Origin of the sequence: Pseudomonas sp. CIP-10, from assembly GCF_020911845.1 — a bacterium.
Taxonomy (GTDB): Bacteria; Pseudomonadota; Gammaproteobacteria; order Pseudomonadales; family Pseudomonadaceae; genus Aquipseudomonas; species Aquipseudomonas alloputida.
Genome location: NZ_CP087160.1, coordinates 5,160,001 through 5,275,343 on the forward strand (window position 1 = coordinate 5,160,001; position 115,343 = coordinate 5,275,343).

At 60.8% G+C, this 115,343-nt stretch carries 95 protein-coding genes, 2 tRNA genes and 1 other RNA gene (1 of these 98 running past the window's edge); 37 read left to right on the forward strand and 61 right to left on the reverse strand.

Annotated elements, in window-relative coordinates; genetic code table 11:
• Positions 1 to 138: 138 nt before the first annotated feature.
• The 9 genes from msrQ to mrcB all read right to left on the reverse strand — a co-directional run bounded on the left by msrQ (position 139) and on the right by mrcB (position 10,013).
• Positions 139 to 750, reverse strand: coding sequence for a protein-methionine-sulfoxide reductase heme-binding subunit MsrQ (msrQ, locus tag LMH93_RS23305; protein ID WP_230064643.1), 612 nt, complete (start codon positions 748 to 750; stop codon positions 139 to 141).
• Positions 750 to 1,763 (reverse strand): protein-methionine-sulfoxide reductase catalytic subunit MsrP, encoded by a 1,014-nt coding sequence (gene msrP, locus LMH93_RS23310; RefSeq protein WP_003250049.1) that lies wholly within the window; start codon positions 1,761 to 1,763, stop codon positions 750 to 752. Before msrP ends, msrQ begins: the two co-directional genes overlap by 1 nt.
• Before the next feature lie 79 nt (positions 1,764 to 1,842).
• Complete coding sequence (gene pssA, locus LMH93_RS23315) at positions 1,843 to 2,694, reverse strand: CDP-diacylglycerol--serine O-phosphatidyltransferase (protein ID WP_003250045.1); 852 nt, start codon at positions 2,692 to 2,694, stop codon at positions 1,843 to 1,845.
• A 150-nt stretch (positions 2,695 to 2,844) separates the two neighbouring features.
• Positions 2,845 to 3,861, reverse strand: a complete 1,017-nt coding sequence (gene ilvC / locus LMH93_RS23320) for a ketol-acid reductoisomerase (RefSeq protein WP_003250043.1) — start codon at positions 3,859 to 3,861, stop codon at positions 2,845 to 2,847.
• Between the two features lie 56 nt (positions 3,862 to 3,917).
• Positions 3,918 to 4,409, reverse strand: coding sequence for an acetolactate synthase small subunit (ilvN, locus tag LMH93_RS23325; protein ID WP_003250040.1), 492 nt, complete (start codon positions 4,407 to 4,409; stop codon positions 3,918 to 3,920).
• Position 4,410: 1 nt separating this feature from the next.
• Positions 4,411 to 6,135 carry an acetolactate synthase 3 large subunit gene (locus LMH93_RS23330; RefSeq protein WP_003250036.1) on the reverse strand — a complete coding sequence of 575 codons (1,725 nt, stop codon included), beginning with the start codon at positions 6,133 to 6,135 and terminating at the stop codon, positions 4,411 to 4,413.
• A 408-nt stretch (positions 6,136 to 6,543) separates the two neighbouring features.
• Positions 6,544 to 6,876, reverse strand: coding sequence for a YqcC family protein (locus tag LMH93_RS23335; RefSeq protein ID WP_003250034.1), 333 nt, complete (start codon positions 6,874 to 6,876; stop codon positions 6,544 to 6,546).
• Positions 6,876 to 7,676, reverse strand: a complete 801-nt coding sequence (locus LMH93_RS23340; RefSeq protein WP_060545840.1) for a tetratricopeptide repeat protein — start codon at positions 7,674 to 7,676, stop codon at positions 6,876 to 6,878. Before LMH93_RS23340 ends, LMH93_RS23335 begins: the two co-directional genes overlap by 1 nt.
• A 15-nt stretch (positions 7,677 to 7,691) precedes the next feature.
• Positions 7,692 to 10,013 (reverse strand): penicillin-binding protein 1B, encoded by a 2,322-nt coding sequence (gene mrcB, locus LMH93_RS23345; protein WP_003250030.1) that lies wholly within the window; start codon positions 10,011 to 10,013, stop codon positions 7,692 to 7,694.
• A 115-nt stretch (positions 10,014 to 10,128) separates the two neighbouring features.
• On the opposite strand from mrcB, the gene LMH93_RS23350 reads away from it, so the two are divergent.
• Together LMH93_RS23350 and LMH93_RS23355 are read left to right on the forward strand one after the other, a co-directional pair.
• Positions 10,129 to 11,691, forward strand: coding sequence for a bifunctional aminoglycoside phosphotransferase/ATP-binding protein (locus LMH93_RS23350; protein WP_060537776.1), 1,563 nt, complete (start codon positions 10,129 to 10,131; stop codon positions 11,689 to 11,691).
• 157 nt (positions 11,692 to 11,848) lie between these two features.
• Entirely contained in the window at positions 11,849 to 12,127 is a 279-nt protein-coding gene (locus LMH93_RS23355) for a TfoX/Sxy family protein (RefSeq protein ID WP_003250025.1), read from the forward strand.
• A 181-nt stretch (positions 12,128 to 12,308) separates the two neighbouring features.
• Here LMH93_RS23355 and LMH93_RS23360 read toward each other — a convergent pair whose 3' ends face one another.
• From LMH93_RS23360 to LMH93_RS23375, 4 genes are all read right to left on the reverse strand, one after another.
• A complete protein-coding gene (locus LMH93_RS23360) occupies positions 12,309 to 13,193 on the reverse strand; it encodes a ChaN family lipoprotein (RefSeq protein ID WP_060537778.1) in 885 nt (294 codons plus the stop codon).
• A 104-nt stretch (positions 13,194 to 13,297) separates the two neighbouring features.
• Complete coding sequence (locus LMH93_RS23365) at positions 13,298 to 14,065, reverse strand: heme ABC transporter ATP-binding protein (protein WP_003250021.1); 768 nt, start codon at positions 14,063 to 14,065, stop codon at positions 13,298 to 13,300.
• Positions 14,065 to 15,048: a FecCD family ABC transporter permease gene (locus LMH93_RS23370; RefSeq protein ID WP_230065381.1), complete on the reverse strand. Its 984-nt coding sequence runs from the start codon at positions 15,046 to 15,048 to the stop codon at positions 14,065 to 14,067. Before LMH93_RS23370 ends, LMH93_RS23365 begins: the two co-directional genes overlap by 1 nt.
• A gap of 50 nt (positions 15,049 to 15,098) precedes the next feature.
• Positions 15,099 to 15,983 carry a heme/hemin ABC transporter substrate-binding protein gene (locus LMH93_RS23375; RefSeq protein WP_060537782.1) on the reverse strand — a complete coding sequence of 295 codons (885 nt, stop codon included), beginning with the start codon at positions 15,981 to 15,983 and terminating at the stop codon, positions 15,099 to 15,101.
• A 148-nt stretch (positions 15,984 to 16,131) separates the two neighbouring features.
• Here LMH93_RS23375 and LMH93_RS23380 point away from each other — a divergent pair, with 148 nt between their 5' ends.
• On the forward strand, positions 16,132 to 16,476 hold the full coding sequence (locus tag LMH93_RS23380) for a Rieske (2Fe-2S) protein (RefSeq protein ID WP_017147960.1): 345 nt from the start codon (positions 16,132 to 16,134) through the stop codon (positions 16,474 to 16,476).
• On the opposite strand, the gene sfsA is transcribed toward LMH93_RS23380, so the two are convergent.
• Both sfsA and LMH93_RS23390 read right to left on the reverse strand, forming a co-directional pair.
• On the reverse strand, positions 16,439 to 17,152 hold the full coding sequence (gene sfsA / locus LMH93_RS23385) for a DNA/RNA nuclease SfsA (RefSeq protein ID WP_185279973.1): 714 nt from the start codon (positions 17,150 to 17,152) through the stop codon (positions 16,439 to 16,441). The genes LMH93_RS23380 and sfsA overlap by 38 nt on opposite strands.
• Entirely contained in the window at positions 17,152 to 18,324 is a 1,173-nt protein-coding gene (locus LMH93_RS23390; protein ID WP_047603402.1) for a pyridoxal phosphate-dependent aminotransferase, read from the reverse strand. The genes sfsA and LMH93_RS23390 overlap by 1 nt, the downstream gene beginning before the upstream one ends.
• Before the next feature lie 210 nt (positions 18,325 to 18,534).
• Between LMH93_RS23390 and dksA the strand changes: the two genes are divergently transcribed.
• The 13 genes from dksA (at position 18,535) to LMH93_RS23455 (ending at position 37,422) form a co-directional block, all read left to right on the forward strand.
• Positions 18,535 to 18,981 (forward strand): RNA polymerase-binding protein DksA, encoded by a 447-nt coding sequence (gene dksA, locus LMH93_RS23395; RefSeq protein WP_003250009.1) that lies wholly within the window; start codon positions 18,535 to 18,537, stop codon positions 18,979 to 18,981.
• Positions 18,982 to 19,044: 63 nt separating this feature from the next.
• The gene (gluQRS, locus tag LMH93_RS23400; protein ID WP_003250007.1) at positions 19,045 to 19,932 is read left to right on the forward strand and encodes a tRNA glutamyl-Q(34) synthetase GluQRS; all 888 of its coding nucleotides are present in this window, start codon (positions 19,045 to 19,047) and stop codon (positions 19,930 to 19,932) included.
• Positions 19,933 to 20,175: 243 nt separating this feature from the next.
• Positions 20,176 to 20,352 carry a hypothetical protein gene (locus LMH93_RS23405; RefSeq protein WP_003250005.1) on the forward strand — a complete coding sequence of 59 codons (177 nt, stop codon included), beginning with the start codon at positions 20,176 to 20,178 and terminating at the stop codon, positions 20,350 to 20,352.
• The gene (locus LMH93_RS23410) at positions 20,336 to 23,311 is read left to right on the forward strand and encodes a sensor histidine kinase (RefSeq protein ID WP_012053738.1); all 2,976 of its coding nucleotides are present in this window, start codon (positions 20,336 to 20,338) and stop codon (positions 23,309 to 23,311) included. The genes LMH93_RS23405 and LMH93_RS23410 overlap by 17 nt, the downstream gene beginning before the upstream one ends.
• 4 nt (positions 23,312 to 23,315) lie before the next feature.
• Positions 23,316 to 24,758 carry a sigma-54-dependent transcriptional regulator gene (locus LMH93_RS23415; RefSeq protein WP_185279972.1) on the forward strand — a complete coding sequence of 481 codons (1,443 nt, stop codon included), beginning with the start codon at positions 23,316 to 23,318 and terminating at the stop codon, positions 24,756 to 24,758.
• Positions 24,759 to 25,726: 968 nt separating this feature from the next.
• A complete protein-coding gene (locus tag LMH93_RS23420; protein WP_230064644.1) occupies positions 25,727 to 27,109 on the forward strand; it encodes a polynucleotide adenylyltransferase PcnB in 1,383 nt (460 codons plus the stop codon).
• Positions 27,106 to 27,585, forward strand: coding sequence for a 2-amino-4-hydroxy-6-hydroxymethyldihydropteridine diphosphokinase (folK, locus tag LMH93_RS23425; protein WP_010955348.1), 480 nt, complete (start codon positions 27,106 to 27,108; stop codon positions 27,583 to 27,585). The genes LMH93_RS23420 and folK overlap by 4 nt, the downstream gene beginning before the upstream one ends.
• Before the next feature lie 262 nt (positions 27,586 to 27,847).
• Positions 27,848 to 28,648 carry a 3-methyl-2-oxobutanoate hydroxymethyltransferase gene (gene panB / locus LMH93_RS23430; protein WP_003249992.1) on the forward strand — a complete coding sequence of 267 codons (801 nt, stop codon included), beginning with the start codon at positions 27,848 to 27,850 and terminating at the stop codon, positions 28,646 to 28,648.
• Complete coding sequence (gene panC / locus LMH93_RS23435; RefSeq protein ID WP_003249990.1) at positions 28,645 to 29,508, forward strand: pantoate--beta-alanine ligase; 864 nt, start codon at positions 28,645 to 28,647, stop codon at positions 29,506 to 29,508. The genes panB and panC overlap by 4 nt, the downstream gene beginning before the upstream one ends.
• Positions 29,509 to 29,716: 208 nt before the next feature.
• The gene (gene pgi / locus LMH93_RS23440; protein ID WP_003249988.1) at positions 29,717 to 31,381 is read left to right on the forward strand and encodes a glucose-6-phosphate isomerase; all 1,665 of its coding nucleotides are present in this window, start codon (positions 29,717 to 29,719) and stop codon (positions 31,379 to 31,381) included.
• A 180-nt stretch (positions 31,382 to 31,561) separates the two neighbouring features.
• Positions 31,562 to 33,496: an acetate--CoA ligase gene (gene acs / locus LMH93_RS23445; protein ID WP_230064646.1), complete on the forward strand. Its 1,935-nt coding sequence runs from the start codon at positions 31,562 to 31,564 to the stop codon at positions 33,494 to 33,496.
• A gap of 41 nt (positions 33,497 to 33,537) precedes the next feature.
• On the forward strand, positions 33,538 to 34,407 hold the full coding sequence (locus LMH93_RS23450) for an oxygenase MpaB family protein (RefSeq protein WP_230064648.1): 870 nt from the start codon (positions 33,538 to 33,540) through the stop codon (positions 34,405 to 34,407).
• Between the two features lie 78 nt (positions 34,408 to 34,485).
• On the forward strand, positions 34,486 to 37,422 hold the full coding sequence (locus tag LMH93_RS23455; protein ID WP_102886074.1) for a DUF748 domain-containing protein: 2,937 nt from the start codon (positions 34,486 to 34,488) through the stop codon (positions 37,420 to 37,422).
• A gap of 102 nt (positions 37,423 to 37,524) precedes the next feature.
• Here LMH93_RS23455 and LMH93_RS23460 read toward each other — a convergent pair whose 3' ends face one another.
• The gene (locus tag LMH93_RS23460; RefSeq protein ID WP_003249980.1) at positions 37,525 to 37,938 is read right to left on the reverse strand and encodes a VOC family protein; all 414 of its coding nucleotides are present in this window, start codon (positions 37,936 to 37,938) and stop codon (positions 37,525 to 37,527) included.
• 60 nt (positions 37,939 to 37,998) lie between these two features.
• On the opposite strand from LMH93_RS23460, the gene LMH93_RS23465 reads away from it, so the two are divergent.
• A complete protein-coding gene (locus LMH93_RS23465; protein WP_230064651.1) occupies positions 37,999 to 38,301 on the forward strand; it encodes a putative quinol monooxygenase in 303 nt (100 codons plus the stop codon).
• Between the two features lie 76 nt (positions 38,302 to 38,377).
• Here LMH93_RS23465 and LMH93_RS23470 read toward each other — a convergent pair whose 3' ends face one another.
• The 17 genes from LMH93_RS23470 to rlmE form a co-directional block, all read right to left on the reverse strand.
• Positions 38,378 to 38,728 (reverse strand): BON domain-containing protein, encoded by a 351-nt coding sequence (locus LMH93_RS23470; protein WP_003249976.1) that lies wholly within the window; start codon positions 38,726 to 38,728, stop codon positions 38,378 to 38,380.
• Positions 38,729 to 39,047: 319 nt separating this feature from the next.
• Positions 39,048 to 40,466: an IS1182 family transposase gene (locus LMH93_RS23475; protein ID WP_181726247.1), complete on the reverse strand. Its 1,419-nt coding sequence runs from the start codon at positions 40,464 to 40,466 to the stop codon at positions 39,048 to 39,050.
• A 113-nt stretch (positions 40,467 to 40,579) separates the two neighbouring features.
• Entirely contained in the window at positions 40,580 to 42,685 is a 2,106-nt protein-coding gene (pnp, locus tag LMH93_RS23480; protein ID WP_014859357.1) for a polyribonucleotide nucleotidyltransferase, read from the reverse strand.
• A 250-nt stretch (positions 42,686 to 42,935) separates the two neighbouring features.
• Positions 42,936 to 43,205 carry a 30S ribosomal protein S15 gene (gene rpsO / locus LMH93_RS23485; protein WP_003249971.1) on the reverse strand — a complete coding sequence of 90 codons (270 nt, stop codon included), beginning with the start codon at positions 43,203 to 43,205 and terminating at the stop codon, positions 42,936 to 42,938.
• 147 nt (positions 43,206 to 43,352) lie between these two features.
• Positions 43,353 to 44,270, reverse strand: a complete 918-nt coding sequence (gene truB / locus LMH93_RS23490; RefSeq protein ID WP_230064652.1) for a tRNA pseudouridine(55) synthase TruB — start codon at positions 44,268 to 44,270, stop codon at positions 43,353 to 43,355.
• A gap of 3 nt (positions 44,271 to 44,273) precedes the next feature.
• Positions 44,274 to 44,672 carry a 30S ribosome-binding factor RbfA gene (gene rbfA / locus LMH93_RS23495; RefSeq protein ID WP_003249967.1) on the reverse strand — a complete coding sequence of 133 codons (399 nt, stop codon included), beginning with the start codon at positions 44,670 to 44,672 and terminating at the stop codon, positions 44,274 to 44,276.
• A gap of 116 nt (positions 44,673 to 44,788) precedes the next feature.
• Positions 44,789 to 47,329, reverse strand: a complete 2,541-nt coding sequence (gene infB / locus LMH93_RS23500; RefSeq protein WP_004575779.1) for a translation initiation factor IF-2 — start codon at positions 47,327 to 47,329, stop codon at positions 44,789 to 44,791.
• 27 nt (positions 47,330 to 47,356) lie between these two features.
• The gene (nusA, locus tag LMH93_RS23505) at positions 47,357 to 48,838 is read right to left on the reverse strand and encodes a transcription termination factor NusA (RefSeq protein WP_003249963.1); all 1,482 of its coding nucleotides are present in this window, start codon (positions 48,836 to 48,838) and stop codon (positions 47,357 to 47,359) included.
• Between the two features lie 59 nt (positions 48,839 to 48,897).
• A complete protein-coding gene (gene rimP, locus LMH93_RS23510; protein WP_003249960.1) occupies positions 48,898 to 49,356 on the reverse strand; it encodes a ribosome maturation factor RimP in 459 nt (152 codons plus the stop codon).
• 129 nt (positions 49,357 to 49,485) lie between these two features.
• Positions 49,486 to 49,562 (reverse strand) — tRNA-Met (locus LMH93_RS23515).
• Positions 49,563 to 49,662: 100 nt separating this feature from the next.
• Positions 49,663 to 49,748: transfer RNA gene (locus LMH93_RS23520), tRNA-Leu, on the reverse strand.
• A gap of 21 nt (positions 49,749 to 49,769) precedes the next feature.
• On the reverse strand, positions 49,770 to 50,168 hold the full coding sequence (gene secG, locus LMH93_RS23525) for a preprotein translocase subunit SecG (RefSeq protein ID WP_003249958.1): 399 nt from the start codon (positions 50,166 to 50,168) through the stop codon (positions 49,770 to 49,772).
• A 4-nt stretch (positions 50,169 to 50,172) separates the two neighbouring features.
• The gene (tpiA, locus tag LMH93_RS23530) at positions 50,173 to 50,928 is read right to left on the reverse strand and encodes a triose-phosphate isomerase (protein WP_003249956.1); all 756 of its coding nucleotides are present in this window, start codon (positions 50,926 to 50,928) and stop codon (positions 50,173 to 50,175) included.
• A 65-nt stretch (positions 50,929 to 50,993) separates the two neighbouring features.
• Positions 50,994 to 52,334, reverse strand: coding sequence for a phosphoglucosamine mutase (gene glmM, locus LMH93_RS23535; protein ID WP_003249955.1), 1,341 nt, complete (start codon positions 52,332 to 52,334; stop codon positions 50,994 to 50,996).
• A gap of 16 nt (positions 52,335 to 52,350) precedes the next feature.
• Entirely contained in the window at positions 52,351 to 53,202 is an 852-nt protein-coding gene (folP, locus tag LMH93_RS23540) for a dihydropteroate synthase (protein WP_003249952.1), read from the reverse strand.
• A gap of 8 nt (positions 53,203 to 53,210) precedes the next feature.
• Positions 53,211 to 55,115: an ATP-dependent zinc metalloprotease FtsH gene (ftsH, locus tag LMH93_RS23545; protein ID WP_003249950.1), complete on the reverse strand. Its 1,905-nt coding sequence runs from the start codon at positions 55,113 to 55,115 to the stop codon at positions 53,211 to 53,213.
• A gap of 206 nt (positions 55,116 to 55,321) precedes the next feature.
• Entirely contained in the window at positions 55,322 to 55,945 is a 624-nt protein-coding gene (gene rlmE, locus LMH93_RS23550; protein ID WP_003249947.1) for a 23S rRNA (uridine(2552)-2'-O)-methyltransferase RlmE, read from the reverse strand.
• Positions 55,946 to 56,047: 102 nt separating this feature from the next.
• Between rlmE and yhbY the strand changes: the two genes are divergently transcribed.
• Positions 56,048 to 56,356: a ribosome assembly RNA-binding protein YhbY gene (gene yhbY / locus LMH93_RS23555; protein ID WP_003249945.1), complete on the forward strand. Its 309-nt coding sequence runs from the start codon at positions 56,048 to 56,050 to the stop codon at positions 56,354 to 56,356.
• A 12-nt stretch (positions 56,357 to 56,368) separates the two neighbouring features.
• Here yhbY and LMH93_RS23560 read toward each other — a convergent pair whose 3' ends face one another.
• From LMH93_RS23560 to grpE, 8 genes are all read right to left on the reverse strand, one after another.
• The gene (locus LMH93_RS23560; RefSeq protein WP_012053750.1) at positions 56,369 to 56,818 is read right to left on the reverse strand and encodes a hypothetical protein; all 450 of its coding nucleotides are present in this window, start codon (positions 56,816 to 56,818) and stop codon (positions 56,369 to 56,371) included.
• Positions 56,796 to 57,272: a transcription elongation factor GreA gene (gene greA, locus LMH93_RS23565; protein WP_024717413.1), complete on the reverse strand. Its 477-nt coding sequence runs from the start codon at positions 57,270 to 57,272 to the stop codon at positions 56,796 to 56,798. The genes LMH93_RS23560 and greA overlap by 23 nt, the downstream gene beginning before the upstream one ends.
• A gap of 2 nt (positions 57,273 to 57,274) precedes the next feature.
• On the reverse strand, positions 57,275 to 60,496 hold the full coding sequence (gene carB / locus LMH93_RS23570) for a carbamoyl-phosphate synthase large subunit (protein WP_003249937.1): 3,222 nt from the start codon (positions 60,494 to 60,496) through the stop codon (positions 57,275 to 57,277).
• A 105-nt stretch (positions 60,497 to 60,601) separates the two neighbouring features.
• Positions 60,602 to 61,738, reverse strand: coding sequence for a glutamine-hydrolyzing carbamoyl-phosphate synthase small subunit (gene carA / locus LMH93_RS23575; protein WP_003249935.1), 1,137 nt, complete (start codon positions 61,736 to 61,738; stop codon positions 60,602 to 60,604).
• Positions 61,739 to 62,004: 266 nt separating this feature from the next.
• Positions 62,005 to 62,808 (reverse strand): 4-hydroxy-tetrahydrodipicolinate reductase, encoded by an 804-nt coding sequence (gene dapB, locus LMH93_RS23580; RefSeq protein ID WP_012053753.1) that lies wholly within the window; start codon positions 62,806 to 62,808, stop codon positions 62,005 to 62,007.
• Between the two features lie 13 nt (positions 62,809 to 62,821).
• Positions 62,822 to 63,946, reverse strand: coding sequence for a molecular chaperone DnaJ (gene dnaJ, locus LMH93_RS23585; protein ID WP_003249931.1), 1,125 nt, complete (start codon positions 63,944 to 63,946; stop codon positions 62,822 to 62,824).
• A 197-nt stretch (positions 63,947 to 64,143) separates the two neighbouring features.
• On the reverse strand, positions 64,144 to 66,069 hold the full coding sequence (dnaK, locus tag LMH93_RS23590; RefSeq protein ID WP_003249929.1) for a molecular chaperone DnaK: 1,926 nt from the start codon (positions 66,067 to 66,069) through the stop codon (positions 64,144 to 64,146).
• A gap of 101 nt (positions 66,070 to 66,170) precedes the next feature.
• The gene (gene grpE / locus LMH93_RS23595; protein ID WP_003249927.1) at positions 66,171 to 66,728 is read right to left on the reverse strand and encodes a nucleotide exchange factor GrpE; all 558 of its coding nucleotides are present in this window, start codon (positions 66,726 to 66,728) and stop codon (positions 66,171 to 66,173) included.
• A 192-nt stretch (positions 66,729 to 66,920) separates the two neighbouring features.
• Here grpE and recN point away from each other — a divergent pair, with 192 nt between their 5' ends.
• Positions 66,921 to 68,594, forward strand: a complete 1,674-nt coding sequence (gene recN / locus LMH93_RS23600) for a DNA repair protein RecN (RefSeq protein ID WP_230064653.1) — start codon at positions 66,921 to 66,923, stop codon at positions 68,592 to 68,594.
• Between the two features lie 179 nt (positions 68,595 to 68,773).
• Here the strand turns inward: recN and LMH93_RS23605 are convergent, their stop codons facing one another.
• Both LMH93_RS23605 and fur read right to left on the reverse strand, forming a co-directional pair.
• Complete coding sequence (locus tag LMH93_RS23605) at positions 68,774 to 69,724, reverse strand: IS110 family transposase (protein ID WP_004577666.1); 951 nt, start codon at positions 69,722 to 69,724, stop codon at positions 68,774 to 68,776.
• A 452-nt stretch (positions 69,725 to 70,176) separates the two neighbouring features.
• The gene (gene fur, locus LMH93_RS23610; RefSeq protein WP_003249922.1) at positions 70,177 to 70,581 is read right to left on the reverse strand and encodes a ferric iron uptake transcriptional regulator; all 405 of its coding nucleotides are present in this window, start codon (positions 70,579 to 70,581) and stop codon (positions 70,177 to 70,179) included.
• Between the two features lie 97 nt (positions 70,582 to 70,678).
• Here fur and LMH93_RS23615 point away from each other — a divergent pair, with 97 nt between their 5' ends.
• Positions 70,679 to 71,215, forward strand: coding sequence for an outer membrane protein assembly factor BamE (locus LMH93_RS23615; RefSeq protein ID WP_003249918.1), 537 nt, complete (start codon positions 70,679 to 70,681; stop codon positions 71,213 to 71,215).
• 63 nt (positions 71,216 to 71,278) lie between these two features.
• On the opposite strand, the gene LMH93_RS23620 is transcribed toward LMH93_RS23615, so the two are convergent.
• Complete coding sequence (locus LMH93_RS23620) at positions 71,279 to 71,713, reverse strand: type II toxin-antitoxin system RatA family toxin (protein ID WP_003249916.1); 435 nt, start codon at positions 71,711 to 71,713, stop codon at positions 71,279 to 71,281.
• Positions 71,714 to 71,876: 163 nt separating this feature from the next.
• Here LMH93_RS23620 and smpB point away from each other — a divergent pair, with 163 nt between their 5' ends.
• Positions 71,877 to 72,359, forward strand: coding sequence for an SsrA-binding protein SmpB (smpB, locus tag LMH93_RS23625; RefSeq protein ID WP_003249914.1), 483 nt, complete (start codon positions 71,877 to 71,879; stop codon positions 72,357 to 72,359).
• A gap of 162 nt (positions 72,360 to 72,521) precedes the next feature.
• On the opposite strand, the gene LMH93_RS23630 is transcribed toward smpB, so the two are convergent.
• The gene (locus LMH93_RS23630; RefSeq protein ID WP_230064654.1) at positions 72,522 to 73,289 is read right to left on the reverse strand and encodes an FCD domain-containing protein; all 768 of its coding nucleotides are present in this window, start codon (positions 73,287 to 73,289) and stop codon (positions 72,522 to 72,524) included.
• Between the two features lie 256 nt (positions 73,290 to 73,545).
• Here LMH93_RS23630 and LMH93_RS23635 point away from each other — a divergent pair, with 256 nt between their 5' ends.
• From LMH93_RS23635 to LMH93_RS23695, 13 genes are all read left to right on the forward strand, one after another.
• Entirely contained in the window at positions 73,546 to 75,216 is a 1,671-nt protein-coding gene (locus tag LMH93_RS23635; protein WP_003249910.1) for a lactate permease LctP family transporter, read from the forward strand.
• 62 nt (positions 75,217 to 75,278) lie between these two features.
• Positions 75,279 to 76,424 (forward strand): FMN-dependent L-lactate dehydrogenase LldD, encoded by a 1,146-nt coding sequence (gene lldD / locus LMH93_RS23640; RefSeq protein ID WP_014754483.1) that lies wholly within the window; start codon positions 75,279 to 75,281, stop codon positions 76,422 to 76,424.
• Positions 76,425 to 76,499: 75 nt separating this feature from the next.
• A complete protein-coding gene (locus tag LMH93_RS23645) occupies positions 76,500 to 79,310 on the forward strand; it encodes an FAD-binding and (Fe-S)-binding domain-containing protein (protein WP_230064655.1) in 2,811 nt (936 codons plus the stop codon).
• Between the two features lie 628 nt (positions 79,311 to 79,938).
• On the forward strand, positions 79,939 to 80,229 hold the full coding sequence (locus LMH93_RS23650) for a hypothetical protein (protein ID WP_004576166.1): 291 nt from the start codon (positions 79,939 to 79,941) through the stop codon (positions 80,227 to 80,229).
• A gap of 99 nt (positions 80,230 to 80,328) precedes the next feature.
• Positions 80,329 to 80,720: a transfer-messenger RNA gene (gene ssrA, locus LMH93_RS23655) on the forward strand.
• A gap of 187 nt (positions 80,721 to 80,907) precedes the next feature.
• The gene (locus LMH93_RS23660; RefSeq protein ID WP_230064659.1) at positions 80,908 to 82,164 is read left to right on the forward strand and encodes an integrase domain-containing protein; all 1,257 of its coding nucleotides are present in this window, start codon (positions 80,908 to 80,910) and stop codon (positions 82,162 to 82,164) included.
• 991 nt (positions 82,165 to 83,155) lie between these two features.
• Positions 83,156 to 84,559, forward strand: a complete 1,404-nt coding sequence (locus LMH93_RS23665; RefSeq protein WP_230064661.1) for a YfjI family protein — start codon at positions 83,156 to 83,158, stop codon at positions 84,557 to 84,559.
• Positions 84,543 to 84,911 (forward strand): hypothetical protein, encoded by a 369-nt coding sequence (locus LMH93_RS23670; RefSeq protein ID WP_230064663.1) that lies wholly within the window; start codon positions 84,543 to 84,545, stop codon positions 84,909 to 84,911. The genes LMH93_RS23665 and LMH93_RS23670 overlap by 17 nt, the downstream gene beginning before the upstream one ends.
• Positions 84,889 to 85,869, forward strand: coding sequence for an integrase domain-containing protein (locus LMH93_RS23675; protein ID WP_230064664.1), 981 nt, complete (start codon positions 84,889 to 84,891; stop codon positions 85,867 to 85,869). Before LMH93_RS23670 ends, LMH93_RS23675 begins: the two co-directional genes overlap by 23 nt.
• Positions 85,866 to 86,153: a hypothetical protein gene (locus tag LMH93_RS23680; protein ID WP_230064665.1), complete on the forward strand. Its 288-nt coding sequence runs from the start codon at positions 85,866 to 85,868 to the stop codon at positions 86,151 to 86,153. Before LMH93_RS23675 ends, LMH93_RS23680 begins: the two co-directional genes overlap by 4 nt.
• Before the next feature lie 254 nt (positions 86,154 to 86,407).
• Complete coding sequence (locus LMH93_RS23685) at positions 86,408 to 87,892, forward strand: type I restriction-modification system subunit M (RefSeq protein WP_230064667.1); 1,485 nt, start codon at positions 86,408 to 86,410, stop codon at positions 87,890 to 87,892.
• Positions 87,889 to 89,049 (forward strand): restriction endonuclease subunit S, encoded by a 1,161-nt coding sequence (locus LMH93_RS23690; protein WP_230064669.1) that lies wholly within the window; start codon positions 87,889 to 87,891, stop codon positions 89,047 to 89,049. The genes LMH93_RS23685 and LMH93_RS23690 overlap by 4 nt, the downstream gene beginning before the upstream one ends.
• Before the next feature lie 3 nt (positions 89,050 to 89,052).
• Complete coding sequence (locus tag LMH93_RS23695; RefSeq protein ID WP_230064670.1) at positions 89,053 to 92,532, forward strand: DEAD/DEAH box helicase family protein; 3,480 nt, start codon at positions 89,053 to 89,055, stop codon at positions 92,530 to 92,532.
• Positions 92,533 to 92,855: 323 nt separating this feature from the next.
• Here LMH93_RS23695 and LMH93_RS23700 read toward each other — a convergent pair whose 3' ends face one another.
• The 7 genes from LMH93_RS23700 to LMH93_RS23730 form a co-directional block, all read right to left on the reverse strand.
• Positions 92,856 to 93,863, reverse strand: coding sequence for an Ldh family oxidoreductase (locus LMH93_RS23700; RefSeq protein WP_230065382.1), 1,008 nt, complete (start codon positions 93,861 to 93,863; stop codon positions 92,856 to 92,858).
• A 152-nt stretch (positions 93,864 to 94,015) separates the two neighbouring features.
• Positions 94,016 to 94,849 carry a substrate-binding periplasmic protein gene (locus LMH93_RS23705; RefSeq protein ID WP_230064671.1) on the reverse strand — a complete coding sequence of 278 codons (834 nt, stop codon included), beginning with the start codon at positions 94,847 to 94,849 and terminating at the stop codon, positions 94,016 to 94,018.
• 57 nt (positions 94,850 to 94,906) lie between these two features.
• The gene (locus LMH93_RS23710; protein WP_004576157.1) at positions 94,907 to 95,566 is read right to left on the reverse strand and encodes an amino acid ABC transporter permease; all 660 of its coding nucleotides are present in this window, start codon (positions 95,564 to 95,566) and stop codon (positions 94,907 to 94,909) included.
• Positions 95,563 to 96,204 carry an amino acid ABC transporter permease gene (locus tag LMH93_RS23715; RefSeq protein WP_047603381.1) on the reverse strand — a complete coding sequence of 214 codons (642 nt, stop codon included), beginning with the start codon at positions 96,202 to 96,204 and terminating at the stop codon, positions 95,563 to 95,565. Before LMH93_RS23715 ends, LMH93_RS23710 begins: the two co-directional genes overlap by 4 nt.
• A complete protein-coding gene (locus LMH93_RS23720; RefSeq protein WP_004576155.1) occupies positions 96,204 to 97,013 on the reverse strand; it encodes an amino acid ABC transporter ATP-binding protein in 810 nt (269 codons plus the stop codon). Before LMH93_RS23720 ends, LMH93_RS23715 begins: the two co-directional genes overlap by 1 nt.
• A gap of 13 nt (positions 97,014 to 97,026) precedes the next feature.
• A complete protein-coding gene (locus LMH93_RS23725; protein ID WP_230064672.1) occupies positions 97,027 to 98,334 on the reverse strand; it encodes a M24 family metallopeptidase in 1,308 nt (435 codons plus the stop codon).
• Positions 98,335 to 98,435: 101 nt separating this feature from the next.
• Positions 98,436 to 100,472 (reverse strand): NADH:flavin oxidoreductase, encoded by a 2,037-nt coding sequence (locus LMH93_RS23730; RefSeq protein ID WP_180689214.1) that lies wholly within the window; start codon positions 100,470 to 100,472, stop codon positions 98,436 to 98,438.
• Between the two features lie 123 nt (positions 100,473 to 100,595).
• Between LMH93_RS23730 and LMH93_RS23735 the strand changes: the two genes are divergently transcribed.
• Positions 100,596 to 101,243: a TetR/AcrR family transcriptional regulator gene (locus tag LMH93_RS23735; RefSeq protein WP_004576152.1), complete on the forward strand. Its 648-nt coding sequence runs from the start codon at positions 100,596 to 100,598 to the stop codon at positions 101,241 to 101,243.
• Positions 101,244 to 101,371: 128 nt separating this feature from the next.
• Here LMH93_RS23735 and LMH93_RS23740 read toward each other — a convergent pair whose 3' ends face one another.
• The 3 genes from LMH93_RS23740 to LMH93_RS23750 all read right to left on the reverse strand — a co-directional run bounded on the left by LMH93_RS23740 (position 101,372) and on the right by LMH93_RS23750 (position 106,120).
• Positions 101,372 to 103,765, reverse strand: coding sequence for a TonB-dependent siderophore receptor (locus LMH93_RS23740; RefSeq protein WP_230064673.1), 2,394 nt, complete (start codon positions 103,763 to 103,765; stop codon positions 101,372 to 101,374).
• A 138-nt stretch (positions 103,766 to 103,903) separates the two neighbouring features.
• On the reverse strand, positions 103,904 to 104,389 hold the full coding sequence (locus LMH93_RS23745) for a hypothetical protein (RefSeq protein ID WP_230064674.1): 486 nt from the start codon (positions 104,387 to 104,389) through the stop codon (positions 103,904 to 103,906).
• A 189-nt stretch (positions 104,390 to 104,578) separates the two neighbouring features.
• Complete coding sequence (locus LMH93_RS23750; protein ID WP_230064675.1) at positions 104,579 to 106,120, reverse strand: MFS transporter; 1,542 nt, start codon at positions 106,118 to 106,120, stop codon at positions 104,579 to 104,581.
• A 239-nt stretch (positions 106,121 to 106,359) separates the two neighbouring features.
• On the opposite strand from LMH93_RS23750, the gene LMH93_RS23755 reads away from it, so the two are divergent.
• Entirely contained in the window at positions 106,360 to 107,229 is an 870-nt protein-coding gene (locus tag LMH93_RS23755) for a LysR family transcriptional regulator (protein WP_104962597.1), read from the forward strand.
• 198 nt (positions 107,230 to 107,427) lie between these two features.
• Here the strand turns inward: LMH93_RS23755 and LMH93_RS23760 are convergent, their stop codons facing one another.
• The 3 genes from LMH93_RS23760 to LMH93_RS23770 all read right to left on the reverse strand — a co-directional run bounded on the left by LMH93_RS23760 (position 107,428) and on the right by LMH93_RS23770 (position 112,099).
• Entirely contained in the window at positions 107,428 to 108,819 is a 1,392-nt protein-coding gene (locus LMH93_RS23760) for an amino acid permease (protein ID WP_003249863.1), read from the reverse strand.
• A 561-nt stretch (positions 108,820 to 109,380) separates the two neighbouring features.
• A complete protein-coding gene (gene gudD, locus LMH93_RS23765) occupies positions 109,381 to 110,727 on the reverse strand; it encodes a glucarate dehydratase (protein WP_060537887.1) in 1,347 nt (448 codons plus the stop codon).
• Positions 110,728 to 110,746: 19 nt separating this feature from the next.
• On the reverse strand, positions 110,747 to 112,099 hold the full coding sequence (locus LMH93_RS23770) for an MFS transporter (protein ID WP_230064676.1): 1,353 nt from the start codon (positions 112,097 to 112,099) through the stop codon (positions 110,747 to 110,749).
• A gap of 259 nt (positions 112,100 to 112,358) precedes the next feature.
• Between LMH93_RS23770 and LMH93_RS23775 the strand changes: the two genes are divergently transcribed.
• Complete coding sequence (locus tag LMH93_RS23775; RefSeq protein WP_003249857.1) at positions 112,359 to 113,060, forward strand: FadR/GntR family transcriptional regulator; 702 nt, start codon at positions 112,359 to 112,361, stop codon at positions 113,058 to 113,060.
• An 88-nt stretch (positions 113,061 to 113,148) separates the two neighbouring features.
• Here the strand turns inward: LMH93_RS23775 and LMH93_RS23780 are convergent, their stop codons facing one another.
• From LMH93_RS23780 to tesB, 3 genes are all read right to left on the reverse strand, one after another.
• Positions 113,149 to 114,159 carry a zinc-dependent alcohol dehydrogenase family protein gene (locus LMH93_RS23780; protein WP_108192134.1) on the reverse strand — a complete coding sequence of 337 codons (1,011 nt, stop codon included), beginning with the start codon at positions 114,157 to 114,159 and terminating at the stop codon, positions 113,149 to 113,151.
• A 164-nt stretch (positions 114,160 to 114,323) separates the two neighbouring features.
• A complete protein-coding gene (locus tag LMH93_RS23785; RefSeq protein ID WP_060537889.1) occupies positions 114,324 to 114,914 on the reverse strand; it encodes an HAD family hydrolase in 591 nt (196 codons plus the stop codon).
• Positions 114,911 to 115,343 carry the 3' portion of an acyl-CoA thioesterase II gene (gene tesB / locus LMH93_RS23790; RefSeq protein WP_014859384.1) on the reverse strand. 437 nt of this gene lie beyond the right edge of the window, so 433 of the gene's 870 nt are visible here — the last part of the coding sequence; its start codon lies beyond the right edge, outside the window; it ends in the stop codon at positions 114,911 to 114,913. The genes LMH93_RS23785 and tesB overlap by 4 nt, the downstream gene beginning before the upstream one ends.

Genomic DNA, 115,343 nt, shown 5'->3' on the forward strand with positions numbered 1-115,343 from the left:
CCCGATCTCATAGGCGCTGAATGTCTCAAGCCGGACGCGCGCGGCGCTCGATCTCGCTGGCGCCAGAGAAACAAAGGCGGGCACCCTCCCACAGCCATTGCTAGCTCAAGACAGGCCCTTGGCAGCCCCATCCCTCTCTCAAACCGCCCTACCCTGCTTCCTGACAACCCTGGGAAGCGCCCGCGCAACAGCAGGTATCCGAAAGACCATCAACACAGCCCCAATAAACGCATAGATCGCCCATTCCCGAAGGTCGGAACGCACGATCCACAGGAAATGCAGCAAGCCCAACCCAAGCACCGCGTACACCAACCTGTGCAGCTTCTTCCACCGCGCCCCCAGCCGCCGTTGGCTGTACCGGTTCGAGGTGACCGCCAGCGCCAGCAACCCCAAGAACCCCAGCGCCCCCACAATAATGTAGGGGCGCTTGCGCAACTCCACCGCCAACTGCCCCCAATCCAACCCTAGAATGAAAAACAGGTAGGCCAGAATATGCAGCACTATATAGGCGAACACCCATAACCCCAGCTGCCGGCGAACCACGATCCAGCCAGACCAGCCCGTCAGCTTCTGCAGTGGCGTCATGCTCAAGGTCACCAACAGGAAGGTAAGCGCCCCAAGCCCAAGGCGATCCATCATGATCTTCCCGGGATCAGGCCCCAGCAGGTTCATCGCCGCTTCATATAGCCACCACACCGGGAACAGGCAGCCTACTACAAAGATGGCCAAGCGAAACCAGGGGTAACGCATCAGTAGTTCTTCCGCAGATCGAGCCCGGTATACAGCGACGCCACTTCATCAGCATAGCCATTGAACATCTGCGTCTCCCGCACATTGGGGCTGAACAACCCGCTGGGCAAGCGACGTTCGCGCGCCTGGCTCCAGCGCGGGTGGTCGACTGTCGGGTTCACATTGGCGTAGAAACCATATTCATCCGGCGCCAGCCCTTCCCAGGTAGTGCCGGGCTGCTCCGCTACCAGGCTGATGCGCACAATCGACTTGATGCTCTTGAAGCCATACTTCCAAGGCACCACCAAACGCAACGGCGCACCGTTCTGGTTGGGCAGTTCCCGCCCGTACATACCCACTGCGAGAATTGCCAGCGGGTGCATCGCCTCATCCAGGCGCAACCCTTCTCTATAAGGCCAGTCGATCAAGGCGAAGCCAGAACGCTGCCCCGGCATATGCTGCGGATCCTTCAGCGTTTCGAAACGCACATAACGCGCACTGGAAGTCGGCTCGACCTGCTTGAGCACCTGAGCCAAAGGGAACCCCAGCCACGGAATGACCATCGACCACGCCTCTACGCAGCGCAGCCGATAGATCCGCTCCTCAAGCTGATAGGGTTTGACGAAGTCCTCCAGTGCATAGCGTCCGGGCTTGCCAACCTCACCATCCACCACAATGGACCACGGTTCGGTCTTCAGGCTGTCGCCATTGGCCGCCGGGTCGCCCTTGTCGGGCCCGAACTCGTAGAAGTTGTTGTAGTGAGTGGCGTCCTTGAACGGCGTAATCGCCTCGTCCTTCACCGTCACCGCTTGCCAGCGCGTGGCCGCGAGCTTGTCAGTGAACCAGGCCGGCGCGGCCCCAGCCTGCACATCGGCATAACGCGACATTTGCGCCGCGCCCACCCCGCCCGGCAATGCGCCTAGCGCCAAGCCAGCCAATGAGCCACCCAGCAGGGTACGACGGGAAAGGTAAATGCCTTCGGGGGTGATCTCCGACGCCTTGCACTCGGAAGACCTGGGAAGCTTTATAAGCATGAACGGCTCCATAGCACTGAGTAACGGATGTACCAGTAAGACTATGGAGCCGTGAGGTTATTCCAGCGTTAAGTGATTTTCACGCTTTGCGACGGCGAGCCTTCAGCAGGAACTGGATCGGCCCCGATGCTGCATAGGCAAGGAAGATCAACAGCAGGATACGCGGCGGGTCGCTGAACACGACGGCAAACACCAGCACCACCGCCAGGATCGCCACGAACGGGACACGCCCCTTGAGGTCCAGCTCCTTGAAACTGTTGTACTTGATGTTGCTGACCATCAGCATGCCAGCAGCAGCCACCAGCAGCGCGACCAGGAACGACAGCTTGGAGCCCTGGATGCCGTAGTCGCTGAACGCCCATACGGTGCCCGCCACCACACCTGCGGCAGCCGGGCTGGCCAGGCCGATGAAGTAGCGCTTGTCGGCGGTACCGACCTGGGTATTGAAGCGCGCCAGGCGCAACGCGGCGCCGGCCACATAGATGAAAGCAACCATCCAGCCGACCTTGCCCATGTCACCCAGCGCCCAGCCGAAGGCCAGCAAAGCCGGGGCCACGCCGAAGGCGACCATATCCGACAGCGAGTCATACTCGGCACCGAAGGCACTCTGGGTATTGGTCATGCGCGCAACGCGGCCGTCCAGGCCGTCGAGCACCATGGCCACGAAGATGGCGATAGCGGCAAAAGCGAAGTACTTGCTCGCCTCGCGCGGGTCGCCGGCACTCAGGGCGCTCTGTGCGCTCATCGAGCTGATGATGGAATAGAAACCGGCAAACAGGTTGGCGGTGGTAAACAGGTTGGGCAGCAGGTAGATGCCGCGGTGGCGCACCTTGCGGCCTTCGGCGTCATGCCCTTCTTCAACGTGCTCATCGACAGGTAGCAGGCTTTCGGCGTCGGAGGGCTTGTTCGGCTCTTCGGGACGTTCGCTCATGGAGGGTACCTTGCAACAGGATGGAAAATGTTCGACACGGGCCCGCGAAACAGGTTCTGACAGCGAGCCACTGGTCTGCTTTATACCAGAAGCTGGATGCCAGAACGAAAAAACGCGGCCGAAGCCGCGTTTTTCATCTTTCGATAAGACTTAGTTCTTGGTCTTGTCGACGATTTTGTTAGCCGAGATCCACGGCATCATCGAGCGCAGCTGCTCGCCGATGATTTCGATGCCGTGAGCGGCGTTGTTGCGGCGCTTGGCGGTCATCGATGGGTAGTTGGTAGCACCTTCGGAGATGAACATCTTCGCGTACTCGCCGTCCTGGATGCGCTTCAGGGCATTGCGCATGGCCTTGCGGGATTCTTCGTTGATGACTTCCGGGCCAGTGACGTACTCACCGTATTCGGCGTTGTTGGAGATCGAGTAGTTCATGTTGGCGATGCCGCCTTCGTACATGAGGTCTACGATCAGTTTCAGCTCGTGCAGGCACTCGAAGTAGGCCATTTCCGGCGCGTAGCCAGCTTCGACCAGGGTTTCGAAACCGGCTTTGACCAGCTCGACGGTACCGCCACACAGAACAGCCTGCTCACCGAACAGGTCGGTTTCGGTTTCGTCCTTGAAGGTAGTTTCGATGATACCGGTACGGCCACCACCCACGCCCGAAGCGTAGGACAGTGCGACGTTCTTGGCGTTGCCGGAAGCGTCCTGGTAGATAGCGATCAGGTCAGGGATGCCGCCGCCTTTGACGAACTCGGAGCGAACGGTGTGGCCCGGGGCTTTCGGCGCGATCATGATCACGTCGAGGTCGGCACGCGGAACAACCTGGTTGTAGTGGATCGAGAAACCGTGAGAGAAGGCCAGGGTAGCGCCCTTCTTGATGTTCGGCTCGATTTCGTTCTTGTACAGAGCGCCCTGGAACTCGTCCGGGGTCAGGATCATGACCAGGTCAGCCGCAGCGACAGCGGTAGCAACATCGGCAACTTTCAGGCCGTGGGCTTCAGCCTTGGCAACGGTAGCCGAACCTTTACGCAGACCGACGGTAACGTCTACACCGGAGTCTTTCAGGTTGCACGCCTGAGCGTGGCCCTGGGAGCCGTAACCGATGATGGCGACTTTCTTACCCTGGATGATGGAAAGGTCGCAGTCTTTATCGTAGAAAACTTTCATGAAAATACCCCTGGTTATATCTCGGCCCCTGCGGAGCCATCGCTAATTTTTTGGATTTAGATGCTGAGCACTTTGTCGCCACGGGCAATGCCGGTAACGCCGCTGCGCACGGTTTCCAGAATCGATGCAGTGCCGATCGCCTGGATGAAGCTGTCCAGTTTGTCGCTGGTACCGCTCAGCTGCACGGTGTACACGCTGGCGGTCACGTCGACGATCTGGCCACGGAAGATATCCGTGGTGCGCTTGATCTCGGCACGCTGGGCACCGGTGGCCTTGACCTTGACCAGCATCAGTTCACGCTCGATGTGAGCGCTTTCCGACAGGTCGACAAGCTTGACCACTTCGACCAGCTTGTTCAGGTTCTTGGTGATCTGTTCGATCACTTCGTCATGGCCAACGGTGGTCAGCGTCAGACGCGACAGGGTCGGGTCTTCGGTTGGCGCTACAGTCAGGCTTTCAATGTTGTAGTTGCGCTGGGAGAACAGGCCGACCACGCGGGACAACGCACCTGGTTCGTTTTCCAGCAGCAGGGAAATGATGTGCCGCATATCAGGTACGCTCCGTCTTGCTCAGCCACATGTCACGCATCGAGCCATCCTTGATCTGCATCGGATAGACGTGCTCACTGCGGTCAACCGCGATGTCGATGAACACCAGACGGTCCTTCATCGCAAACGCTTCTTCCAGCTTCGGCTTGAGGTCCTTCAGGCTGGTGATGCGGATACCCACATGGCCATAGGCCTCGGCCAGCTTGATGAAGTCAGGCAGCGACTCGACGTACGAGTGCGAGTGACGACCGTTGTAGGCCATGTCCTGCCACTGGCGAACCATGCCCAACACACCGTTGTTCAGGTTGACGATCTTCACCGGCAGGCCGTATTGCATGCAGGTGGACAGCTCCTGGATGTTCATCTGGATGCTGCCTTCGCCGGTCACACAGGCCACGTCCTGATCCGGGAAGTTGAGCTTGACGCCCATCGCCGCCGGGAAGCCGAAGCCCATGGTGCCCAGGCCACCGGAGTTGATCCAGCGGTTTGGCTTGTTGAAGCGGTAGTACTGCGCGGCAAACATCTGATGCTGGCCCACGTCGGAAGTGACGAAGGCATCGCCATTGGTCACTTCACACAGTGTCTCGATGACTTTTTGCGGTTTGATGACGTTGCCATCGCCCTTGTCGTAAGGGAACAACTCGCCATTGCCACGCCATTCGTCAATCTGCTTCCACCAGGCATCCAGCGAAGCCTTGTCAGGCTGCTCGCCGATTTCCTTGAGGATGCCGAGCATTTCGCTGAGCACGCTGTCGACCGGGCCGACGATTGGCACGTCGGCCTTGATCATCTTCGAGATCGACGCCGGGTCGATGTCGATGTGGATGATCTTGGCGTTAGGGCAGAACTTGGCCGGACCGTTTACAACGCGGTCGTCGAAACGCGCACCGACGGCAAAGATGACGTCGGCATTGTGCATGGCCATGTTGGCGGTGTAGCTGCCATGCATGCCAAGCATGCCGAGGAACTGGCGGTCGGTACCCGGGAAGCCGCCCAACCCCATCAGGGTATTGGTGACCGGCAGGTTCAGCGACTTGGCGATTTCAGTCAGGGCTTCGGAGCCACCGCCAAGGATCACACCGCCACCGGAGTAGACGACCGGGCGCTTGGCCGCCAGAAGCATCTCGGCAGCCTTGCGGATCTGGCCGGAGTGACCACGGACCGCCGGGCTGTAGGAGCGCAGCTTGACCTTTTTCGGGTAGACGTATTCGAACTTCTCAGCCGGGTTGGTCATATCTTTTGGAATGTCGACCACGACTGGACCTGGACGACCGGATTGCGCCAGGTAGAAAGCTTTTTTCAGAACTTCAGGGATCTCGGTCGGATTCTTGATCATGAAGCTGTGCTTCACGATCGGCCGCGAGATACCGATCATGTCAGTTTCCTGGAAGGCATCGGTGCCCACCATGGTGCTAGGCACCTGGCCGGACAGAATGACCATCGGAATCGAGTCCATGTAGGCGGTGGCAATACCGGTAATGGCATTGGTTGCGCCAGGACCGGAGGTTACCAGCACCACACCGGCCTTGCCGGTGGCGCGAGCGTAACCGTCCGCCATATGGGTGGCCGCCTGCTCGTGACGAACCAGGATGTGTTCCACTTCCGGTTCTTTGAACAGTGCGTCGTAAACATGCAGGAGAGCACCACCAGGGTACCCGTAGATGTGCTTAACGCCTTCGTCACGCAAAAAGCGGACGACCATCTCAGCGCCAGATAAAAGCTCCACGTTGTTCACCTCTAAAACGCCAGAATACCGCCCTCACTGGACGGGTCTTAATAGGTTTACTGCCAAGCAGAGCATGAGCGAACGTCAGCACTGACTGAGCAAGTATTGGGAAATCCCCAGAGTGTTGCGGGGGTTTCCCACCCAGCGCGAGGTAACGCGTTGCGGGGTGTAACAGGTCGGCGCGGGTGTGCACCTCATGATCTGCTTAGCGGGTCTGCTTCTGGCAGTCCCTCTACAGCGGAAGTTGGATTCTTGTGATTCGGCGCCAACAAGTCAAGAAAAATTATTGCCAATTTTTCCTCAAGATGAATTCCTGCCACCACTAAAAATCGCTTCAGCAGCAGAATTAAGAAGATTTCCAAAAAAAAGGGCCACAATCTGCGGCCCTTGACGGAAAAACTGAAGAAATCAGGCGGAAGGAGCGATCAATTGATCAAAAGCTGCCAACAGGCGGCGTAGCTCACGACTTTGCTCCGGCCGGTCGGTAAACACCGTTTCGGCCATGACAAGGATGCTCGATGCATTGGGCAGCGGGTGGCCCAGCTCGATGATGATCTTCATGCGTGGCAGGAAGATCCATTGCAGCCACTGCTCAAAACTGAGGGTATCCACGGCGAACGGCACCGTACTGGCCAGTGCCTCGTCGCTTGGCGGCTCGTCATCCCACCAGCCTTGCACCTGCAGCTCGCGCTCGATCAAGAGCAGGTGGTCGGCAATATCCAGCACGCGTTGCTCGATCATCACGAATTGACCCGCGCCTTTTGCCGGGCCAGCGCAGCGCCGGCGCTGTCACCCTGCTTTTCACGGGCCTGGGCGATCGTGTTCCAAAGCTCTGCCTGCAGGCTTGGGCGACCGTTGGCGTAGGTCAGGGCGCGGCGCGCCAACTGCTCGGCCTGCGCCGCATCACCTTGCGAGAGGCGCACCTGGGCCAGGCGATACAGCACCTGCGGCTCACGCGGAGCAATGCGCTGGGCACGCTCCAGGCTAGAGGCGGCACCGTTGAAGTCGCCACTGCCCTGCTGCGTCTTCGCAGTGGTCAGCAGTGCCAGCACAGGACCGTCCAGCTGCTCGTCGGCCGACAGGCCACCGGCGGCGGCGCTGCGCGGAATACCGGTTGGCGCACTGGCGCTTTGCGGGTTGCTGTTCATCGCAGCGATGTCGAAGGGTTCATCGGCAATCGGGTTGGGATTGGTGGTCATCGGCGCCGAACTGACAGGCCCTGCACTGATCGGCCCCGGGGTGATCGGCGAGGTACTGATCGGCGCAGCGCCATTGCCCGCCGGGAATGTCTGGATGCCCGATGCGCCTGCGCCCTGCGGGATCATCACGGTGACACCGGAATCCTCCGGCAGCGTCTGCGCCTGGGCGGTGCCGGTGTTATAGCCACCCGCCGAGCGGTTGGCCGTCACGCGTTCGCTGTTGGACACGCGGGTGCTCGAGTCGACCACCGGAATATTGCCACGCGGGACGCTGGAGCACCCCTGGAGCACAGCCAACGCCGTCACGGCAGGAAACAGCCACTTGTTCACGTCACACCTCATCAATGCAGCCTGTGCTTAATTCATCCAGCCCTTGACCCAGTCCATTACCGATTCGACTGGGTCCTGCTCGCCGCCACAGGTTGCGCCGGCCGGCGGCTCACTCCCGCGAATATACGGCATCTGCACCGCTCCCGGACAGCTGGCATCAGACCCGTGGCCTGTGTAAGGGTCGATCCAGGCCTGCACCACGTTATCCGGTTGCGGCATATCCAGCGGCAGCGGGTCGGCTTTCTTCATGAAGCTGGTCCACACCTGCAAGGCGCCGGTGGCGCCGGTAAACGGTGTCTTGCCGTTATCGTCACGGCCCATCCACACCACGGCCAGCAGATCCTGACTGAAGCCGGAGAACCAGCTGTCACGCGAGTCGTTACTGGTACCGGTCTTGCCCGCCAGAGTCAGCGAGCGTGGCAAGGTGTTGTACACCGAACGCCCTGTACCTTCGCGCATTACACGCTGCATGGCGTTCTGCACCAGGTAAATGGCACCCGGGTCGAAGGTTTGCTGGATCTGGAACGGGTAGCGCTTGAGCGGCTCGCCCTCGGCGGTGAGCACGCTGCGGATACCGCGCATCGGCGTGTTGAAGCCGCCGTTGGCGATGGTCTGGTACATGGTTGCGACCTGCATCGGCGACATGCCACCCGCCCCCAGCAACATGGCCGGAAACGCTGGCCAGTCGACATTCACGCCCAAACGACCAATGGTCTTGATCACGTTCGGCACACCCACTTCCAGGCCGAGCTTGGCGGTCGACAGGTTGTAAGAGTTGGCCAGCCCCTGGTACAGGTAGATAGTGCCATGCGGGCGGCGGTCATAGTTTTGCGGGCGCCAGACCTGGCCGTCAGCCCCTTTGACCGAAAATGGCTCGTCCTGCACCCAACTGGTCAGGGTGTACTTGCTCGGCTGCTCCAGCGCAGTCAGGTATACCGACGGTTTGACCAGGGAGCCGATCGGCCGTACGGCATCGATGGCCCGGTTGAAGCCGGCAAAACCTGCCTGGCGGCTACCGATCAGCGCCTGTACTTCACCGGTTTCAGGGTTGGTCACGACCATTGCCGCCTCGACATCGTCTGCCCCCTTGCGGCCCGCCAGGCGCTTGAAGGTCTCGCTCATCGAGGTTTCAGCCTTCATCTGCAGGATAGGGTCGAAGCTGGTAAAGATGCGCAGGCCTTCTTCGGTCAAGTCTTCGTCGCGGTAGTCCTGGCGCAACTGTCGCTTGACCAGGTCGAGGAAGGCAGGGAACGAGCTGTCGGCCAGGCTGCCACGCTTGGTCACGCCCAGCGGCATTTTCTTCGCCGCATCGACTTCTGCCTGGCTGGCCACGCCCTGCTCGGCCACCAGGTCGAGCACCAGGTTGCGGCGAGCCAGGGCACGCTCGGGGTGACGCCGTGGGTTGTAGTAGGACGGGCCTTTGACCATGCCCACCAGCAGGGCGATCTGATGCAGTTTCAGCTCAGACAGCGGCTGGCTGAAGAAGAACTGGCTCGCCAGACCAAAGCCGTGTACCGCGCGTTGACCGTCCTGGCCGACGAACACCTCGTTGAGGTAAGCCTCAAGGATTTCGCGCTTGTCGTAGTGCAGTTCGAGCAGGACCGCCATCATCGCCTCGGTCAGCTTGCGGCTGAGGCTGCGCTCGCTGCTGAGGTAGAAGTTCTTCACCAACTGCTGGGTCAGGGTACTGCCACCCTGGCGCATCGAGCCGGACGACGTGTTGACCCACATGGCCCGGGCGATGGACTTTGGCGACACGCCGTAGTGGCTGTAAAACTCGCGGTCTTCCGTGGCCACCAAGGTTTCGAGCAGATATTTGGGTACCTGATCAATCTTGATCAGGATGCGGTCTTCGAGATTTTTCGGGTAGATGCCGCCGATCATCAGCGGCTCCAGCCGCACCACGTCAAGCGCCTTGCCGTTGGCACCGGAAAGGCCTGCAACGTAATCGCCAGAGAAGCGTACACGGACGAACTGCGCCGGCTCCATGCCCTCGTAGAACTGGAAGCCACGGGTATTGAGGTCGACGGTATTGCCGCTGACGGACGCAGCGCCCGGGCCGTTGGCCGCGCTTTCGCGACGGTAGCCGAGCGCATCGAGCTCGGTGAGGAAGTCGTTCTTGCTCAACTTCTGGCCGGTGAACAGCTCCAGCGGTCGGGCATACACTTTGGCCGGAATGGTCCAGCGCTTGCCGGAGAACTTTTCCTGGACGACGGCATCGAGGTAAACCGCGAAGCCGGCGACGATCACCAGGCCAACCAGGCTGAGCTTCAAAGCCCAGCCCAGCCAGGCGCGGGAGCGGCCGGTCGGGCGTTTCTGAGGGGTGCGGGGATTTCGGGTTCGGGTCATGGCGGCGGATTATACGCACTTTATAAAGGCTGGGCAGACGGCCCGGCGGTAGGCAGGGACGGCACCATTGACCATAATGGCGCATTCGAATTCCCTTGCCCCGGAAGGATTTGCCGTGAGCCAAGCTCTTATTACTGCGTTGCAGAACCCTGCCCTGTACCCTCACCCCGTGGAGGGGTTTCAGCTCATCGAGACGCATATCTCCTGGGTCCTGCTCACTGGCGAATACGCCTACAAGATCAAGAAACCGATGAATTTCGGCTTCCTGGACTTCACCGGACTGGACCAGCGCCAGCATTTCTGTAACGAAGAATTGCGCCTGAACCAACGCCTGACCGAAGGCCTGTACCTGGAAGTGTTGCCCATCACCGGTAGCGTCGACGCACCGCAGATCGGTGGCGAAGGCGTAGCCATCGAGTACGCGCTGAAAATGCGCCAGTTCCCCCAGGGGCAGATGCTCAACACCCTGCAGGCCAATGGCGAACTGAACGCCACGCACATCGACCAGATGGCCCGGCAGATTGCCGATTTTCACCTTCAGGCTCCGCGTGTGCCGATGGAGCACCCGCTGGGCACGCCAGACAGCGTGATGGCCCCGGTGGAGCAGAACTTCGAGCAGATTCGCCCATTCCTCAGCGACAAAGCCGATCTGCAGCAACTTGACGCCCTGCAGGCCTGGGCCCGCAGCAGCTTCGAGCGCCTGCAAGGGCTGCTGGAAAAGCGCAAGGCCAATGGCTTCATCCGTGAGTGCCACGGTGACATTCACCTGGGCAACGCCACCTTGATCGATGGCAAGGTGGTGATCTTCGATTGCATCGAATTCAACGAGCCTTTCCGACTGACCGACGTCTACGCCGACACCGCCTTCCTGGCCATGGACCTGGAAGACCGCGGCCTGAAATGCCTGGCCCGGCGCTTCATCAGCCAGTACCTGGAACTGACGGGGGATTACGAAGGCCTGGAACTGCTCAACTTCTACAAAGCCTACCGTGCGCTGGTGCGGGCCAAGGTCGCACTGTTCAGCATGCCGGCCGACGCCGATGGCGTGCAACGTGCCACCACCCTGCGCACCTACCGCAACTACGCCAACCTGGCCGAAAGTTACAGCGCCATCCCGTCGCGCCTGCTGGCCATCACCCATGGTGTTTCGGCGGTGGGCAAAAGTCACGTGGCCATGCGCCTGGTCGAGGCCTTGGGTGCAGTGCGCGTGCGTTCGGACGTAGAGCGCAAGCGCCTGTTCGGCGAACAACAGCAGGCCGACGCCGGCCAACTGAGCACAGGCATCTATGACCAGGACGCCAGCGCTGCGACCTATCTGCGCCTGCACGAGATAGCTGCGACCGTGCTGCGCGCCGGCTTCCCGGTGGTGCTGGACGCCACCTACCTCAAGCGTGAGCAGCGTCAGGCTGCGGCAGACGTTGCCAGCCAGACCGGCGTGCCGTTCCTCATCCTCGACTGCCACGCGCCAGAGGCGGTCATCGCCAGTTGGCTGGAGCAGCGCCAGGCTGAAAACAGCGACCCCTCGGATGCCACGCTGGAGGTGATCAAGGCCCAGCAGGCCAGCCGTGAGGCGCTGGATGCGCAGGAGCTGGTGCACAGCACCCGCGTCGATACCCAGGCTGCCGGCAGCATGGATCAAGTGATCGAGCAGATTCGCCAGCGGTTGCCTGGCCTGTAAGTTCGTCATCTTCCTGTGCCTGCCCGCGAAGGGGCAGGCACAGGCCGCTCATCACCCGATGGCAAAAAGCCGCATATTTCCCAACGCCCGCTACACTCCTCTCAGACCTGCTCGCGATTTATCCCCCATTCCCGTTCAGCCATCGCAAGGAGGCTCGATGAACGATGAATTGCAGCATCTGAAGAACCTTGGCAAGACGTCTGCGCAGTGGCTGCATGCAGCCGGCATCCACAGTGCATCGGATTTGCGCCGCCTGGGCGCGGTGGGTGCGTACCAGGCCGTGAAGACACGAGGGTTCCGTGCATCGAAGGTGCTGTTGTATGCCATTGAAGGCGCCCTGCTGGACATGCACTGGAACGATTTGCCGCTCGAACGCAAGGAAGCACTCAACCAACAATTGGACGCGAAAAACCCTGCGCAAAAAAAACCAAAATAATCGGGGTAAAGGGATTGACGGCTAAATGAGAATTGTTATGATTATCACAACTGGTCGCGAGACTGGTTGGATAAGCTAAGAGCCCCTGGTTCGGACTCTCAGATTATCTCCTCATCAGGCTAATCACGGTTATTGACCCGGCAATTTGCCGGGTCTTTTTTTTGCCTGTGCTTTTTCAGGATCAACGCCGCAGCTGCGCACAATAATCCTGCTCCGGCATCGCCGCCGTGTACCACACATAATCAGCCTCGCCAGGCTCGACTCGCTCGCCCACCTCAGCCAGCAGCAAAACCTTGCTCTCCCCCGACGCCCCCAGGTCAGCCAGATGCAAGGGTATGCCCAGGTCCTTGCGCACATGGTAAGCCCCGGCAAACAGCAGCGCCGGCTGCGGTGCCGCCTGCAAGCGCTCGGCCATGCGCCGGTCGCGCTGCTGCTGAACGGCCAGCATCGCCGGTAACTGGTTTTCCGGCAGCATCCCGCAATGCCCGGCGCGCACCTGTTCCAGCAAGGCAGCCTTTACCGCGGGTGCATTGGACTTTTCGCCCTGTACCGGCGCCGGCTGTCGATAGGCCTGACGCATCTCGTCGGGCGAAAGGTTGGCGGCCAGCAACGTCACCCGATGCTGCAAGGCTTCGGTGACAATCGGCCCGTACAACTGCCAATCCCAGCCCTCCTGCCAGGCCAGTGCCTTGGGCAAGTCTTCCGGCAAAGGCTGCCCCACCAGCTTGTCCACCCGCGATTGCTGGCTGGGCTGCAGCATCTCCAGCAACAGGCTGCCCTGAGTGCGCTGGCCTTGAAGAGCGCGCAGCAGCCACAGTTGCAGCGCGTGATGGTCAGGGTTGTCATGCTTCTCGCCGACAAGCACTCGGGGCGCATCAGCCAGGCGCTGCACCAGCGTTTCAGGACTTATGACCTGCTCATTGGACAGGTCGACAATCTTTCCCAGCTCGGCGTGCGTGCGACCTTCACTGCTCTGCCAGGCGGGCAACGGCGGCAGGCTGGCCTGACAGCCGCCTATCGCCAGTACCAGGCACAGCGAGAAACCGGACAGCATCGGGTGTCGCATCGGCAGTTACTCCATGTCATCCACACTTTAAATGGCCTGCACCGGGGCCGGGCCGGTCGCAAGACAAGGCCACTTTCACAAAGGCCATGCACGCGTTGAGAACATCAACGGGTGATGATCAGCGGGTGCCCGCGCTCGGGGTGCGCCTGCACCAACACGTCAATACCGTACACCGCCTTCAGTGCCGCTGGGGTCAGTGCCTCTTCGGGCGTGGCAAACGCGTGGCAGCGCCCCTGTTCCAGCAACAGGATACGGTCACAGTAACGTGCTGCCAGGTTCAGGTCATGCAGGATCACCAACACTGCAGCACCGCAGTCGGCGAAGCGGCGTACGGCTTCCAAGGTGGTGTGCTGATGCAGCGGGTCGAGCATCGAGGTCGGTTCGTCGAGCAACAACGTGCTGCCCTCCTCCCCCGGCCATAGTTGCGCCAGCACGCGGGCCAGGTGTACCCGTTGCCGCTCGCCACCGGAAAGCGCCAGGTAGCTGCGCTCTACCAGGTGCCAGGCATCTGCCGCCCGCAACGCCGCTTCGACGATTTCCGCATCGCGCCGCTGACCGGTGCCATGAGGCATGCGCCCCATGCCTACCACTTCCTCCACCCGAAACGAGAAACCCAGGCTGGACACCTGCGGCAACACTGCCAGGCGCCTTGCCCGTTCCTGTCCGGCCCAATCGGCCAGCGGGCGGCCCTGCAGCGTTACCCGCCCGCGGTCGGGCGCCAGTTCACCGCACAGCACACTCAGGAGGCTGCTCTTGCCGGCACCGTTGGGACCGAGCACACCCACGACCTGCCCCGGAGGCAACTGCAGGTGAATGTCGTGCAGCACCTCATTGCTGCCCCTGCGCAGGTACAGGCCCTCTACATGCAACATCAGCCGCGCCCTCGCATCAGCAGGAACAGGAAGAACGGCGCACCAATGAAGGCCGTGACGATACCAATCGGCAGCTCGGCAGGCGCCAGCAGCAGCCGCGCCGCCAGGTCGGCGAACAACATCAGTACACCGCCGGCCAGCAGCGAGGCAGGCAGCACCACACGGTGATCAGGCCCGGCCAGCAGACGTACCAGGTGCGGCACTACCAGACCGATGAAGCCGATCAACCCGGCTGCCGCCACTGCCGCCCCCACGCCCAGCGCCGTGCAGAACACCAGCTCACGCTTGAGCCGCTCCACGTCAACGCCCAGGTGACGGGCCTCCGACTCACCCAGCAACAGGGCATTCAGCGCCTTGGCCCGGCGCGGCAGCCACACCGCTACCCCTGTCACCACCAGCAACAATGGCCACAGCCGCTCATAGCTGGCGCCATTGAGGCTGCCAAGGTTCCAGAACGTCAGCGTGCGCAAGGTGGCGTCATCGGCCAGGTAAGAGAACAGCCCCACGGCCGCGCCCCCCAGCGCGGTCATGGCCACGCCAGCCAATAGCATCGTGGCGACGTTGGTCTGGCCATCGCGGCGCCCCAGGCGGTAGACCAGCGCAGTTACCCCAAGCCCGCCAACAAACGCGCAGAACGACAGCAGATAAGGCGCGAAAGCATCCGGCATGCCGCCAAACCAGGCGCCGCCAACAATGGCAACCGCTGCCCCCATCGCGGCGCCGGCGGCAACCCCTACCAGCCCGGGGTCGGCCAGCGGGTTGCGGAACAGCCCCTGCATGGCCACCCCGGACAGCGCCAGCACCGCGCCCACCGCCAACCCCAACAGGGTGCGCGGCAGGCGGATCTGACCAAGGATCATCTCGGCCTGCTGCAGGCCATCTTCGGAAACGGGCAGCCCCAAAAGGCGCAGGCCAGCGCGCAGCGTATCGAACATTGGCAGGCTGACTGGCCCCAGCGCCAGTGACAGCCAGATCGCGAACAGGCACAGCAGGCTCAGGCCAATGAACAACGTACGTGGCGAGACCCGCTGTTTCATTGCGCGAAGCTGGCCTGAGCAGCCGGGTAGAAGGTGGCTGCCAGCGACTGCAAGGTCGCCGGTAGCCGAGGCCCGAGCCCGCCGACCAGCAGCGTCGGGTCCAAGGAGACCAGGCGTTTCTCACGCACGGCCCGCGAGGCAGCCAGCGCGGGGTTTTCTTTCAACAGCGCCTGCAAGGCCTGTTCATCGGCCAGCGCCCGGTCGGAAAACACGATCACATCCGGGTCAAGCGCCGCCAACGCTTCGTTGGAGAAGTTCTTGTAGCCTGGGTGCGCGGCCAGGTTACGCCCACCCGCCTGGCCCAACAGCCAGTCACCGGCAGTGCCTTGCCCGGCGATCAGCGGCTTGGCCCCGGCATGGCCGACCAGCAGCAACACCCCAGGAGCCTGCTGCCCGGCCTGGGCCAGCTTGACGTTGGCCTGCAACGCATCGAGCCGCTGGCGGTAGTCCGCAGCAAGCGCGGACGCTTGCTGCTCTGCACCGAGCAACTGCCCCAGGTGCCTGAGGTTTTCATCCACTGCCGGCAGCTCGGCCTTGCTGGAGAACAACTCGACCCGCACGCCGGCCTTGCGGATTTGCGCCAGTACCGGTGGCGGCCCCATTTCCTCGGTGCCCACCAGCACATCCGGGCGCAGGCTGAGGATGCCTTCGGCCGACAGTTGCCGCTGATAACCCACACTGGGCAAGGCTTTCAACGAGGCCGGGTGCTGACTGGTAGTGTCCACACCGACCAGGCGCGCTTCACCTCCCAATGCGGTTATCCACTCGCTCAAGGCGCCACCCGCGCTGACCCAGCGTTGCGGCAGCTCGGCTGCCAAGGCTTGGGTAGAGAGCACAAGGCTTGCACACAGAGCGAGAAAAGCAGCTGGACGGCGCATCATCGGGTTCCTTCTGAAGGCGGGCTACACGCCTTGTGGCGAGCGGCGGAACTGCGCACCATAGGCAGCCGGGCGCAGCGAATGCGATCAATTTGATAATTATTCGCATTGGAGCGTCAAGCCATCACGTGTTTCACGGGTCATCCTTGCCATGCACTTCCTTTGTACATCCCTCGGCCTGGCCGAGGGCCAAAGCCGCGCCTTCAGCGTAGACGGCCTCGAACTGTTCGGCGTGCGTCGCCAAGGCCAGGTGTACCTGTACCGCAACCGCTGCCCGCACCGGGACATCCCGCTGAACTGGGCAGAGGACGCGTTTCTGGATGACAGCGCCAGCCTCATCCACTGCGCCCATCACGGTGCCCTGTTCCTGATAGAAAGCGGCGAATGCGTGGCAGGCCCCTGTGAGGGTGAGCAGCTGCAGCCCCTGGGCTGCCACGAAGATAGCCAGGGCATCTGGTTCAAGGGGTCAGCAGCACCGGCAAGCGACGATCGATGACGATACCCTCGGCGTCCAGCCGAGTGCCATAGGCCAGCACCTCCACCCCGTCCGCTACGGCACTACGCAGCGCCTGGGCGTAAGCCGTATCAATTTCTTCAGCCGGGCGCACAGCGTCGATACCGGTCAGGTTCACGCAATACAGCTGCACGGCCCGCACGCCCTGCCGGGCCAGCTTTGCCAGCTCGCGCAGGTGTTTCGCACCGCGTTGAGTCACCGCATCAGGGAAGGCCGCAACTGCAGTGTCGGGGTAGCCCAGCGTCACACTCTTGACCTCGACATAGGCCGGGGCACCCTCGAATTCCAGGCGAAAGTCGATACGGCTGCCTTCTTCGCCATAGGCCACTTCGCGCTTGAGTGCAGTGAAACCGGCCAGTTCAGTGATTGTGCCGGCGCGCAGGGCCTCTTCGACTAACGCATTGGCCCGCCCGGTATTCACGCAGGCCAACCGCCCCTGGGGGGTTTCGCTGATTTCCCAGGTCCCTGGCAGCTTGCGCTTGGGGTCGTTGGAGCGGCTGAACCACACCTGCCCACCTTCACGCATGCAGTTGAGCATGGAGCCGGTATTTGGGCAGTGGATAGTCATTTGCTCGCCGCTGGCCAGTTCGATATCGGCCAGAAAGCGCTTGTAGCGACGCAACAGGCGGCCCTGCTCGAGTGAAGGAGAGAAACGCATCAGCCTTGCCAGCTCTGCAGGCCACGGGCAATACGCTGCACCGCTTCTTCCAGGCGCGGCAGGCTCTGGGTGTAAGCGAAGCGCACATGGTGCCCGGCCAGGTGGCGACCGAAGTCCAGGCCCGGCGTGAACGCCACGTGCTGGGTTTCCAGGAAGTGTCGGCAGAATGCGAACGCATCCCCGCCGAAAGCACTGATATCGGCATACAGGTAGAACGCGCCTTGCGGCTCGACGGCAATGCGGAAGCCCAGTTCACGCAGGGCGGGCAGCAGGTAGTCGCGACGGCGGGCGAATTCGGCGCGGCGCTCTTCGAAAATGGCCAGCGCCTCGGGCTGGAAGCAGGCCAGCGCGGCATGCTGGGCCATGCTCGGCGCACTGATGTACAGGTTCTGCGCCAGTTTCTCCAGGTCGGCGACCGCACCGGGCGGGGCCACCAACCAGCCAAGGCGCCAACCGGTCATGCCGAAATACTTGGAAAAACTATTCAGGACGAATGCCGAGTCGTCGACTTCCAGCACGCTCGGCGCGTCCATGCCATAGGTGAGGCCGTGGTAGATCTCGTCCACGACCAGATGGCCATGCCGCTCATGGGTGGATTTGGCCAGGCAGGCCAACGCATCGCGCCCCAGCACGGTACCGGTCGGGTTGGCCGGCGAAGCGACCAGGGCACCGACGGTGTCCTTGTCCCAGTAGCGCTCAACCAGGTCGGCAGTCAGCTGATAGTTCACATCCGGGCCCACCGGTACCAATTGGGCCCCGCCCTCGACCAGGCGCAGGAAGTGGCGATTGCACGGGTAACCCGGATCGGCCAGCAGCCAGTGCTTGCCCGGGTCCACCAGCAGGCTGCTGGCCAGCAGCAGCGCGCCGGAGCCACCTGGGGTAATAAGGATGCGTTCCGGGTCGATGTTCAGGCCATAGCGCTGCCCATAAAAGCCGGCAATTGCCTCACGCAGTGCCGGCAGACCGCGTGCAGCGGTGTAGCGCGTGTGCCCGGCGGCCAGCGCGGCCTGGCCGGCCGCAACGATGGGTGCGGCCGTGGTGAAATCCGGTTCGCCGATTTCCAGGTGGATCACGTCGTGACCGGCCGCCTGCAGCTCGTTGGCCCGGGCCAGCAGCGCCATGACGTGGAAAGGTTCGATGGCGCGGCTGCGCGCACTGTAGGGTTGGGCCATGACCTTCTCTCAATTGGGTCTAAACTGGAGATTCTACCTCTGCACACCACCGAACGTACCGCTCAGGCCGGTGTCAATTAGCAGGATCGGGCGGGGTAGCGCACCCCCGATCTATCTGGTAAGTTCGGCGGCTCGCAGTCGCAGGGCCGGCGGTCGCCGGAGATGGAGCATCCTGCGCATTGGATCAGATGAGTGAGAGGCGGTCTATTCATGTCCACCCTAGAAAAGCAAAAAGCCAACCAGAATCTTTATGGGGTTGCACCCTATCAGGAGACCAAGGGTGAGGAGTACATGGGTGAGCCCATGCGCAAGCACTTCACCAAGATCCTCACTGGCTGGAAGCAAGAGCTGATGGTCGGCGTCGACAAGACCGTTGACCATATGAAAGAAGAAGCAGCCAACTTCGCAGATCCCGCAGACCGCGCATCCCAGGAAGAGGAATTCGCCCTCGAACTGCGCAACCGCGACCGCGAGCGCAAGCTGATCAAGAAAATCGATAAAACCCTGCAGAAGATTCAGGACGAAGAGTACGGCTGGTGCGAGTCGTGCGGCATCGAGATCGGCTTGCGCCGCCTGGAAGCCCGCCCAACCGCCGACCTGTGCTTCGACTGCAAGGAAATTGCCGAGAAAAAGGAAAAAACGGTCGGCAAAGGCTGATCTTTCTTCCACCTGAACGGGGCGCATCATGCGCCCCGTTTCATTTATATGCCCAGCCTGACCATGACCGACTCCAGCTACATCGGGCGCTTCGCCCCCACCCCCAGCGGCTTCCTGCACTTCGGCTCGCTGGTCGCCGCCCTCGCCTCCTGGCTCGATGCCCGCGCCGTCAACGGCCGCTGGCTGCTGCGCATGGAAGACACCGACCCGCCCCGGGAAATGCCCGGCGCCCGCGATGCCATCCTCCAGACACTGGAACGTTATGGCCTGCACTGGGATGGCGAGGTGGTATTCCAGAGCCAGCGCCACGATGCCTATGCTGCCGTGGTAGACCGCCTGTTCAACATGGGCCTGGCGTATGCATGCACCTGCTCGCGCAAGCAACTGGAACGCTACAACGGCATCTACCCGGGCTTTTGCCGTAACGCCGGGCATGCCCGTGAAGGGGCGGCCATCCGCTTGCGGGTGCCAGAGCTGATCTACCGCTTTACCGACCGAGTGCAGGGTGAGTACCAGCAACACCTGGGGCGTGAGGTGGGCGACTTCGTCATCCAGCGTCGTGACGGGTTGTACGCCTACCAGCTGGCCGTGGTGCTGGACGATGCCTGGCAGGGTGTTACCGACATCGTGCGGGGTGCCGACCTGCTCGACAACACCCCGCGCCAGCTGTACCTGCAGGAGTTGCTGGGCTTCTCACAGCCGCGTTACCTGCATATTCCGCTGATCGTGCAGCCGGATGGGCACAAGCTGGGCAAGTCGTACCGTTCACCGCCACTGCAGGCGGAGCATGCTACCCCCCTGCTGCTGCGGGCATTGCGGGCGCTGGGGCAGGAGACAGACCCGGAACTGCTGTTGGCGACGCCGGCAGAGGTGCTGGCAGTCGCGCGCACGCAATGGCGGCCGGAAGCCATCGCGCAGCGGACCACGGTGCCAGAGGCTGATCTGCGCTGAACCTTCCGGCCTCTTCGCGGGCGCGCCCGCGCCCACAGGGTCCTCAATAAACCTAGAAGCAACGCTTTACCTGTAGGAGCGGGTTCACCCGCGAAGAGGCCGGCACATTCATTCCACCTCTCAAAAACAAAAGCCCAATAAATTCAAACCCTTGGCGAACGCTGTGGATTCCCGCTAGCATCCCCCCTGCCATTTGCGCCAATAATAAGTTCAAGCCCGCAGCGCCCAACCATCGAGGCCAGCATGTACATCTATCGTTTGGTCCTGCTTCTGGTCGTGGGGATCTACCTGTTCTCCCCGGCCATCATGGACTGGTGGATCGAACCGACCGGAGCCTGGTACCGCCCCTACCTGCTCTGGCTGATCCTGATCGTCGTCACCTTCATCCTGCAGAGCCAAAGAGATGCCGATGAGCTTTAGCCTGACCCAGATGATCCTGATCAGCGCCGGGTACCTCATGGTGCTGTTCGGCGTGGCCTGGATCAGCGAGCGCGGGCTGATCCCTCGTTCGATCATTCGCCACCCACTCACCTACACCCTGTCGCTGGGCGTCTACGCCAGTGCCTGGGCCTTCTATGGCTCGGTTGGTCTGGCCTACCAGTACGGCTACGGCTTCCTTGCCTGTTACCTGGGGGTGTCTGGCGCATTCCTGCTGGCGCCGGTGCTGCTCTATCCGATCCTCAAGATCACCCGCACCTACCAGCTGTCATCCCTGGCCGACCTGCTGGCCTTCCGCTTCCGCAGTACCTGGGCCGGGGCCTTGACCACCATCATCATGCTGATTGGCGTGCTCCCGTTGCTGGCCCTGCAGATCCAGGCGGTGGCCGACTCGATCAGCATCCTTACCGGTGAACCGGTCAAGGCCCGGGTGGCCTTTGCCTTTTGCACGCTGATCATTCTGTTCACCATCTTCTTCGGCTCGCGGCACATCGCCACGCGCGAGAAGCATGAGGGGTTGGTTTTCGCCATCGCCTTCGAGTCGGTGATCAAGCTGCTGGCCTTGGGCGGCATCGGCCTGTATGCCTTGTATGGCGTATTCGGCGGCCCGCACGAGCTGGAAGTCTGGCTGTTGCAGAACCAGACCGCCCTTGCCGCCCTGCACACCCCCCTGCAGGAAGGCCCATGGCGCACCCTGCTGCTGGTGTTCTTCGCCTCGGCCATCGTCATGCCGCACATGTACCACATGGCCTTTACCGAAAACCTCAACCCGCGCTCGCTGGTCAGCGCCAGCTGGGGCCTGCCGCTGTTCCTGCTGCTGATGAGCCTTGCCGTGCCGCTGGTGCTGTGGGCCGGCCTGCGCCTGGGCGCCAGCACCAACCCCGAGTACTTCACCCTGGGCCTGGGCATCGCCGCCAACAACCAGGCATTGGCACTGCTGGCCTACATTGGCGGCCTGTCGGCAGCCAGCGGCCTGATCATCGTCACCACCCTGGCGCTGTCGGGCATGGCCCTGAACCACCTGGTGCTGCCGCTTTACCAGCCGCCGGCCGAAGGCAACATCTACCGTTGGCTAAAGTGGACCCGCCGTGCATTGATCGTCGCCATCATCACCGCCGGCTTCATGTTCTACCTGAGCCAGAACTACCACCAGAGCTTGGCCAACCTGGGTATCGTCGCGTTCGTCGCCACCTTGCAGTTCCTGCCTGGGGTGCTGTCGGTGCTCTATTGGCCAACCGCCAACCGCCGCGGTTTCATCGCCGGGCTGCTGGCCGGCACTCTGGTGTGGATGGTGACCATGCTGCTGCCGCTTCTCGGCAACTTGCAGGGCTTCTACATCCCGCTGCTGGACATGATCTATGTGCTGGACGACACCAGCTGGCACATGGCAGCCATCGCCTCGTTGGCGGCCAACGTGCTGCTGTTCACCCTGATCTCACTGTTCACCAACGCCAGCACCGAAGAGGTCAGCGCGGCCGAAGCCTGTGCCGTGGATAACGTGCGCCGCCCGCAGCGCCGCGAGCTGCACGCCGCCTCGCCGCAGGAATTCGCCACCCAGCTGGCCAAGCCGCTGGGCGCCAAGGCCGCGCAAAAGGAAGTCGAGCAAGCGCTGCGCGACCTCTACCTGCCGTTCGACGAGCGCCGCCCCTATGCCCTGCGCCGCCTGCGCGACCGCATCGAAGCCAACTTGTCCGGCCTGATGGGGCCGAGCGTCGCCCAGGACATGGTCGAGACTTTCCTGCCGTACAAGTCCGGTAACGAAAACTACGTGACCGAAGACATCCACTTCATCGAAAGCCGCCTGGAAGACTACCACTCGCGCCTGACCGGGCTGGCGGCCGAACTCGATGCCTTGCGCCGCTACCATCGCCAGACCCTGCAGGAATTGCCCATGGGCGTCTGCTCACTGGCCAAGGACCAGGAAATCCTGATGTGGAACAAGGCCATGGAAGAGCTCACCGGCATCGCCGCCAAGCATGTGGTCGGCTCGCGCCTGGTCACCATCGACGAGCCTTGGCGCGGCCTGCTGCAAGGTTTCATCAACGTGCCCGATGAGCACCTGCACAAGCAGCGCCTGGCGCTGGACGGCCAGCCGCGCTGGCTGAACCTGCACAAGGCAGCCATCGACGAGCCACTGGCCCCCGGTAACAGCGGGCTGGTATTGCTGGTGGAGGACCTTACCGAAACCCAGGCACTGGAAGACAAGCTGGTGCACTCCGAGCGCCTGGCCAGCATCGGCCGCCTGGCCGCCGGGGTGGCCCACGAGATCGGCAACCCGATCACCGGCATCGCCTGCCTGGCGCAAAACCTGCGCGAGGAACGCGAAGGCGATGGCGAAATCATCGAGTTGTCCAGCCAGATCCTGGACCAGACCAAGCGCGTATCGCGCATCGTCCAGTCGCTGATGAGCTTCGCCCATGCTGGCGGCAGCCACCAGAACAGCGAGGAACCGGTGTGCCTGGCCGAAGTGGCACAAGACGCCATCGGTCTGCTGGCGTTGAACCGGCGCAATTTCGAAGTACAGTTCTTCAACCTTTGCGACCCGGACCATTGGGCCGAAGGTGACCCGCAGCGCCTGGCCCAGGTGCTGATCAACCTGCTCTCCAACGCCCGCGATGCCTCGCCGCCCGGTAGCGCCGTGCGCGTGCGCAGCGAGGTTAACGAGCACACCGTCGACCTGATCGTCGAAGACGAAGGCAGCGGGATTCCGAAGAACATCATGGACCGCCTGTTCGAACCCTTCTTCACCACCAAGGACCCGGGCGAAGGAACCGGACTGGGGCTCGCTCTGGTCTATTCCATCGTGGAAGAGCATTATGGGCAAATCACCATCGACAGCCCGGCCGATATCGAACGGCAACGTGGCACCCGGATCCGCGTGACCCTGCCCCGGCATGTCGTAGCGACGTCCCCTGAAATTCGAGACCGTCGAGAGAATTGAATCAATGCCGCACATTCTGATCGTCGAAGACGAAACCATCATCCGCTCGGCCCTGCGTCGCCTGCTTGAGCGGAACCAGTACCAGGTCAGCGAGGCCGGCTCGGTGCAGGAAGCCCAGGAACGCTTCAGCATTGCCACTTTCGACCTCATCGTCAGCGACCTGCGCCTGCCAGGCGCGCCCGGCACCGAGCTGATCAAGCTCGGCCAGGGCACCCCGGTGCTGATCATGACCAGTTACGCCAGCCTGCGCTCAGCGGTGGACTCGATGAAAATGGGCGCGGTGGACTACATTGCCAAGCCCTTCGACCATGACGAGATGCTGCAGGCCGTAGCGCGTATTCTGCGTGACCGGCAGAACGCCCCCGCTGCTGCACCGCCTGCCGAGCCACGCGCCAGCAATGGCAAGGCTACAGCGTCCGACAAAGGCAGCGCGGTAACGGCCAATGGCGAGATCGGTATCATCGGCTCGTGCCAGCCCATGCAGGACATGTACAGCAAGATCCGCAAAGTCGCGCCTACCGACTCCAATGTGCTGATCCAGGGCGAGTCCGGCACCGGTAAAGAGCTGGTGGCCCGCGCCCTGCACAACCTGTCTCGCCGGGCCAAGGCACCGATGATCTCGGTGAACTGCGCGGCCATCCCCGAAACGCTGATCGAATCCGAGCTGTTCGGCCACGAAAAAGGCGCGTTCACCGGCGCCAGCGCCGGGCGCGCCGGCTTGGTGGAGGCCGCCGATGGCGGTACGCTGTTCCTCGATGAAATTGGCGAACTGCCGCTCGAAGCCCAGGCTCGCCTGCTGCGTGTGCTGCAGGAAGGCGAGATACGCCGGGTAGGTTCGGTGCAGTCGCAAAAGGTCGATGTGCGCCTGATCGCCGCGACCCACCGTGACCTGAAGAACCTGGCCAAGGCCGGCCAGTTCCGTGAAGACTTGTATTACCGACTGCACGTCATCGCCCTGAAGCTGCCGGCTCTGCGCGAGCGTGGTAGCGACGTCAACGAGATCGCCAACGTCTTCCTCGCCCGCCAAAGCGCTCGCATCGGCCGCGACGACCTGCACTTCTCGGCCGAGGCCGAGCAAGCCATTCGTCACTACAGCTGGCCCGGTAACGTGCGTGAACTGGAAAACGCCGTGGAGCGCGCGGTGATTCTCAGCGAGAGCGCAGAAATTTCCGCCGAGCTGCTGGGCATCGACATCGAGCTGAGCGACCTGGAAGAGGATGACCTCCTCGACAATGCCCTGGTGGTGGCCAACGCGGGCAATGCCAGCCACGAGCCGACCGAAGACCTGTCGCTGGAAGACTATTTCCAGCACTTCGTGCTTGAACACCAGGACCACATGACCGAGACCGAACTGGCACGCAAGCTCGGCGTCAGCCGCAAGTGCCTGTGGGAACGCCGCCAGCGCCTGGGCATCCCACGGCGCAAGAGCAACGCTACCAGCGAATAACCGACCTGCGCACCGTACGCCGCAGCCTATGCGGCGTCGGTGAGATCGAGCGCCGCCCGCGCGGCGCTTCGCGGCTAAAGCCGCTCCTACATTTGTTTCGGGCCAGTCCCTCCTGTGCCACGCGCGCGCGACCGCCTTGTTGTACGACGCAATCTCGAGCCATGCGCCAAGGCGTTCGCGCGCAAATCCCACAGAAAAAATTGGCCCGAACACATGTAGGAGCAGCTTTAGCCGCGAAGCGCCGCGCGGGCGGCGCTCGGTCTCACAGGCGCTGAACGTGTCACGGCGAACACCCCAGGTAACACCTCACCTCCCGTAAAAATCTGTTACCCAAGCTTTCCGCCGTAACAGTCCCCGAGGCGTACGGTAACGAAATTGCGACATTTTCGACCTGCCAAAAATTGCAGAACCCGCTCAACCCCTTGATTTTACTGAGTTTTGAAAAGTTGGCACGGCACCTGCTATATGTTTGGTACAAGAACAATAACAAGCACTGCAACTCAGAATAAGAACAAGACGAAACGGCTCACGCACAATAAAAACAAGATGGCGGAGGCGCAGCTAACTGATTCTTTTGGAGAGGATGCGTGTTTGGGGCTTGCCCCACAACCAGGCAGAGAACAACAAAAACTGCACTAAAAGCAGCGCCTGAACTGGTTGGATCGACAGATCAACGTGTCATCAGCGGCCAAAGCAATCCGTTTGCTCTTTACCCCCGGTTTGGGGGTCGTCCACAAGCTTCGAGATTTGTGGGCAGGGCACTCAACAAAAACAAGAAGCCCAGCAAAAAAACAATAAGAGCACGCAACGACTTCTTGGGGAGCTTAGGCTCCCCTTGTCGTTTCTACCCTTCTGGCAGGCATCCTGCTACCCGCCTACACCATTCCCCGAGTAAATGCTAGAATCCCCGCCCATCATGCGGCCATTCTCCTATTCTTGGCCGAACATTCCTTCACACAGTGCATCCCATGCTGAAGAAGCTGTTCCAGTCTTTCCGCCCGCCCGTACCGGGCCCGCACCACAGGCGCACCACGCCCGAGGTGATCAACAAGAGCCAGCACTCGCTGCAGCGCCACCAGTTCAGCCGTCATGCGGTGAACATCGTGGAGCGCCTGCAAAGCGCCGGCTACCAGGCTTACCTGGTCGGTGGCTGTGTCCGCGACCTGATGCTGGGCATCACGCCGAAGGACTTCGACGTCGCCACCAGCGCCACCCCCGAACAGGTCCGTGCCGAGTTCCGCAACGCCCGCATCATTGGTCGTCGCTTCAAGTTGGTCCATGTGCATTTCGGCCGTGAGATCATTGAAGTCGCCACCTTCCGCGCCCACCACTCCGAGGACGACCAGGGCGATGCCCACCGTTCGTCGCATAACGCCAGTGGCCGCATTCTGCGAGACAACGTGTACGGCACCCTGGAAGAGGACGCGCAACGCCGCGACTTCACCATCAACGCCCTGTACTACGATCCGGTCAGCGAGCGCATTCTCGATTACGCCAACGGTGTGCACGACGTGCGCAATCGCCTGCTGCGGCTGATCGGGGAGCCGACCCACCGCTACCAGGAAGACCCGGTGCGCATGCTGCGCGCGGTGCGCTTTGCCGCCAAGCTCGACTTTGGCATCGAAAAGCACACCTACCTGCCAATTCGCGGCCTGGCCCCGATGCTGCGCGAAATTCCACCCGCGCGCCTGTTCGAGGAATGCCTCAAGCTGTTCCTCAGCGGCCAAGGTGCCATCGCCTTCGAAATGCTGGTTGACCTGGAGTTGTTCGAACCGCTGTTCCCGGCCAGTGCCCACGCGCTGGATGAGCGGCCGACCTACACCCACACGCTGATCAGCCAGGCACTGAACAACACCGACCTGCGCGTGAAGCAGGGCAAGCCGGTGACGCCAGCCTTCCTGTTTGCTGCTCTGCTCTGGCCAGCTCTGCCGGCCCGTGTGCTGCACCTGCAGAATCAGGGCGTGCCGCCGATCCCGGCCATGAACGGCGCAGCCCACGACCTGATCGCCGAGCAGTGCGCGCGCATTGCCATCCCCAAGCGTTTCACCCTGCCGATCCGCGAGATCTGGGACATGCAGGAGCGCCTGCCGCGCCGCAGCGGCAAGCGCGCCGACATGCTGCTGGACAACCCGCGTTTCCGCGCCGGTTACGACTTCCTGCTGCTGCGTGAAAGCGCCGGGGAAGAAACCGACGACCTGGGCCAGTGGTGGACCGATTACCAGGAGGCAAACGACAGCGAGCGCCGCGAGATGATCCGCGAGCTTGGTAGCCGTGACGACAGTGCCGGCCCGCGCAAGCGCAAGCGCAGCGGCAGCAAACGCAAGCGCAGTGGCGACGAGGCGTTCGAGTGACCATTCGCGCCTACGTAGGCCTGGGCAGCAACCTGGACGCACCTGCCGAGCAGTTGCGTAGCGCCTTGCAGGCGCTGGACCAGGTCGAAGCCACGCGCCTGGTAGCCGCCTCGGCCCTGTACACCAGTGATTCGCTGCTGCCCGGCCAACCGCGCTACACCAACGCTGTCGCCGCCCTAGACACCGCCCTGGCGCCACTGGCATTGCTCGATGCGTTGCAGGCCATCGAAAACGACCAGGGCCGCGTGCGCAAGGAGCGCTGGGGCCCACGTACGCTGGACCTGGACATCTTGCTGTTCGGTGACCAGGTGCTCGACCAGCCACGCCTGAAAGTGCCGCATTACCACATGCATGCCCGCCCCTTCGTGCTGTATCCGTTGGCCGAGCTGGTACCGGGCGATTTCCGCCTGGCCGATGGTCGTGCCCTCGCGCAACTGCTCGACGAATGCCCATTCGTCGGCCTGGAACGCCTGTAGACCGGGCGTTCCAGCCTGCATTACCACCTCGGTAACGCCAGTAACACCCTGATCGTAACAATGCGGTAACAGGGTGATTGACTTCCCCCACCTCGCTCACGACTATAGGCGTCCCGTGTGGCACCAAAGTGCCGCATACCCGTATTTAGGCCCGGACGGACCTGTGCCCGAACATCACGCGCGATGATGTGCCGCTCCGGAAGATGACTACACGCGTTGAATGCAGTCGTTTTTTACAGCGCCTGAACGAGGAATTTCCTACATGCCTGAAGTAACCCTTACCACCCTTAACGGCCTCAAGGCCAAGGGTGAAAAAATCACCATGCTGACCTGCTACGACGCGACCTTCGCCAAGGCCGCCAGCCAGGCCGGCGTTGAAGTGTTGCTGGTGGGCGACTCGCTGGGGATGGTCCTGCAGGGCCACGACAGCACCTTGCCGGTCACCACGGCGGAGATGGCCTACCACACCGCCAGCGTCAAACGCGGCAACGACGGCGCGCTGATCCTCACCGACCTGCCGTTCATGGCCCACGCCACGCCGGAGCAGGCCTTTGCCAACAGCGCCACACTGATGCAGGCCGGCGCCCACATGGTAAAAATCGAAGGCGCAGCCTGGCTGGCCGAAACCATCCGCTTGCTGGCCGAGCGTGGTGTGCCGGTGTGCGCGCACATGGGCCTGACCCCGCAAACCGTCAACGTGCTGGGCGGCTACAAAGTGCAGGGCCGCCAGGAGGCCCAGGCCCGGCAGATGCGCGCCGACGCCATTGCCCTGGAACAGGCCGGTGCGGCCATGCTGCTGCTCGAGTGCGTACCCAGCGAGCTGGCAGCGGAAATCACCAATGCCGTTGGCATCCCGGTAATCGGCATTGGCGCCGGCAGCGCCACCGATGGCCAGGTACTGGTACTGCACGACATGCTCGGCCTGTCGCTGAGCGGCCGGGTACCGAAGTTCGTGAAGAACTTCATGCAGGGCCAACCGGATATCCATAGCGCCCTCGTCGCTTACGTTGAGGCGGTCAAGCAAGTCAGTTTCCCAGGCAGCGAACACGGGTTCAGTGCATGAATACAGTCAAGACCGTCCGCGAACTGCGCGCGGCAGTGGCCCGCGCGCGCGGTGAGGGCAAGCGCATCGGTTTCGTGCCGACCATGGGCAACCTGCACAGCGGCCATGCAGCCTTGGTGACCAAGGCTGCCCAGCGCGCCGACTTCGTGGTCGCCAGTATCTTCGTCAACCCGCTGCAGTTCGGCGCCAACGAAGACCTCGACAAATACCCACGCACCCTGGCAGCCGACCAGGAGCGCCTGGTGCAGGCCGGCTGCAACCTGCTGTTCGCGCCCACCGTGGAAGAGATGTACCCCGACGGCATGAGCGTGCAGACACGCGTCAGCGTGCCGCAGCTTTCCGAAGGCCTGTGCGGCGCCAGCCGGCCTGGGCATTTCGAGGGCGTGGCCACCGTGGTCAACAAGCTGTTCAACATGGTCCAGCCAGACCTTGCCGTGTTCGGCGAGAAGGACTATCAGCAGTTGGCGGTGATCCGCGCCATGGTGCGCGACCTGAACATGCCGATCCAGATCATCGGCGAACCCACCGTGCGTGCCGAAGACGGCTTGGCGCTGTCGTCGCGCAATGGCTACCTCACGCCAGAGCAGCGTACTGTTGCGCCAGCGCTGTACCGCACACTGCAGCACATTGCAGCGGGCATCGGTCATGGCCAGCGAGATTTTGCCGCGCTGGTCGCTGAAGGCCAGGCGCAACTGAGCGCAGCGGGTTTCCGCCCGGATTACCTGGAAGTACGCCATGCCGTAAGCTTGCGCCCGGCAGTGATCGATGATCGAGACCTGGTGGTGATTGCGGCGGCTTACCTGGGTAACACACGCTTGATCGACAACCTCTACCTGCATGTGGAAGAGAAGACCGCATAACGGTCTTGGGCTGCCTTGCAGCCCATTCGCGGGCAAGCCCGCTCCTGCACGTTTACCTGTAGGGGCGGGCTTGCTTGCAATGCCCCACCAAAATCCCCCTGCCATACCCATTCCCAGCACGTGGCCTTTGCCTATAATGGTGCCAGCCTGAACCCGGCAACGACTGCCGTGTCCAAGCCCTCACCACGCACCAAGGGAACCCCGCGCAATGGCGTATTACCGTACACCCCACGATGTGACGGCCCTGCCCGCCTGGCAGGCGCTTCAGAAACACCGCGACGCCATGCAAAGCTTCAGCATGCGCGAAGCCTTCGCCGCCGATGCCAAACGCTTCGACCAGTTTTCCCTTAGCGCTTGCGGCCTGTTCCTCGACTACTCAAAAAACCTGATCACCGAGCAAAGCCGCGAGCTGCTGGTCAGCCTGGCCAATGAAGTGGGCCTGCAAGACGCCATCAAGTCGATGTTCAGCGGTGAGATCATCAACGCCTCCGAAGGCCGCCCGGTGCTTCACACCGCCTTGCGCCGGCCCGTAGGTGACAAACTCAGCGTCAACGGCGTGAACGTCATGCCGGAAGTGCACAAAGTGCTCAACCAGATTACCGAACTGGTTGGCCGCATTCACGATGGCCTGTGGCGCGGCTACAGCGAAAAGCCCATCACCGACGTGGTCAACATTGGCATCGGCGGTTCGTTCCTCGGCCCCGAGCTGGTGTCCGAAGCGCTGCTACCCTACGCCCAGCGCGGCGTGCGCTGCCACTACCTGGCCAATATCGACGGCAGCGAGTTCCACGAGCTGTCGGCCAACCTGCGCGCCGAAACCACCCTGTTCATCGTCTCGTCGAAGTCGTTCAACACCCTCGAGACGCTGAAAAACGCCATGGCCGCGCGGACCTGGTACCTGGCCCAAGGCGGCTCGGAAGCCGAGCTGTACCGCCACTTCATTGCAGTGTCCAGCAACAAGGCCGCTGCTGTAGCGTTCGGTATCCGCGAAGAAAACATCTTCCCGATGTGGGACTGGGTGGGCGGGCGCTACTCGCTGTGGTCGGCCATCGGCCTGCCGATCGCCCTGGCCATCGGCACTGCCAACTTCAAGGAACTGCTGTCCGGCGCCTACACCATGGACCAGCACTTCCAGACCGCACCGTTCGACAAGAACATGCCGGTGCTACTGGCCCTGCTGGGCGTGTGGTATGGCAACTTCTGGGACGCGAACAGCCACGCGATCCTGCCGTACGACCACTACCTGCGCAACATCACCAAGCACTTGCAGCAGCTGGACATGGAATCCAACGGCAAGAGCGTGCTGCAAGACGGTACCCCGGTGAAGACCGACACCGGGCCGGTGATCTGGGGCGGTGTGGGCTGCAACGGCCAGCATGCCTACCACCAGTTGCTGCACCAGGGCACCCAGTTGATTCCGGCCGATTTCATCGTGCCGGTGGTGAGCTTCAACCCGGTTGCCGACCACCACCAGTGGCTGTACGCCAACTGCCTGTCGCAGAGCCAGGCGCTGATGCTGGGCAAAACCCGCGAGGAAGCCGAAGCCGAATTGCGCGCTAAAGGCCTCAACGAAGCAGACATCGAAAAGCTGGCACCGCACAAGGTAATCCCGGGTAACCGCCCGAGCAACACGTTGGTGGTCGAGCGCATCAGCCCGCGCCGCCTGGGCGCGTTGGTGGCAATGTACGAGCACAAGGTGTTCGTACAGAGCGTTATCTGGGGTATCAACGCCTTCGACCAGTGGGGTGTTGAGCTGGGCAAGGAACTGGGCAAGGGCGTTTACCAGCGCTTGGTCGGCAGCCTGGAAGACAGCGCCGAAGACGGTTCCACCCAAGGCCTGATCAACTACTTCCGCGGCCGTCACCGCGGTTGATCCGAAACCTGTGCCGGCCTCTTCGCGGGTAAACCCGCTCCTACCAGGCAACGCGTTACCTCGTAGGAGCGGGTTTACCCGCGAAGAGGCCGGCCCAGGTTGAACACCGCTCCCAGCTACACTGTCCTATCGAATAGCCGTTGCAGTCCATCGCCCCTTACAAGAGCAGGACCACCCGCCATGTTCGATATCCGCAAATACCCCCAGGCCCTGGCCGTCAGCCAGTCCGCCGCCCTCACCCCCGAAGACTACCGCCGCCTCTACCGCCAGTCGGTCGAAGACCCAGACATCTTCTGGGCCGAACAGGCCAAACGCCTGGACTGGATCAAACCGTGGTCAAGCGTGCAGCAATGCGACCTGCATACCGGCAAGGCCCGCTGGTTCGACGGCGCTCAACTCAACGTCAGCTTCAACTGCATCGACCGCCACCTGGCCCAGCGCGGCGAGCAAACGGCCCTGCTGTGGGAAGGCGACGACCCCAAGGACTCCAAGGCCATCACCTATCGCGAACTGCACCGTGAGGTCTGCCGCCTGGCCAATGCAATGAAAGCGCGCGGCGTGAGAAAAGGCGACCGGGTATGCATCTACATGCCAATGATTCCCGAGGCCGCCTTCGCCATGCTCGCCTGCACCCGCATCGGCGCCATCCACTCGGTGGTGTTCGGCGGTTTCTCCCCCGATGCCTTGCGAGACCGTATTCTCGATGCCGACTGCCGCACCGTGATCACCGCCGATGAAGGCGTGCGTGGCGGTAAACGCATCCCACTGAAACAGAACGTCGACAAAGCCCTGGCCAGCTGCCCAGCGGTCAGTAGCGTATTGGTGGTGCGCCGCACTGGCGGCGATGTTGCCTGGGCTGAGGGCCGCGACCTCTGGTATCACGAAGCGACGAAAGAGGCCGGTGACGACTGCCCCCCTGAACCGATGGAGGCCGAAGACCCGCTGTTCATCCTCTACACCTCCGGCAGCACTGGCAAACCCAAAGGGGTGCTGCATACCACCGGCGGCTACCTGCTGCAGGCAACGGTGACCTTCAAGGTGGTGTTCGATTATCGTGACGGCGAGGTGTTCTGGTGCACCGCCGATGTCGGCTGGGTGACTGGCCACAGCTACATCGTCTACGGCCCGCTGGCCAATGGCGCAATCTCGCTGATGTTCGAAGGCGTGCCCAACTACCCAGACACCTCGCGCTTCTGGCAGGTGGTGGACAAACACCAGGTGAACATCTTCTACACCGCCCCGACCGCCCTGCGCGCACTGATGCGCGAGGGCTCTGCGCCACTGCAGAGCACCTCACGCAAAAGCCTGCGTCTACTGGGCAGCGTCGGCGAGCCGATCAACCCGGAAGCCTGGGAATGGTATTTCGAGGAGGTCGGGCAAAAGCGCTGCCCGATTGTGGATACCTGGTGGCAGACCGAAACCGGCGGCATCATGCTCACCCCACTGCCCGGCACACAGTCACTCAAACCCGGCTGCGCTACCCAGCCAATGTTCGGCGTGCAACCGGTGCTACTGGACGAAAAAGGCAAACTGATCGAAGGCCCCGGCGCCGGCGTGCTGGCGATCAAAGCCAGCTGGCCGGGGCAGATCCGCAGTGTCTACGGCGACCACCAGCGGATGGTCGACACCTACTTCAAGCCGTTGCCCGGCTACTACTTCACTGGCGACGGTGCCCGCCGCGATGCCGATGGCGACTACTGGATCACCGGGCGCATCGACGATGTGATCAACGTGTCCGGGCACCGCATCGGCACCGCTGAAGTGGAAAGCGCACTTGTGCTGCATGACAGCGTGGCCGAGGCCGCGGTGGTCGGCTACCCCCACGACCTCAAGGGCCAAGGCGTCTACGCCTTCGTCACGACCATGAATGGCGTGACACCAGATGACACGCTGAAGGCCGAGCTGCTGGCCCTGGTCAGCAAGGAAATCGGCAGCTTCGCCAAGCCTGAGCTGATTCAGTGGGCGCCAGCGCTACCCAAGACGCGCTCAGGCAAGATCATGCGGCGTATACTGCGCAAAATCGCCTGCAATGAGCTGGAAAACCTGGGCGATACCTCGACCCTGGCCGACCCAAGCGTGGTACAGGGCCTGATCGACAAACGCCTCAACCAGTAACCGGCGGCCGCAAATCTGGCCGCCCTGTACAGCAGGTCGCCATGGAAGCCCTTCGTCGCCGTATCGAAACCCAGGTCATGAGCCTCACTGGGCTGGCCCTCGGCCAGCTCGACCTGGAATCGCCCAAGGGCGACCCCGGCCTGTTCGGCCCGCACAGTATTAGCTGGCGGGTACATGGCGACTTCCCGAGCATGCTGGTCGGTGGCATCAGCGCGCTGATGCTGCAGTTGTTGCATCCCCTGGCCTTGGCCGGTGTGTGGGACCACTCCAATTTTCGTGAAGACCTGCTCGGCCGCTTGCGCCGCACCAGCCAGTTCATTTCCGGCACCACCTTCGGCGCCACTGGCGATGCCGAGTGGCTGATCGACAAAGTGCGCACCATTCACCTGCAGGTCACCGGCACTGCACCGGATGGCCGCCCTTATGCGGCCAGCGACCCGGATCTGTTGACCTGGGTGCATGTAGCGGAGGTCAGCCGTTTCCTCGCCGCCCACCTGCGTTACCGCAACCCACACCTGCCACGCGCCGAGCAGGATGCCTATTACAACGAAATCGCCCTGATCGCCGAGCGCCTCGGTGCCCGTGACGTGCCGCGCTCGTGCCAGCAAGTTGAAGACTATCTGCAACACATACGCCCACAGCTGCACTGTGATACGCGCAGCCATGAGGTCATGCGAATCCTGCTCAACGCCCCTGCACCCAGCCGCCTGGCACAGCCTGTTGGCAAACTGATGCTGCACGCGGGTATCGACTTGCTGCCCGGCTGGGCCCAGGCACTGCTCGGCCTGCAGCACGGGCCCCTGCAGCAGCGCCTGATCCGCCTGGGCCTGCGCCGCACCGCGCCGGTATTGCGCTGGGCAATGCGCGACGGCTCGGCACACCGGGCCAAACGGCGCATGGGCATTGATTGAGCGAAAAGGTTGGCCCCTGCGGAACTGATTTAACGTGCCATACTCCAAGCACTCCTGCTTAGACAGACGAAGCGACACATGTACAAAGGATTGACTCGCGCCGCTGGCGCAATCGTGGCCTTGGTAGCCCTGTATAGCCTGCTCGGCTTTCTCATTCTTCCCGGTGTCGCACTGCGCATCGCCAACCAGCAGTTGGCCCAATACGCCACCGTGCCGGCCCACCTCGAACGGATCGAACTCAACCCCTTCAGCCTCGAGCTGACGCTGTGGGGCCTGCAGATCGGCGAGCCGGGCAAGGAACAGGTCGGTTTCGAGCGTCTTTACGCTAACGCCTCGCTCGACAGCCTATGGACAAAAGCCCTGCATCTGGAAGCGGTGGAGCTCGACAAACCGCGCAACGAAGTGCTGTTCGCCAAGGACGGTACCCTCAACCTGACCGGGTTGTTCAAACTACCGGCCAGCGAAGCCAAACCCGAAGAGCCGCCCAGCGACCCGTTCCCGCTGCGTATTGGCAGCATCAAGCTCATCGACGGTTACCTGCACTTCGAGGACCTGCGGCCCAGCGAGCCGATCGAGTTCCTCTACGACAACATGAATCTGGAGCTGAAAAACCTCAGCACCCTGCCCAACGACAACGCCGACATGACCTTGGTGGCCAGCGGCCCCAATGGCGGACGCATCGACTGGAAGGGCACGCTGAGCCTGTCGCCGATCGCCTCCGAAGGCACACTGAAGGTCACTGACGGCAAGATGAAGCTGTTCTGGCCCTACGTGCGCGATGCCGTGCCACTGGTGCTGGAAGACGGCGTGGTAAGCCTCGATACGCACTACAAGCTCAACCTCGCCAAACAGACCGAGCTGCTGCTGGATAACGTCTCCGTGCGCATCGCGCCATTCGCCATCAAGGCGCCGGATGGCCGACCGTTGGCACGCCTGGCCAGCCTGGAGGTTAGCGAAACCACCATTGATCTGGTCAAACAGCAGGTCACCGTGGGCAAGGTTCGCAGCGAAAAGCTCGAAACCTGGGCGGCGCTGGAAAAAGATGGCCAGCTCGACTGGCAGAAGCTGTTCGCCAGCCAACCCGCCAAGGCCACGCCGAAGGAAAAGGCCGAGCCGGCGGCCGCAGCACCTACGCCTGAAGAGAAAGCGGTCAACGAGCCAAGCAAACCCTGGCAAGTGCTGCTCAAGGACGTGCAGTTGCGCAACTACCTGGTACACCTGGCAGATCGCAGCCAGAAGGCACCGGTAGCCTTGGACATTGGCCCTCTCAATGCCGACCTGCAAGGTTTCGACAGCCTCAACCAGTCGCCCTTCACCCTCAAACTCGATACAGGTGTGGGTAAGCAAGGCAAGCTGCAGGCTGCAGGCCAGGTCAACCTGGCACCGATATGGGCAAAGCTGGATGTGAGCACCCGCGACATCGACCTGCGTGTAGCCCAGGCCTACATCAGCCCGTTCATCCTGCTGGAGCTGCGCAGCGGCATGCTCTCGAGCGACCTCAAGGTCGACCTGAAGAACACCGCGCCGCTGGCGTTCAGTGTGACCGGCAAGGCGCAGGTCAGCCAGTTGCATACCCTCGACACCATCAAGAGCCGCGACTTCGTCAAATGGCAGCAGGTGAACGTCGACGGCTTGTCCTACGTGCACGGCGATGCTCTGTCGATCGACAAGGTGACCCTGCTGCAGCCCTATGCACGCTTCATCATCAACGAAGACCGCACCACTAACGTGAATGATCTGCTGATCCCGCAACCGGCCGACGCCCCGGCGAGCAGCCAGCCCAAGCCGACCACGGCCAGCAGCAACAAGCCGCTTGGCATCCATATCGGGCAGATCGACATCAATGACGGCTCGGCCAACTTTGCCGACCTGTCGCTAACCCCCAACTTCGCCACGGCCATCCAGCAACTCAACGGGCAGATCGGCACCATCGACAACCGCAAGCCACAGCCGGCCAAGGTCGACGTCAAGGGCAAGGTAGACCGCTACGCACCGGTTACCATCAAGGGCGCACTCAACCCGTTCAACCCACTGGCCAGCCTGGACATTGCCACCAGCTTCAAGCGCGTCGAACTGACCACGCTGACGCCCTACTCCGGCAAGTTCGCCGGCTTCCGCATCCGCAAGGGGCGGCTGAACCTGGACCTGCACTACTTGATCACCAACGGCCAGCTCAAGGCCGAGAACAAGGTAGTAGTGGAGCAACTGCAGCTGGGCGAGAAAGTCGACAGCCCGGATGCGGTCGACCTTCCAATCCGCCTGGCGGTGGCATTGCTGAAGGATACCGAGGGCAAGATCTCGATCGAGCTGCCGGTGTCTGGCGACCTCAACAACCCGCAATTCAGCGTGATGCCGATTGTTTGGCAAACCCTGCGCAACCTGGTGCTGCGCGCGGCGCAGGCGCCATTCAAATTCATTGGCGGGCTGATCAGCGGCGGTAGCTCGGAAGACCTTGGCAACGTGGCCTTCGCCCCCGGTTCCAGCGAACTCAGCGGCGAGGCCCAGTCGTCCTTGGACAAGCTGGCATCCGCGCTGAAAGAGCGCCCGGAACTGCGCCTGGAAATCGAAGGCACCAGCGCCCAGGCCAGCGACGGCCCGCTGATTGCCCAACAGCGCCTTGAGCGTGAGTACCAGGCCACCTGGTACAAGATCCTGCAGCGACGGGGTGACAAGGTGCCGGCCAATGCCTCGATGCTGGTGGTTGACGACAGTGACAAACCGGCGATGCTCGAAGGCATCTACCGCACCCGCCTGAAGCAGCAGCCGCCTGCCGAATGGGAGCAGTTGGGCCGTGACGAGCGCGCCGCCAAGCTGCGCGAGGCCGTGATCAAGTCGTGGGCCGAGAGTACCGCCTTGCTGCGTACCTTGGGGCAGGAGCGCGCCAGCAGCATCAAGGACTATCTGGTCGACAAGGGCAAGCTGGAAGACGACCGGGTGTACTTCATCGATACCAGCCTGGGGCAGCCTCAAAGCGATGGCCGGGTGGTGACACCGATGCACCTGGATGCCGAGTAATCCCCTCTGGCAGGCCTGGCCTGTTCGCAGGCACGCCCGCCCCCACAGGCCTGCGCACTACCTGTGGGAGCGGGCGTGCCCGCGAAGAGGCCAGCACGGGCTTCAAACCAAGCGCTGCCCCGACACCGCCGGGTGATACAACGGTTGAACCTTGTTCCCGGCCGGGTCCAGCAGGTGGAAGCTGCGTGCGCCGTCACCATGGTTGAACGGCCGGTCGAGCAAGGTCACGCCACGGGCCTTGAAGTACGCATACCAGGCTTCCAGCTCCTCCACACTGTCGACAACGAACCCGTAGTGATCCAGGGTCTGCAACCCGTTGGCCGCCCCTGCCCCACGCCCCAATGACAGGTTGTCGTTACCGCAAGTGAGGTACACCAGGTCCTCATTGGCGCGATTCAGCACTTCCATGCCCAGCACATCGACGTAGAAGCGTTCACACTCTTCCAGGTTAGGCACCAGCAGGGCGATGTGGCGCAAGCCATTCAGGCGGCCAGGGCGTGCAGGCAATTCGGACATTGGCGAAGCTCCATTTTTGTATACAATTCATTATTGAATTTAAAACAAAAGGAGAGATTTGTGTATAGCCTGTTCATCAAGACCCGAGTGAAGCCTGGATGCGCCGACGCTTTCCTGAGTGCAATCAAGGTCAATGCTGCAGCTTCCGTGGCGAGTGAGCCTGGCTGTCTGGTGTTCGATGTGTCGCAGGACCGGGTTGATCCGGATGTGATCTACCTGTACGAAATCTACCGCGATGATGCTGCGTATGAAGCGCATACCCAGACCGCGCATTTTCGCGACAGCCGCCCATTGGTGGAGCCTCTGATCCTTGAGCAGGAATGCTTCGAAAGCGATGTGATCGCGCGCAACCCAGTGTATTGAACTCAAGAAAAAGCCCTGGCACGGGCCAGGGCTTTGCTGAAAGTGGCCAAATCCATTTGGCCGACGGGACATTCCTTTACTCGGCTTTCAGGCCGTCAGACATTACGCTCTTGACGCCTTTGATGTTCTTGGTGATGCGCACCGCTTCTGCTTTCTGCGATTCGGTAACCTTCACATCAGAAGACAGCGAAACAACACCTTGGCTGGTCTCGACTTTGATGTCGCTGCCTGGGATGCCTTTTTCAGTCAGCAGATCAGCTTTGACCTTGGTAGTGATCCAAGTGTCGGAGCCTTCTTGCTTGGCGTTGTCGACGGTGTTGGCCGCCAACATGACTGGAGCCTGGGTTGGCTCAGCGGCGAATGCACCGTTAGCCATGGTCAGGGTCAGAGCGGTAGCAGTAGCGGCAGCAATGGCGAACTTCTTCATGTGGGTCACTCCTGTTTTTCGAAGGGTCTGCGCCGTATGTCCTGGCGTCAGGTATGAAGGTAGTTGCATGGGCTGTGCCAGCTTGGCCTCTTCGTTTATTTCCTTTTAAATCAATCAGTTAGCAAAACACCATCGCTGCTGCGGTCGTGCATTTTGCAATCTGCGCGGTAAACCTGCATGCAAGATGCAAGTCCGCAAAAGGTTCCCGCCCCCATGAAAAAAGGGCCCCGAACAGATTGTGTGAAAACACACTGATAGGTCCTAGACCAAACGCCCCGACTTGTTCGGGGCGTTTGTTTTTGTGCTGAAAAAAGGCTCCTCAGCCCATCAACTGCATCATTTTCTTGGTACCCAGTACGCTGATCGCCCGCTTGAGGTTGTATGCGGTCACGGCCAAGGCCATTTCGGCTCTCGTCCCTTCGAGTTGCCGTAGCAAGAACCGTCCGTTCCCAAATAGCCATTGTTTGAGATTACCAAACGGGTGCTCCACGATGGATCTGCGTCGTTCCATCATCTCTGGATGCAGTTGCATCCGCTTCGTCATTCGTTCAAAGGCTTCTTCTTGTGCGTGACGCGAGACGTAGCGGCGCTTGGCCGTCGTACATTGGGCTTTCAGCGCACATCCAGCGCAGTCGCTGATTGCTGCCTGGTAGATCCGGTCGCCTTTGTAACGCTGCTTCAGGGTTAGCCACTGGCCTGCTGGACATTGGTACCGATCGTGGTCAGAGTCGTAGGTAAAGTCTTGGCGTTCGAACAATGCCTCTCCGCCTGGGTTCGAGGTTCGGTTTGGCGGCACGTAAGCGGTAATGGAGGCTTCCTCACACGCCTGGAACTGTTGGCCGTTTGAGTAGCCCATGTCCGCAGTCACGGTCAGAGCGTCTTGCCCAAGTTCGGCTTTGGCTGCTTTAGCCATGGGTTCGAGCTGCTTACGGTCATCACCCTCTTGCGTCACCTCGTGATGCAAAATCAGGCAGTGTTCTGCGTCGACGGCAGTCTGCACGTTATAGGCAACACGCGCCCCCTTGGGCGTGCGCATCATCCGGGCATCGTTTTCGTGCGTGTTGAACTGCTCCAGCCCCATCGATTTCATCAAGGCTTGGCAACTGCGATTGTCTTGCTGCTTGGCCTCAAGTTTCGCCAGGGCCGCCTTGATCGCAGTGCGATCTATCACTTGCTCGCCCTCAGACTTGTCTGCGGCATCCAGGTCCGCCAGGTATTGGGCAATCCGCTTCTCCAGCTTCTCGTCCTGACGCTTGAGCTGGTTCAAGTTCAGGTGGCGTCGCGCGGAAGCGACTGCCTGAAACTTGCTCCCGTCGATGGCAACCAAGTCACCGGCAATCAAACCGGCAGCTCGGCAGAACTGTACAAAGGCTCGGCATGTCGCGACGAACGCAGCTTTGTTGTTCTTGCGGAAGTCGGCGATGGTTTTGAAGTCGGGTTTGAGCCGATTGATCAGCCACATCACTTCGATGTTGCGCTGGCATTCGGCTTCCAGGCGCCGGGACGAGCGAATGCGCTGGAAGTAACCATAAAGGTAGAGCTTTAGGTGATCGGCGGGGTCGTACGCGGGGCGCCCGGTGGCCTTGGGCTGAGTTTTCTCAAAGCCGAGTTGACCCAGATCCAGCTTGGCGACATACAGATCAATGACCCGTACGAGGTGATCTTCAGGGATCAATTCCTCCAACGAGACCGGGAACAGGCTGGTCTGGCTGCGGGACTCTCCTTGTATGTAGGCCATAACGAAAAATGCTCCATATCTTTCGATACGGAGCATTCTCTTAAAGGGCCGGGCAGATTGCTAGGTTTTCACACAATCTGCGAAGGGCCCTTTCTCTATTGCGTGACGGTCGCTTAGACGCCCGAGGCCTTGGCCGCAGCGACGTCTTTGATCGACAGCTTGATACGGCCGCGGTTGTCCACGTCCAGTACCAGCACTTCGACTTCCTGGCCTTCTTTCAGGATGTCGGTGACTTTCTCGACGCGAGCATCGCTCAGCATGGAGATGTGCACCAGGCCGTCCTTGCCAGGCAGAATGTTGACGAAGGCGCCGAAATCGACAATGCGCTCGACCTTGCCGACGTAGATCTTGCCGATCTCGGCCTCGGCGGTGATGCCCAGGATGCGCTGCTTGGCAGCATCTGCCGCTTCCTTGGTTTCGCCGAAGATCTTGATCGAGCCGTCGTCTTCGATGTCGATCGAAGCCTTGGTCTCTTCGCAGATGGCGCGAATGGTGGCGCCGCCTTTACCGATGACGTCACGGATCTTGTCGGTGTCGATCTTCATCGCGATCATGGTCGGGGCGTTGGCCGACAGTTCGGTACGCGACTGGCCAATGATCTGGTTCATCTGGCCGAGGATGTTCAGGCGCGCTTCCAGGGCTTGGCCCAGGGCGATTTCCATGATCTCTTCGGTGATGCCGTTGATCTTGATGTCCATCTGCAGCGCGGTGACGCCTTTGGCGGTACCGGCTACCTTGAAGTCCATGTCGCCCAGGTGGTCTTCGTCACCCAGGATGTCAGTCAGGACTGCGAACTTGTCGCCTTCCTTGACCAGGCCCATGGCGATACCGGCAACTGGCGCCTTCATCGGCACACCGGCGTCCATCAGGGCCAGGGAAGCACCGCAGACCGAAGCCATGGAGCTGGAACCGTTGGATTCGGTGATTTCCGAAACCACACGGATGGTGTACGGGAACACGTCAGCAGCAGGCAGCATGGCCTGAACCGAACGGCGGGCCAGACGGCCGTGGCCGATTTCGCGACGGCCAGCACCGCCCATGCGGCCACACTCACCTACCGAGAACGGTGGGAAGTTGTAGTGCAGCATGAAGGGGTCTTTCTTCTCGCCTTCGAGGGTGTCCAGCAGCTGGGCATCACGGGCAGTACCCAGGGTCGCAACGACCAGGGCCTGGGTTTCGCCACGGGTGAACAGTGCCGAACCGTGAGTTTTCGGCAGCACACCCACTTCGATGTTCAGCGGGCGTACAGTCTTGGTGTCGCGGCCGTCGATACGTGGCTTGCCGTTGACGATGTTTTCGCGAACGGTGCGGTATTCGATTTCGCCGAAGATGTCTTTTACTTCGGAAGCCGAAGGCTGGCCTTCTTCACCGGAGAACTTGGCAACCGCCTGGTCACGCAGCTCACCCAGACGCGCATAGCGGTCGGCTTTGACGGTGATGGTGTAACCCTGCGAAACCGCTTCGCCGAACTCGGCGCGGATAGCATTGAACAGCTCGGTGTTGGCAACGGCAGGTTTCCAGTCCCAAGTCGGCTTGCCAGCTTCGGCAGCCAGCTCTTTGACAGCCTGGATAACAGCCTGGAATTCGTCGTGGGCGAACAGTACGGCACCCAGCATCTGGTCTTCGGTCAGCTCTTGAGCTTCCGATTCAACCATCAGTACGGCGTCGGAGGTACCGGCAACGACCATGTCCAGGCTCGAGGCAGCCAGTTGCTCGTAGGTCGGGTTCAGCAGGTAGCCAGTGCTTTCGTGGAAGGCAACGCGGGCAGCGCCGATCGGGCCTTCGAACGGAATGCCGGAAATGGCCAGGGCAGCCGAGGTACCGATCATCGCGGCGATGTCCGGGTCGGTCTTCTTGCTGGTGGAAACCACGGTGCAGACGACCTGCACTTCGTTCATGAAGCCTTCCGGGAACAGCGGACGGATCGGACGGTCGATCAGGCGCGAGGTCAGCGTCTCTTTCTCGGAAGGACGGCCTTCACGCTTGAAGAAGCCACCTGGGATCTTGCCAGCGGCGTAGGTCTTTTCCTGGTAGTGAACCGACAGCGGGAAGAAACCCTTGCCTGGATCAGCCTGTTTGGCGCCTACCACAGTCACCAGCACGGTGACGTCGTTGTCGACGGTAACCAGCACGGCGCCGGTTGCCTGACGGGCAATACGGCCCGTTTCGAGAGTGACGGTCGATTGACCGAACTGGAAAGTCTTGATTACCGGGTTCACGGTTTCCTACCTTTTTCAGTGGCTCTTGGGGGAACTGGTTTCTTGCGAATTCTTGGGCAGAACGGGGAATCGGCCCCATTGACCGTCCAGATACAACACGAGGCTGGGAGCCTGGCACCAAGCGGAAAAACCGCTCAGCATTGCCAGGCTGCCAACCTCGGAGATACGCGTGAAGTGCCCAACGGCAGCGCTGCAAAACAGCCCTGCCGAAGCCTGCGACACCCCACGCACACCACTGACCAGGCCGCTATTAGCGACGCAGGCCCAGGCGACCGATCAGGGCGCTGTAACGAGTGGTGTCTTTGCCCTTCAGGTAATCCAGCAGCTTACGACGCTGGTTGACCATACGGATCAGACCACGACGGGAGTGGTGGTCTTTATCGTTGGCCTTGAAGTGGCCTTGCAGCTTGTTGATGTTGGCGGTCAGCAGAGCAACCTGCACTTCCGGGCTACCGGTATCGCCGGCGGCTTGCTGGTATTCGGCAACGATCTGAGCTTTTTCTTCAACGCTGAGGGCCATTTGGCTTCTCCTGATAACGGATCCCGCAAGCGGGGTCCAATAGGCCAGGGACAAATCCCTGTATTAATAAAAAAGGTGTGACCGTGCCTACTGACAGCCACCCTTGATGCCGTGGGGCTCGGCAACTGCCTGACCCCGCGGTTTCGGTCATTCCGACCGAATCAGCCGACGCGGCGCAATGCGCCCGTCTTCGCTCACTTCACCGATACCGATGAAGCGTGCGTTGTGATCCTGTACCCGCACCATGCCAAATTGTGGCGCGTCCGGCGCGCGTACCGCCTGGCCATGCAGCCAGTAGAACGCACTGTGTTCCGACAGGCTGACCAACGGCCAGTCCTGCAGCCCGCTGTCCGATGGCATCAGGAAGCGGTCGAGCGCTTCGTTACCACCTTCGGCATGGGTCTGTTCGAGTTCCTCGAGGGTGACCGTCTGTGCCAGCGCAAAGGGCCCTGCCTGGGTCCTGCGCAGCTCGGCGACATAGGCGCCGCAACCAAGGGCTTCACCGATATCCTCCACCAGCGTGCGGATATAGGTGCCTTTGCTGCATCCTACGCTCAACCGTGCACGGGTGCCTTCGCACTCGAGCAACTCCAAGCGGTTAATAGTAACAGAACGCGCCTCACGCTCCACTACCTCTCCTGCACGTGCCAGTTTGTACAGCGGCTGGCCGTCACGCTTGAGCGCCGAGTACATAGGCGGTATCTGGCTGATCGGGCCGCGAAAACGGGGCAGCAGCGCTTCGATGTCGGCGCGACCAACGGTCACGTCGCGGGTCTGCAGCACCTCACCCTCGGCGTCGCCGGTGTTGGTAGTCTGCCCCATCTGCATGACGGTTTCGTAGCCCTTGTCGGAATCCAGCAAGTACTGCGAAAACTTGGTCGCTTCACCGAAGCACAGCGGCAACACGCCGGTCGCCAGCGGGTCGAGGCTACCGGTATGGCCGGCCTTTTCCGCGTTCAGCAGCCAACGCACTTTCTGCAAGGCGGCATTGGACGTGAAGCCCAGCGGCTTGTCGAGCAGGATGATGCCGCTGACATTGCGGCGGATACGTTTGACCTGGGCCACCGCTTACTCCTTGGTGTCCGACTCGTCGGCATCCTTGTGCAGGCGGTCTTCGGCCACTGCACGCTCGATCAGCGCCGACAGGTGCACACCACGGCTGACACTTTCATCGAAATGGAAGTGCAGCTGCGGCACGCTGCGCAGTTGCATCGAACGCCCCAGGTGCAGACGCAGGAAGCTGGCGGCGCTATTCAATGCCTTGAGCGATTGCTGCACGGCATCCGGGGTTTCCTCGCCCATGACGGTGATGAACACCTTGGCATGGCCCAGGTCACGGCTCACGTCCACGGCGGTGATAGTCACCAGACCGACACGCGGGTCCTTGACTTCGCGACGGATCAGCTCGGCCAGCTCGCGCTGCATCTGATCGCCAATACGTTGGGTACGGCTATATTCTTTGGCCATTCTTGCTACCTGTAACTTAAAGCGGCAAACGCCCGGACAGACGAATGCCTGACCGGGCGCTACCTGAAGAGGTACCGCAAGCCGCCCTGTAGCAGGCGCTTGCGGCTCGCTCGCCCTTAAAGGGTACGAGCCACCTGGACTTTCTCGAAGACTTCGATCTTGTCGCCGACCTTGACGTCGTTGTAGCTCTTGACGCCAATACCGCACTCCATGCCCGAACGGACTTCGGAAGCATCGTCCTTGAAGCGACGCAGCGATTCCAGCTCGCCTTCGAAGATCACAACGTCATCACGCAGTACGCGAATCGGACGGTTGCGGTACACGGTACCCTCGATGACCATACAGCCAGCGATGGCGCCGAACTTCGGCGAACGGAACACGTCACGTACTTCGGCGACACCCAGGATGTTCTCGCGAACATCGCTGCCGAGCATGCCGGTCAGGGCCTTCTTGACGTCTTCGATGATGTCGTAGATCACGTTGTAATAACGCATATCCAGACCTTCCTGCTCGACGATCTTGCGCGCACCGGCGTCGGCACGCACGTTGAAGCCGAACAGTACTGCATTCGAAGCCAGCGCCAGGTTGGCGTCGCTCTCGGTGATACCACCGACGCCACCACCAATCACGCGCACTTGCACTTCGTCGTTGCCCAGGCCGCCGAGCGAACCCTGCAGCGCTTCCAGAGAACCACGCACATCGGTCTTGAGAACGATGTTGAGGGTTTTCTTCTCTTCCTGACCCATGGTCTCGAAGATGTTTTCCAGCTTGCCGGCGTGAGCACGGGCCAGCTTGACCTCGCGATACTTGCCTTGACGGAACAGGGCAACTTCACGGGCTTTCTTCTCGTCGGCAACCACGGACAGCTCGTCACCGGCTTCCGGAGTACCGTCCAGGCCGAGGATCTCGACCGGGATCGACGGGCCAGCTTCCTTCACAGGCTTGCCGTTCTCGTCGAGCATGGCGCGAACGCGGCCATAGTTGGAACCGCACAGGACCATATCGCCCTGACGCAGGGTACCGTCCTGAACCAGGATGGTCGCCACCGGGCCACGGCCCTTGTCCAGGCGCGATTCGACGACCACACCACGACCTGGCGCGGTTGGGGTAGCGGTCAGTTCGAGGATCTCGGCCTGCAGCAGAACGGCTTCGAGCAGCTCGTCGACACCGGTACCCATCTTGGCCGAAACCTTGACGAACGGCGTGTCACCACCCCAGTCCTCGGAGGTAACGCCTTCGACGGACAGCTCGTTACGGATGCGATCGAGGTCAGCACCTGGCTTGTCGATCTTGTTCACTGCAACGACCAGCGGAACACCGGCTGCCTTGGCATGCTGAACGGCTTCGCGGGTTTGCGGCATCACACCGTCGTCCGCCGCCACCACCAGGATGACAATGTCGGTCGCCTTGGCACCACGGGCACGCATCTGGGTAAACGCAGCGTGACCTGGGGTATCGAGGAAGGTGACCATGCCGCGGTCGGTTTCCACGTGGTAGGCACCGATGTGCTGGGTGATACCACCGGCTTCGCCAGCGGCAACCTTGGCACGACGGATGTAGTCGAGCAGCGAGGTCTTACCATGGTCAACGTGACCCATGACGGTAACCACCGGCGCACGCGACTCGGTCTGGCCTTCGAACTTCAGCGATTCGGCCAGGGAGTCTTCCAGGGCGGTGTCGCTGACCAGCGTGACCTTGTGGCCCAGCTCTTCTGCGATCAGCTGAGCGGTTTCCTGGTCGAGCACCTGGTTGATGGTGACCGGGGTCCCCATCTTGAACATGAACTTGACCACTTCAGCGCCCTTGACGGACATCTGGTTGGCCAGCTCGGAGACGGTGATGGTCTCGCCGATGGTCACGTCACGGATGACGGGGCCGGTCGGGTTCTGGAAGCCGTGCTGATTACGCTTTTTCAGCTTGCTCTTGCCACCACGGCCACGACGAGCGCCATCGCTCTCTTCGTCGGTAGTGCGCGGAGCAGCACGCGGAGTCGGCGCCTTTTCCTTCTCCTTGACCTTGACCTTGATCGACACACGAGGCGCCTCGCCACGACGACGGTCGTCATCACGGGTACGGCTTTCGTTGCGACGGGTCTCGTCTTTCTTGCGCTCGGCAGCACGGGCTGCGGCGTCTTCAGAGGCCGGGGCGTCTGCGACTACCGGGGCCGGAGCAGCGACCGGAGCAGCGGCAGGAGCCGGCTCTGGCTTGGCAGCAGGCGCAGGGGCGGCGGCGGTGGAGCCGGCCGCCTGACGGCGAGCCTGCTCTTCGTTGCGCTGGCGAACTTCGGCCTCGACCTTGTCGCGAGCGGCATTTTCAGCCGCGCGGCGCTCTTCCAGCTCACGCTTCTGCTCAGCCTGGATTTCTTCAGGGCTGCGCTGAACGAAAACTTTCTTCTTGCGTACTTCTACGCTGATGCTCTTGCTACCGGCGACACGCAGGGTGCTGGTGGTTTTGCGCTGCAAGGTAATCTTGCGCGGCTCTTCCGCCTTGCTCTTGTGGCTGCTTTTCAAATGAGTCAGCAGGGTCTGCTTCTCATTGTCGGTCACTACCTGACCGGCGTCGGTGTGCGGCAGACCTGCCTCACGCATCTGCTGCAGCAGGCGCTCTACCGGTGCCTCGACCTCTTGGGCCAGTTCTTTCACCGTGACTTGCGTCATGCACTTCTCTCCTCAGGCCGCGCCTAATTACTCGAACCAGTGGGCTCGGGCGGCCATGATCAACTTGCCGGCACGCTCTTCGTCGATGCCGTCGATGTCGAGCAGATCGTCGATCGACTGCTCGGCCAGGTCTTCGCGGTTAACCACGCCGCGCACCGCCAGTTCAGCCGCCAGGTCTTTGTCCATGCCCTCAAGGGAGAGCAGGTCTTCGGCCGGGTGGGCGTCTGCCAGTTTTTCTTCGGTAGCGATGGCCTTGGTCAACAAACGGTCCTTGGCTCGAGCGCGGAGCTCATTGACGATATCTTCGTCAAAGCCATCGATGTTGAGCATTTCTTCCAACGGTACGTAGGCAATTTCTTCAAGGCTGGTGAAGCCTTCGTCGACCAGCACTTGGGCCAGCTCCTCGTCGACTTCCAGTTCCTCGATGAAATTGCGCAGGATGTCACCGGTTTCGGCCTGTTGCTTGGCCTGGATGTCCTTCTCGGTCATCACGTTCAGGGTCCAGCCGGTCAACTGACTGGCCAGGCGAACGTTCTGACCGCCACGGCCAATGGCCTGGGCCAGGTTGTCCTCGGCGACGGCGATGTCCATGGCATGGGCATCTTCATCAACGATGATCGCCGCGACTTCAGCCGGCGACATGGCGTTGATGACGAACTGCGCCGGGTTATCGTCCCACAGGACGATATCCACACGCTCACCACCCAGCTCCCCGGATACGGCCTGGACGCGCGAACCACGCATGCCGATGCAGGCACCTTGCGGATCGATACGCTTGTCCTTGGAGCGGACGGCAATCTTGGCTCGCGAACCCGGATCACGGGAAGCAGCCATGACTTCGATGAGGCCCTCGGCAATTTCCGGCACTTCAATGCGGAAAAGCTCGATCAGCATCTGCGGCGCGGTGCGCGACAGAATCAGCTGTGGGCCACGGTTTTCGGTGCGAATTTCCTTGAGCAGCGCACGCAGGCGCACGCCAACACGGAAGGTTTCGCGCGGAATGATGTCTTCGCGAGCCAGCAAGGCCTCGGCGTTGTTGCCCAGGTCAACGATGACGTTGTCGCGGGTAACCTTTTTTACGGTACCGGAGATGATCTCGCCAACGCGCTCACGGTAGGCATCGACCACCTGGGCACGCTCGGCCTCACGGACCTTCTGCACGATGACCTGCTTGGCGGTCTGGGCGGCAATACGACCGAACTCGATGGACTCGATCTTCTCTTCGATCACGTCACCAACCTTGGCTTCAGGGTGGGTGTCCTTGATCTTGTCCAGCCAGGTCTCGATCGCCGGATCATCAAGATCGGCTTCGTCGACCACGGTCCAGCGACGGAAAGTCTCGTAGCTACCGGTGTGGCGGTTGATTTCCACACGTAGGTCGACTTCGTCTTCAAAACGTTTTTTGGTTGCAGTGGCCAGGGCCACTTCCAGCGCTTCGAAAATGACGCCGGGCGGTACACCTTTTTCGTTGGATACCGATTCAACAACCAGCAGTACTTCTTTGCTCATCGTACGCCTCGCCTTGCGCAAGCCATTGGGCCCGGATAGTCCGCCGGGCCCGGCACGTCTCAGTCAAAACTGGGAATAATATTGGCCTTGTCGATCGAGTCGATCGGTAACAGGAACTCCTGGTTGTCCACCTGGACCACCACATCCTGCTCCTCCACACCGCGGAGAAGGCCCTGGAAGTTACGACGACCCTCGAAGGGTGAGCGCAGCTTGATCTTCACTTGTTCGCCGGCATGCGAGGCAAACTGTTCCAGCGTGAACAGTGGGCGATCCATGCCTGGAGAAGACACCTCGAGGGTGTACTCACTGCTGATTGGATCTTCCACATCGAGGATTGCGCTGGCCTGACGGCTGACTGCTTCGCAGTCGTCCACCAGAATACCGCCTTCCTTGTCGATGTAGATGCGCAGTACCGAATGCTTACCCTGGGAAACGTATTCGATCCCCCAGCACTGATAGCCCAGACCCTCGACAACCGGGGCCAACAAGGCCTGCAACTGTTCTAGCTTGCTCGACACCTGAACCCCCTCGTGCATGCTGTGCAAATAAAAAATGGGCGAAGCGCCCATCCCTGAAAGCGCCGTAGGACAACGACGCCGAAACTGTTCGGTTAGCAAAAAGCCCCTGAAAAGGGGCTCCGCTGAAGCTGGTTGCGGGGGCTGGATTTGAACCAACGACCTTCGGGTTATGAGCCCGACGAGCTACCAAGCTGCTCCACCCCGCGACAAAGCTGGGGCAAAAGTATAAGACCGAACCCTGTTGAGGGTCAAATCCAAACATTCACCTACAAGAAAGCCCGCTAAAGCGGGCTCTCAAGCTTTAATTGGTACCGAGAAGGGGACTCGAACCCCTACACCCTATGGGCACAACCACCTCAAGGTTGCGTGTCTACCAATTCCACCACCTCGGCAATACTACTACTTGAAACCCGTTACTTCTGCTCTTGAGCCGGAGGAGGTACATCACCCGTATTACTGGTGGTTTCGCTCTTCTGCTGCTGGAGCACCGGTACATCATCATTAACTGCCGGTTTTTGCGGCTCTTTCACTTCTAGCACTGCTGGATCTGGAAGACCTGCTTGGCTAAGCTGGTGAGCTTGTTGCTTCGCGAAGTATCCTAACCCAAGTGCTGTCAAAAAGAAAGTGGCAGCGAGTATAGCAGTTAATTTACTTAGGAACGTTGCAGAGCCTTGGCTCCCGAACACGGTATTTGAAGCCCCCGCGCCGAAAGATGCACCTGCTTCAGCACCTTTACCCTGTTGCAACAGAACCAGCACTACAAGCGACAGCGCTGCCAACAGATGAAAAACAACGATGACTGTTTCCAGCATTTGTTCAGTTTCCTGCGGCGCGACAAATTGCACCGAATTCGTCTGCGTTCAGGGAAGCCCCACCAATGAGCCCCCCATCGATATCCGGCATGCCGAACAGTTCGGCCGCATTGGCCGCCTTCACGCTGCCGCCGTATAGCAACTGCACCTTCGCAGCCACTTCAGCATCTTCTGCCGCCAACTGGCCGCGGATGGCGGCGTGCACATCCTGGGCCTGCTGTGGCGTGGCCGTAAGGCCTGTACCGATGGCCCATACAGGCTCATAGGCAATTACTGCATCGGCAAAAGCCTTAACACCGAATGCTTCGATGATACTGCTTAGTTGACGCCCGACAACTTCGAGCGTTTTGCCAGCCTCGCGCTCCTCAAGGGTTTCCCCTATGCAAAGCACTGGCTTCAAGCCTTTGGCCTGGGCCGCTGCAAACTTGCGATTGAGCACTTCGTCGGTTTCACCAATAATCTGGCGACGCTCCGAGTGACCAATCAACACCAACTTGCAACCTGCTTCAACCAGCTGCTCGGGAGCAACTTCCCCGGTCAGCGCACCCTGTTCGGGTTGTACAGCAGAATTCTGTGCGCCGACAGTAATTTCTTTACCCGCCAGACCATCAATCACCTGATTGATGAACAAGGCCGGTGGAAATACGGCGACTTCCACTCCGCTCGGCAAGGCGAGATTGCTCAAGCCTTTGGTCAGCTCAGCGACGCTAGCGCGGGTACCGTGCATTTTCCAGTTACCAGCTACCATAGGGCGACGCATGCTTTACCTCGTCGGTCAAAGTGGGCGCAGATCTTACCCAACCAGATCTGCGCTGGCAAGCGCCTTCAGACACAAACTTCGCTGACCAGTTTGGCCAGTGCTTCAGCATGGGCCCGCACCTGGCTTTCGTCTTCGCCCTCAACCATGACCCGCACCAGCGGCTCGGTACCGGACTTGCGCAACAGCACGCGACCACGCCCCGCCAGCGCATCGGTAACCTTTGCACTGGCTTCCTTGACGGCGGGGTGCTCCAGCGGGTCAACCTTGCTGGCGCCAAAGCGTACATTGATCAGCACCTGCGGGCACTTGCGCAGGGCCTGACGGGCCTGGGCCAGGGTTTCACCCCGGCGCTTGAGCGCCATCAGCACCTGCAGCGCGGCAATGATCGCATCGCCGGTTGTGGTGTGGTTGCAGCACACGACGTGACCGGAGTTTTCACCGCCGACCAGCCATTCACGCTCCAACAGCTCGGCCATGACGTAACGGTCGCCGACCTTGGCTCGCACAAACGGGATGTCCAGGTCCTTGAGCGCCAGCTCCAGGCCCAGGTTACTCATCAGCGTGCCGACCACCCCGCCTTGCAGCTTGCCATGCTCCTGCAGGTCGCGAGCAATGATGAACAGCAGCTCGTCACCGTCGACGATGGCGCCCGTGTGGTCGACCATCAGCACGCGATCGCCATCACCGTCAAAGGCAATGCCGAGATCGGCATGCCCGACCAGTACAGCGGCCTGCAGCGATTCGATGTGTGTCGAGCCGCAACCTTCGTTGATGTTCAGGCCGTCCGGTTGCGCATGCAGCACGGTCACGTCGGCACCCAGCTCACGGAATACGCTGGGCGCAACCTTGTAGGTCGCACCATGGGCGCAGTCGACCACCAGCTTGAGGCCTTCGAAGCTGGTGCTGCTCGGCACGCTGCTCTTGCAGAATTCGATGTAGCGGCCGGCGGCATCGTTGATACGCGAAACCTTGCCCAGCTTGCCCGACTCGACAACGGTCATCGGTTGATCGAGCAGCTCTTCGATCATCAGCTCGACCTCGTCCGGCAGCTTGGTGCCCTGGCCCGAGAAGAACTTGATGCCGTTGTCATCGTGCGGATTGTGCGAGGCACTGATGACGATGCCGGCTTCGGCGTGGAAGGTACGCGTGAGGTAAGCGATGGCCGGTGTCGGCATCGGCCCGAGCAGCATCACATCGGCACCTGCCGCGGACAGGCCGGCTTCGAGTGCGGACTCGAACATGTAGCCGGAAATACGCGTGTCCTTGCCCACCAGCACGCGGCAGTGCCCTTGCTTGCGGAAGGCCATGCCGGCCGCCCAGCCAAGCTTCAGCATGAAGTCAGGCGTGATCGGGTATTCGCCGACGCGGCCACGAATGCCGTCGGTACCAAAGTATTTTCTGCTCATAGGGACTCCAATGTTCTTATTCGGCGTTTTGCACCGCAGCGATCATGCGTACCACATCAACGGTTTCGGCCACGTCATGTACCCGAAGGATGCTCGCCCCTTTGGTCATGGCCAACGCCGCCAGCGCAAGGCTGCCGTACAAGCGCTCGCCGACCGGACGTTCCAGCGTCAGGCCGATCATGCTCTTTCGTGAAACGCCCACCAGCAGTGGACGCCCAAGGCGATAGAGCGCTTCCATGTGCTTGAACAGGCTCAGATTGTGCGCCAGTGTCTTGGCGAAACCGAAGCCCGGGTCAAGGATGATTCTGTCAGCGTCGATGCCCGCTGCGGCGCAGGCGGCCATCCGCTGTTCTAGATAACGGGTGACGTCGGCGGTCACGTCCTGGTAATGCGGATCGTCCTGCATGTTACCTGGCTCGCCACGCATGTGCATGAGGCACACCGGCAGACCGGTGTCCGCCGCAGCGTCCAAGGCACCATCGCGCTCCAGGGCCCGCACGTCGTTGATCAGCCCGGCACCCAGGCGGGCTGCTTCACGCATGACAGCAGGCGTGGAGGTATCGACCGAAATGACCACGTCGAGGCGACTGTTGATGGCCTCGACCATTGGCGCCACACGCTCCAGCTCCTCGGTCACCGAGACTGCACGCGCACCCGGGCGCGTGGACTCGCCACCGATGTCGATCAGCGTTGCACCAGCAGCCACCATCGCTTCGGCATGGCGCAGGGCCTCGTCGCGCTGACTGAAGCGACCGCCATCGGAGAAGGAATCGGGGGTGATATTGAGAATACCCATGACATGGGTATGTGACAAATCAAGAACCCGGCTGCCGCAAGGCAACCGGGTGGGGTACTGCACTGAGCTCATAGATGCCCTTAGTGTTCAGCCGCTGGGCCGCCGATTGGCGATTCCGGACGCTCATCCTGGGCCGCAGGCGTACCCGAGTGCTTGTCATCGTCCCAATCACGCGGCTCACGTGGTGTGCGCCCAGCCATGATGTCGTCAATCTGATCGGCATCGATGGTCTCGTACTTCATCAGCGCTTCGGTCATCGCCTCGAGCTTGTCGCGGTTGTCGATCAGCAACTGTTTGGCAGTGGCGTAGCACTGATCGATGATGCTGCGCACCTCGGAGTCGATCAATTTGGCCGTCTCACCGGACACGCTGGCATGCTGGCTACCGGCACTACGGCCGAGGAACACCTCGCCCTCTTCCTCTGCATACATCAGCGGGCCAAGCTTCTCGGACAGGCCCCATTTGGTCACCATGTTACGAGCGATCTGGCTGGCCCGCATGATGTCGTTGGACGCGCCAGTGGTCACGCCATCGAAGCCCAAGGTCATCTCCTCGGCGATACGGCCGCCATACAGCGAGCAGATCTGGCTGATCAGCGCACGCTTGGAGAGGCTGTAGCGGTCTTCTTCCGGCAGGAACATGGTCACACCCAAGGCACGACCACGCGGAATGATCGAAACCTTGTAGACCGGGTCGTGCTCAGGCACCAGGCGACCGACAATGGCGTGGCCAGCCTCGTGATAGGCCGTGTTTCTCTTTTCCTTCTCGGACATGACCATGGTCTTGCGCTCAGCGCCCATCATGATCTTGTCCTTGGCCAGCTCGAACTCTTTCATTTCGACCAGGCGCTTGTTGGAACGCGCGGCAAACAGCGAAGCCTCGTTGACCAGGTTGGCCAGGTCGGCGCCGGAGAAGCCTGGGGTACCGCGTGCGATGACCGCCGGGTTGACGTTCTCGCCAATCGGCACCTTGCGCATGTGCACCTTGAGGATCTGCTCGCGACCACGAATGTCCGGCAGGCCAACCACCACCTGGCGGTCGAAGCGGCCGGGGCGCAGCAGCGCAGGGTCGAGCACATCCGGACGGTTGGTGGCGGCGATGACGATGATGCCATCGTTCATCTCGAAGCCGTCCATCTCCACCAGCAACTGGTTGAGAGTTTGTTCACGCTCGTCGTGACCGCCGCCCATGCCGGCGCCACGATGGCGACCAACGGCGTCGATTTCGTCGATGAAGATGATGCACGGGGCGTGCTTCTTGGCCTGCTCGAACATGTCGCGCACACGGCTGGCACCGACACCCACGAACATTTCCACGAAGTCCGAACCGGAAATGGTGAAGAACGGTACTTTCGCCTCGCCCGCAATGGCCTTGGCCAGCAGGGTCTTACCGGTACCGGGTGGGCCAACCATCAGCACACCGCGCGGGATACGGCCGCCCAGGCGCTGGAACTTGCCCGGATCGCGCAGGAACTCGACCAGCTCGCCAACCTCTTCCTTGGCCTCGTCGCAGCCCGCAACGTCAGCCAGCGTGGTCTTGACCTGGTCTTCGGACAGCAGGCGTGCCTTGCTCTTGCCGAAGCTCATCGGCCCGCCCTTGCCGCCCGCGCCCCCTTGCATCTGGCGCATGAAGAACATGAACACGGCAATGATCACCAGGATCGGGAAGCTCGCCACCAGCAACTGCGTCCAGATGCTCTGTTGCTCAGGCTGCTTGCCTTCGACGACCACGTGGTTGTCGACCAGATCGCCGATCAGGCCATTGTCGGTGATGGCCGGGCGCACAGTCTTGAAGTTGTCGCCATCGGTGCGCTTGCCAGTAATGATGTAGCCATCGACGGTCACACGCTCGACCTTGCCATCCTTGACCTGCTGGATGAAGTCGGAGTAGTTGAGGGTCTGCGGCTCGTTAGGGCTGGAGAAGTTGTTCATCACTGTCACCAGGACAGCTGCGATGATCAACCACAGGATCAGATTCTTTGCCATGTCGTTCAATTAGCTACCCTCTGAGGCCGGCGCACGACGCAGCCGTGCCTCGCATGATATTCATCGCCCTAACTTACTACATTACCTACGCAGCCGCAGGCACCGTCTGTAACCCTTTGTGAAAGCTAGACTACACGAAGTTCGGACGATCCTGACGCAGTGGCCGATTGGAATTAACTATCGACCACCCCGCTTCACACCTTTCATTACCCTTTGAAGCCCCTGCCCAACAGGTATTGCTCGCGGGAACGGTCCCGTGACGACGATGGCTTGCGCATTTGCACCTTGTCGAATTTGCTGCGCACATCCTTCAGGTACACGTCAAAACCTTCGCCCTGGAAAATCTTGATCAGGAAGTCGCCCCCGGGCTTGAGTACGCGGGTCGCCAGATCGAGGGCCAGCTCGCAGAGGAACATGGCACGCGGAATGTCCACCGCGGGCGTACCACTCATATTGGGGGCCATGTCGGAAATCACAAGGTCCACATGCGAATCGCCCACCGCTTCGAGAATGCGCTGCAGCACTTCGTCGTGGGTGAAGTCACCTTGAATGAAGGTCACGTCGGCGATCGAGTCCATTTCCAGAATGTCGGAAGCGATCAGGCGACCCTGGCCACCAATCAGACGACTGGTCACCTGAGACCAGCCACCAGGGGCCGCGCCGAGGTCGATCACGCTCATGCCTGGGCGGATAAGGCGGTCCTTCTCCTGGATCTCCAGCAGTTTGTAGCTCGCACGCGAGCGATACCCATCCTTCTGCGCCTGCTTCACAAAAGGGTCGTTGAAATGCTCTCGCAGCCAGTTTGCGCTGCTTTTGGAACGTTGTACCACGGGGCACCTCGATGATATGCGTCGTGATTGACTGGGCGGAGCCGGTGGCCCTCGGGTAAAATGCCGGTCAATTTTACAGAATCAGACGGAAAGGGTCAGATTATGCCGCTCAATAACGAGCAGAAGAAGCAATACAAGTCCATTGGTCATGACCTGAAGCCGGTCCTGATCGTTGCTGGCAACGGTTTGAATGAAGGCGTGATCGCCGAACTGGAGCGCGCACTGGTCGACCATGAGCTGATCAAGGTCGAAATTCGCTCGGAAGACCGCGAGGAACGCGCCGAAACCATCGCCGAGCTGTGCAAGGCCGGCCGTGCCGAGCTGGTGCAGACCATCGGCAAGAAAGCCCTGATCTACCGCAAGAACCCACAGCCGAACAAGCAGCTGTCCAACATCCACCGTTACAAGTAACGGTGGCTCCGATCAGTGGCGCGGTGAACGCGCCCTGACCGGTACCGGCTGGGCCACCAGCACGATGCCGGAAAAGCCCAGCACCAGGAAGCAGAACATCTGCCAGCGCTCGCCCACGGAAATACCGTAGCGCAAGGTGTAATACCCCACGCAGGCACCAAAGCCGAGCAACAGCATCTGGCCGCGGAACTGCCGCCACCAGGCCGCCAGGCCGTCCACCCTCGCCAGCACTGCCAGCTGAGTCAACAAGCCAAGCAACGCCACGCCGATCAACCAGCGGTCGATCTGCCCGGCGATATCCTGCACCAGCAGCGGGGCCAGGCCACTGACCTTGAGCGCAGGCACCAGCCCTACATGGAACACCCACAGGCCACCGACCCAGAAAACCTGGGCCAGTTGCCAGAGGATCCCCTCAAGGGACGGCGCCCGCAGGCGTCGGTCAGATGTGCTTGACTTCGACAATCTCGTACTCGACCGTGCCACTAGGCGTCTTGACGACGACAGTATCACCTTCTTCCTTGCCGATGATGGCACGGGCAATGGGTGCACCGCTCGACAGCTTGCCCTGCTTCACGTCAGCTTCATCCTCGCCAACGATCTGGTAGGTCACCTCTTCATCGGTTTCGGTGTTGGCCAGTACCACGGTGGTACCGAAAATCACCTTGCCAGTGTGAGGGATGGTGGTCACGTCGATGACCACCGAATTCTGCAGACGGCCTTCGATATCACGGATACGCGCTTCGACCATGCCCTGCTCCTCACGGGCAGCATGGTATTCGGCGTTTTCCTTGAGGTCACCCAGCTCACGCGCTTCACCAATGGCCTGACTCAGGCGCGGGCGCTCGGTCTTGCTCAGGAACAGGTGCTCTTCTTCCAGGGCGCGAGCGCCCTGGACGGTCATCGGGTATTTGGTAATGCTCATGCTTTCAGTCCTGCATGCAGATCCTGCAAGCGACGAACGGTCTTTTCCGGACCGAATTTCAGCGCTTCGCAGATGGCTTCACCAGCCGCAATGGTAGTGGTGCAGTAAATCTTGTGCTGCAGCGCATTGCGACGAATCGAGTAGGAGTCGGCGATCGACTGGCGACCTTCGGTGGTATTGATGATCAGCGACACTTCGTCGTTCTTGATCATGTCGACCACGTGAGGGCGACCTTCGGTCACCTTGTTCACACGGCGCACTTTCAGGCCAGCCGCCTCGATAACCTTGGCGGTGCCGGCAGTGGCAACCACTTCGAAGCCCAGGGCGATCAGGTCGCGGGCAACGCCAGCCACTTGCGGCTTGTCGTCGTCGCGCACGCTGATGAACGCAGTACCGCCCGTCGGCAGCACTTCGCTGGCACCCATCTGGGCTTTGGCAAAGGCTTCACCGAAGCTGTCACCGACGCCCATGACTTCACCGGTCGATTTCATCTCAGGGCCGAGGATCGGGTCAACCCCTGGGAACTTGGCGAACGGGAAGACGGCTTCCTTCACGCTGTAGAAGTTCGGGATGATTTCCTGGGTGAAGCCCAGCTCTTTCAGGGTTTTACCCGCCATGACGCGGGCCGCGATCATCGCCAGGGACGTGCCGATGCACTTGGACACGAACGGTACGGTACGCGAGGCACGCGGGTTGACTTCGATCACGTAGATCTTGTCGCCCTGCAGGGCCAGCTGTACGTTCATCAGGCCTACCACGCCCAGCTCCAGCGCCATTTTCTTGACCTGAACGCGGACTTCGTCCTGCACTTCCTTGCTCAGCGAGTAAGGTGGCAGCGAGCACGCCGAGTCGCCGGAGTGTACGCCGGCCTGCTCGATGTGCTGCATGATCGCGCCGATGACCACGTCGGTGCCGTCGCACACCGCATCCACGTCCATCTCGATGGCGCAGTTGAGGAAGTGGTCGAGCAGTACCGGGCTGTCGTTCGACACTTGTACCGCTTCACGCAGGTAGCGCTTGAGCTCGTCCAGCTCGTAGACGATCTCCATGGCACGACCGCCCAGTACGTAGGACGGACGCACGACCAGCGGGTAGCCGATGCTGCCCGCAGCACGGATAGCCTCTTCTTCGCTGCGCACGGTGGCGTTTGGCGGCTGCAGCAGGTTCAGGCGCTGAACCATCTGCTGGAAGCGCTCACGGTCTTCGGCGCGGTCGATGGCGTCAGGGCTGGTACCGATGATCGGCACGCCAGCTTCTTCCAGAGCGCGGGCCAGCTTCAGCGGGGTCTGGCCGCCGTAGTGAACGATCACGCCCTTCGGCTTCTCGACGCGGCAGACTTCCAGCACGTCTTCCAGGGTCAGCGGCTCGAAGTACAGGCGGTCGGAAGTGTCGTAGTCGGTGGAGACGGTTTCCGGGTTGCAGTTGACCATGATGGTCTCGTAACCGTCGTCACGCAGCGCCAGGGCGGCATGTACGCAGCAGTAGTCGAACTCGATACCTTGGCCGATACGGTTCGGGCCGCCACCCAGGATCATGATCTTGTCGCGGGTCGACGGGTTGGCCTCGCACTCTTCCTCGTAGGTGGAGTACAGGTAGGCAGTGTCGGTGGCGAACTCGGCGGCGCAGGTGTCGACGCGCTTGTACACCGGGAACACTTCCAGCTTGTGGCGGTGGCGACGCAGGTTCTTGTCGGTAATGCCCAGCAGTACTGCCAGACGCTGGTCCGAGAAGCCCTTGCGCTTGAGGCGCAGCATGTAGTCCTTGTCGATTGCCGACAGGGCCAGGGTCTTGACCTTCTCTTCTTCCTTGATCAGGTCTTCCATCTGCACCAGGAACCACATGTCGATGCCGGTCAGATTGAAGATTTCTTCGCAGGTCATGCCCGAACGCATGGCGTCAGCCACGTACCAGATACGCTCGGCACCCGGTACGGTCAGTTCGCGCTTGAGGATGCTGGCGGCTTCCGGGCTGGCCAGGTCGACTTTCGGGTCGAGGCCGCAGGCGCCGACTTCCAGGCCGCGCAGGGCTTTCTGCAGGGATTCCTGGAAAGTACGGCCGATGGCCATGACTTCACCCACGGATTTCATCTGGGTGGTCAGGCGGGCGTCGGCTTTCGGGAATTTCTCGAAGGCGAAGCGTGGCAGCTTGGTGACGACGTAGTCGATCGACGGTTCGAAGGACGCAGGGGTGCGACCGCCAGTGATGTCGTTCTGCAGCTCGTCGAGGGTGTAACCAATGGCCAGCTTGGCGGCGATCTTGGCGATCGGGAAGCCGGTGGCCTTGGAGGCCAGGGCGGACGAACGCGATACGCGCGGGTTCATCTCGATGACGACCATGCGGCCGGTGTTCGGGCAAATGCCGAACTGGACGTTGGAACCGCCGGTTTCCACACCGATTTCACGCAGCACCGCCAGCGAGGCGTTGCGCATGATCTGGTATTCCTTGTCGGTCAGGGTCTGTGCCGGGGCAACCGTGATCGAGTCACCGGTGTGCACACCCATCGGGTCGAAGTTCTCGATCGAGCAGACGATGATGCAGTTGTCCTTCTTGTCGCGGACCACCTCCATCTCGTATTCCTTCCAGCCGATCAGCGATTCGTCGATCAGCAGCTCTTTGGTCGGCGACAGGTCCAGACCACGGGTGCAGATTTCTTCGAACTCTTCACGGTTGTAAGCGATACCGCCGCCGGTGCCGCCCATGGTGAACGACGGGCGAATGATGCATGGGAAGCCGAGCTTCTCGAGGACCGCATTGGCCTCTTCCATGCTGTGGGCGATACCGGAGCGCGGGCACTCCAGGCCGATGTCCTTCATGGCCTTGTCGAAGCGCGAGCGGTCTTCGGCCTTGTCGATGGTGTCAGCGTTGGCACCGATCATCTCTACGCCGAACTTTTCCAGAACGCCATGGCGCTCCAGGTCCAGGGCGCAGTTCAGGGCGGTCTGGCCACCCATGGTCGGCAGGACGGCGTCCGGGCGCTCTTTCTCGATGATCTTGGCCACCGATTGCCACTTGATCGGCTCGATGTAGGTGGCGTCGGCCATGGCCGGGTCGGTCATGATGGTGGCTGGGTTGGAGTTCACCAGGATGACGCGGAAACCTTCCTCGCGCAGGGCTTTACAGGCCTGCGCGCCGGAGTAGTCGAATTCGCAGGCCTGGCCGATCACGATCGGGCCAGCGCCGAGAATCAGGATGCTTTTGATGTCTGTACGTTTTGGCATGGTGGTCACTCAAATCCGGGGTCAGTCGGCAAGCCGCTTTGAACAATCTGGGTCAGGCGCTGCCGGGCGCGGCAGGTGCCGGCCCGGGGCCTTGAAGCAGGATGCTCAGCGGCGCTTGGCCATGGCATCGGTGAAACGATCGAACAGAGGCGCGACGTCGGTCGGGCCAGGGCTCGCTTCAGGGTGGCCCTGGAAGCTGAACGCGCTCTTGTCGGTACGCTCGATACCCTGCAGGGTGCCGTCGAACAGCGACTTGTGAATGGCGCGAACGTTACCCGGCAGGGTCGCCTCGTCAACGGCGAAGCCGTGGTTCTGGCTGGTGATCATGACCACACCGGTATCCAGGTCCTGGACCGGGTGGTTGGCACCGTGGTGGCCGTGGCCCATTTTCACGGTCTTGGCGCCGGAAGCCAGGGCCAGCAGCTGGTGGCCGAGGCAGATGCCGAATACCGGGATCTCGGTTTCGAGGATTTCCTTGATCGCCTGGATCGCGTAGTCGCACGGCTCAGGGTCACCCGGGCCGTTGGACAGGAACACGCCGTCCGGGTTGAGTGCCAGCACTTCGCTGGCCGGGGTCTGGGCTGGCACCACGGTCACGCGGCAGCCGCGGGCCACCAGCATGCGCAGGATGTTCAGCTTGACGCCATAGTCGAAGGCAACCACATGGTACGGCAGGTCGGCAGCGTCGATGGTCGGGTGGCTGTCGGTTTTCAGCTCCCACACACTGGAGCGCCACTCGTAACGTTCCTTGGTGGAGACGACCTTGGCCAGGTCCATGCCCTTCAGGCCCGGGAAGCCACGGGCAGCGGCGATGGCCGCTTCTTCGCTGATGTTGTCACCCGCCAGAATGCAGCCGTTCTGGGCGCCCTTTTCACGCAGGATACGGGTCAGGCGACGGGTGTCGATGCCGGCAATGGCAACGACGTTGTTAGCCTTGAGGTACTCAGGCAGCGACTGGGTATTACGCCAGTTGCTGGCCAGCAGCGGCAGGTCACGGATGACCAGGCCAGCGGACCAGACGCGGTTCGACTCGGCGTCTTCCGGGGTAGTACCGGTGTTGCCGATGTGCGGGTAGGTCAGGGTAACGATTTGCTGCGCGTAGGAAGGGTCTGTAAGGATTTCCTGGTAGCCGGTCATAGCGGTGTTGAATACCACCTCACCAACGGTCTGACCGTCGGCACCGATGGCTTCACCGCGGAAAATACTGCCGTCGGCAAGGGCGAGTATGGCTGGCTTTGTCAAGAAGACCTCCCGTAAATCAAGCATGAAAGGGCGATCGCAGGTTGCAAAAAAGCGGAGTGACGTATGGACACGTCACCCCGCTTTCATGTGCTGAATTCAATTCGCTGCGCGCTTTTAGTGGACACACTAAAGCTGTAGCTTACAGAAAAGTGTGTTTTCGGTCTACCGTGGATGTGTCTCTAAAACACATGATTGCGACAGACTGACATCGGCAGTGGCTTCTTCGCGAGCTTGCCCGCGAATGAAGCCACTGCCGATAGAACGGCTTAACGCAGTTCAAGCACATCCTGCATGTCGTACAGCCCCGGCTCGCGCCCATCCAGCCACAGCGCCGCACGTACGGCACCCTTGGCGAAGGTCATGCGGCTGGAGGCCTTGTGGGTGATTTCCAGGCGCTCGCCTTCGGCAGCGAACAACACGGTGTGATCGCCCACCACATCGCCGGCACGCACGGTAGCGAAACCGATGGTCTTGCGATCGCGCGCACCGGTCTGCCCTTCACGACCATACACGGCCACTTCCTGCAGATCACGGCCCAGCGCATTGGCAACCACTTCACCCATGCGCAGTGCAGTACCCGATGGCGCATCGACCTTGTGCCGGTGGTGCGCCTCGATGATTTCGATATCGACATCATCGCCCAGCACCCGCGCAGCCATATCCAGCAGCTTGAGGCTAAGGTTGACACCCACGCTGAAGTTGGCGGCGAACACGATTGGAATGTCCTTGCCAGCTTCGGCCAACAGCTGCTTCTCTTCGACTGTAAAACCGGTCGTGCCGATGATCATCGCCTTGCCATGCTTGCGGCAGAACGCCAGGTTTTTCAGGGTCACCGAGGGGTGAGTGAAATCGATCAGCACATCGAACTCGTCGGCAACCTTGGCCAGGTCGTCGGACAACAGCACGCCAATTCGGCCAAGTGCCGCCAGCTCTCCGGCATCAGCCCCGACCAACGAGCTGTCAGGGCGATCGATCGCTGCGGTCAGCCCCGCGCCCGAGGTTTGTTGCACGGCTTCGATGAGGGTTTTGCCCATCCGCCCCGCCGCGCCCATCACTGCAATACGTCGCATAACCTGTTCCTTGTCAGAGATCGCCGAAGAAGCGCTTCACACCATCGAACCAGCCGCTGGCCTTGGGCGAGTGGGAACTGTCACCTTCCAGCGAATCACGCAGCTCTTCGAGCAGCTCACGCTGACGGCGACTGAGATTGACCGGGGTTTCTACGGCCACACGGCACAGCAGGTCACCCGCACCACCACCACGCACCGGGGCAACACCCTTGCCACGCAGACGGAACTGCTTACCGGTCTGGGTGCCTTCCGGAATCTTCAGCTTCACGCGACCATCCAGGGTCGGCACTTCCAGCTCGCCGCCCAGGGCAGCATCGGTGTAGCTGATCGGCACTTCACAGTACAAATGCTTGCCATCACGCTGGAAAATCTCGTGCTCACGCACGCTGATCACCACGTACAGGTCGCCAGTCGGGCCACCATGAGTACCGGCCTCGCCCTCACCCGACAGACGGATGCGGTCGCCGGTATCGACACCTGCCGGCACCTTGACCGACAGCGTCTTGTATTCCTCGACACGCCCTTCACCATGGCACGAAGTGCACGGGTCGGTAATGATCTTGCCTTGGCCATGGCAGCGCGGGCAGGTTTGCTGCACCGAGAAGAAGCCTTGCTGCATGCGCACCTGGCCGATACCACCACAGGTCGGGCAGGTCGACGGGGTCGAGCCCTTCTTGGCACCGGAACCGTCGCAAGGCTGGCAGTTGACCAGGGTAGGCACGCGGATGCTGACCGTGGTGCCACGCACCGCTTCTTCCAGGTTCAGCTCCAGGGTGTAGCGCAGGTCGCTGCCGCGCTGGGCACCGCCTCGACCACCACCGCGGCCGCCGCCGAAGAAGTCGCTGAACACATCGCCGAAGATGTCGGAGAAATTGGCACCACCAAAGCCGGCACCACCGCCACCCATGCTTGGGTCGACACCCGCATGGCCATACTGGTCGAAGGCCGCACGCTTGCTCGCGTCTGACAGCACTTCGTAGGCCTCGTTGGCCTCCTTGAACTTGTCTTCCGATTCTTTATCGCCCGGGTTGCGGTCCGGGTGGTACTTCATCGCCAAACGGCGGTAAGCCTTCTTGAGGTCCGCTTCAGTGGCGCCGCGCTCGACACCCAGGACCTCATAATAATCACGCTTGGACATAGGTCATTTGCACCTTGTTGGGCGTGTGGCATCTGCGCCACGCCATCAGCACCCGCGTGCGACCCTCAAGAGCCGCTGACAGATGCTGTAAAAATTCTCGAATTCCAGATACGCCAACGCGGGAGCAAGCCCCCGCGCGGCGACATCCTACCAGCTCACCGGCAAACGACGGTGAACCGGCCGACAACATGCAGGGATTACTGCTTGTTGTTGTCTTTCACTTCTTCGAACTCGGCGTCAACCACGTCATCGTGCTTGGCTTCCGGCTCGGCCTGTTGCGCGCCACCCTGAGGCTGTTCAGCCGACTGCTCGGCGTACATCTTCTGGGCAACCGGGGCAGAGACCTTGGACAGCTCTTCAACCTTGGCGTCGATGGCAGCCTTGTCGTCGCCTTTGACAGCGGCTTCCAGGGCAACAACGGCGGCCTCGATGGCGGTTTTCTCTTCAGCGGTAACCTTGTCACCTGCGTCAGCGACCATCTTGCGGGTCGAGTGCACCAGCGCGTCACCCTGGTTACGGGCAGCCGCCAGCTCTTCGAACTTGCGGTCTTCCTCGGCGTTGGCCTCGGCGTCACGCACCATACGCTCGATCTCTTCGTCCGACAGGCCGGAGTTGGCCTTGATCACGATCGACTGAGTCTTGCCGGTGGCCTTGTCTTTCGCACCTACGTGCAGGATGCCGTTGGCGTCGATGTCGAAGGTCACTTCGATTTGCGGCACGCCACGCGGTGCTGGCGGAATGTCAGCCAGGTCGAACTTGCCCAGCGACTTGTTCTGCGCAGCCTGCTTACGCTCACCCTGCAGCACGTGAATGGTCACGGCGCCCTGGTTGTCGTCGGCAGTCGAGAACACCTGCGACTTCTTGGTCGGGATGGTGGTGTTCTTCTCGATCAGCGCGGTCATCACGCCGCCCATGGTTTCGATACCCAGGGTCAGCGGGCTGACGTCCAGCAGCAGTACGTCTTTTACGTCACCGGCCAGTACCGCACCCTGGATGGCAGCACCCATGGCGACGGCTTCGTCCGGGTTCACGTCCTTGCGCGCTTCTTTACCGAAGAAGTCGGCCACTTCTTTCTGCACCAGCGGCATGCGGGTCTGACCGCCGACCAGGATCACGTCGTCGATCTTGCTGGCGTCGATGCCGGCGTCTTTCAGGGCGATGCGGCAAGGCTCGATGGTACGCTTGACCAGGTCTTCGACCAGCGACTCCAGCTTGGCGCGGGAGATCTTCACGTTCAGGTGCTTAGGACCGGTGGCATCTGCAGTGATGTACGGCAGGTTGACGTCGGTCGACTGAGCGGACGACAGCTCGATCTTGGCTTTTTCTGCGGCTTCTTTCAGGCGCTGCAGGGCCAGAGGATCGTTCTTCAGGTCCATGCCCGACTCTTTCTTGAACTCGTCGACAAGGTAGTCGATCAGGCGCATGTCGAAGTCTTCGCCACCCAGGAAGGTGTCGCCGTTGGTAGCCAGTACTTCGAACTGGTGCTCACCGTCGACTTCGGCGATTTCGATGACCGAAACGTCGAAGGTACCACCACCCAGGTCATAAACGATGACGGTGTGGTCGCCCTTGGCCTTGTCCATGCCGTACGCCAGTGCAGCGGCAGTCGGCTCGTTGATGATGCGTTTTACGTCCAGGCCAGCGATGCGGCCGGCGTCTTTGGTCGCCTGACGCTGGCTGTCGTTGAAGTAGGCCGGAACGGTGATGACCGCTTCGGTGACTGGCTCGCCGAGGTAGTCTTCGGCGGTCTTCTTCATTTTCTTCAGGACTTCGGCGCTGATCTGCGGCGGAGCCATTTCCTTGCCAGCAGCCTCGACCCAGGCGTCACCGTTGTTCGCCTTGACGATCTTGTATGGCACCAGCTTGATGTCTTTCTGCACGACATCTTCTTCGAAGCGGCGGCCAATCAGGCGCTTCACTGCGAACAGGGTGTTGTGCGGGTTGGTGACAGCCTGGCGCTTGGCCGACTGGCCAACCAGGATTTCGCCATCGTTGGCGTAGGCCACGATCGAAGGGGTAGTACGCGCACCTTCGGCGTTTTCGATGACTTTGACGTTACCGTTTTCCAGAATGGAGACGCACGAGTTGGTGGTCCCCAGGTCGATACCGATGATTTTACCCATGTTAACTCTCCCGAAACTTGAATTTGGTAGCAGCGACTACTTTGGCCAACTGCGGTAATACTTGAAGGCTTGACACCTAGATGGGGATGCCCCGGAGGATTTCAAGCCTTTTCATTGATCGAGGGTTGCGCCGCGCTCGGCGCCTTGCTGACCACCACCATGGCGGGGCGCAGCAGGCGGCCGTTCAGCAGGTAACCCTTCTGGAACACGTTCAGCACGCTGTTTGGCTCGACCTCGGCGTTTTCCTGCATGGCCATGGCCTGGTGATGCTCAGGGTTGAACGGCTGACCGTGCGGGTCGACAGCTTCAAGGTTGTAGCGCTTGAGGGTGTCCTGGAACATCTTCAGGGTCAGTTCGACCCCTTCGCGGATCTGCTTGACGTGCTCATCGTCGGCACTGGAGTGAGCCAGGGCCAGTTCCAGGCTGTCGATCACCGGCAGCAAGTCGCCGGAGAACTTCTCCAGGGCGAACTTGTGGGCTTTCTCCACATCCTGCTCGGCACGACGGCGTACGTTCTGCAGGTCGGCAACGGCGCGCAGCGCCTGGTCCTTGGCTGCGGCCAGCTGTTCCTCGAGCTCCAGAACACGGGTATCAGCTGCATTGCCTGCACCGGTTTCTTCCACGTTAAGGTCTTTCTCGTTCAGCTGCTCATCAGCCATGGGGTCTCTCCTGCGCAATTTTGTGGACTGCGAGCCAGGCTCGCCTTGGATGTCGGCTATATGGGGCCGGAAAAACCAGGTTCAAGGGGCAAGGTGGTTTTCAAGGCCGCAACAGAATCTGCGAAGGGGCATTGGCAGGCCTGAAAAAAGTACTGTATAAATAACCAGACCTGATTTCCGGGAGCCGCCCCCATGCTGGTGCACCTGTCCATTCACAACTACGCCATCGTCGAGCACCTCGACCTCGAAATCGCCCGTGGCATGTCCGTCATCACCGGCGAGACCGGTGCCGGCAAATCGATCATGCTCGACGCCCTCGGCCTTGCCCTGGGCGACCGTGCCGACAGCGGGGTGGTGCGCCCCGGCACCGACAAGGCAGACATCCTGGCCACCTTCGACCTGGTGGACATTCCCGAAGCCCACACCTGGCTGGCCGAGCGCGACCTGGACAACGAAGGCCTGTGCATCCTGCGCCGGGTGATCACCGCCGAAGGCCGCAGCCGCGGCTACATCAACGGCACGCCCTGCCCGCTCGGCGACCTCAAGGCGCTGGGCGAACTGCTGATCGATATCCACAGCCAGCACGAGCACCAGTCCCTGCTCAAGACCGACACCCACCGCCGCCTGCTTGACGAGTATGCCGGCGCCGTCGACCTGGCCCGCCAGGTACAGCTTGCAGCCAAGCGCTGGAGCCAGACCCGCCTGGAGCTGGAGCGCCTGTCCAACTCGGGCGACGAGCAGCGCGCCCGCCACCAGTTGCTCAGTTACCAGTTGGAAGAACTGGACAACCTCGGCCTGGGCGAGCACGAACTGGAGCATCTGGAGCAGGAACACAAGAACCTGACCAGCGCCGAAGCCCTGTTCGGCATCTGCCGCCAGGTCATCGACCAGTGCAGCGAGAGTGATTCGGGCAATGTGCTGAGCGCCCTCACCTCCAGCCTCAACCGCCTGGGTGCCGCCACCAACTCGCCCAAGGCACTGAACGAAGCAGCCAACCTGATCGCCAGCGCGCAGATTCAGGTCGAGGAAGCCGTGGGCGAACTCAACCGCTTCCTCGACAATTTCGACGCCGACCCGATGCGCCTGCAAGCCCTGGAAGAGCGCCTGGACACCATCTACACCCTGGCGCGCAAACACCGGGTGCACCCCACCGAGCTGCCACACCTGCAACAGCAACTGATGGAGGAGCTGGAAGGCCTTAACGCCAGTGACGAGTCGATCGAGCGGCTGGGCGAAGAGCTTGCCGCCTACGCCCAGCACTATAAAGAGAAGGCGCGCGAACTCAGCGGCCTGCGCCAGCAAGCGGCGCAGCAGCTCGCAGGCGCGGTGGAGCAGGAAATCCAGCGCCTGGGCATGCCTGGCGGGCGCTTCTGCATCGAACTGACAGCGAACGAAGGCGCCGAACTGTCACCCCATGGCCTGGAGCAGATCGAACTGCTGGTCAGTGCCAACCCTGGCCAGCCGCTCAAGGGCCTGGCGAAGGTGGCGTCGGGCGGTGAACTGTCACGTATCAGCCTGGCGATCCAGGTCATTACCGCGCAGACCTCGCGCATTCCTACTCTGGTGTTCGACGAAGTCGACGTGGGTATTGGCGGGCCAACGGCAGAAATCGTCGGCCAACTGCTGCGGCGCCTGGGCGAGCGCGGCCAGGTACTGACCGTGACCCACCTGCCGCAGGTGGCGGCGCAGGGGCATCACCATTTGTTCGTGCACAAGGTGCGCAACAGCGACACCACCCACACCGCCGTGGCTAGCCTGGGCAAGCGTGAGCGCGTGGAAGAAGTGGCGCGGATGCTCGGCGGGATCGACCTGACCAAGGAATCCCTGGCCCATGCACGCAAGATGGTGGTGAGCGGCAAGGCCTGAGGCCCTACCCGGCAGACGCGGTCAATGTGGGAGCAACTGTCTTGCTCAATTTCTAAAAGCTGGCGCCTTCCCTGTGGGAGCGGGCTTGCCCGCGAACACGGGCGAAGCCCGTGCAATCCACCACGGTGTTGGCTTCGCGGGCAAGCCCGCTTCCACGCGGCTCACGCTGCGTTCTGGATTTACGTTGTACTTTCAGGCTGCGGTAGCACTAGATCGAGCCATGATGTACCCGTTCTGAGCATGGCATTTAACCGCACGATGAACGTTCTCATGCAGGCCACGATAGCGACTTTGGGAAGTTTTCCGCGCTCCCGCAGTGACTGATAACGAGCCTTGAGTGCTGGGTTGTATCTCATCGCCACAAGGCATGCCATGTACAGCGATCGCCTGACCGCAAATCGTCCGCCAGAGATAGAGCGCTTGCCCATGAATTTCCCGCTGTCGTGGTTGAAGGGCGCCACTCCGACCAGGGAGGCAATTTCTCTGGATTCAACCCGACCCAGCTCCGGCAGCAGCGCTACTAGCTTGCCCGCTGTCACCATCCCAATGCCTTTCACTTTAATCAGTTGGGTAACCCGTTCGTCGTTCAGCATCGCGGTTTGCTGTTCGATCTCACGCTCAACCAGTTTGATCTGCGCTTTGAAGTGTTTCAGGTTGGCATTCAGGTAGTTAGCAACTGCAGTCGATTGCACCTGCTTCAGGCGCCGCAGGTCGTCATCTCGCTGTTGAACCAACCGATCACGTTGCTGAAGCAACTCTCGCAGAAGCGCTCGTTCGGGGCTGATTCGCAGGGAGGGTTGATCTGGAATGACTTCGGCATAGTGCGCCAGAACCTCGGCGTCGATGGCGTCAGTCTTGGCCTTGATGCCTAGAGAGTCAGCGAATGACCTGGCTCGCCTGGGATTAACGCGTATGACCTTGTAGCCAGCGTCCTGTAGAAAACGCATGACATCTCGCTCGTAGCCACCCGTCGCCTCTAACAGGACGCGCTTGATACTGAGCTTGCGAAGGCTCTCCAGTAGCGCCTCAAAGCCTGTGGGATCATTGCTTAAATGCATTTTGATGCCCTGTGGCCGCACCGCAGCATCAAGGGAGAGACTGGAAACATCGATACCCAAGAAGGAAGCCATCACCAAAACCTCCTAAACTCAACACAGTGAGAGGACTTTGGCTTGGCCCACGCTTGTGATTCGAGATCAGAGCCGCATCCAACTGTTCGGGCTCTCGCCAAAGTGGAACGGTGAATGGCAGCTTGTGCTCCCACACGTGCTCAAGGCACCTACGGCATTCAGCTTGCCATTCACCGCTCTCACTCCAGATTCTAATCCCCCATCAAGACACAAGCAGCTGTCTTGCTCAATTTCTAAAAGCTGGCGCCTTCCCTGTGGGAGCGGCCTTGCGTCGCGAAAGGGTCGCAAAGCGGCCCCAGGATTTCAGCTTCAACCCACCTATCGCTGGGGCTGCCCGGCAGCCCTTTCGCGACGCAAGGCCGCTCCCACAGGAATCTCACACTCTTTCTAGCCCGGCTATAAAGCACAAAGGCGACCCGAAGGTCGCCTTTGCTATCCATAACGAAAAATCGTTACTTCTTCTTACGCACGTACAGGACCAAATTGTGGTCCACCAGCTCGAAGCCATGCTCGGCCACGATTTCGCGCTGGCGCTTCTCGATTTCGGCGTCCATGAATTCGATGACTTCACTGGTATCCACGTTCACCATGTGGTCGTGGTGACCGCCATCAGCCAGCTCGAACACTGCATGACCGCCGTCGAAGTTGTGGCGAACCACCAGACCCGCCGCCTCGAACTGGGTCAGCACGCGATAGACGGTGGCCAGGCCTACATCCTCGCCAGCCTCCATCAGCGCCTTGTAGACATCCTCTGCACTCATGTGACGCTGCTCGGTAGAGTCGAGCATCTGAAGGATCTTGACTCGAGGCAGGGTCACCTTGAGGCCGGCTTTGCGCAATTCGCTATTTTCAACCATGGTCAGCTTTCTCGCCGATGCTGCTTCGCAGCTTCTCTTAATACGGGTATGATCGGGGTTTACGTTGTCCAGCCAAGATAGTGGAAGTCGCCCACCGATGCAAAACACCAAGCTCTTGCTAACCAGCCTCACCCTAGTGGGACTGCTCGCACTCGCCGGTTGCTCGTTTCCCGGGGTTTACAAAATCGACATCCAGCAGGGCAATGTCGTCACGCAAGACATGATAGACCAATTACGCCCGGGAATGACCCGCCGGCAAGTAAGGTTTATCATGGGCAACCCGCTGATTCAGGACACTTTCAACACCAATCGTTGGGATTACCTGTACAGCCTGCAGCCTGGTGGCGGTAAGCGCCAGCAAGAACGCATGAGTGTATTTTTCAACGAAAGCGATCAACTGGTCAGCCTGTCTGGCGACTTCATGCCAGGCGTCAGCCGCGATCAGGAAATCCTCGGTGGCAGCAGCGACACCACCGTCAGCCCGGCCACCGAGCCAGGCCAGGCCGAACAGCCGGCAGCGCAACCTGTAGAAAAACCGGCCAAGCCTGGTTCGACCGAAGAGTCCATCCAGCGCGAGATCGACACCATCGAGACCACCCCGGTCCCGACCCCCGCACCGCTGGAAACCCGCTAAGCGGGAACAGCAGATGCAAAAAAGCCCGGACTTGGTCCGGGCTTTTTGTTTGCGCCTTATACGTCAGGCATTCAATTGCTTGGCACGCTGGCAGAACGCATCGACCAGCGTATTCGCCGCCTGATTGAATAGCGGGCCCAACGTGGCGCGCACAATCGGCCCGGCGTAATCGAAGGACAGGTCCAGGCTGATCTTGCAGGCTTTTTCACCCAGCGGCTTGAACACCCAAACACCATGCAGCTGGGTGAACGGCCCTTCTTCGAGGTTCATCTCGATGGACTGCCCCGGCACCAGCACGTTACGCGTCACGAAGTGCTGGCTCATGCCCCCCTTGGCCACTTCGAGCTTGGCACGCATGTGTGTATCGCTGGTTTCGATCACCGTCGAGGCCGAGCACCACGGCAAAAACTCAGGGTAGCTGGCCACATCGTTGACCAGATCGTAAAGCGCCTGGGCGGGGTATGGCAGCAGGGCGGAGCGTTGAATATGGGTAGTCATCCAGGCGTCACTTCCAAGGCTGGGTGGCGGCGCTTCGCAGCGTGCCGAAAACAGGTTCTGTGCGTATGACAGGGTTTGTATTGTCCGGTATTCATTCCAGTGGCTCAAGCACACCGAAATCCCATAGCGGACGACGCGCGGACTTGCCTATAATGCCGCCCCTATGGCTAAGCAAAAAAAACATCCGACCGGGACCATCGCGCAAAACAAGAAAGCGCGACACGATTACTTCATCGAACACAAGTTCGAGGCCGGGCTGGTCCTGTCCGGCTGGGAAGTAAAAAGCCTGCGAGCCGGCAAGGCGCACCTGACTGACAGCTACGTGCTGCTCAAGGACGGTGAGGCCTGGCTGTTCGGCAGCCACATCACCCCGCTGACCACGGCCAGCACCCACGTCATCGCCGACCCTACACGCACCCGCAAGCTGCTGCTGAACAAGCGCGAGCTCGAGCGCGTGGAAGCGGCTGTGGCGCAAAAAGGCTACACCTGTGTGGCTTTGGCGCTGTACTGGAGCAAGCACCTGATCAAGTGCGAAATCGCACTGGGCAAGGGCAAGAAGGAATTCGACAAGCGCGACACCATGCGCGAACGCGATTCCAACCGCGAGCTGCAGCGGGCTGTGCGGAACAAGGGCAAGGAAGAGTAACCAGCCTGCCTGGCCGCTATGGGAGCGGCCTTGTGTCGCGAAAGGACTGCGAAGCAGCCCCAGCAATCTGCGCATCGACGCCGATCCTGGGGCCGCTCTGCGACCCTTTCGCGACGCAAGGCCGCTCTCACAGGCCCCGCGTTACAGCACAAAAACGCGCTCTCAGCGCCCGCTGCGCCGCTCCGCCCGTGCCACCCGCTGCGCTTCTTCGTGCGCCTCATGCAGCACCTCCTGCACATACAAAATGTGCCGGCTGGACACCTCTCGCGCATCTTCCGCCCTGCCCTCGACAATCGCCAGGTACAGTTCCCGGTGCTGACTGATCAGCATGTCCCGGGTTTCGGTGCGCTGCTGGTACATGCCCCCGATGTTGGTCACCACGTTGCGTTTGAGCAGGTCGAACAAACCCCGGATGGTGTGCAGCAACACCGCGTTATGGCTGGCCTCGGCGATCGCCAGGTGGAAGCGCGCATCAGCCGCGCCCTCCTCCGCACGGGTCACCTCATCGACCCTGGCATAGCAGTCCTGCAGCGTATCGAAGGCCGCCTTCAACCGTGCCCGGTCCGGCTCGGTGGCACGCTGGGCAGCGTAATAGGCGCAGGACGCCTCCAGGGTATGGCGGAACTCGAGCAGGTCACGCTGCGCTTCGGCACTGTGCTCGAGCAACTGCAGCAACGGGTCGCTGAAGGTGGACCCCAACGACTCCGCCACAAAATTGCCCCCGCCCTGACGGCTGACCAGCAGCCCCTTGGCCACCAGCTTCTGGAACGCCTCACGCAGTGACGGGCGGGACACACCAAACTGCTCGGCCAGGACGCGCTCGGCCGGCAGCCGCTGCCCCGAGGTCAGCGTGCCTTCCAGAATCATCCCTTCCAGCCGATCGACAATGTCGTCGGACAGGCGCCGTTGGCGTACCTGATCAAAAACCATCACATGCTCTCCACAAACCCCCGGCAAATTTCAGGGGGTGCCTATTCTCGCCGATCCAGGCCACGCAAACACCCATCAAGCCGCGATTTTCCGAGCACATCAGACGCCCGCTCATCGGCACGCGACCAAAGTTTTGCACGGGACAAATTGACACACCCACGGCAGCGCTTTTAACCTAGCGTCCAGCCATTGTAAATTGGTCTTACCAATTATCCAATGCCAGTGCCTGACCAACAACAATTAGGGGCCACCCCATATGCAAACCTGGCAACAACTCTATAGCCCGCTTGGTAGTCTTGGCCTGTCCGCACTGGCGGCGGTCATCCCTATCGTGTTCTTCTTCCTGGCCCTCGCCGTGTTCCGCCTCAAGGGCCACGTAGCGGGCAGCATCACCCTCGCGCTGTCGATCCTGGTGGCGATCTTCGCCTTCCAGATGCCTGTCGACATGGCCCTCGCCGCCGCGGGTTACGGCTTCCTCTATGGCCTCTGGCCAATTGCCTGGATCATCGTTGCCGCGGTGTTCCTGTACAAACTCACGGTCAAGAGCGGCCAGTTCGAAGTGATCCGCAGCTCGGTGCTGTCGATTACCGACGACCAGCGCCTGCAAGTGCTGTTGATCGGCTTCTGCTTCGGCGCCTTCCTCGAAGGTGCGGCAGGCTTTGGCGCACCGGTGGCCATCACTGCCGCACTGCTGGTGGGCCTGGGCTTCAACCCGCTGTACGCTGCCGGCCTGTGCCTGATCGCCAACACCGCGCCAGTGGCCTTCGGCGCCCTGGGCATCCCGATCATCGTGGCCGGCCAGGTCACCGGTATCGACGCCTTCCACATCGGCGCCATGACCGGCCGCCAGCTGCCGCTGCTGTCGCTGTTCGTGCCGTTCTGGCTGGTGTTCATGATGGACGGCCTGCGTGGCGTGAAGGAAACCTGGCCTGCCGCCCTGGTCGCTGGCCTGAGCTTTGCCGTCACCCAGTACTTCACCTCGAACTTCATCGGCCCGGAACTGCCAGACATCACCTCGGCACTGGCCAGCCTGATCTGCCTTACCCTGTTCCTGAAAGTCTGGCAGCCCAAGCGTGCGTTCAGCGAGGCCAAAGGCAGTGTCGGCGCAGCCGTTGTGCAGCCAAGCGGCAGCCAGCCTAGCCCGTACAGCTTTGGCGAGATCTTCAAGGCCTGGTCGCCGTTCCTGATCCTCACCGTGCTGGTCACCATCTGGACCCTGAAGCCGTTCAAGGCGGCTTTCGCTCCGGGCGGCGCGATGTACAACTTCGTGTTCAACTTCGCCATCCCGCACCTCGACCAGCTGGTGATCAAGACCGCACCGATCGTTGCCGCGCCGACCGCCATGCCAGCGGTGTTCAAGCTGGACCCGATCTCCGCCACCGGCACCGCGATCTTCCTCTCGGCGCTGATCTCGATGGCGGTGCTGAAGATCAACTTCAAAACTGGTCTTACCACTTTCAAAGAAACCTTCTGGGAACTGCGCTGGCCAATTCTGTCGATCGGCATGGTGTTGGCTTTTGCCTTCGTCACCAACTACTCGGGCATGTCCTCGACCATGGCCCTGGTGCTGGCCGGTACCGGCGCCGCGTTCCCGTTCTTCTCGCCGTTCCTCGGCTGGCTGGGCGTGTTCCTGACCGGCTCGGACACCTCGTCCAACGCCCTGTTCAGCTCGCTGCAGGCCACCACCGCGCACCAGATCGGGGTCAACGACACCCTGCTGGTGGCAGCCAACACCAGCGGCGGCGTAACCGGCAAGATGATCTCGCCGCAATCGATCGCCGTGGCCTGCGCCGCTACCGGCCTGGTCGGCAAGGAATCCGACCTGTTCCGCTTCACCGTCAAGCACAGCCTGTTCTTCGCCACCATCGTCGGCCTGATCACCCTGATCCAGGCTTACTGGCTGACCGGCATGCTGGTTCATCACTAAAGTGAAAGGGGCCGGGCGCCGTCGCGCGCCCGGCACTCCCACAAGCAACGCTGCGAGAATCCATGATCATTTCTGCCTCTACCGACTATCGCGCCGCGGCCCAACGCAAGCTGCCCCCCTTCCTGTTCCACTACGCTGACGGCGGCGCCTACGCCGAGCACACCCTGCGCCACAACGTCTCGGACCTGGCCAGTATCGCCCTGCGCCAGCGCGTGCTGAACAACATGTCCGAGCTCAGCCTGGAAACCAAGCTGTTCGACGAAACCCTGAGCATGCCGGTGGCCCTGGCCCCGGTCGGCCTCACCGGCATGTACGCCCGCCGTGGCGAAGTGCAGGCCGCACGCGCGGCCGCCGCCCATGGCATCCCGTTCACCATGTCGACTGTGTCGGTGTGCCCGATCGAAGAAGTGGCGCCCGCCATCAACCGGCCAATGTGGTTCCAGCTGTATGTGCTCAAGGACCGCGGCTTCATGCGTAATGCCCTGGAGCGGGCCAAGGCCGCCGGCGTCAAGACCCTGGTGTTCACCGTGGACATGCCCGTACCCGGTGCCCGCTACCGCGACGCCCACTCTGGCATGAGCGGCAAGAACGGCCCGCTGCGCCGCGTGCTGCAAGCCATGACCCACCCCGAGTGGGCATGGGACGTGGGCGTGATGGGCCGCCCGCATGACCTGGGCAACATCTCCAAATACCGTGGCAACCCCACCGGCCTTGCCGACTACATCGGCTGGCTGGGCAACAACTTCGACCCGTCCATTTCCTGGAAGGACCTGGAGTGGATCCGCGAGTTCTGGGACGGCCCGATGATCATCAAGGGCATTCTCGATGCCGATGACGCCCGCGATGCGGTCAAGTTCGGTGCCGACGGTATCGTGGTGTCCAACCACGGCGGCCGCCAGCTCGACGGCGTGCTGTCTAGCGCCCGTGCCCTGCCGGCCATTGCCGACGCGGTCAAAGGTGACCTGAAGATCCTGGCCGACTCGGGCATTCGCAGTGGCCTGGACGTGGTGCGCATGATCGCCCTGGGTGCCGACACCGTACTGATCGGCCGCGCCTTCCTCTATGCCCTTGCCGTGCATGGCCAGGCCGGCGTGAAAAACCTGCTTGAGCTGTTCGAAAAGGAAATGCGCGTGGCCATGGTGCTGACCGGTGCCAAGTCGATCAGCGAGATCACCCGCGACTCGCTGGTACGCGAACTGGGCGCCTGAACGCCTGCAAGAACCACCGCCTGAATGACCCGGGGCATGTAGCGCACAGACGCCACAGCCCCGCGAGGAGACTGCATGAGCCTGCCCGCCGCGTTCCTGCGTGATGCCGAGCGCCTGATCCCCGCCGAACGCCGCTTCGACGACCCCACCTCCACCCTGGCCTTCGGCACCGACGCCAGCTTCTACCGCTTGATCCCCAAGCTGGTGGTGCGCGTCGAGTCCGAGGACGAAGTGGTCGGCCTGATCAAACTGGCCCAGCGCGAGCGGGTGCCGGTCACCTTCCGCGCTGCCGGCACCAGCCTGTCTGGCCAGGCCATCAGCGACTCGGTGCTGATCGTGCTCGGCGATAACTGGAACGGCCGCGAAATCCGTCGCCAGGGCGAGCAGATTCGCCTGCAACCCGGCGTGATCGGCGCCCAGGCCAACGCCTGGCTGGCCCCCTTCGGGCGCAAGATCGGCCCCGACCCGGCCTCGATCAACGCCTGCAAGATCGGCGGCATCGTCGCCAACAACGCCAGTGGCATGTGCTGCGGCACCGCGCAGAACACCTACCACACCCTGGCGGGCCTGCGCCTGGTGCTGGCCGATGGCACCCGCCTGGACAGCGAAGACCCGGCCAGCGTCGCCGCCTTCGAAAGCAGCCACGCCGAGCTGCTGGACGCTCTGGCCCGCCTTGGCCGCGAAACCCGCGCCAACACCGCGCTGGCCGAGCGCATCCGGCACAAATACCGGCTGAAGAACACCACCGGCCTGTCACTGAACGCACTGGTGGACTACGACCAGCCGCTGGACATTCTGCAACACCTGCTGGTCGGCTCCGAGGGCACCCTGGGCTTCATCAGCGCCGTCACGTACGACACCGTGCCCGACCACCCGCACAAGGCCAGCGCCCTGCTGGTGTTCCCCAGCGTCGAAAGCTGCTGCCGCGCGGTACCCGTGCTCAAGCAGCAGCCGGTCTCGGCCGTGGAACTGCTCGACCGCCGCAGCCTGCGCTCGGTGCAGAACATGCCCGGCATGCCGCTGTGGGTAAAAGGCCTGTCGGACAATGCCTGCGCCCTGCTGATCGAATCCCGCGCCGCCAGCCAGAGCCTGCTGCACGAGCAACTGCAGCAGATCATGGCCTCGATCGCCGACTTCCCGCTGGAACAGCAGGTAAACTTCAGCGAAGACCCGGCCGTGTACAACCAGCTGTGGAAAATCCGCAAGGACACCTTCCCCGCCGTCGGCGCCGTGCGCCAGACCGGCACCACGGTCATCATCGAAGACGTGACCTTCCCCGTCGAGCAACTGGCCGAAGGCGTCAACCGCCTGATCCAGCTGTTCGACAAGCATCACTATGACGAAGCGATCATTTTCGGCCACGCGCTGGAAGGCAACCTGCACTTCGTCTTTACCCAGGGGTTCAACAGCGCCGAAGAAGTCGCCCGTTACCAGGCGTTCATGGACGACGTGGCGCAGCTGGTGGCGGTGGAGTTCGGCGGCTCGCTCAAGGCCGAACACGGCACCGGGCGTAATATGGCGCCCTTCGTGGAGCTGGAGTGGGGCCACGATGCCTACCAGCTGATGTGGAAGCTCAAGCGCCTGCTCGACCCCAACGGCATCCTCAACCCCGACGTGGTGTTGAGCGACGACCCGGATATCCACCTGAAAAACCTCAAGCCGCTGCCTGCCGCCGACGAAATTGTCGACAAGTGCATCGAGTGCGGCTTCTGCGAACCGGTGTGCCCGTCCAAGGGCCTGACCCTCAGCCCGCGCCAGCGCATCGTCATGTGGCGTGACATCCAGGCCAAGCAGCGCGCCGGCATCGATACCCGTGAACTGATGCAAAGCTACCAGTACCAGGGCATCGACACCTGCGCCGCTACCGGCCTGTGCGCCCAGCGCTGCCCCGTCGGCATCAACACCGGCGAGCTGGTGAAGAAACTGCGCAGCCAGGCCGCCGACCACGCTAAAACCGCCGACTGGCTGGCCGAGCATTTCCACACAGCCCTAAGCGGTGCGCGCCTGACCCTGACCGCCGCCAACACCGCACGCAAGCTGCTAGGCGCCCCGCGCCTGGGCCGCCTGAGCGCCTCGCTGAGCAAAGCCAGCAAAGGCCGCCTGCCCCAATGGACCCCGGCCATGCCGCAACCGCTGCGCCCGCTGGCCTTCGGCGCCACCAGCAACGACGCCCGCCCCCGCGTGGTGTACCTGGCCGCCTGCGTCTCCCGGGTAATGGGCCCGGCCTATGCCGACCGCGAGCAAAGCTCGTTGCTGGACAAAACCCGCGCCCTGCTGGAAAAGGCCGGTTACCAGGTGGTGTTCCCCGACAACGCCGACAGCCTGTGCTGCGGCCAACCGTTCGCCTCCAAGGGCTACCCCGAGCAGGCCGAACACAAACGCCAGGAGCTGATCACCGCCCTGCTGCACGCCAGCCGCGGCGGCCTCGACCCGATCTATTGCGACACAAGCCCCTGCACCCTGCGCCTGGTGCAGGACCTGGGCGACACCCGGCTGGACCTGTACGACCCCGTGCGCTTCATCCGCACCCACCTGCTCGACCGACTGGAGTTCACCCCCCAGGACGAACCGGTAGCAGTGCACGTGACCTGCAGCACCCAGCACCTGGGCGAAAGCCAGGCCTTGATCGACCTGGCCCGGCGTTGCAGCAAACAGGTGGTGATCCCGGAAGGCATTCACTGCTGCGGGTTTGCCGGTGACAAAGGCTTTACCACCCCCGAGTTGAACGCCCACTCGCTGCGCAGCCTGAAGGACGCCGTGCAGTATTGCAGCGAAGGCATTTCCACCAGCCGCACCTGCGAGATAGGCCTGTCGAGCCACAGCGGCATCGACTACCACGGCCTGGTGTACCTGGTAGACCGCGTCACCCGGCCACGCAGCCTCTAACGCGTTGATATAGGTGGGGAGCGCTGCGTAGGAGCGGGTTTACCCGCGAAGAGGCCGGCCCTGCTGGCCAACTTCTACCCGTCGTTCACCATTGCCGCCGCCACCGTATTCGCGGGTAAACCCGCCCCTACACCGATTGGTGGTGCCCACACATCGGTGGTTATACACAGCCCCCCCGTAGGAGCGGGTTCACCCGCGAAGAGGCCGGCCCTGCTGGCCAATCCCCACCCGCCGTCCACCGTCGCAGCCACCACCGCATTCGCGGGTAAACCCGCCCCTACACCGATTGGTGGTGCCCACACATCGGTGGCTGTACACAGCCCCCCCCCCCGTAGGAGCGGGTTTACCCGCGAAGAGGCCGGCCCTGCTGGCCAACCTCTACCCGTCGTTCACCATTGCCGCCGCCACCGCATTCGCAGGTAAACCCGCTCCTACACACAGATTGATGGTGGACACACGTCGGTGGTTGTACGAAGCCCGCCGTATCCGCGGTAAACCCGCGAACACCGGCAACGCCGGTGCCATCCCCACGTCAATATCGCCCCGCCACCATCCCGATTGAACCCCCGCCAATCCCCCGCAGTCCACCTTACAGGCCCACCTTCCAGAGGCCCCAGAGGAGACACCCATGAAAGGTACCGCACTTTCGGCCCTGTTCGCGGCCGCCACCCTGCTGGCTTCGCCGGTGTTCGCCGCCGATGACCTCTGCGCCGCCAACCTGCAAAAGATCGACGACAGCATGGCCACCGCCGGCGCCACTTCCGAAGGCCTGGACAAAGCCATCACCGAGCACGTCGACAAAGCCAAGGCCGCCCAGGCCTCGGGCGACACCAAGGAATGCATTGCCATTACCAGCAAAGTGCTGGAGCGCCTGGAAAAAACCGAGAAAGGCAGCGGCAGTAGCAGCGGCGGCGCGTGAGCCCAAAAGCGGGCGACTGGACCGGCTGTCGACGTCGCCCGCGCAATGGCGTATACTCCATCCCACGCGCCGTAAGGTGCGTTAGCCAAGAGCTAGTGCGGGGCCGATTAGGATTCGACGCCGGTAGCGAAACTCTAGGTGCATGCCGAGTTGGTAACAGAACTCGTAAATCCACTGTTGCAACTTCTATAGTTGCCAATGACGAAACCTACGGCGAGGAATCCTACGCTCTCGCAGCGTAAGTGACCTTTGCTTCTGGTAGCTTCGGCTCCAGCAATCACTAGGGGATGCCTGTAAACCCGAAATGATTGTCATACAGAACAGGATCGTCGCGTAGCACGTTGTGGGCGAAGTGACTAAAACTTACACAACTCATCCAAAGCACCCTGCCCGTCGGGCGGCTGCGGATTAAATCAGTAGACACGGCTAAGCATGTAGTACCGACAGCGGAGTACTGGCGGACGGGGGTTCAAATCCCCCCGGCTCCACCAAATGATCAAACAAAGACGTCCACGGACGTCTTTTTTTGTGCCTGTAACTCAGTTAAATCAATGACTTACAGCGCTTTTGAGGGCCATAGAGGTTTTTTGAGTTCCAGACGGTTTGGTATCCCAGGTGGTATCCCGGGCTACTCGGTGCTATTTTTAGGATACCAAAACGGTGCCGGAGGTAGCTCTCATGCCTACTCAAGCAACCCGTCTCTCCGACCGCCAGCTCAAGGCGGTCAAGGCAACTGGTAAAGATTTCGTCCTCAGCGATGGTGACGGTCTACAGCTTCGCGTCAGAGCCAGCGGCTCGATGATGTGGAACTTCAATTACCGCGAGCCGTTGACCAGAAGCCGTATCAACATGGCACTCGGTCCTTACCCCGACCTCTCACTAGCCAATGCTCGGAAAAAAGCTGTCGAGGCGCGCGAGCTGCTTGCCTTGGGTATTGATCCCAAAGTCCAACGTGATGAGGTAAGGCAAGCCAAGCTTGCTGAGACTGAGCACACCTTCGAGAAGGTGGCCACCGCCTGGTTCGAGCTGAAGAAAGACTCGGTAACCCCTGCCTACGCCGAGGACATTTGGCGATCGCTTACCCTTCACGTTCTCCCGAGCATGAAGACAACACCGCTTTCAGAAATCACCGCCCCGATGGTCATCAAAATCCTCCGCCCAATCGAGGCTAAAGGCAGCCTCGAGACTGTGAAACGATTGAGCCAACGACTCAACGAGATCATGACCTATGGGGTGAACGCCGGTCTGATACACGCGAATCCGCTCAATGGAATTCGTGCGGTGTTCAAGAAACCGAAGAAAGAAAACATGGCTGCGCTTCCACCAGAAGAGCTCCCCGAGCTCATGCTGGAGATCGCGAACGCAAGTATCAAGCGCACCACCCGATGCCTGATCGAATGGCAATTGCACACGATGACTCGTCCCGCCGAGGCGGCGACTACTCGCTGGGCAGACGTCGACTTTGAAAGGCGTGTCTGGACCATCCCGCCGGAGCGAATGAAAAAGCGCCGCCCACACAGCATCCCGTTGAGTGATCAAGCAGTCGCGCTGCTGCAATCACTAAAGACTCACAGCGGCCATCGCGAATACGTCTTCCCGTCAGATAGAAATCCACGTACCCACGCCAATAGCCAGACTGCCAACATGGCGTTGAAACGCATGGGGTTCCAGGATCGCCTGGTCAGCCACGGCCTGCGTTCGATGGCGAGCACCATCCTGAATGAGCATGGGTGGGACCCGGAGCTCATCGAAGTCGCACTAGCTCACGTAGACAAGGATGAGGTGCGCAGCGCCTACAACCGAGCCGACTACATCGAGCGCCGGCGTCCGATGATGGCTTGGTGGAGTGAGTACATCCAGAAAGCCGCGACCGGTAGCCTGCTCGCCTCAGCATATGGCCAAGTCAGAGACAAGCACGTATTGCCGATCCGCTGACCCGGCTACAAACGCAAGCTGACTGTTTTGGCGACAGCGGCGACAACGGCGCTACACGTTGAAATACGTGGGGTACAGAATGGCGACTGGTATAGCGACCGTCGCCAATTCTCCGTTCGCTCTGCGCTTGTCTGGCAAAGTCCCTGTGCATGGGAAGGCTCCGCATTCCCATGCACAGGGACTCGCATCAAGAAGGCGATAAACGGTCCATCGTCCACTCACCACCACTCACGGCTACCACTTTCCGCTATCGAATTTTGGCGCAATGAGCAGTGCCTAACTTGATTGACCCAGCCATCCAACCGGCGCTAGAAAGAAGCCTCGAAGCGCTGCCGCTGGCAGCACCCAGGTGACCCGAACCTTCAAGGTCACGCCGCTTTATGCGGTGGTTCTCCCAAGGGCGATTAGCATCCGGCAGCTCGCCCGGTCACCTTACTGGTGATGGGTGCTCTTTATCCTCATGGCCCTCGTGCGCCAGCTACACCGTACTGCGCTGTCCTGCAGCAACCTAATCGCTTGGCCGATTCTTGCGCCAACTTGCGCCCGTCTCTTTTTCCAGAAAAGAGACGGGCGCTCCTGACACAGCTGCAGCCCTGATCGCACATGGCTTTGCGGCAATCCCCCTCGTGACAATCGGCGTGACAAACACCGATGTCACCAGCAACAGCGCTGTAGATGATGGTGCCGCAGACCACGGAGTGGACTGCACCTGACTGACAGTCAGGCATGCCCCGGTCATCGCATTGCTGCTTGCACCTGGCTCAGGATCTCGCGGCGCTGGTCTCGTCACCCAGTGCAGCCTCCACCCGCCCACCGGTAACGGTGCTCAGGAGGCCAGATCATGAGATGCCCTGGCTCCTGGTCGTAAGGAGCCGTCAGTCCCGCGTCAGTGGACACCCTCACAGGCCGCAGGGGCCTTGATCCCTGATAACACTCAGCATTCTTGGCGGGATGACGTGGGGGAGATATCCGCAATTTATGGAGGACGGCTATGCAACTGCGCGAAGTACAAGGGCCACCACGCCCCTTGTTGGAACAGCAGATTACGCCCCTACCCTACCCGGTCGCGGTGCTGGGCGATCTATTGGGGCCTGCCGTGGAACGCATGGCCGATGTGATCGGCGTGCCCTGCGCCATGGCCGCGCAATCTGTTCTAGCCACGGCAGCTTTGGCCAGCCAGGCGCACGCCAATGTTCACCTCGACGGCCGAATTTATCCGTTGTCGCTGTACTTGCTGACAGTGGCCTGCTCGGGGGATCGCAAAAGCGCGGTGGACCATGTTGCTCTGCAGGCCGTGCGCGACTGGGAGAGACAGCAGTGGATCGCCTACGGCGAACAACTCAAGGCGCACCGAGCTGCACTGAGCCACACCGCGATGTCAACGACATCGAAAAAGTCAGCACAGCTAGCGCTGGACGCCCAACCTGAACCTGAACCTGTCCAACCAAGACTGCTCAGTGCTGAGCCGACCATTGAGGGCCTGGTCAAAAGCCTGTGCCACGGTTTGCCGAGCATGGGGCTGTTCAGCGATGAGGGCGGGCAGTTTTTGGGCGGCAGCACCATGAGCAAGGACAACATGATCAAGGCGATCACTCACTTGTCGACGCTGTGGGACGGTAGCCCGATTGATCGGTCGCGTGCGATGACTGGAGAAAGTCTGCGTGCCTATGATCGCCGCCTCAGCATGCACTTGATGCTTCAACCCCGCCTGGCAGACCGCTTGCTGCAGGACGCTGATATCAAAGACCAGGGCATCCTGGGACGCTGTCTGATCAGTTGGCCAGAGCGTCTGGTTGGACAACGACTGTACAAAGCCATCGACCTGACCCGAGATCCAAAGGTGCACCTGTACCAGCAGCGCATTGCCGCACTCATGCAGAAGCCTTGGTCACGCCATAAAGACGGCGGCCTCAACCCTGTAACTCTGGAGTTAAGCCCCCGCGCCCGCGAGGCCTGGATTGCCATTCACGACACCATTGAATGCGAGTCCGGGGAATTCGGCGAGTTGGTCAACGTGCAAGCTGCTGCGGGCAAAGCCGCTGCGAACGTACTACGCATGGCTGGCGTAATGGCGGTGGTTGAGGAGTGCACTGCCTTGGAAGAAGTGCACATTCAGCGCGCCTCTACGCTGATGGATTACTACCTGGCCGAGAACCAGCGACTGACTGAACAGGAGCCTCTTAATAAGCTTCGCGCAGAGGCCGACTGCCTGCTGCGCTGGTTGATAAAGAAGAACTGGCCACCGTTTCGCCTCCGCGACATCACACGCAACGGCCCTCGCTTTGCCCGTAAAAGCACGCGGCACACCTTCGAGTTATTGCTGCAACTGGTTGCCCATAACTGGCTGGACAATGACGGGGACATATTCGAGGTGCGCCATGTTCCGACTCAATGACGCCGTGCGCCGCTATCGGGCGCAACATGGCTCGCCGACCGAATTACGGTGTGTCGCCGCCAGCGTCACCACTTTGTCGCCATCTGCCAAGCGAGATGCGGCGGGTGTTGTCGCCACTGTCGCCACTGTCGCCACTGTCGCCAGTGCAACACCTGAGCCCATAGACCTGGCTCAGCTCATCGAGCAGTTGCAAGAGGAAGGGGCTCTGCTGCTGCACAGCGAAAATACCCTTTTCATCCGCCCAGCACACTGGGGACAGTTGGACAGCGTCAGCGCCCACTGGAAAGCCCTGCTGCGGCTTCTACAAACCAACGTTCAAGGTGAAGACAATGGCGCTGGTCGGTCGGCGTGACGGTCGCAACTTTGGCTATGGTCGCCAACTGAGCTATGCCGGGCGGCAGGCACTTGAGGATATGTTCGCAGGCGGCCACTTCGCCACCGTGAAAGCACACAGCGATCGCTGGCAAGCCTTCGTGCGCTGGTGCCGGTCAGAGCACGGTCCTGGTTACAACGATGCACGCCAGATTGATCGACAGACGCTGGAGGACTACGTCGCATACCTGCGCCAGCAGATCCACCAAGGCGAATTGTGCATTGCCACCGCGCAAAACCGCCTCAGCAGCGTTAACCGCACCCTCGCTGCGCTGCGCGGTGATCAGTACGTGAGAATCGTCAACCCGAGCCTGGCGTTGGGGCAGCAGCGCTGCGGCGTACGCATGCGTGCGCCGGACGGCCAAGATCTTCAACAAGTACGTTGCGTACTGCAGATGTTGGTTGAACAGAAGCACGAGCGGGTGGCCGCGATTGTCATGTTGGTCCGGACTACCGGTATGCGCCTGCGGGAAGCTATCCTCGCCGACCTACCACGCTTGCAACGCGAAGCCGAGCAACTGGGTCGAATCAATATCCAAGACGGCACCAAAGGCGGCCGCTCAGGAGTATCAGCGCCACGGTGGATCACTGCAACCGCAGAGGTGAGAGCGGCACTACAGCTCGCACGAAAAACATCCCCACCCGGTAGTCGCAACCTGTTAGAGCGCGCAGAAAGCTACGCTGCGTTCCTACGACAGAGCGTGCTCCCTGCCCGCAAAATACTTCATCAACACGGACTGAAGGGGTTCCATGAACTACGAGCGGCCTACGCTTGCGAGCGTTATGAGCAGCTCACGGGCTACTCTGCGCCGCTCAATGGTGGGCACTGCTATGATATTGAGCCTGCGCTTCATCGATCCGCACAGCAACAAATCAGCCTCGAGCTTGGGCACCACAGAGTTGATGTTGTTTCGGCATACATTGGTGGCCGGTCATGAGCAAACCGTTTGACATGGCTTTGTTCATGACCGGCATACTTACTGGATCGCAGGCCACACGGGAGCGACATCTCAAACACGCCCAGACGATGCAAAAAGCCATTCAGCAGCGCTGGCGGCGCGACAACCCATGGACCTGGCAGCTCAAACATGTCCGCTGGTTTCTCACTGAGCACCTGAAAGAACGCTCTCCCGCCACTCGGTACTACTATCAACTCACCGCTGCATTGATCTGGAAACGATTAGAGAGGAGAGGGATTAGGAGGGAGTTTTTCCATTGCTAGGAAGCTTTAAGTGATCAGAGGATAAGCAATGGGGGCCGGGATAAGCGCGAGAAGATTGTTCACTGCTCCCAGCGGCGGATGCTCGATGAATTGGTATCTACCAAGCCATCTGCGCGTCTAGACCAGACCTGCTGAGGGCCGCGTCTTCGATGACATGCCTTCCCTAATCGGCGATACTCCTTAGAATTTCAGCTTTTCCGCCCCCGTGGATAATCCACATCAAATCTCACTTTATACACAGGCAGTAGTGCGCAGTGATCACAGGTACAATCAAAACCCAAATCGATCAAATCTGGAACGCATTCTGGAGCGGCGGTATTTCCAACCCCATGGAGGTCATCGAGCAGATGACCTACCTGCTGTTCATCAAGCGGCTAGACGAGCTACAAACAGTTAAGGAAAAGAAGGCTGGACGCACCGGAAAGCCTATCGAAAATCCTATTTTCAATCAGTACCAATCCAATCTACGCTGGTCGCAATTCAAACTGCTCGGCGATGCAGGCAGCCTCTACACGCTGATCTCGGAAAAGGTATTTCCATTTATCAAGACCCTCGGCGGCGAGGATGGCCAGTCGACCTATGCCGCGCACATGAAGGACGCGCGCTTCACCATTCCTACCCCAGCGCTTCTTGCCAAGGTGGTGGACATGCTCGATACCATCCCCATGGAGGATCGCGACACCAAGGGCGACCTCTACGAATACATGCTCGGTAAAATCGCCAGCGCGGGGCAAAACGGCCAGTTTCGCACTCCACGTCATATCATCAAGCTGATCGTCGAGATGATGGCTCCGCACCCCGGTGATACCATCTGTGACCCAGCATGTGGTACTGCGGGGTTCCTCATTGCTGCAGCGGAGTACCTTGACAAGCACCACGGCGACAAGATCTACCACGACGCAGAGTCGGCCAAGCGCTATAACCACGACACGTTCCATGGTTTCGACTTCGACAGCACCATGCTCCGTGTCGGCTCCATGAATATGTTGCTTCATGGCGTGGAAAATCCGGCGATCGAGAATCGAGACTCATTGAGCGAGGGCCATGCCAGCGTAGAAGGACAGTTCAGCCTAATCCTCGCCAATCCCCCCTTTGCAGGCAGCCTTGACTACGAAAGCTGTGCCAAGGATCTGCAGCAAATCGTTAAGACTAAAAAGACCGAACTCCTATTCTTAGCGCTATTCCTTCGACTACTTAAAACAGGTGGTCGTGCGGCGGTAATCGTGCCGGAAGGGGTGTTATTCGGCTCCTCCAAAGCGCATAAAGAACTACGTCGAATGTTGGTGGAAGAGCACAAATTGGACGGAATAGTTTCCATGCCGTCCGGCGTGTTCCGCCCCTACGCAGGCGTATCTACTGCGGTACTGATTTTCACCAAGACCAACTCTGGCGGCACCGACAACGTTTGGTTCTACGACATGAGGGCCGATGGTTACTCACTCGACGACAGACGTAACTCACTAGATGCAGACAAACACGAGTGCAATAACCTGTCGGACATTCTAACTCGTTGGCAAAATCGCGATTCTGAAGTGGGCCGCAAGCGAACCGAGCAAAGCTTCCTGGTTAACAAAAGTGAGATTGCAGACAAGGAATACGATCTTTCGATCAATCGCTACCAAGAAGCGGTACAAAAACGGGTAGAATATGAGTCTCCGCTGAAAGTCTTGGCCGAGCTGAAGGCGCTAGAGACTGAAATTATACAAGGTGTAGCAGAGTTGGAGAGTATGCTTAAATGAGCCACCCCACTCTACCTTTGGGTCAACTGGCAGAAATCACCAGTGGCTTTGCATTTAAATCGGAGCTCTTCAACACAACAGGCGAAGGCCTCCCACTTGTCAGAATTCGAGACGTTATCAACGGAGCTTCAGAGACATACTACTCCGGAGACTATAGATCCGAGTACATTGTGGAGAACGACGACGCACTGATTGGAATGGACGGCCAGTTCAACTTAGCACGCTGGCGTGGAGGGAGAGCGCTCCTAAATCAGCGAGTATGTAAAGTCAAGGCTACTGATAGTCGACTTGAACAAAGCTATCTATTACATTTTCTCCCACCTGCTCTAAAAGGCATCGAAGACAAGACTCCTTTTGTCACAGTTAAACATCTATCTGTAAAAACGCTTCGTGAAATTGAAATTCCGCTCCCGTCTCTTTCCGAACAACGCCAAATTGCAGCAACACTCGATAAAGCGGATTTACTGCGGACCAAACGCAGTGAAACGATGAAAAAGTTTGACCAGCTTATGCAGTCCATATTCATGGAAATGTTCGGTGACCCACTGACCAACCCCTTAAACTGGCCAGTGCGCGACCTTGGCGAAATCTTGAGAGCCGGCCCTCAAAATGGCCTGTATAAACCATCAAAGGACTATGGTTCTGGAACACCGATTTTGAGAATTGATAGTTTTCGCGCCGGAGACATTATCAACTCCCTACCAAACAAACGGGTTAATCTTACCGAAATAGAAGTAAGAAAATATGAACTAAGACCTGAAGACATTATAATCAATCGCGTAAACAGCCCCGAACACCTAGGTAAATCCGCACTAATTGAAAAGCTGACTGAACCCACAGTATTCGAGTCAAACATGATGAGATTATCACTGGACACCACTGTGATTCGTCCCACATATTTACTAAAATACCTCACACAACAGTATGCAAAAGACCAGATCGCAAGCAAACGCAAAGATGCAATCAATCAGTCAAGTATCAACCAGGGAGATGTACAATCACTGCGGATAAACGTCCCACCGATACATCTGCAAGAAAAATTTGAAAAAGCCCAAACTCTAATTTCTCGAAAACTACTTGACGCAGCAGCAAGCTATAAATTAATGAATTTGCTTTTTGACTCACTCCAACAACAAGCATTTGCAGGGAAGCTCTAACCTATGTCCAATTTCCAGTACCTCGCCCCCGAATTCAAAGCCCTCCTTGAGCCCGCGAAAGGAGCCGAGGCACTGGTCTACTCAGACCCACGCGCCTGCTGCATGCGCACGCGCCACGCTCTAGAACAGGCAGTACACTGGCTATACGAGCATGACCGCGATTTGCACATGCCTTACGACCGAAGCCTTAATGCACTATTGAGTAACCGCGAGTTTGAAGATCTGCCACCACCGCAGGTACTGCAGAAGATGCGGCTAATTCAGAAGGCCGGTAATCAAGCGGTGCATGGCAGCAGCGCCATAAGCTTCGGCGATGCAATGAAGCTGGTGCGCGAGCTATTCCATGTTTTGTTCTGGCTAGCGCGCACCTATACACGCGTCAGTGATCCGAAAACGATTGCCGCCAGCTTTGACGAAAAGCGTGTGCCACAACTGGTCAGCACCAGCGATGCTGCGACATTCACTCGAGACGAGCTGAAGAAACAGGAAGCCACATTTAAGCAGCAGATCGACGAACAGCATGCCGCCCTAGAAAAACGCGAAGCAGCCATCGCGGAGCAGGCCGCAACTTTAGCCGAGCGTGAAACATTGCTGGCACAAGTCAATGCAGATCTCGCTTTGGCTCGTGCAGAACTGGCCAAGGCCAAGGCCAACAATATAGCTGTTCCAGACACTCACGACTATAACGAGGCCGATACTCGCCGACTCTTCATCGATGTGCTGCTACGCGAAGCAGGCTGGGAAGACGGCAAAAACCTTACCGTAGAAGTGCCACTAAAAGGAATGCCTAATGCTCAGGAAGAAGGGTTCGCCGACTATGTGCTGTGGGGCGCGGATGGCAAACCTTTGGCGGTCGTGGAAGCCAAGCGCAGCCTTATAGACCCAGATGTGGGTCAACAGCAGGCGAAACTTTATGCTGACTGCCTAGAAGCCGAGGAAGGTCAACGTCCATTAATCTTTTACACAAACGGCAACCATACATGGCTTTGGGATGACCGCCGCGCGCCTCCTCGCGAAGTGCAGGGATTCTATACTCGCGAAGAGTTGGAGCTCGCCGTACAACGACGTCAGTTACAAGTTGACGTCCAAAGCCTGGCTATCAACAAGAACATCGTTGAACGGCCCTACCAGCACCGCGCTATACGAGCCATGGCAGAGGCGCTCGCTAGCGGTCGCCGTGCCGGTCTGCTAACCATGGCCACGGGTACTGGCAAGACCCGTACAGCCATTGCCCTAGTAGATTTGCTAATGCGCGCAAACTGGGTCAAGCGCGTGCTATTCCTCGCAGACCGTGTAGCTCTAGTCAATCAGGCGGTCAGTGCTTTCAAGACCCACCTGCCGGATTCCAACCCAGTCAATTTAGTCACCGAGAAGAATGGTCAAGGCCGCGTATACTTATCTACCTACCCCACCATGATGGGGCTAATCGATGAAATGGAGGGTAAACAGCGCCGCTATGGCACAGGCCATTTCGATCTAGTGATTATCGACGAGGCGCACCGAAGTGTTTACCAAAAATACGGTGCGATATTCCGCTACTTCGACAGCTATCTAGTAGGCCTCACAGCAACACCACGCGACGAGGTTGATCGCGATACCTATCGCCTTTTTGGCCTGGAAACCGGCGTCCCCACCGACGCCTACAGCCTAGACGAAGCTGTAGCGGCCGGTTATTTGGTACCGCCCAAGGCCCACTCAGTGCCCATAAAATTCCTTCGCGAAGGTATTCGCTACGACGAACTAAGCGAAGAGGAAAAAGAACATTGGGAGTCATTGGATTGGGGCGATCGTGCTGCCGATGATGGCGACGCACCGACCGAAGTGCTAGCCTCTGAAATGAACAAATATCTGTTCAATGAAAGCACCGTAGATTTGATGCTGCAACATCTAATGGAGCACGGCCTAAAGGTGGATGGCGGCGAAAAAATCGGAAAAACCATAATTTTTGCAGCAAACAAGGCACATGCAAAGTTCATTGCGCGTCGTTTTGATCACCATTACCCGCAGTATAAAGGAGAGTTTGCACGCGTCATTGTGCATGGTGAATCCTATGTACAAACACTGATCGATGCCTTTGGTGCCAAGGACAATCGCCTACCGCAGATCGCCATCTCTGTAGATATGCTCGACACTGGCATCGACGTGCCTCAAGTTCTCAACCTAGTCTTTTTCAAGGCAGTGCGCTCAAAGGTAAAATTCTTACAAATGATCGGGCGCGGAACTAGACTATGTGAAAATTTATTCGCACCAGAAATAAATAAGTCAGAATTTTACATCTTCGACTTCTGCGCCAACTTCGAATACTTCAACGAACACCCGAAGGGTGCTCTAGGCGGCATGGCCGAACCCGTCGGAAAGCGCCTGTTCAAGGCGCGCTTGGATCTGCTCTCATTGCTTTCCGGCAAAGACAATCGCGCGCATGACGGCGCCGCCGGAGCCATTGGAGGCGATGACGGCTTAGCCAGCTTACGTCAGGGGATAACCGACGAGTTGCATGGGGAAGTCGCGTGTATGAACCATGACAATTTCATCGTGCGCACCGAACGTGAGTATGTTGTTCGATTCGCCGATCGCAACACCTGGAACAATCTTGATGACGCCGCATTAGGCGATCTGCGTGCTCACGTTGCTGGCTTGCCCAGCGAGAGAGAAGCTGAGCATATAACTGCCAAATTGTTTGATCTGCTGTGCCTAAATGTACAGCTGGCGATCCTACGTTCCACAGGTGACTTCATCACCTACCGAGACCGTATCCGCGAGCTGGCTAGCCAATTAGAGATCATGGAGAGTATCCCAGCCGTTCGTACCGAACTACCGCTAATTCAAGACCTGCAAACGGAAGAGTACTGGCAGGATATCAGCCTGCCGATGATTGAACAGGTGCGCCGTAGACTGCGTGGACTCATTCAACTGATTGAGCGTCGCGCGTCCAATCCCGTTTACACTATGCTTACTGACCAAATCAGCGAGTCGTCCCAAGTGGTGCTCAACGACTTCAGCACCGGAATCAACTTGGCCCAGTACCGCAAAAAGGTCGAAGCCTATATCCGCGCCAATGAAAATCATGTTGCTATTGCCAAACTCAAGCATAACAAGCCAATAACGCGAACCGACCTAGAAGAGCTAGAGCGCTTTGTTTACCAGTCCGAGCCAGTGGAAAGTCGCGAACGCTTCGTAGATTGCTTCGGTAGCGATAAACCATTGCCGTTGTTCATACGGTCTCTGGTCGGCCTAGATCGCAATGCGGCTTTAGAAGCTTTCGGAAGATTCCTTGATGGTAATCGCTATAACAGCCAACAGATCCGTTTCGTAGAAATGATCATAGAACGCCTGACTAAGCATGGGATCATCGAGCCGGGCCAACTCTACGAACCACCATTTACAGCGCATCACCATGAGGGGCTGGACGGAACCTTTAGCGACTCGGATGCTAATGAAATTGTTGCTGCTATAGCTAGAATCAATCTAATAGCAGCCGCGTGACGTAGCAAGACCTAGCGACTCATACCCGAGCTGCCATGTTCCCTCAGCCCTCCCGCTGCTGGCAGCTACGGTATGATCCCTCCGAATGTACAGCCCCCTGCGGAATGCTGCGACAGTCCAAATAGCGTCAGCTTGGCACCATTCAAAATGAGGTGTGAGAATTATCAGCTGATAGGTATTCCATTTAGTATCCCAATCCCAACACTCAAGTACAAAGTCATCATAAATATCAACTATATATTAAACTAATTCAAATCCCCCCGGCTCAGCTGCAGCCCCCCGATCCGGTAGGCTACCGCGACCGGCGATGGCAAAGGATATAACTACCCCAACTGCCCCCTAAACGCATCGTACGCCGATACCGGCAAGCTAATCCCCTTAAGAACCGCACGAGCATAAGCTTGCTCTTTCCCCTTCCCCGGCAAGTAAACCCCCAAGCCTTCAAGCCGAGCCATCTGCTCGCCCAACCTTAAAGCAAAGCACTCATCCAGCAACCTGGGCGCAATACCAATCACCAGCATCCCAGCCCCAGGCGATTCGCTACCAGCACGAAAATCCGCTGCATCCAGCGACCAATTGGCCCCCGTCACCCCCGCCGCAAGCACCTCAACCATCAACGCAATATTGGCCCCACGACCGCCCCCAAACGCCAGCAACGTCCCATGCAATGCCTCTCGCGCGCTGCGCGTTTCATTCCCTTGTGCATCAACCGCCCAGCCTGCCGGTATCGCCTCCCCCGCTTCAGCAGCCCGCAACAGGTTCACGTAGGCCGTGGCGCTGCTAGCTTGGTCAATCGCCAGTAACCGCCCCGTGTCACTGGCGGCGGCAAATGCGATGGGGTTGGTGGAGTACAGCGGCCGGCTCTGGCCGGCCACGGTGAGCAGCGGTGAGCCATTGGTGAACGCCAACGCGACCAGCCCCTCGCGCGCCAGGCGACGGGTGTAATAGCCCAACTCGCCGCAGGTGAACGCGTTGAACTGCGCAAACAGGGCGATACCCAGTTGATGCGCATTGCTGCACAGCGCTGGAAAGGCGCGATCGAACCCCAGTTGCGCGATGCCTCGGGCGGCGTCGCAGCGGATCATGGCCGGCGCGACCTGGGTCACGATGGGCTCGGCAGCCTTGGCGATTCGGCCGATGGCAAAGCCGCTGAGGTAGTCAGGCAAATGGCCGAAACCGACTTCGTGTTGGCCATGGGCCTGGGCTGATACGGTGGCGGTTGCAAGCGCCGTGGCCACGGCGTAGCTGGTGCCGTGGGCCAGGCACAGCTGCTGTGCGAAGGCGGTGGCATCGGTCAGCGACAGGCGCTTTTCGGGTTTGTCGTCGTCCATGGGGGCTTTGGTGCTCTCGGGTTGAAGGTGTGCCGCAGCCAGCGAACCTGCAAGGGCGGCGGTAGCCGCGAATGAACGATAACGCGTCATTCCTGAGAGATCGCGGTGCGTTCATTCGCGGTTAAAGCCGCGCCTACGGGATTTGATTGTCTTTACTGAATCATCCTCGGCTCACCCACTTTTGCAGCCTCGCGGTCCAGGCCAAACGAGGCGAGGATTTCTGCGATTTCGCCTGAGGCATGCAAGGCCTGGATGTTCTTGCCCAGTGCCTCGCCCAGGGCGGCGTTGGCCTTGGTGTACGGGAAGGCGCTCTGCCCGGGCTCAAGCGTGGCCTTGACCCGTTGATCGGGCTCGGACACCTTGATGCTCTTGCCGGGGTAGCCGCCCTTCTGCTGCGAAGACACGGCCACCGCGAAGCTGTCCGCGCCAACCTGGATGCGCCTGGACGCCAGGTCCTGGGCCATGGCCACGGGGTTTGGGTAGAGCACCAGGTTATCGCCAAAGGCTTTCTTCAAATCGTCCACCCACAGGTAGCCCTGCACGGTGCCGATACGCTTGCCATCCAGTTCGGAAATCTTCGTGTAACCCTCATCCGAAATGATGCCCATCACGTCCAGGTACAAGGGTGCCGACAAGCCCAACGCCTTGCTGCGCTCTGCCGTGCGATACCAATCACCGATGCCGACATCGGCGCGCTTTGCCACCACTGCCTGGACGACGGCTGCCGTGTCCACCACCATGGTTTTGACTTTGAGGCATTCGCGCTCGGCGATGCGCTTGATGATCTCGCCGTCCACGCCGCTCAACTGGTTGTTCGGCCCCGGTATCGAGTAAGGCGGGAAGACATACGCCGCCACGGTCAGCACACCCGGGGTGATGGTTTCAAACTGGTTCGCGGGGGTGCATTCGGCCAGGGCGTACGGGGTGCCGGCCAAGGTCGAGCACAAGAACATCCAACGGGTAAAACGCTTGAATGAGCGAGTCATGACGTCACCTTTGCAATAAGAGAGCAGCAGCCGAAATCGGCGCGAGTGGATTTGTTGTTATGGCTGGCTGGGGGCCAGTCTTTTTTCCAGCGCTGCCACCCCCAGGGTCGCCGGGGCGCAGACAGCGGCATACATCAAACCGGCCAGTATCAGCACCGGCATGTACTCGAACGTGGAAGAGCCAATGGAGGACGCCCGGCTGACAATTTCTGGCAGGGCGATGGTGAAACACAGCGACGAGGCCTGGAACATCATGATCGAGAACCCCAGCAGCGATGGCAGCGCCACCCGCAAGGCCTGAGGCAGGATCACAAAGCGCAGCGCGTCGAACCGGTTGAGGCCGATCACTTCGGCGGCCTCGGTTTGCCCTGCGGCCACCGACTCGATGCCACCGCGAATGATTTCACTGGTGTAGGCGGCCGTGCAGTACGCCATGGCCAGCGCAGCGGCCCAGAACGAGGTCAGGGTGAGGTTGACGCTGGGCAGGCCAAAGTAGAAATACTGCAGCAAGATCAACGCCGGTGCGCCACGCCCCAGTTCCACCACAACCAGGGAGGGGTAACGCAACCAGCGGCTCGGCGACGAAACGCCCAGTGCCAGCAACAGCCCCAGCACGACGCCCAGGCCCAGGCTCACGGCCGTGACCTGCATCGAAAGCACAAAGCCTTTCCACAACTCCGGCAACCATTGCATCCACATCGTCAGCAGTTCGCTCATCGGGCAATCCTCTGTTTCAACGTGGCCGACAGCCAACGAGAGAACAAGGCCACTGGCACGCTAAGCACCAAGTACACCACCGCCGCCGCGCTGTAGACGCTCAGGCCCTGAAAGGTTTGCTGTGAAACCTGGTAAGCCTGAAAGCTGATTTCACCAACGCCAATCGTCGAGGCCACGGCCGAATCCTTGAGCAGGCCAATGGCGTAGGTGGCTGAGGTGGGAATGGCGATACGCACCAACTGCGGCAACACCACATCGAAAAACCGTTGCGACGCCGACAGGTTAAGCACATAGGCGGCTTCGAACTGGCCGGCGGGAATTGCCGCGAACGCACCGCGGTACACCTCGGACATATGCGCCGCCGTGATCAGCCCCAGGCCAACCACCGCTGCGGTAAACGGCGACAGGCTGATATAGCCGCCACCGATGCCGAAGAAGATGAAGAACAGCCAGACAATCGGGGGGATTGAGCGCAGGGTCAGCACCAGCATGGCAGCCAGAATGCTCAGTACCTTGAACCTGGACATGCGCAGGGCACAGATGGGAAACCCCAGCACTACGCCGACACAGAATGCGAGCACGGTAACGGCAATGGTCCAGGGTATGCCGTTCAACAGCATCATCAGGATGTCTTTCATCAGCGATTCCTCACTGCCTGGAGGAACTGGATCACCCGTTCATGCTCGGGCTCGCGCATCACTCGCTGGCTCGGCCCGTGCTCGATGATGCGCCCGTCGGCCATAACCACCACCCGGTCGGACACGGTTTCGGCGAAGTGCATCTCGTGAGTCACGACAATCATCGACATGCCTTCGCCGGCCAGCTCTTTCATCACCGCCAGCACCTCCAGGCCCAGCTCGGGGTCCAGCGCCGAGGTCGGCTCATCGAACAGCATCAGCTCAGGGTCCAGTGCCAGGGCGCGGGCGATGGCGATCCGTTGCTGCTGGCCACCAGAGCAGCGCGCCGGATAATGCTGGGCCTTGTCAGCCAGCCCAACGCGTTCGAGCAGTTGCAAGGAGCGGGCGTCGGCTTCTTTGGCGCTGCGGCCCAAGGTGCGGATTTGCGCCAGGCTTACGTTGCGCAGCACCGTCAGGTGCGGGAACAGGTTGAACGACTGGAACACCATGCCAATGCGCCGGCGCAACTTCAGCAGCTCTGTACGGGGCAACGCCTTGCCAGCTTCGATGTGCACGCCATCCATGCTGACCCGCCCCTTGGTCGGTGGCTCCAGTTGGTTGATACAGCGCAGCAAGGTACTTTTGCCCGACCCACTGGGGCCGATAATGGCCACCACCTCGCCCTTGTTCATTTCAAAACACACGTCGTGCAAGACGGGGTATGGGCCAAATTGTTTATGAATGCCTTCCAGGCGCAAGAACGGTTCGGCGCTGGCCACCGGGCGCGGCGCCAAGGTGGGTGCGGTTTCGATCACAGTCATGCTGCTCATGGTTTTGCTCCAGCTATCGATCGCCTTCGACCAAGGGTGTGCGCGAGAGTTTGATCGGCCCGTTGGCGCTGATCAGCACCTGCTCTTCGAGCTTCACCCCTTCCCCACCACCTTGCTCACCGATGTAACTTTCCACCGACACCACCATGTTTTCCTCGAACAGGCCGTCGTACCCCCACTCGGCGAAATCCACGGCGTAGGCGACGCTGGGGTACTCGTCCACCAGCCCGACGCCGTGCAGCATCATCATGTAGCGGTTGTGCTCGAAGCGCTGAGGCACCGGCCAGCAGCGCTCGGCGAACTCACGAAAGGACAGGCCCGGGCGCAGCAGTTCGACGTTGTGGTTGATCTGCTGCGAGGCGATGTCCAGCAAGTCGCGTTGGGCCATGGTCGGTGCCTTGCCGGGGCAGATGAAGCTGCGCGAGATGTCTGAAAGGTAACCGCCGGGCCCGACCATGTCGGTGTCGAAACAGACCATCTCACCGGCCTTGATGACCTTGTCGGTGGCGTCCTGAAACCACGGATTGGTGCGCGGCCCGGAGCTGAGCAGGCGGCTTTCGGCCCACTCTCCGCCGTGCGCGACGTTGGTGCCGTGCATGATGCTCCACAGCTGGTTTTCAGTAACCCCCGGCACCAGGCTTGTGCGCATCCGGGCAATGGCCAGGTCGCAAACGCCCATGGACACCCGGTGGCTGGCCACTTCTTCAGCCGATTTGATCAAGCGTGCCTGCTCCATCAATGGCTGCGCATCGAACAGCTCAATGCCTTGGTGTGTCAGGCGCTGCGCGCCCCAAGGGTCGCAGCGGTCGACCGCCAAGCGGCGATTGCCGCCACCGTGACGGGCCATCAGGTCCGCCACCTCCTGTGCCCAGCGCTCGGCTTTTTCCTGCACGCGGGGGCCGGCGAGGAAATACAGCCAGGGTATCGCCGGGCGAATTTCATCGATGGTTTCAACGTGCTCGCTGTTGTGCCGGCTGCTGGTGAACTCGAACAGCACCACCGGGCCGTCGGTGGCGACGAACACATAGCGGCTGGGCGAGTGCATCACCCACAAACCAAGGTTATTGGTGTCGGTGGCATAGCGAATATTGATCGGATCGGCCAACAGAATGCCGGCGTAATCCTGGGCGCGCAGTTGCTCGCGAATGCGCTCCAGGCGGTAATGGCGCAAGGCTTTGCGATCGATGGCGGCATACGCATCGAGTAACGCCGTGTCGACCGGCGCGATGGCATGTTCAGTGACCTTGGCATCGCTGCGAAAGCGCAGGTCGCGTTCGGTTAACGCCGTGAGCAGCTCAATGGAATCAGAACCCGTTTGCATGCAACAACCTCCGCTGAGTCAGACCAACTTTCGGGGCAGTAACTAAAAGGTTTCTAAATCTGGTGACGGCTGTCTTTATTGTTGTGGGCGACGCAGGGCGGCTAGAGGTCCTTGACCAGCCGCAGGGCATCGTAGATGGCCGCATGGGTATTGCGCGACGCCACTGCATCACCAATGCGGAACAGCTGGAAGCGCCCTTCGGGGTTGCTGACAACGTTTTGCGGCTTGCCGACAATCAGGTCCATGTACTCCAAGGCACCTTCGTTGCTGGCCAGGGGTTTGAGGTCGAAATACAGCTCGTCCAACGGCCGGGTGCCGTGGTTGACCACCACCTGATCCACCAGGCGCGTTTTGGTCAGGTCGCTGTAATCGGTGCCGATCGTGGCCAGCAATTGGTCGCCTTGTTTCTCTACGGCCTTGAGCCGGTAGGTGACGGTAAAGGTGGTGTCCAGGTGCTGTAACGCGCGCATGTAGGGCACCAGGTTCATGCCCATGACTTCTGGCGCGAACGAGCGGTCGGGGGTCATGATTTCAGTCTTGGCGCCACTGCGGGCGATGAATTCGGCGGCTTGCAGGCCGGCGTGGTCGCCCGCATCGTCGTACACCAGCACATTGCGGCCAGGCTTCACGTCGCCGGAAATGATGTCCCAGCTTGAAACCAGAAACTGATTGCCGTGCTCCAGCACTTCGGTGTGCGGCATGCCCCCGGTCGCCACGATCACTACGTCGGCATTTTCATCGAGCACAATCGCGGTGTCTGCCCAGGTGTTGAAGTGGAACCTCACGCCAAGGCGCTCGCATTGCGCCATGCGCCAGTCGATGATGCTGATCATTTCCTTGCGCCGCTCGGACTGTGCGGTCAGGCGAATCTGCCCGCCGGGTTTGTCCGCCAGCTCGTACACCACCACCTCGTGGCCGCGCTCGCCTGCCACACGTGCCGCCTCCAGGCCGCCAGGGCCGGCGCCGATAATCACCACTTTGCGCTTTTGCACAGCCTTGGGTATTTCATGAGGCATGGTGGTTTCACGCCCGGTCGCGGCGTTGTGGATGCAGTAGGCCGCGCCTGCATTGTAAATGCGGTCCAGGCAATAGTTGGCGCCTACGCAAGGGCGGATATCGTCTTCACGGCCTTCGATGATCTTGCGCACGATGTGCGGGTCGGTCATGTGCGCGCGGGTCATGCCGACCATGTCCACCAACCCCGAGGCAATGGCATGACGCGCCGTGGCCACGTCGGGAATTTTTGCTGCATGGAAGGTCGGGAAGCCGGTCAGCGTCTTGATTTCGCCGGCAAAGTCCAGGTGCGGAGCATTGCGCATACCCTGGATCGGGATGATGTCGGTCAGCCCGGCGTCGGTGGCGATGTTGCCGCGAATCACGTTGAGGAAGTCGATCATGCCACTGTCTTTCAACAGTTGAGAGATCTGCAAGCCCTCCTCTTTTTGCAGGCCTCCAGCGAGCACTTCGTCCCCGGTGTAGCGAATGCCGACAATAAACTCCGGGCCCACGCGCTTGCGAATGGCCGTGAGCACATCGAAGGTGAAGCGCAGGCGGTTTTGCAGCGAGCCGCCGTACGGCCCTTCCAGTTCGTTGGTCAGTGGCGACCAGAACTGGTCCATCAAGTGGCCGTAGGCTTGCAGCTCGATGCCATCCAGGCCGGCGGCCTTCATGCGTTCGGCGGCATCGGCATAGTCGCGAATGATGCGGTCGATGTCCCACTGTTCAAGCTGCTTGGGGAAGGCGCGGTGTGCGGGTTCCTGATTGTGGGAGGGCGACACCACCGGTAGCCAGTCGCCTTTGTCCCAGCGGGTACGCCGGCCTAGGTGAGTGAGCTGGATCATCACCGCCGCACCATGTTCGTGGCACTCGTCGGTGAGGTCTTTCATCCAGCCGACCACTTCGTCCTTGTAGGCCAGAATGTTGTTGAACACGGGTGGGCTGTCACGGGAGATCGCGGCGGAGCCTGCGGTCATGGTCATGGCTACGCCGGCTTTGGCACGTTCAACGTGGTAGGCACGGTAGAGCTTTTTCGGCATCCCGTCTTCCGGGTAGGCCGGTTCGTGGGAAGTGGTGATGATGCGGTTGCGCAGGGTCAAATGCTTGAGGCGATAAGGCTGAAGTAGCGGATCGTTTTTCATATCGGTCTCGCAAACAGGTCATCAGGCACGCCGACAATATGCCCCTATGTACACAGGTGTCAATACTCTTGACGATGGTGTACAGTTGCCACAAAGCGCACATTGAAAAGGGAAGAAATGCCCATGAAAGAAACTACCTCAAAGGCGGAAGCAGCAGGCCGAGGCTCACTGGAAGGCTGGCTTAATGCGGCCTATGAAAGCCTGACCGAGTCAGGTGTTGATGCCGTGCGAGTGATGCCGCTGGCCAAAAAACTGAATTTGTCGCGCACCAGCTTCTACTGGTTTTTCGAAGACCGCGATGCCTTGCTCGTGGCCTTGATCGAGCAATGGAAAAACAAGAACACCTTCAACCTGGTGACCAAATCCCAGGCCTATGCCGAGTCCATCACCGAGGCGATTCTCAACGTCTTCGACTGCTGGCTGAACAGCGAATTGTTCGACTCGCAATTCGAGTTCGCCATGCGCAGTTGGGCGCTGCAGTCGCCGGAGGTGGCGCAGGAAATCGGCCAGGCAGACGCGCAACGCGTCGAGGCATTGCGGCAGATGTTCGACCGTTTCGGCTTTGAACACGATGCTGCGATTACCCGCGCCCGCTCCATCTACCTGACGCAAATCGGCTACATCAGCATGAAAACCCGGGAGCCCCTGGCCCAGCGCATGCGCTACATTCCCGAGTACCTGAAGATATTCACCGGCAGGGAACCGGAAGCCCGTGAGCTGGAGCGCTTTTATCAGCGCAACGGTTTTAGCGGCGCCGATTTGAAGGTCTAAAAACACCGGCTCACAAGTGAGCCTCTTTGAAGATACGGGGGTTCATTGCAAGCTTCAGGATCTTGCGCACCTGTGGGCACGGGTTTACTCGCGAACAGGGGCGCAACCCGTGCCATCCCCTGGCTGCCTTACCAGCTATAACTCACCTTCGCCGTCACCTCCCGCCCCGGGTTGTAGTAATTCGCCGTCCCCGACCCCACCACATGCTGCTCGTCAAACAGGTTGCTCACATTCAGCGCCAGGTCGGTCCCTTTGGCGATCTTGTAGTTCAGCGCCGCATCAAACAACGTGGTCCCATCGCTCTTCTTGGTATTGGCAGCATCCATGTAGTACGCCCCCACATACCGCGCGCCCAGGCCGACGCTCACGTCAGTGCCCGGTATGTCGTAGTAGCTCCACAGCGATGCGGTGTGTTTGGGCGCCGTGGTGAACTCATTGCCCTTCAAGGAAGAGCCGTCATACAGCGACCCGCGCAGCACCTCGGACTCCATGTAGGAGTAAGCACCAATCACGCTGATGTCTTGCGTGACTTGCGCCTTGGCTTCCAGGTCAAGGCCACGCACGCGTGACTCGCCCACCGTCTGCTGCTCGATGATGCCGCTTGGCAACACCACGGCAATGGTGACGTTCTCTTGGGTCAGGTCGTAAACAGCGGCGGAGAAGAGTGCGTCCATGCCCATGGGCGAATACTTGATGCCCACTTCGTATTGCTTGCCGGTCTGCGGGGTAACGCCCACTTGCGGGGGCGAGACGGACTCCACCATGCTCACGTAGGTCGACACTTCATCGTTGACGATATAGGTCAGTGCCGCGCGGTAGGAGGTTTCGGAGAAGTTGTCCTTTTCCGTCTGCTCGCCACCGATGTATTCCTTGCTCGACAGGTCCATCGAGTCGTTACGCACGCCTGCGGTCGCGATGACGCGGTCAAAGAACGACAGGTTCTGCTGCAGGAAAACCGCCTTGGTGGTGGCGTCATTCTTTTTGCGGGTATAGGGCGTGATGCCGCCAGGCACGCCAGTGAATACCGGGTTGGCGATGTCGATGGAGGGCGCCAGGCCGTAGACCGAGCTCTGTTTGGTCGTCGAGTCGAGGTACTCGACGCCCACCAGCGTGCTGCTGTCGATGTGCTCGAACTGGGCATCGTACTGCAGCATCAAGTTGCCATTGAGCTGGTCGGCATCGCTGTCGGTGCCGAAGACGTAGCGTGGAATGGTGGTGCCAACACGCGAGGCGTTGTCGCTCAGGTAGACATAGCCGAAGTCATCGGTCAGCTCGCTGTAGCGCAGGTTGCTGCGCAGGGTGAAGCCGTTGTCGAAGTCGTGGGTAATGTTGCCGCTCAGGCTGGTGCGCTCGACATCGTGGAAGTTGTAGCCGGGCTCGCCGTAGAAGTCGCTGCGGTCGTACTCCTTGTCCAGCGGGTAGCCACCGCTGTTCGGCGAGCTGTTGGTCTTCAGGTAATCCAGCACCACCGTGGCCGAGGTGAAGTCGGTCGGCGCCCAGGTCAGGCCGCCCATGACGAAGCGGTTGTCGTCCTGAGAGTGGTCGTACTCGCGGTCGCTGTTCTGCATCTTGGCCGTGAAGCGGCCGGCCAGGGTTTGTTCGTCGTTCAGCGCATCGCCTACATCGATCCCGGTTTCGGCATGGTCATAGGAGCCGTAGGTCACGTAGCCTTGGCCAAACTTCTCGAAGCGTGGTTGCTTGGTCACGAAGTTGACCGAGCCACCCGGGTCTGCCGGGCCGAACAGGGTGGAGTTGGCACCCCGCAGAATTTCGATACGCTCGTAGGCGTAAGGGTCTTCGCGCACACCGCGCATCGAGCTGAGGGTCAGGCCGTCTCGGTAGGTGGTGGCCTGGAAGCCGCGGATCAGGAAGTAGTCGTTGCGGTCGTCCGAACCGTAGTAGTCGCTGACCACGCCAGGGGTGTACTGCAGCGCCTCTTCGGTGGTGCTGACGCTGCGCTGCTGCATTTCCTTGTTGGTCACCACCGACACGGACGCGGGCGTGTTGAGGATGCTGGTCGCCACCTTGCCCCCTACCCACAGCTCCTTGGCAACCACCGAGTTGGCGTCATCGTCGGCACTGGCCTTGATCTTGGCATTGATGATGACTGGCGCCAGGCGGTAGTCCTCGGTCGCGCCCAGTTCCAGCGGGCCGGCAGGCTTTGGTTGTGGAATCACCAGGTAGGCGTTGGGGCCTTGCTGCTCGACTTGTAATTCGGTGCCTTGCAACAGCGACGACAACGCTGCCGACGTTTCCAGGTTGCCCTGTACGCCCTGGGTGCTGCGGTTAGCGACGTTTTGGGCATCGAAGGACAGGCTGATACCCGCCTGGCGAGCAAAGCGGTCGAGCGCCGGTTCCAAAGGGCCACCCGGAATGTTCCACTGCTGCAGCGGGTTGGTGTGCTCAGCGTTTACGGGTTGTGCAAGCGATGGCAGCGCGTAGCTGCTGACAACCATACCCAAAAACGCGCCGCGCACGGCACGGCTCAATGGATGGCGCTGTGGAACCGGGGTCAAACTCATTTTCTCGCTCCGTAGAGTGTCGGCGGGCTGGCCTGTATTCCGGCCTTCTCTACAAGCCGAACGAGAATGAGAAAACACCTCATTTATTTTTCGGGTAGCTGGAGGCACCACATCGCGGGCGCCTCCAGCACTTAAACCTTATTCACTTTCGCGGCTCGCAAACGGGTCAAACTCGGGGTCGTTCAACTTCAGGATGTGGTTCTTGATGGCACAACCGGCCAGTTCGATGTATTCCGCAAAGAAGTCTTTACCCAGTTGCCGCAGCGGTGAGCCCTCCACTGAGTCAGCGACAGCTTCTATCGTTATGATCCCGAACTGTTCAGCGATGATTTCCACACTGCGCACACGCATTTCAGGGTGGTCATAGGGCTTCTGGTACCAGGTCGCGATCTGATACTGGATATCGTCTCTTTCCAGCGCCTGATACAGATGGCTGGCAAACGCGATGCTGGTTTCGCGAATCAGGCCCGGGTCGATATCGAGCTTTTCAAGTAGGGTTTCAGTGGGTTGGTAGGCAACATTAAGCAGGTCGGCGATGGTATAGCCCGGCATCGGCGGGAAAACGCCTGGCGGTAGTTGGTCCGCCGGGATTGATAGCGGGTCGGAATAGTCGTCGTTGTGCACGGGAAGCTCCTTGCCTCGGTATAGTTTTACTGGCCAGCGCCAGCATCATCCACGCGCCATTGCTGGCGCGCAGTGAAATGACATTTTCCGGTTGTATTAGTTGCGCGCAAGGGTGAAATAACAGCGGTCAGCTACCTGCTCATCCGAGTGCGGTTTCAAAGCGGTTTTGCCGGTGTGGATACATGCCTTTTACAGGGGTGGGCTTTGCGCCAGTAACGTTTCCTGCGTAGCGGGCAGCGGGCGGCTCAGCAGCACGCCAACCACCACCGCGAACACCAGCGCTGCAAGGCCCGCAACCTGCAACACGGCCTCGAAGCCACCCATGAACGCCTGGCGGGCCAAGGGTGCCACCGCTTCACGCAAGCCCGGATCAAGCAGCGCCAGGGCCGCCTGCAGGTCGCCCGCCGCTACCCGCGTGGCCATCGCAGCAACCTGGCCCACTTGCGATGGCGCTACGGCAACCAGGGCTTCGTGAAGCAATTGCCCGCTGCGGGCGGCCAGTACGCCGCCCAGTAAACCGATAGCCAGGACGATGGCCCCGAAGCGCGTAGTTGTACTCAACCCGGAAGCCATCCCGGTACGCTGGCGTGGCACACAAGCCATGATGTTTTTCTGGGTGTCGCCATTTAGCAGCCCGGCACCCGCCCCCAGCACCAGGCTGGCCAGGGCAAAGGCTGCATAGCCGCCAAACCCGGCGGCCCAGGCACACAGCAGGTTGCCCACCCCCACCAGCACTAGGCCAAGGGCGAATACCTGCGCCGGGCTCAAGTGCGCCGCCAGGCGCATGCCCAAGCGCGGTGCCAGCAACATGGCCACGGCAAACGGCAGCATGCCGGCCCCGGCTGCCAATGCGGAGAGTTGCAGGCCGTTTTGCAGGTACAGCGGCAGCAAAGTCATCATCACCTGGGCGCAGGCGGCGTAGGCGAACATGCCCAGCAAAGCACCCACGAACCGCCCGCTGCGCATCAGCTGAAGGTCGATCATCGGCCGTTCCTGGTTGCGTTCGACCATGATAAACAGGCCAAACAGGAAGGCACTGATTAGCAGCCGGCCCAGGGTTTGAGCACTGCCCCAGCCCACCTGGTTAGCATCGATCATCGCCCAGATCAGATAGCCCAGGGCACCCGCAAAAGTCAGGCTGCCCCATGGGTCAAGCCGGGCCGCCGCGCTGTCGCGGGACTCTTCTACACTGCGCAGCACCATCACTGCCAGCAACGCCACCAACGGCAGGTTGATGTAGAAGATCCAGCGCCAGCCCAGGGTACTGGCGATCACCCCGCCGAGCAGCGGCGCAAAGGTGATGGTGGCGCCCATGCAGGCACCCCAGAAGGCCCAGGCGCGCATGCGCTCCTGCGGCTGGTGGAAGCGGTTGCCGATGGCGGCCAGTGCCGAGGTCAACAACAGGGACGCGCCGATGCCCTTGGCGGCACTGGCCAGGTCGAGCAATAGCAGGCTGGGCGCCGCGCCGCAGGCTAGCGAGGCAAGGCCGAACAGGGCCAGGCCGAGCAGCAGCATGCGCCGGCGGCCAAAGCGGTCGGCGAGGCTGCCGGCGGGCAGCAGGCAAGCGGCGAAGGCCAGCAGGTAGGCACTGACCACCCATTCGATATCGGCGAACGAGCCAGACAGGTCGCGGGCGATACTGGGCAGGCTGACCGCGACAATGTTGGTGTCGAGGATGATCAGGGCGCAGACCAGGGAGGCGGTAAGCAGGGTGAAGCGTGCAGAGGGCATGGTGGGGCTCCAGAAGCTGGGCTGGTTGGTTTGAAGTGCCTTTAACCTGCAGGATCGCCGGGACCGCTGCGCGCTCCAGATAATGCATAGCCCTGGAATGTTGTGCGGTCCCTGCAATTGCACAGGCAGGCTTTGCCGCCAAGCCACCAGCCTTGTAGTGTTGGCCTTACCATACCGCCGCCTGCGCCAAGGCTTGTTAGCCCCGGAGGCCCGCGTCATTACCCTGCAGGTAACACCTGATGGAAATCCGCCATTTCCGCTATTTTCTCTGCGTCGCCCGCCACGGCCATTTCACCCGGGCCGCCGAGCAGTTGGGCATCGCCCCGCCCACCCTCAGCCGGCAGATCCAGGACATGGAACGCGAGCTGGGTGTGCGCTTGTTCGAGCGCAGCCAGCGCGAGGTCAACCTCACCGCCGCCGGCCAGGCGCTGTTGATTGAGGCCGAACAGGCCGTGCGCCAGTTCGACGCCGCACAGCTGGGTGCACAACGCGCAGCCCGTGGCGAAAGCGGGCGTATCGAACTGGGCTACGTGGCTTCGGCCGCCTACTCGGGCATGCTCCAGCAGCAAGTCAGCCGCTACAGCGAAACCTGCCCTGGCGTGCGCCTGAATATCCGTGAACTGCCCATGGCCGAACTACCCGGCATGGTCCGCGATGGCTTACTTGACCTTGCCTACGTGCGCTCACCGATGGAGCTTCCTGACCAGCTGGAAGCCATCGCCTTGCACCAGGAAGGTTTCGTTCTCGCCCTGCCCGCCAGCTCGCGGATCAACGAAGTGCCGCAGATCCCGGCCTCGCGCCTGGCCAATGAAACCTTCATTCTGCCCGAACAGATTTCCGGCACGCTGGAAGTGGCGGCGCAAGGTGGCTTCGTCCCGATGCTTGGCCCACAACCCGGCAGCCTGGTGGCCGTGATTACCTTGGTATCACTTGGGCAAGGCATTGCAGTAGTCCCGGAATCGGTGGTGCAGCGCATCAACCTGCCGCAGGTGAATTACCGGCGGGTCGTCGATTGCCAGGCTAGCTCGTGGCTGAGCCTGGTCCACCGGCGCTTCGAGAAAGCGCCGGCTGTGATGCGATATGTGCAAAGCGTGATGGGCGGCACTTGATGGCCGCTCAAGTACGCTGATCTTCTGTAGGAACTGTTTGAGCATATCTATCAGTGCACGTTGCAGATCCGCTTCGACATGGCCACCCGGTAGGCCCTGGAATTCGACCACGTAGGCATCTTCCGCCAGACAAGTGTTTCAAAAAACAAAGGGCACCCATCCTCGGGTGCCCTTTGCCTTACAGCCAGGTGAACTGAATCACCCCATCGATCGCGCTGCCACCGGTTGCGCATGGCCCCTCGACGTCACGATCCCCAGGAAGGAAATCACGATCGCCAGGCCCAATGTCGAGCTCACTTCCGCCCGATGCTCAGGCGTGTACATCATCACCGCCAGCGCCCCGGCAATGAAAATGATCACCGCCCAGGTCAGGTACGGGAACAGCCACATGCGGAACTTCAGTTCGGTGTTCTCGCGCTCCAGTCGGCGGCGCATGCGCAGCTGCGAGATGGCGATAACCATGTACACCAACAGGGCGATGGCGCCAGAGCTGGCCAGCAGGAACTCGAACACACCCTTCGGCGCGAAGTAGTTGAGGACTGCGATGGCCGCACCGATCAGGGTGCTGCCGAACACTGCAGCACGCGGTACACCGACCTTGGAGGTCTTGTTGAGGAAGGCCGGGGCGTCACCGCGCTTGGCCAGCGAAAACATCATCCGCGAAGCGATGTAGATGGACGAGTTCATGCAGCTGGTAACGGCTACCAGCACCACCAGGTCGACCATGAACGCGGCGTTGGGGATGTTCATGATTTCCAGCGCACGCTGGTACGAACCCACCACCGCCAGCTGCGGGTCGTTCCACGGCACCACCGAAATGATCACGAAGATCGACAGGATGTAGAAGGTGCTGATACGCCAGATCACCGAGCGAGTGGCCTTGGCGATGTTGCGCGACGGGTCGCTGGACTCGGACGCGGCAATGGTCACTGCCTCTGTACCGATGAAGCTGAACATCACAGTGATGAACGCGCCGACCACCGCCGACCAACCCTTCGGTGCAAAACCGCCGTATTCGGCCATCAGCCCGCTCAGCCCACTGACCTCGCGGTTGGGCAGCCAGCCCATCAGCGCGGCGAAGCCCAGGCCGATGAAGCCCAGGATGGCGGTGACCTTGAGGATGGCAAACCAGAACTCGAACTCGCCGTACTTGGCCACGCTGAACAGGTTGGTACCGGCCAGCAGCAACACCGAAGCCAGGGCGAAGATCCAGCTGTCCACCTGCGGGAACCAGGCGTTCAGCACATGCCCGGCGGCCAATGCTTCGATAGGAATCACCAACACCCAGAACCACCAGTACAACCAGCCGATGGTATAGCCGGCCCAGCGGCCAATGGCCTGGTCGGCATAGGTGGAAAACGATCCGGTGTCGGGGTGCGCCACGGCCATTTCGCCGAGCATGCGCATGACCAGTACCACCAAGGTCCCGGCCACGAAATAGGAAATTATGGTTGCTGGGCCAGCTGCCGCGATGGCATGGCCAGAGCCGACGAAAAGTCCGGCGCCGATGATGCCGGCGATGGACAGCATCGTTACGTGACGTGGCTTGAAACCTTGTGCAAGGTTGCCATCAGATCCCACGGTGTTCATTGATGTTGTTCTCTTTTTGCTGACACAAGGAAGGACGGGCAGGCGTAGGCGAAAAATATCTCCTTTGAAATCAATAAGTCGACACGTTGTTCGCGCGCTGTTGTTGATATTTGGCACGCATCACAGAGCAAGGTGTCAGTGCGGTTCGGGGTTCATTTAATCCCCGCATGGCTGTGGGGAATTACACGAGAACGCCACGGAACTGTTCGATCACGACAGGGCATTTCCATCAACGCCAGATGTCGCGAATGGCATATCCGATCGCGCCACAGGCCCAAATGGAGCTTTTGTTTTTCATTTGAATGTGTGTTGCCTGTGCCGGCCCTTTCGCGGGTGAACCCGCTCCTACAAGGGTGCGGGGGCGACGGTACCGATTGATGAATGCGGTGGCGGGTGCGACGGTGCCGATTGGTGGATGCAGTGGCGGGTGCGGCGGTGAATGACTGGGGATATTGGGCGGCAGGGTCGGCCTATTCGCGGGTGAACCCGCTCCTACGACGGTGCGGGGCGACACCACCGGTTGATGTAGGAGCGGGCTTGCCCGCGAAGAGGCCCGCAGCCTCAACGCACCAGGCAAGGCCGTTTGTTATCGAAGCTCCAACCCGGAATCAGGAACTGCATCGCCACGCTGTCATCCCGCGCCCCCAGCCCCATGTTGCGGTAGCACTCATGGGCCTTGGCCAGCTGGTCTTCATCCAGTTCCACGCCCAAACCCGGCCGTGCCGGCACTCGCACATGCCCGTCGACAATGCGCAGCGGCTCACGGGTCAGGCGCTGGCCATCCTGCCAGATCCAGTGGGTGTCGATCGCCGTGATTTCACCCGGCGCCGCAGCCGCCACCTGGGTGAACATCGCCAGCGAAATGTCGAAGTGGTTATTGGAATGAGAACCCCAGGTCAGCCCCCAGTCGTTGCACATCTGCGCCACCCGTACCGAACCCTGCAAGGTCCAGAAGTGAGGGTCGGCCAGCGGAATGTCCACCGACTGTAACTGAATGGCATGGCCCATCTGTCGCCAGTCAGTAGCGATCATGTTGGTCGCGGTGGGCAGCCCGGTGGCGCGGCGGAACTCGGCCATCACCTCGCGGCCCGAGTAACCGTTCTCGGCGCCGCAGGGGTCTTCGGCGTAGGCCAGCACATTGTGCTTGTCGCGGCACAGGGCGATGGCCTCCTTCAGCGACCACGCGCCATTGGGGTCGAGCGTGATGCGCGCTTCGGGGAAGCGTTCGGCCAGCGCTGTCACGGCCTCCATCTCTTCTTCACCACGCAGCACGCCGCCCTTGAGCTTGAAGTCGCTGAAGCCATAGCGCGCCTTGGCGGCCTCGGCCAGCCGCACCACTGCTTCCGGAGTCAGGGCCTTTTCATGGCGCAGGCGGAACCAGTCGTCATCGCTGTCGGCTTCGTTGCGGTAGGCCAGGTCGGTCTGCTGGCGGTCGCCGATGTAGAACAGGTAGCCGAGCATCTTCACCGCATCACGTTGCTGCCCCTCGCCCAGCAATGCTGCCATCGGCACGTTCAGGTGTTGGCCGAGCAGGTCGAGCAACGCCGACTCGATGGCCGTTACCGCATGCACGGTGATGCGCAGGTCGAAGGTCTGCAGACCGCGGCCCGCCGAGTCGCGGTTGGCGAAGGTCTGGCGCATGGCATTGAGCACACGCTGGTAATGGCCGATCGGCTGGCCGACCACCAGGCTGCGGGCGTCCTCCAGGGTCTGGCGAATCTTCTCGCCGCCGGGCACTTCGCCCAGGCCGGTATTGCCGGCGCTGTCGCGCAGCACCACCACGTTGCGGGTGAAGTACGGGCCATGAGCGCCACTGAGGTTGAGCAGCATGCTGTCATGGCCGGCCACGGGGACCACGCGCAGGTCGGTGACCACCGGGGTACTGGTGTGAAGGGTCTGCATATTCATGAGGGTTGTCTCGCAGTCATCAGTGGGTCTGGCCCAGGGCCGAAGGGGCCTTGAGGTCATCGGAAGGGACGCCCTTGGGGCGAATGCGTACGAAGAAGATGGCAATCGCCGCCAGCACCGAGGTCACCGCCAGGCCGTGCAGCCCGCCCTGGATCGAGCCAGTCTGCTGCTCCAGCAAGCCGAAGGTGGTGGGGGCAACGAAGCCGCCGAGGTTGCCGACCGAGTTGATCAGGGCAATCACCGCCGCAGCGATGCGGGCGTCCAGATAGCCCTGGGGGATTGGCCAGAACAGTGACGACGCTGACTTGAAGCCGATCGCGGCGAAGCACACGGCGACGAAGGCGAACACCGGCCCACCCGTGGTGGACATGAACATGCCCGTGGCAGCGACCAGCAGGGCGCCGGCCACCCAGGCCTGCTGGAACTTCCAGCGAGCGGAACCGGCAGCGAAGGCGTACATGGCCAGGATCGAGATCAGCCAAGGGATCGAGTTGAAGAAACCGACCTGCATGTCACTGAGGTCGCCCATGCGCTTGATGATGCTGGGCAGCCAGAAGGTGGCGGCATAGATGGTCAGCTGGATACAGAAGTAGATCAGGCAGAACAGCACGATCTGGCGGTCCTTGAGCAGGCTCCAGGCCGACGGCCTGACCGCGCCGATGGCCTCACGCGCTTGCTGCTCGCGGTCGATGGTGGCGACCAGCGCGTCCTGCTCGGCCTTGCTCAGCCACTTGGCGTCCTGCGGCTTGGAGTCGAGCCAGAAGAACACAAAGAAGCACAGCACCACCGAGGCCATGCCTTCAATGAACAGCATCCACTGCCAACCATGCAGGCCCAGGCCCTGGATCTGCATCAACGCCCCTGCCAGCGGCCCGGAAATCAACGAAGCCAGCGCCGAGCCACTGAGGAAGATGGCAATGGCCTTGCCGCGCTCTGCCGCCGGTAGCCAGCGGGTGAAGTAGTAGATCACGCCAGGAAAGAAGCCTGCTTCGGCCACCCCAAGCAGAAAACGCAACACGTAGAACTGGGTTTCGTTCTGCACGAAGGCCATGGCCGTGGCCACCAGCCCCCAGGTGAACATGATACGGGTCAGCCACAGCCGGGCACCGACCTTTTGCAGCAGCATGTTCGAAGGGACTTCGAACAGCGCGTAACCGATGAAGAACAGCCCGGCACCAAAGCCAAAGGCCGCAGCGCTGATGCCCAGGTCGCTTTCCAGGTGCGGGCGGACGAAGCCAATGTTGACGCGGTCGAGGTAGTTGACGATGAACATGATGACGAACAGCGGCAGGACGTGGCGCTTGACCTTGGCCACGGCACTGGCCAACGCGTCGCCTTCATGCCGGGCAGACGGAGCGAGGGTGTCGTTCACTTGCGGATCTCCCACTAATTGTTTTTGTGCGGGTCGGGTTGTCTGACATGGCAGTGGGGAGGAGCTTATTCGCAGCGAGGTTGTACGACAAGATCATTAACGTCGGCAAAATAGCAAAATACAAGCTGTCATAATGCCAATTTGATCCTAACGTGCAAAAACAGCTCAACTACATGCTGAATTGGATGCGCGAAAAATCGGCAAAAAATATTTCTATCGATTAACTTGTCGTACAAGCCAATCAAGAACCGGATCACACATGGAACCCGAACACGCGCGCAAACGCGGCCACAGCCGTGCCCACGACCTGGTTTCCAGCCTGACCCAGCAGATTTTGCTGGGTACCTTCAAACCAGGCGACAAACTGCCTTCGGAAAACACCTTGGTGCGCGAGCACGGGGTCAGCCGCACGGTGGTTCGCGAAGCCTTGTCGAAGCTGCAGGCCTCTGGGCTGGTGGAGCCGCGCCACGGGATCGGTACGTTCGTAATGGAGCGCCAGGCCCAGGCCGGGCTGCGCGTTGCGGCGGAGAGCGCGGCGAATGTGCGCGACCTGCTGGAGCTGCGTATTGGCCTTGAGGGCCAGGCTGCCGCGCTGGCCGCACTGCGCCGTGATGAGGGGCAACTGGCGCGCATGCGCCAGGCGCTGGATGACTATCAGGACCTGGCCGCTGCCGGCGACAGCTGCATCGAAGCCGACCGGCGCTTTCACCTGCTGATTGCCGAGGCCACCGGCAATCTGTATTTCACCGAGATGCTGCTGCAACTGGGTAACGGCCTGATACCGCGCAACCGCATGGCCCTGGCCGAGCGCGCGGGGGCCAAGCTGGCGCGGCAAGCGTACCTGGCCAACCTGGAGCATGAGGCGATCCTCAATGCCATCCGCCGACAAGACCCGGATGCCGCACGGGCGGCAGTGTGCCTGCACCTGTCCAACAGCCGCGACCGGCTATTGCCGGACTGACTGTGAGGCAGTGCAAGGCCTCGGGCTTGATGCTACGAACAGAGTGACATGCAGGGTGGCCGCTACAGCCAGCTACCCTGCCCTCACTTCACCAGGTCAGGCAGATCTTGCCGAAATGCCGGTTGCTCTCCTGGTACCGGAACGCCTCGACGATCTGTTCCAGCTCGAAATGCTTGTCCACCACCGGCCGCAGGCCGTTGGCGTCGATCGCCCGCACCATCGCCTGCTGCTGCGCTCGGCTGCCAACCAGCACCCCTTGCAGCCGAATCTGCCGCACCAGCGCCTGCACCAACGGCAACTGCCCGGCCACCCCGGTAAGGATGCCGATCAGCGAAACATGCCCGCCAATGCGCGCAGCAATCATCGACTGCTCCAGCGTCGCCGGGCCGCCCACTTCAATCACATGATCGACACCGCGGTTGCCAGTCAGCTCGCGCACCTTCTCACCCCAGGCCGGGGTGCTCTTGTAGTTGATCAGGTGGTCGGCACCCAGGGCCTTCAGGCGCTCCAGCTTGGCATCGCTGGACGAGGTGGCGATCACGGTCGCGCCCGCCAGCTTGGCGAACTGCAGGGCGAAAATCGACACACCGCCGGTACCCTGCACCAGCACCGTGTCGCCGGGCTTGAGGTGATCGTCGCTCATCAGCGCGCGCCAGGCGGTAAGGCCGGCGGTGGTCAGGGTGGCAGCCTCGGCATGGCTGAAACCCTGGGGTGCCAGGGTGAAGGCGGTGGCGCGGGCAGTCACCTGTTCACGGGCGTAGCCATCGATGCCGTCGCCGGGCACCCGGGCAAAGCCCTCGACATTGGCCTGGCCATCGAGCCAGTCGGGGAAGAAGGTGCTGACCACATTGTCGCCGACCTGGAACTCAGTGACGCCAGCCCCCACCGCAACCACCTCGCCGGCGCCATCGGCCATGGGGATGCGTCGCTCGCTTGGGCCCCACATGCCGCTGACCACGGCGAAATCGTGGTAGTTGAGGGAACTGGCGTGCAGGCGCACGGTAATCTCGCCGGCCTGGGGGGCCTGGGCCTCGCAGGTGCCGACCTGGACCTTGTCGTAGCCGCCGCCGGGTTGTACGTAGATGGCCTTGCTGCTCATGGGTGGGTCTCCGTATCAGAGCAAAGAATGGGGTTCAGCATAGACAGATCCGGCCCTTTCGCGGGCACGCCCGCCCCCACAGGGGCACCAAAGGCCCCGAGACGTGCGCAATACCTGTGGGAGGGGGCATGCCCGCGAAGAGGCCCGCATGGCCAACACACGCATCAGCCCAGCATCACCTTCAACGCTCGGCAATCCGCCGCATGCCAATCCACCAGTTCCGGCCAGGGGTTGTCCGGCAGGTTCACCAGCACCGTGCGCGCCCCCGCCGCCCGCCCACAGTCCAGGTCAAAGCGGTAATCCCCCACCATCACCAGTTCGCTCGGCGTCACGCCCCAGGCGCTGGCAATCTTCAGCAGCCCATCCGGGCTCGGCTTCGGCGCAGCCTCGTCACGCCCAAGAATGTGTTCCACCGGGAAGCAGTCCGCCAGGCCGATGGCCTCCAGCGTTACATGCGCCAGCTCACGCGCATTGCGGGTCAGAATACCCAGCCGGCACCCGCGCCCGGCCAACTCGCGCACCAGTTCCACCGCTCCGGTGGCCGCCGTGGAGGCCGTTGCCAGGTCCCTTTCGTGCTCCAGCAACCAGGCATGCTTGGCCGCCGCTTCCGCCGCCGGCAAGGCCGCCAGGTGGGTGAGGATGTCGTGTTCGGCCGGGATGTCCAGCGCCACCCGAATGGCGGCGAAGTCGTGCACGGCCACGGTCAGGGTGCCGTCCATGTCGAACACCCAGTTGCGCACCTCGCCCAGGCTCATGCCCAGTCCTTGCGATGGCGAATCAGGCCTTCCTGGCTCGACGATGCCACCAGTTGCCCGGCCTGGTTGAAAATGCTGCCGCGGCAGAAGCCACGGGAATTACCGGCCCAGGGGCTATCGGTGGCGTACAGGAGCCACTGGTCGGCGCGCAGGTTGCCGTGAAACCACAGCGAATGGTCGAGGCTGGCGATCTGCATGTCGCGCTGCCACACCGATTTGCCATGGGGCAGCAACGCCGTGGTCAGCAGGCCGAAGTCCGAGGCGTACGCCAGCATGTACTTGTGCAAGGCAGGCACGTCCGGCAGGTTGCCGTCGGCGCGGAACCAGGCGTATTTCACCGGGTCGCCCGGTTTGGGGTTGAACGGGTCGCGCTCGGTGACCGGGCGGATCTCGATCGGCTTGGCACACAGCACCTTGTCGCGAATGCGC

Bases quoted from the DNA above. Each gene is read 5' to 3' on its own strand.
- msrQ (WP_230064643.1), bottom strand. From the start codon at position 750: ATGCGTTACCCCTGGTTTCGCTTGGCCATCTTTGTAGTAGGCTGCCTG.
- msrP (WP_003250049.1), bottom strand. From the start codon at position 1,763: ATGCTTATAAAGCTTCCCAGGTCTTCCGAGTGCAAGGCGTCGGAGATC.
- pssA (WP_003250045.1), bottom strand. From the start codon at position 2,694: ATGAGCGAACGTCCCGAAGAGCCGAACAAGCCCTCCGACGCCGAAAGC.
- ilvC (WP_003250043.1), bottom strand. From the start codon at position 3,861: ATGAAAGTTTTCTACGATAAAGACTGCGACCTTTCCATCATCCAGGGT.
- ilvN (WP_003250040.1), bottom strand. From the start codon at position 4,409: ATGCGGCACATCATTTCCCTGCTGCTGGAAAACGAACCAGGTGCGTTG.
- LMH93_RS23335 (WP_003250034.1), bottom strand. From the start codon at position 6,876: ATGATCGAGCAACGCGTGCTGGATATTGCCGACCACCTGCTCTTGATC.
- LMH93_RS23340 (WP_060545840.1), bottom strand. From the start codon at position 7,676: ATGAGGTGTGACGTGAACAAGTGGCTGTTTCCTGCCGTGACGGCGTTG.
- mrcB (WP_003250030.1), bottom strand. From the start codon at position 10,013: ATGACCCGAACCCGAAATCCCCGCACCCCTCAGAAACGCCCGACCGGC.
- LMH93_RS23355 (WP_003250025.1), top strand. From the start codon at position 11,849: ATGAACGATGAATTGCAGCATCTGAAGAACCTTGGCAAGACGTCTGCG.
- LMH93_RS23360 (WP_060537778.1), bottom strand. From the start codon at position 13,193: ATGCGACACCCGATGCTGTCCGGTTTCTCGCTGTGCCTGGTACTGGCG.
- LMH93_RS23365 (WP_003250021.1), bottom strand. From the start codon at position 14,065: ATGTTGCATGTAGAGGGCCTGTACCTGCGCAGGGGCAGCAATGAGGTG.
- LMH93_RS23375 (WP_060537782.1), bottom strand. From the start codon at position 15,983: ATGATGCGCCGTCCAGCTGCTTTTCTCGCTCTGTGTGCAAGCCTTGTG.
- LMH93_RS23380 (WP_017147960.1), top strand. From the start codon at position 16,132: ATGCACTTCCTTTGTACATCCCTCGGCCTGGCCGAGGGCCAAAGCCGC.
- sfsA (WP_185279973.1), bottom strand. From the start codon at position 17,152: ATGCGTTTCTCTCCTTCACTCGAGCAGGGCCGCCTGTTGCGTCGCTAC.
- LMH93_RS23390 (WP_047603402.1), bottom strand. From the start codon at position 18,324: ATGGCCCAACCCTACAGTGCGCGCAGCCGCGCCATCGAACCTTTCCAC.
- dksA (WP_003250009.1), top strand. From the start codon at position 18,535: ATGTCCACCCTAGAAAAGCAAAAAGCCAACCAGAATCTTTATGGGGTT.
- gluQRS (WP_003250007.1), top strand. From the start codon at position 19,045: ATGACCGACTCCAGCTACATCGGGCGCTTCGCCCCCACCCCCAGCGGC.
- LMH93_RS23405 (WP_003250005.1), top strand. From the start codon at position 20,176: ATGTACATCTATCGTTTGGTCCTGCTTCTGGTCGTGGGGATCTACCTG.
- LMH93_RS23410 (WP_012053738.1), top strand. From the start codon at position 20,336: ATGCCGATGAGCTTTAGCCTGACCCAGATGATCCTGATCAGCGCCGGG.
- LMH93_RS23415 (WP_185279972.1), top strand. From the start codon at position 23,316: ATGCCGCACATTCTGATCGTCGAAGACGAAACCATCATCCGCTCGGCC.
- LMH93_RS23420 (WP_230064644.1), top strand. From the start codon at position 25,727: ATGCTGAAGAAGCTGTTCCAGTCTTTCCGCCCGCCCGTACCGGGCCCG.
- panB (WP_003249992.1), top strand. From the start codon at position 27,848: ATGCCTGAAGTAACCCTTACCACCCTTAACGGCCTCAAGGCCAAGGGT.
- panC (WP_003249990.1), top strand. From the start codon at position 28,645: ATGAATACAGTCAAGACCGTCCGCGAACTGCGCGCGGCAGTGGCCCGC.
- pgi (WP_003249988.1), top strand. From the start codon at position 29,717: ATGGCGTATTACCGTACACCCCACGATGTGACGGCCCTGCCCGCCTGG.
- acs (WP_230064646.1), top strand. From the start codon at position 31,562: ATGTTCGATATCCGCAAATACCCCCAGGCCCTGGCCGTCAGCCAGTCC.
- LMH93_RS23450 (WP_230064648.1), top strand. From the start codon at position 33,538: ATGGAAGCCCTTCGTCGCCGTATCGAAACCCAGGTCATGAGCCTCACT.
- LMH93_RS23455 (WP_102886074.1), top strand. From the start codon at position 34,486: ATGTACAAAGGATTGACTCGCGCCGCTGGCGCAATCGTGGCCTTGGTA.
- LMH93_RS23460 (WP_003249980.1), bottom strand. From the start codon at position 37,938: ATGTCCGAATTGCCTGCACGCCCTGGCCGCCTGAATGGCTTGCGCCAC.
- LMH93_RS23470 (WP_003249976.1), bottom strand. From the start codon at position 38,728: ATGAAGAAGTTCGCCATTGCTGCCGCTACTGCTACCGCTCTGACCCTG.
- LMH93_RS23475 (WP_181726247.1), bottom strand. From the start codon at position 40,466: ATGGCCTACATACAAGGAGAGTCCCGCAGCCAGACCAGCCTGTTCCCG.
- rpsO (WP_003249971.1), bottom strand. From the start codon at position 43,205: ATGGCCCTCAGCGTTGAAGAAAAAGCTCAGATCGTTGCCGAATACCAG.
- rbfA (WP_003249967.1), bottom strand. From the start codon at position 44,672: ATGGCCAAAGAATATAGCCGTACCCAACGTATTGGCGATCAGATGCAG.
- infB (WP_004575779.1), bottom strand. From the start codon at position 47,329: ATGACGCAAGTCACGGTGAAAGAACTGGCCCAAGAGGTCGAGGCACCG.
- nusA (WP_003249963.1), bottom strand. From the start codon at position 48,838: ATGAGCAAAGAAGTACTGCTGGTTGTTGAATCGGTATCCAACGAAAAA.
- secG (WP_003249958.1), bottom strand. From the start codon at position 50,168: ATGCTGGAAACAGTCATCGTTGTTTTTCATCTGTTGGCAGCGCTGTCG.
- tpiA (WP_003249956.1), bottom strand. From the start codon at position 50,928: ATGCGTCGCCCTATGGTAGCTGGTAACTGGAAAATGCACGGTACCCGC.
- glmM (WP_003249955.1), bottom strand. From the start codon at position 52,334: ATGAGCAGAAAATACTTTGGTACCGACGGCATTCGTGGCCGCGTCGGC.
- folP (WP_003249952.1), bottom strand. From the start codon at position 53,202: ATGAGCTCAGTGCAGTACCCCACCCGGTTGCCTTGCGGCAGCCGGGTT.
- ftsH (WP_003249950.1), bottom strand. From the start codon at position 55,115: ATGGCAAAGAATCTGATCCTGTGGTTGATCATCGCAGCTGTCCTGGTG.
- yhbY (WP_003249945.1), top strand. From the start codon at position 56,048: ATGCCGCTCAATAACGAGCAGAAGAAGCAATACAAGTCCATTGGTCAT.
- carB (WP_003249937.1), bottom strand. From the start codon at position 60,496: ATGCCAAAACGTACAGACATCAAAAGCATCCTGATTCTCGGCGCTGGC.
- dapB (WP_012053753.1), bottom strand. From the start codon at position 62,808: ATGCGACGTATTGCAGTGATGGGCGCGGCGGGGCGGATGGGCAAAACC.
- dnaJ (WP_003249931.1), bottom strand. From the start codon at position 63,946: ATGTCCAAGCGTGATTATTATGAGGTCCTGGGTGTCGAGCGCGGCGCC.
- dnaK (WP_003249929.1), bottom strand. From the start codon at position 66,069: ATGGGTAAAATCATCGGTATCGACCTGGGGACCACCAACTCGTGCGTC.
- grpE (WP_003249927.1), bottom strand. From the start codon at position 66,728: ATGGCTGATGAGCAGCTGAACGAGAAAGACCTTAACGTGGAAGAAACC.
- recN (WP_230064653.1), top strand. From the start codon at position 66,921: ATGCTGGTGCACCTGTCCATTCACAACTACGCCATCGTCGAGCACCTC.
- LMH93_RS23605 (WP_004577666.1), bottom strand. From the start codon at position 69,724: ATGGCTTCCTTCTTGGGTATCGATGTTTCCAGTCTCTCCCTTGATGCT.
- fur (WP_003249922.1), bottom strand. From the start codon at position 70,581: ATGGTTGAAAATAGCGAATTGCGCAAAGCCGGCCTCAAGGTGACCCTG.
- LMH93_RS23615 (WP_003249918.1), top strand. From the start codon at position 70,679: ATGCAAAACACCAAGCTCTTGCTAACCAGCCTCACCCTAGTGGGACTG.
- LMH93_RS23620 (WP_003249916.1), bottom strand. From the start codon at position 71,713: ATGACTACCCATATTCAACGCTCCGCCCTGCTGCCATACCCCGCCCAG.
- smpB (WP_003249914.1), top strand. From the start codon at position 71,877: ATGGCTAAGCAAAAAAAACATCCGACCGGGACCATCGCGCAAAACAAG.
- LMH93_RS23630 (WP_230064654.1), bottom strand. From the start codon at position 73,289: ATGGTTTTTGATCAGGTACGCCAACGGCGCCTGTCCGACGACATTGTC.
- LMH93_RS23635 (WP_003249910.1), top strand. From the start codon at position 73,546: ATGCAAACCTGGCAACAACTCTATAGCCCGCTTGGTAGTCTTGGCCTG.
- lldD (WP_014754483.1), top strand. From the start codon at position 75,279: ATGATCATTTCTGCCTCTACCGACTATCGCGCCGCGGCCCAACGCAAG.
- LMH93_RS23645 (WP_230064655.1), top strand. From the start codon at position 76,500: ATGAGCCTGCCCGCCGCGTTCCTGCGTGATGCCGAGCGCCTGATCCCC.
- LMH93_RS23650 (WP_004576166.1), top strand. From the start codon at position 79,939: ATGAAAGGTACCGCACTTTCGGCCCTGTTCGCGGCCGCCACCCTGCTG.
- LMH93_RS23660 (WP_230064659.1), top strand. From the start codon at position 80,908: ATGCCTACTCAAGCAACCCGTCTCTCCGACCGCCAGCTCAAGGCGGTC.
- LMH93_RS23665 (WP_230064661.1), top strand. From the start codon at position 83,156: ATGCAACTGCGCGAAGTACAAGGGCCACCACGCCCCTTGTTGGAACAG.
- LMH93_RS23670 (WP_230064663.1), top strand. From the start codon at position 84,543: ATGTTCCGACTCAATGACGCCGTGCGCCGCTATCGGGCGCAACATGGC.
- LMH93_RS23675 (WP_230064664.1), top strand. From the start codon at position 84,889: ATGGCGCTGGTCGGTCGGCGTGACGGTCGCAACTTTGGCTATGGTCGC.
- LMH93_RS23680 (WP_230064665.1), top strand. From the start codon at position 85,866: ATGAGCAAACCGTTTGACATGGCTTTGTTCATGACCGGCATACTTACT.
- LMH93_RS23690 (WP_230064669.1), top strand. From the start codon at position 87,889: ATGAGCCACCCCACTCTACCTTTGGGTCAACTGGCAGAAATCACCAGT.
- LMH93_RS23695 (WP_230064670.1), top strand. From the start codon at position 89,053: ATGTCCAATTTCCAGTACCTCGCCCCCGAATTCAAAGCCCTCCTTGAG.
- LMH93_RS23700 (WP_230065382.1), bottom strand. From the start codon at position 93,863: ATGGACGACGACAAACCCGAAAAGCGCCTGTCGCTGACCGATGCCACC.
- LMH93_RS23705 (WP_230064671.1), bottom strand. From the start codon at position 94,849: ATGACTCGCTCATTCAAGCGTTTTACCCGTTGGATGTTCTTGTGCTCG.
- LMH93_RS23710 (WP_004576157.1), bottom strand. From the start codon at position 95,566: ATGAGCGAACTGCTGACGATGTGGATGCAATGGTTGCCGGAGTTGTGG.
- LMH93_RS23715 (WP_047603381.1), bottom strand. From the start codon at position 96,204: ATGAAAGACATCCTGATGATGCTGTTGAACGGCATACCCTGGACCATT.
- LMH93_RS23720 (WP_004576155.1), bottom strand. From the start codon at position 97,013: ATGAGCAGCATGACTGTGATCGAAACCGCACCCACCTTGGCGCCGCGC.
- LMH93_RS23725 (WP_230064672.1), bottom strand. From the start codon at position 98,334: ATGCAAACGGGTTCTGATTCCATTGAGCTGCTCACGGCGTTAACCGAA.
- LMH93_RS23730 (WP_180689214.1), bottom strand. From the start codon at position 100,472: ATGAAAAACGATCCGCTACTTCAGCCTTATCGCCTCAAGCATTTGACC.
- LMH93_RS23735 (WP_004576152.1), top strand. From the start codon at position 100,596: ATGAAAGAAACTACCTCAAAGGCGGAAGCAGCAGGCCGAGGCTCACTG.
- LMH93_RS23740 (WP_230064673.1), bottom strand. From the start codon at position 103,765: ATGAGTTTGACCCCGGTTCCACAGCGCCATCCATTGAGCCGTGCCGTG.
- LMH93_RS23750 (WP_230064675.1), bottom strand. From the start codon at position 106,120: ATGCCCTCTGCACGCTTCACCCTGCTTACCGCCTCCCTGGTCTGCGCC.
- LMH93_RS23755 (WP_104962597.1), top strand. From the start codon at position 106,360: ATGGAAATCCGCCATTTCCGCTATTTTCTCTGCGTCGCCCGCCACGGC.
- LMH93_RS23760 (WP_003249863.1), bottom strand. From the start codon at position 108,819: ATGAACACCGTGGGATCTGATGGCAACCTTGCACAAGGTTTCAAGCCA.
- gudD (WP_060537887.1), bottom strand. From the start codon at position 110,727: ATGAATATGCAGACCCTTCACACCAGTACCCCGGTGGTCACCGACCTG.
- LMH93_RS23775 (WP_003249857.1), top strand. From the start codon at position 112,359: ATGGAACCCGAACACGCGCGCAAACGCGGCCACAGCCGTGCCCACGAC.
- LMH93_RS23780 (WP_108192134.1), bottom strand. From the start codon at position 114,159: ATGAGCAGCAAGGCCATCTACGTACAACCCGGCGGCGGCTACGACAAG.
- LMH93_RS23785 (WP_060537889.1), bottom strand. From the start codon at position 114,914: ATGAGCCTGGGCGAGGTGCGCAACTGGGTGTTCGACATGGACGGCACC.